Origin of the sequence: Eggerthella sp. BIOML-A4 (assembly GCF_009875575.1) — a bacterium.
In the GTDB taxonomy this organism is placed as follows: Bacteria; Actinomycetota; Coriobacteriia; order Coriobacteriales; family Eggerthellaceae; genus Eggerthella; species Eggerthella lenta.
The window spans coordinates 1-86,517 of record NZ_WWRX01000012.1 but is presented as its reverse complement, the minus strand read 5'-3'; the positions used below and the strand labels follow the sequence as shown (position 1 = coordinate 86,517).

Below are 86,517 nucleotides of genomic sequence, written 5' to 3'. Positions count from 1 at the left end.
GTGCGCAGCGAATGCGAATGCGGATCGAGCTCCACGGTCATGTCGAACCAGATCAAGGTTTGCCCGATATGCAAGCGAGACCTGTCCGAAGATCATCTTTGGCGCGAGTTCGACCCGTACGCCTGGCCCGGATTCAAGAAAGACGAATAACATAGCGCAGCCCCGCTCTAGTTTGGCGACCGGTGGCGGGGCTGCAACCTAACCTGATGGAAAGGCAAGGTGAAGTATACCATGGGCAAGGCCAGGGGCGGTGGATCTATCGTCCAGCTCGACAGCGGCAAGTCCAGGGCGCGCTGCAGAAGGTGGCGCATCGTCATCAGCATGGGCAGAGATCCCATCACGAAAAAGCGGCTTCCGCCGAGGACCAAGAGGGTTTGCGGAACCTATACCGAAGCCCAGGCGGCGTTGCGCGAGTTTCTGATCGAAGTCGAGAACGGGCCTGACGGCGGCGGCGAGAGGATGGCCGCGCTGGTCCAGGATTGGATCGAGTCGCGCGAGATGCTCGTGCAGTCCGGCGCCTTGGCCGCCGGAACGTGCCGAAAGGACAAGGTTCGGGCCAAGACGATCTCTGCATGGTTCGGCCAGGCGAAGGTCGCGGATGTGGGCCCTGACGATGTCATGGGGTTTTACGCCGCTATGAGGACGGGATCCTCGAGCCTGTCCGGCGAGCCCTTGTCCGGCACCACGGCGCGGGGCATCGCGGTCGCCCTTTCGGCCGTCATGGATATGGCCGTCAAGCGGAGGATCATCCTGGAGAACCCCTGCTCCGGCGTCGACAAGCCGAAGGTCGACACAGACGAGAAGCAGGCCCTGTCCGTGGAAACGCTCCGCTCGCTCATGGTCGAGCTCGCGGGCGGGGAGCCGGAAGCCCGGAAGATCGGCGTTTTGCTGGCCGTGACGTGCGGGCTGTCTCGCGAGGAGCTGCTGGGTCTGTCGTGGAGGGATGTGTCGGACGAGGTTCTATCGATCTCGAAGGTGCGCAACGTCGATGATCCGGGGCTCGCAAACACCAAGACCAAGCACCGGAAGCGCTCCATGCCCATCCATCCGAAGGTGCAGGAATGCTTGGCTGCTTGGAGGGCGGTGCAGCGTGCGAAGCTGAAGCGCCTGCGGATCGTCCAGGACGCATCGACGCCCGTCGTCACCAATTCCGTCGGAGGGCGCATGCATCCCGAGAATTTCGCGCGCTGGTGGCGATCCTGGCGCGATGAACACGGGCTCGACGGGGTGGGGCTCCACGAGCTGCGGCACACTTTCGCCACGTACGTCGTGTCGAAGGGGACGGACATGATCACCGCCGCCGACCTCATGGGGCACTCCGGCACGCAGATGCTGGAAAACGTGTACGCGCATACGGTTCCCGAGAACAAAGTGTCGGCGATGAAAGCGGTGGGCGATTTCATGTTTGGATTAGATGACTAAACGAATCTGGTATACCAAATGGTATACCAAAAAACAGTGCGGTGAAACATCAGCAGTTCGGTGGGTTGCCTCTGACGTGCGGAAACGGTTTTTGAGTGCGTGAGGTTTTACGAATGGCAAACCCCATGGAGGTTCAAGTCCTCTCGCCCGCACCATCTGAATTGAGAAACCCGCTTCGGCGGGTTTTTTGCTGCCCTGCTAGTCTTTCGGCGCGACAGGAAGGAAAGCCTCGCGAAGGAGGTCTGCGTGTTGACTTCGGGTGCAATGCGGTCATGGTAAAGAAAATCGGAAAGATCATCGTTCCCGGCGATGCCAACGTATGGCCGCACGAGCAGAGAACAGCGCAGTCGCTCGCTCGCGCAGGGTTTGACGTTGAGTTCGTCAAGAAGAGCGACGAGCCCTATGCGACCTCGGCAGACGCGCTGATTGACGGGAAGCTGTGGGAGATGAAGTCGCCGACCGCATCGAGCGTTAAAGCCGTCGAGCGCAACCTGAAGCGCGCACGATGGCAGTCGGGCAACATCGTGTTCGATTCCCGGCGCATGAAGGGCGTCCCCGATGCTGCGATAGAGCGCGAGCTTCGCAAGCACGCGTCGGAGCTCGGTGGCGTGGCGCACGTGCTTTTCGTGAACCGTCATGGCGCTGTCATTGACATAAAGTAGACCGCCAAATATAGTATGAATTGCTAAGCGCCCGAACGGTACGTAGTTACCTCCCTCGGGCGTTTTGCTATTCTCGATCGTTTTTAAAACGTCAAGTCCTCTCGCCCGCACCATCTGAATTGCAAACCCGCTTCGGCGGGTTTTTTGCTGCCCTGAACACGTTCGCTGCACGAAAAGCGGGCGCTCCTTTCGCGCGCATTCCCGGCATCGTTTGCTATACTCGCACCCATGGGCGAGATACTCGACAGATTCACGGGCAACATTTCTCCGGTGGCGCTGCTCGTGTCATCGTTCTTCTGGTCGTGGTTCGATGTCGTCCCGTTCAGCCCGGCGTTGTTCTCGGCGGCGGGGAAGCCCATCGACGCGCTTCCGTTCGTCGTGTCCTTCGGAGCCAGTGCACTGTTGCTGGCCGTGCTGGCGGCAAGCACCTCGGCGCGTTCGCGGGTGCTCGATCCCAAGGTGTTCGCCGGCTGTTCCTTCTTCTGTGGCAGCTTGGGCTCGCTGCTCATCTATGCAGGTACCCATGCGAACCCTGCGTTGCTGGTGGTCGGCGGCATACTGGTGGGTTCGTACCAGAGCGTCGGAGCCGTGCTGGCCGGCGGCATCGCCACGTGCCAGGGAACCACGAACGCGCTCGTGCATCTTGCGGCGGCGTTGCCGCTGAACATCGTCGCAATTCTGCTGGTCATGTTTTTGCGTCCGACGGCTTCGATGGTGTTCGCCGTTTTGCTGCCGCTGTTCTCAGCGCTGTGCTACGCCGTCTATCTGGTGCGCGGTCAGAATCGAGCGACGCTTCAAACCGTGACCGTCGTTCGAGAGAAATGCGTCGACGGCGTGCGTCGCGCGAGGCGGCTGTTCGGCTGCGATCGTTACTTTCTGCTCATGGTGCTGGCTATCAGCGCATCGTTCGGATTCGCGAACTACCAGGCCATGTTCACGCCGGGCATGCAAGGTGCGTACGTGGAGTACGTCACCGTGGCGCTGCGAGCGTTCACCAGCCTCGCGGTGTTGGCAGGTTACCTATTCTGCTCGTGGAGGCCTTATCATATTCTGCGGGTCGCGCTCGTGGCCATGTCGGTGGGGCTTGTCGGTAGCAGTGCGCTCGCGGTGATGGGGGCGCCGGGATCGATGGTGTTCGACTGCTTGTTCTTCACGGGATACGCGTGCTTCGACCTGCTCATCTGGACGATCATCGTCATGCTCAGCTACCAGTCGGGCACGTCGTTGCTGCGCATCATCTGTGTGGTGTATGCCGTGGATCAGCTGGGCATCCTTTTGGGTACCGTGTTGGGGTTGTTCGTGGACAAGGACGGTGCCACCATCGTGTCGTATATCGTGTTCGGCAGCGCGTTGCTTCTGTTGACAGTGGGGCTTTCCGGCGGCAAGGGCAGCGTGTGGGAGAACCTCAGCAAATTCGAGCTCGATTTCAATCGGCCCGACGAAGCGACGGCGCGCGTGGCGGGCGGTGACGGCGCGGCTTCCGGCCTGCCGTCGCAGCGCATCGCGGAGCTGTCGTCTGCGTTCTTCCTCACCTCGCGCGAGACCGACGTGCTGTCGCTGCTGGTCGCGGGACGCAACGGCCCCTACATCTCCGAGCATCTACATGTGTCGGAGAACACGGTGAAAAGCCACATCCGTCATATTTACACCAAGGTGAACGTCCACAATCGCCAAGAGCTGCTCGATCTGGTGTTTCCCCAGCAGATGTAGCGGGTGGATTCCCGATCCTCTCGTCCTCATCCGTCTCATCACAAACGGGTGATTTTCGCAAAACGCCTGCCGCGGATGAAGCAATCCCTGCTCGTATCGCGTTCAATCTTCCCTGAGCCGCCGACCGGCAAGGGGCCGGTTCGAAGCGGCGAATCGAATAGGAAGGGGAGAGGGATGGAGATGCGTACGACAAGAGGGAGCAGGTCGACGCGCGTGTCGATGCTGCTAGCAGTGGCTATGGTCGCCGTTCTGTCGCTGGGCGCGCTCGCGGGCTGCGGAGGAAACGGCTCGGGCGGAGCTGCGGCGAGCGGGGCGAGCTCGGCCGACGCCACGACGAAGACGCTCGTGAAGACGGCGACGAATGAGATGACCCTGGTAGATTGGGACGTGTCCGAAGCCGACAGCCCCATTACGGTTACGAGCGATGATGCCAAGTTCGCCGACTACGTGGACGATCTGCGTGAGATCACCGGGTACGACATCGAGAGCCTCACGATGCAGGTGAAGGTCACCGAGTTCGCCGGCGCCGAGATCGCCGCCACGCATGAAAACGTGAAGGACAACACCTACGCCATCGAAAGCCTTGAAGCAGTGGTCGACGGCAAGACGATCACCTACACCGACGGCGACTTCAAGAAGCGGTAAGGCGACAGACGCTGCGGACGAGCGCCCTTGCGAACGACCTCGACGGTTCGGCTCGGCGAAGCAGGCGCATCCGCAACCCCACGTTTTCATTCATCGACACGAAAGCGAGTTACTCTCATGACGAAACTGAGCAGAAGGAATTTCCTGCTGGGCGCCGGCGCGGCCGGCATGGCAATGGCGATGAGCGCGGCGGGCGTCGCGTATGCAGCCGATAAGAAGGACGAAGAGGACACCGACTGGGCAAGCCAGGTTACCGAGGAGATCTCGTGCGACATCCTGGTCGTCGGCGGCGGCTTCTCCGGCACGGCGGCCGCGGTGCAGGCGGGCGAGAACGGCGACAAGGTGCTGTTGATCGAGGGCCAGTCGGCTCTGGGCGGCAACGGCACCGGCGTTGAGTGCACGAACGCGTACGGCCTGCACCCCAACTCCGGCGAGGCCACGCTCGGCGAGATGGTGCGCTACGAGGCCGACGCGCAGTCTTACACGGTGAACCAGATGTTCATCCGCGACATGATCAGCCATGCCGCCGAGAACGTGCAGTGGCTCATCGACAACGGCGTGCAGTACGAGGCTATCGAGGATCTCGACCCTGCGTATCTAGAGATGTACAAGCAGGGCCGCTACCGCGCCGAGTTCAGCTTCGACTACGTGTACAAGGGCGGCGCGGCCGGCATCGGCTACTTCCCATTCATGAAGAAGAAGCTGGCCGAATACGGCGTAAACCTGCGTCTGAATACCCGCGCTCGCGAGCTGGTGCTGGACGAGAACGGCAATGTGGCCGGCGCGTACGCCACCGACACGTACGGCGACACCATCAAGATCAACGCGAAGGCCGTCATCGTCAGCACGGGTGGCTTCGGCGAGGACGCCGCGCGTATGGGCAAGCTGGGCATCGACCTCGAGGACATCCGCATCATCGGCACGCCGGGCCACTACGGCGACGGCGTGAACATGATGATCAACTCCGGCGGCATCGAGCACGGCGCGCCTGCGTTCGGCTGCACGAACATCATCGGGTCGGCCGGCCCCTGGGGCCCCATCTGGGACAAGCTGTGCTGGGGCGGCCCGTGCCTGTGGGTGGACATCAACGGCGAGCGCTTCTCGGACGAGGCGTGCTCCACGTACACGCACAACTTCGAGCTGCAGAACGTGCCCGTGCGCCTCGCCGGCGGCACCTGCTGGAGCATCATGGACAAGGACGTCTACGAGTACATGCTGGACGGCGACGAGGAATGCGCCCAGCTGTGGGAAGAGATGATCGCCAAGGCCGACGACGCGTACAAGGCCGACACGCTGGAAGAGCTGGCCGACATCATGAAGGTGGACAAGCAGCTGTTCCTGAGCCAGGTCAAGCAGTACAATGCGAACGTCGAGCAGGGCATCGATGCGGACTACGGCAAGGACCCCGAGTACCTCATGCCCATCGCCACGCCGCCGTTCTACTGCGGCCTCATCCGCGGCGCGCTGGAGGGTCTGTACTCCGGCGGCGTGAAGACCGACCGCCAGTTCCGCGTGAAGAAGCCCGGCCGTGACCAGGCGTTCGAGAACCTGTTCGCCGTGGGCGCCGACGGCGGCATGCTGTACAACAACATGTACGGCATCGACATCAACGGCTCCATGACCTGCCACGGCGTGAACAGCGCCCGCACCGCCGCGAACACCGCGCACGCGTTCATCACCGGCAAGTAGCGTCAAGCGCCGGGACGCGGTGCGTCGCGTCCCGGCGAATCCCGGCCGCCGATCTGCGAGCCGCGAGCAAAATACCGTTCCACGAGCCCGGGCATCCTCCCTCCCTCCTGCCCGGGCTCCTCTGTCGCTAGGTTGCGCGACGCTCGTCTGCTACACTTTCCCCATGACTTCCTACACCACCATAGCGGGGCGGGCGACCGCCGAGATCGAGGAAAAGAAGAGCCGCTTCATCGCGAGCTTGGCGCATGTCGAAACCGAGGACGAGGCGCTGGCGTTCCTCGAGGAGATCCGCGCGGCCAACCGCATGGCGCGCCACAACGTGTACGCCTACGTGCTGCGCGAGGGCGGCGCGGGCGCGCAAGGGCGCGTGCGCTATTCCGACGACGGCGAGCCTCAGAAGACGGCGGGGCTTCCCACGCTCGAGGTGATCCAGCACGCGGGGCTGACCGACGTGATCGCGGTGGTCACGCGCTATTTCGGTGGGGTGCTGCTGGGCACGGGCGGCCTCGTGCGCGCGTACACGCAGGCCACGCAGGCGGGCATCGAGGCGGCGGAGCTGGTGGTGGTGTCGCGGTGCGTGGACATCGAAGTGCGAGCGGCGTACGGCAAGTACGACCAGCTCGTGCGCATTGCGTCGGACTGCGGTGCGAAAGTGCTCGATACCGTGTACGACGATGCGGTCACCCTGCGCCTGCGCATGCTCGACGGCACGCAGGAGCCCTTGCTGCTCAAGATCACCGAGCTTGAACGCGGCCAGGAGCGCGTGCGCGTGAGCGAGCCTCTCGAGGCTGCGTTCTGAGTCTCGCGGCTGTTGGGGCGGAGCGAGGCGCAGTTGCTTGCGCTATGATGTGCTCGCTGCTCGCTGCTCGCTGCTCGCTGCTCGCTGCTCGCTGCTCGCTGCTCGCTGCTTGTCGCCCTCGCTGTCGCATAATTCTTCAGCGCTATGTGCAGCAAAATCGAGCTTTTGGCAGTCTTGCTTGATTCTCAAGCGACATGGGCAAAACGCGACCTGCGGTTTCTTTCGCTGACGGCTTGCCAGGGCTCTTCCGCGTGCTTTTGGAGCCGGCGAATGCGAGCGATCACTGCCAAAAACTCGATTTTGCTGCACATAGGGGTTAAGGTTTTTGCGCAAGGCATGCGTTGCGGCAGCTCGCGTGGGCATCTGCGGCCGCCTGCCCTATAATAGGCGCATGGCACGCGATCGACAGCTCATATTGAACCGGTATCGACCCATCGGCGAAGCGAAAGCCGGCGGCTTCGGCACCGTGCGGGTGGCGTGGGACACGCGCATCCAACGCAAGGTGGCCATCAAATGCATCGAGCTGGATGAGGTGGACGCCGCGCGCGCGGCGCTTCCAGGGGCGAACGCCGTCGCGCAGCGCGCGCCGCAGCACGAGCCGCTTCCCTGGGAAGACGATCCCGTTTTCAACGATGCCGACGAAGCCGAAGGGGATGCGACTTCGGTGTTTGACCTGGTAGGCGACGGGCCGCTGGTACATTCTCTCGCGCACGTTCCCGGCTTGGACGAGGCGCGCACCGCGGCAATGCTGTCGGATGCGAGCATCGTCGCGGTGTACGATTTCGAGGTGCAGGAGTCCACCGCCTACCTCATCATGGAGTACGTCGAAGGCGTCACGCTCACCGAGCTGCTGCATCGTCACGCCGACCGTCTCACATTGGATGTGGTGGCTGCCGTGTTCGCGTCGGTGTCTCACGCGTTGGAGGTGGCGCACGCCAACCAGGTGCTGCACCTCGACATCAAGCCCGACAACGTGCTGATCAACCATCAAGGCCAGGTGAAAGTCACCGATTTCGGCCTGGCCACGCTGGCCGACGCGTCCGGCTACGGCGCGGCCGGCGGAGGAACCATCGGGTACATGCCCCTGGAGCAGATGCGCCAGGAGAACCTCGACGTGCGCTGCGACGAATGGGCGTTGGCGTCGCTGACGTACGAGATGCTGGCGGGCGAGAACCCGTTTCTGGCACCCGATCTCGAGCGCGCTGAAGCTGTTATCGAAGATGCGGAGCTGGTGCTGCCGTCGCTGTGCTGGGACGAGCTGGACCCCGCCGTCGACGACGTGATCTTCTTCGCGCTCGACCCCGACCGGGAAGAGCGCTACGCGACGGTCGCCGATTTCGCGGAGGAGCTGGAGCCGTTCCTGGGCGATCCGAAGCGCGGCGTGCGCGAGCTCTCCGTCATCGTCGGTCACGCCGACGATGAGGAGGAAGAGGAAACCGAGACCGCGCCACCTGTTCCGTATGTGCCGCTCCGCGAGCGCATCACGCCGCTGCAGCGCACGGTGGCGGCGCATGCGGCGGGCGCGCTGGGCAGCGGGGCGGTCGCGTTCGTGGCGTTCGCGAATCTGCCGCAGACCAGCGGATTCGCCAACCCGCTGTTCTGGGGGCTGTTCGCGCTCGTGACGTTGGCGGGAGCGTTGAAGCCGCATCTCGGCGCGCTGTTGGCATACTTCGCGTTATCGGCGGCGCTCATCGCCGGAAACGCTCCCGCCGCAGGATGCGTTCTGCTGGCGGCGACGGCGGCCTGGTGGTACTTCACCGGGCGTTTGGGCGACGCCGATGCGAACGCGACGCTCGTGCCGCCGCTTGCCGGGGCGTTCGGCTGCAACCAGCTGACGCCGCTCGTGGCCGGGTTCTGCCTGCCGCCTGCGCGCGCGTTCGGAGCGCTGGCGTTCTCGCTGGTGGTCAGCGTGATGTTGGCCGCATGCGGGTCGCACAGCCTGCTTGGTTGGGACGCGCTGACGAACTGGCAGTTCTCTGCGGGGCTCGACGTGCAGGCCAGCATCGGCAGTCTGTTGATGCAGCCGGCGCTGTGGTGCATCGTGATCAGCTGGATTGCGGCTACGGGTGCGCTGTCGGCCTTCCGCCTGCGCCCGACGCGTGCGTTCGCCGTGCTGGGCACGCTCGTGGCGAGCGCTCTGCTGCTGGCGGGCATCGTCCTGGCCGCTTGGGTCGCGTCGGGGCAAGCAACCTGGATGCCGTCCTTCAACAACCTCGTGTTCACGCTCGTTCCCATCGTGGCGATGCTGCTCATGTGCGTCCTCGTCCCCGAGCCGGATTACTACGAGGAAGATTACGAGGGCGAAGCGTAAACTCGCGAAAGCGGTCCCCCCCCCCGCTTGATTGCTCGTCGTATTTTTCGAGCAAGAATCCGACACAAGAGATGCTGCCGAGCCGGCCCCCTCCGTAGTACTATTAACCTCAGCACAATCTTGTAGAAAGGGTGGCCTCATGCAGGAACTTAACGACGAGCGCGTGCTGTTCGCGTTCGCGCGCGATTTGGAGCCGGCGCTGACGGTGGCATCGGGCGAGACGGTGCGCATCCGCACGCAGGACTGCTTCGGCAACCAGGTGCAGACGCCCGAGGACGAGCTGGACGAGATCGACTGGGATCGCATCAACCCGGCAACCGGCCCCGTGTTCGTGGAGGGCGCGGTGCCCGGCGGCGCGCTGAAGGTGACCATCGAGAACATCGAGCTCGACCCGCAAACCGCGTCGTGCACGGGCAAGGACGAGGGCGTGTGCGGCGACCGCTTCGACGCGTGGAGCACGCACCTGTGCGCTATCGACGGCGACAAGCTAGTGTGGAACGACCAGCTGTCCATCCCGCTTAACCCCATGATCGGCGTCATCGGCGTGGCCCCGGCGGGCGATCCGGTGAACTGCGGAACGCCCGGCAGCCACGGCGGCAACATGGACAACACCGCCATCACCACGGGCGCGACGCTGTACTTCCCCGTGGCGGTGGAGGGCGCGCTGTTCGGCTGCGGCGACATGCACGCGGCGATGGGCGATGGCGAGATTAGCGTGTCGGGCGCCGAGGTGGCCGGCTACGCTACGGTCACGCTCACTGCGCTGCCCGACCTGCACCTGGTTGATCCGCTTATCGAGAACGGCACGCACCTCGGCATCATCGCGTCCGCCGAGTCTCTCGACGCAGCGGCCGATCGCGCCGTGCACGAGATGGTGGATCTGCTGCACGACCGCACCGGCGTCGACGAGGCCGAGCTGGTCATGCTGCTGTCGCTGGTGGCCGACGTGCAAGTGTGCCAGATGGTGGACCCCCAGAAGACCGTCCGCTTCATGGTTCCCAAGTACGTGCTGGAATCGCTGGGGTTCAAGCTGTAGAAGAAGAGAAGGTGGTCGGGCGGTCGCCTTCTCGCCCGACCCCATCGGAGGACATCTTGGAGGATGCGTCGTGCCCGAAACGTGCGGTTTCGCCGCAAAGGCCGGCCGTTTCGGCAACGCGTTGACAGGTTGCGTGCGTCTCCTACAGCAGCTCGCACACCTTGCCCAGCAGCGGCTCGAAGCTGACGCCGCGGTCTTTGAAGTCGGGCTGTTCGGCGCTCACCAGCATGGCGTCGTGCACGAAGTCGCCTGCGAACGCGACGGCCTCCTGCAGCGAGCGACCGGCCATCACGGCGGCCATCAGGCATGACGCGTACAAGTCGCCCGTGCCGTGCAACATGTAGGGCAGGTATTCGTTATGCGCTTCGAACGTCTCGCAGTCCTTGCCGCCCACGAAGTTGCGGATGCAGGACTCGCCCTCGCGCTGGATGCCCTTGAGCACCACGTGCTTCGCTCCCTTCGCCACGAGGGCATCTACCAGGCGGTGCGCTTCTTCGTCGGAGATGTCGGTGCCGCCCCAATCTTCGCCGATGGGCTCGCCCAGGATGATGGCGGCTTCGGTGAGGTTCGGTGTGAGGATGTCGGCGCCGCAAGCCAGCTCGGCCATGGCGGAGCACAGCTCGGGCGTATACGTGGGGTAGACCTTGCCGTGGTCGGCCATCACGGGATCTACCACGCGCAAAGCGTTCGGATACATAGCGTACAGATCGCGAATGCGATCCACCTGCTCGGGTGCGCCCAAGAAACCGGAGTACACGGCATCTATCTCCACGCCGATGCCCTTCCATGCGTTCAGGTAGTCGGCTAGGATCTCGGTGGTGTCGTGCATGTACCAGCCGGGGAAGGCGGTGTGCGACGAGAACAAGCCCGTCGGCACGGGGCATACGTCGCAGCCGGCGGCGGACAGCACGGGAATGGCAACTCCCAGCGAGCACTTGCCGTAGCCGCACAGATCATGCACGGCGGCGACGCGGGGGATGTACGCTCCTTCGCGCTGGTAGAGATGCGTTTCGGCTTCGTTCATGGAAGTACTTCCTTTCCGGGTTGTCAAGAGGCGATGAGGTTCAATTATATGGTTTGAGTGTGCGGGAGAATTGACGGCTTGAAAACAGGAGCGCGCAGCTGAAAAGCTGCGCGCGGCGAGACTCGAAAGCAGTGATCGCGCGTACGTGCAAGGAGCTTTTCAAAAGGCGATCCTCATCGTCTGGTCGCCGTTCGGCACGAACGCGAAGACGTTACTTGTCGTCTTCGTCGTCATCGAAAAAGGACCAATCGTCCTCGTCAGGCTCGTGATTGACGAACGTTTTGCGCGTGCGGCGCTCCATGATGACGCACGCGATCAAACTTACGACCAAACCGATTCCCACCAGGCATCCGATGCCGGCGTAGGTGTTGAAGAGAAAATCGTACAACGCACCGAAATCCATGGTTACCTCGTTACTCTAACTCGTGACATCACCATTGCCACAGAGTGTTTGCAGTTCAGCGTTAGAGTATACTATGTCGAGCCGATCCGGTACGGGTAGGCTTGGATATTCCTTTATTCTTTACGCGCGCTGAAGAAGGGCAAGCACCAACACGCCATGGGCAAAGACAAGCGCAAACGCAAACGACGCATAACGGCATCAATCGCAATCGTCGCCATTGTGGCGGCGATTGTTTCTGCTGTGCTCGGATTAACGTCTTTTATCGACAAGAAGCTCAATCAGAGCGCCGAGCAGCAGGTGGTCACGTTCACCGAGCAATCCGCCAGCAACGTAACCGACCGCATGTACATGTCGCAGAACGCCATCGGCGCGTTTACCGTGCAGACTACCGATCCTGCGTTGGTTGCGCCGGCTCTCAGCAGCTTCCAGGAGCACCACGGCTTTGCGAATGCGACGTTTGCCGGGATGGACGGTCGAGGCGTTCGCGCGGATGGCTCCGCATTTTCCGTCGACGAGCTGGCTCAGCCCGAAACGGCTTTGTCCGAGGGTCGCAGTTCGTACTCTGCCACGTTCGCCAACGAGGCGGGCGCCCGCGTGCGTCTCGCCCAAACGCCGCTTTATATCGATGGGCAGCAAGTCGGAGCCCTGTACGTGCAGGTGCCGTTAAGCTTGTTCTCTATGTCCCGTCAGCTGGATATGTTCGACGGCCGCGGCTACTTCATGTTGTTCGAGGGTTCCACCGGCGAGGTGCTGGTGCCTCCCACGGGCGAAACCAAGACGCCGGTGTTCATCGGCACGTCGCTGTACGACTTCCTTGACCGGGCGTCTCAGTACAGCGAGCCGGCCTCGAACACCGATGCCGCGGTCTCAACCGAAGCTGCCTTGCAGTTCATGCAGTCGCGCTCGCGGAGCGACCTTTCCACGCTGCGCGACGTTGTGGCGAACAAGCAGACGGGGCTGCTCACGGCCACGGTAGACGGCAAATCCAGTTATGTGTGCGTCGCGCCGGTCGACAACGGGTATTGGTACGTGTGCAACGTGGTGCCCGTCGAGAACGTGCGTGCCGAAGCTGCCGTGGTCACCACCACGTTCGAAGCGGTGTTCGCCATCATCTTCGCCTGCCTTGTGGTGGTGGCGCTGTTGGTGTTCGGCGCGTACCGCCGCCGCCTGCGCGAACAGAACGTCGCCATGCTCGGCCAGTTGTACGAGGCGCTGTCCGACAGCATCGATATGGCGGTGAACCTCTATTCGCCCACCGACGGCAAGGTCACTCCCATTGTGGCGAAGGCCGAACGCATCATCGGCTATCGCCTTGACGCCTTTCTGCAAAACGAGCGGTTGGCGGCCACCATAGGGCTTTCTCCCGAGGGCGTGGCTCTGTTCGATCGCATTAGGAAGGACGAGACGAAGGGCTTCGAGCAAGGGGAGTTCTCGTTCCGCAGCAAGCAGACCGGCAAAGAATGCTGGGCTTCTTACTCGGTCAAGCGGCTGACGTTCGAAGATAAGCCGCAGCTGCTCGTGGTCATGCGCGACGTGACGGCCGACAAGGAGATCCAATTGTCCATGAAGGATGCGATGGACGTTGCCGAGGCGGCGAATGCTGCAAAGTCCGAGTTCCTCTCGCGCATGAGCCACGAGATCCGCACGCCTATGAACGTGATTCTGGGAACGCTGCAGCTTGCGCGGAGCAATCCGGACGATCGCGAGAAAGTTGCCGAGACGCTGAAAAAGATAGGAGACGCATCTGACCATCTGCTCGGGCTGATCAACGACGTGCTGGACATCTCGAAAATCGAGAACGGCAAGATGACCCTGGCCAGCGAGCCTTTCCGTCTCAGCGCCGTGCTGTCGCACGTGGCATCCGCCGTTCGCGTGCAGTGCGAACAGCGCGCCCAGGAATTCGTCGTGACAACTCCGCCATGCGCCGATGCCGTGTTCGTGGGCGATGCGCGGCGCATCAAGCAACTGTTGCTGAACTTGTTGACGAATGCCGTGAAGTACACGCCCTGCGGCGGCTGCGTTCGGTTCGAGACCACGGTGGCGAAGGGTGCCGCCATGGGGTATCGCCAGGTGAAGTTCACGGTATCCGACAACGGCATAGGCATGTCAGAGGAGTTCAAGGAGCATATTTTCGAGCCGTTCAGCATGGAGGGACGCTCGCGCGAGCAGGGCACGGGCCTCGGCATGCCCATCGTGAAGAACATCGTCACCATGATGGCGGGCGATATCGCCGTCGAGTCGACGAAAGGGCAGGGCACTACGTTCACGGTGACGTTCAACCTGCGTATCGCATTAGAGGCGGAGCGCATCGTGTTCGAGGAGGGCGAGGGCGCCGAGGCGGACGATGCGCAGCCCCTCGAACTCGATGCTGCGAGCGCGGCGGCGCTGCGATCCCTCGGCGCGCGCGATCGGCTGGCGAGCCGTCCCGTTTCGGCTTACGAAGCCCCTATGCCGGGCGCGCCGCGTGCGCTCGACCGCACCGAGTTCGAGGGGCTGCGCGTTCTGCTGGCCGAAGACAACGACCTCAACGCCGAGATAGCCTGCGAACTGCTGGCGGAAGCGGGGCTGGTAGTGGAGCGAGCGGGGGACGGAGCCGAGGCGTGCGTCATGTTCGAGGCGTCGAAGATAGGCTACTTCGACGCGGTTCTCATGGATGTGCAGATGCCCAACATGAACGGCTACGAGGCCACGCGGTGCATCCGCGAGCTCGATCGCGAAGATGCGGATGCCGTGCCCATCATCGCGATGTCGGCCAACGCCTTCGCCGAAGACGTGAGCGCCTCGTTGGCCAGCGGCATGAACGCGCATCTGTCGAAGCCCATCGACATGCGCCGCGTGCTGGCCACCCTCATCAAGTACGTGCGAAAGCGCTATGAAGGATAAGGGCGTCGGCTGGCCGCCCGACGGAACATGCCGGGTGCGTGAAGGAACGACGAGGTGCGCCGCCCGTGAGGTATACTAAAGGCACTATTGTTTCCCATCGTGAAGGAGCGCGACTATGCTCGACATCAAGTTCGTCCGCGACAACCAAGAAGCCGTCGCCGAGGCGATGAAGAACCGCCATGCTTCGTGGGACGCGGCGCGCTTCTCCGAGCTCGACGAGACTCGCCGCGCCGCCATCGCGAAGGAGGAGGCGCTGCAGGCCGAGCGCAACGCCACGTCGAAGTCGATCGGCCAGATGATGGCCGCCGGCCAGAAGGACGAGGCCGAAGCCGCCAAGCAGCGCGTGCGCGCCATCAACGACGAGCTGGCCGTCATCGGCAAAGATCGCGAAGCGGCCGACGAGGCCCTGCGCGAGGTGCTGCTGCGCACGCCGAACATGCCGGCCGATTCCACGCCGGTGGGCGACGACGAGGACGACAACCCCGAAGTGCGCCGCTGGGGCGCGCCGCGCGACTTCGCCGCCGAGGGCTTCGAGATGAAGCCGCACTGGGATCTGGGCCCCGAGCTGGGCATCATCGACTTCGAGCGGGCGGTGAAGCTAGCCGCCAGCCGCTTCATCCTGCTGGGCGGCCTGGGCGCCCGTCTGGAGCGCGCCCTCATCAACTTCATGGCCGACACGCACGCGTCGCGCGGCTACAAGGAATGGTGGTGCCCGGCCATGGCCAACGCCGAGACGCTCACCGGCACCGGCCAGCTGCCGAAGTTCGAGGAAGACCTGTTCCACACCACCGAGGGCCTGTACCTCATCCCCACGGCCGAGGTGCAGCTGACGAACATCCACGCCGGCGAGGTTCTGGACGCCGGCCAGCTGCCGCTGAAGTACTGCGCGTTCACGCCGTGCTTCCGCGAGGAGGCGGGCAGCGCCGGCCGCGACACGCGCGGGCTCATCCGCGTGCACCAGTTCGACAAGGTGGAGATGGTGAAGTACGCCAAGCCCGAGGAGAGCTTCGACGACCTGGAGGCCATGGTGGCCGACGCCGAGAACATCCTGCAGCTGCTGGGCCTGCCGTACCGCGTGATCAGCCTGTGCACGGGCGACATCGGGTTCTCCGCCGCCAAGACGTACGACCTCGAGGTGTGGCTGCCGTCGTACAACGGCTACAAGGAGATCTCCTCGTGCTCGAACTGCACGGACTTCCAGGCGCGTCGTGCGAACATCAAGTACCGCGACCCCGAGAACTTCAAGGGCTCGCGCTACGTCCACACGCTGAACGGCTCCGGCCTGGCGGTGGGTCGCACCATGGCCGCCGTCATCGAGAACTACCAGCAGCCCGACGGCACCGTGCGCGTGCCCGACGTGCTGGTGCCCTACATGGGCGGCGTCGAGGTCATCGCGCCGGAATAACGGCAGGCGAAGCTATCGAAAAGAACCAGGGAACCTTCAAGCGTGGCAACGAAGCGTAAACGAACCAGCAAACCGAATACCGCTGCCGCACCCGCGACGGACGCCTCGAAGCCAGGGGCGTCCGGCCGCGTCGCGCCGCGGAAGCGCACCGACGTGCCGCCTGCGAAACCGAAGCCGCGAGCGGCCGGGACGCCTCACGTTGAGGAGAATGAGGGGCAGACGCCCCTCGAGCAGACGTCGCGCGCTGCAAAGGTCAGGGCGAAGGCGGCCGCCAGGTTGAAGGAGGACGCGGCGGCAATCGTCGATGACGCTGCGAAAGACGATGGGGCCGAAGCGTCGACCGAGGCCGAGCGCGGGAAGCGTCGGCGCGAGCGTGCGGAAGCGAAGCCGCGCAAAAAGCGCTGGCCGCTTGTTGTGGCCGGCTCGGTGCTGCTGGTCGTCCTGCTGATCGTGGGCGGGTTCTCGTGGGACCGTTGGCTGCGCTACGACGATGCAGCCGAGTTCCAGGGCGAATGGCAAACTCACGGCACCACGGCCGTCGTGGTCATCGACGGCGAAACTATCAAGCTGACCGAAGATGTGAGCTGGTCGTACAAGCTGGACACGGACGCGAAGACCATCTCGTACACGTTCGGGAACATGGAGGGCTCCGGCCGCTATCGTTTCTCGCTCGACCGCTCTCAGCTGGTGATTTCCGATGGAAGCGGGTACACATGGCTCTCTACGCTGGCGGACGACATCGCCTGGCAGTTCGACCAGCTCGTGCGCGCGATTCAGGGCCAGCCGCAGGAGGAACCTCCGTCGGGAGCTGGATACACGGTGCTCGACCGCCTGTCGCACGATGCGGAGGCTACGCCGCAGAGGGGCGAGCCGGTGGCGCCTGAGCCTGAGCCCGAGCCTGCGGCGGAACCCGAGCCGGAGGCTGCGCCCGAGCCCGACCCGGGCGATCGGCAGAAGCCGGAATCCGATTCCGCTTCTGGGCCGGAAGACGCCTCTGCAAGTGAAGCCGCAGACGAAGGCGGCAGCGCCTCCGACGCCGTCGACAAGAACGACGATGCTGCCGCATCCGGCACGCGCGGCGTGTTCGATGTGAGCGACCTGCCCGCGTGAGCGCGCAGGGCACAGCCCCGCTTGTCATCGAGCGGCTCACGGTGCGCGCCGACCGCGTGGTGTGCGACGTGGTTCTGGCGCCCGGCGTCCCGCGCCGCACGACGCCAGAGCTTGCGGCGCGCGTTCGCGCGGCCCATCCGCACGTGCCGCGCCATGCCTGCGTGAACGACGAGGGCGACACTTTCGCCGCCGTCATGGACCACACGTCGCTGCCGCATCTGTTGGAGCACCTGGTCATCGATTTTCAAACGCGGGCGGCCGTGCGCAGGGGCGACGGCGCGGAAGCCGGTTCGGCCGCCGCTTACGCCGATGCCGGCGCCGCTCTCGATGCCGTGTTCGTGGGCACCACCGAGTGGACGGACGAGGCGGCGGGCCGCGCGCGCATCGAGGTGAGCTTCCTCGACGATCTGGTCGCTTTGCGCGCTTTTCGCGATGCGATTGCCTTCCTCGGCGATGCGATGGTACGCTAGCCGCTCTTGTGTGGACGGCAGAAGGAGCATCATCATGAAGGTAGCAGTGTTGACGGGCGGCAGCTCGACCGAGCGCGAGTTATCCCTGGCCAGCGCCAAGAACGTGTGCGCAGCTCTTGAAGAGGCGGGCCATAGGACGGTGCTGTTGGATGCTTCGTCCGACCTCGTTTCCGCCCTGCGCGTCGAGCGTCCCGACGTGTGCTTCAACGCCCTGCACGGCAAGCTCGGCGAGGACGGAACCGTCCAGAGCCTGCTCGAATTCGTGGGCGTGCCCTTCGTCGGATCGCCGTCCAGCGTGTGCCGGCGCGCTTGGGACAAATCCTCCCTCGGCTCCGAGATGGCGGCCTACCGCGCCATCACCGGCGATGAGCCGACGGCTTCCTGGCCGCAGGGCGTCTGCATCGCGCGCGAGGCGTTCGAGAGCATGGGCGCTGCGACGGCGTTTGACCTGGTGGAAGACCGCGTGATCGGCGGGTATCCCGTGGCGGTGAAGCCTGCGCACGGCGTTTCGGCTTCGGGCGTGCGCCGCGTTGATTCCGTCGACCAGCTGGGCGAAGCCGTGTCCGATGCGCTGTCGTTCGACGACGCCGTCATCATCGAGCAGTGGATCGACGGCGTTGAGGTAACCGTGCCGGTGCTGGGCTCCGGCTGGGATGCCTACGCGCTGCCGCCGGTGGAGATCGTGGCGAAGGAGGGCTTCTGCGATACGGTCGCCTGTCGCACGCCGGGCGCGGTCGAGCTGTTCGCACCTGTGCGCCCCGCCTCGTTGTCGAACGACGAGGCCGATGCCCAGGCCATCCGTGCCGAAATCGAGCGCGCCGCCTTGGAAGTGTGCCGTGCCTATCAGGTGCGCGACCTCGCCCGCGTTGATCTTGTCTGGGACGGAGCCCAGGCGCGCGTCCTGGAGGTGGACGTGTCGCCCTCCCTGGCCGAATCTTCGCCGTTCTCCCTCGCCTGCGAAGCCTCCGGTTTGTCGCTGTCCGGCGTCCTCAACGAACTGGTCAGCCAATATGCGCGGTAACCGCTTGCGGCGAGAGCGCAGTATGCGATTCACGGGTCGTAGGCCGGCGGCCCGTCTTCGCGTCTGTTCGGTCGGCAACGAAACAGCAACTGAATCATAGAGCGCTCATGTTTTCGCGCATGGGGCTGCGCGGATGCCCCTATAATGAACGAACAGGCAAACATCCCGAAGGAGGCCGTCATGGGCAACAAATTTGGAGCTTTTTTGGCTGGTGGGTTGGCCGGTGCGGTTGTCGCGCTGCTGTACGCCCCCCGGTCTGGTCAGGAAACGCGCGCTATGGTCACCGATAAGATGAGCGCGGCATGGGGCGAGGCGCAGGAGCTGGGCTCTCAGGCCGGCGCCAACATGCAGCACGCGTATCAGGATGCCGCGTCCAAGGGTCAGGAAGTCGTGCAGGACGTGGCCGCCAAGGGTCAAGAGCTGTACGGCCAGGCCACGCAGCGCGTGCAGGAAGCCGCCGACAACATCAAGCCGGCGTTCTCGCAGAAGAACGACGAGCTTCGCGACAAGATCGAAGCGGCGCGCCAGCGCATCGCCTCGCAGGTGGCCAAGAACGCCGAGCAGGCGCACGACGCGGTGAGCGACACCATTCCTGTCGCGGCCGACACGGCGCACGAGGCCGTCGACAAGGCCGAGGACAAGGCGCAGAGCGCGGCCGATGCCGTGAAGGACAAGGCCGAGGACGCTGCCGACAAGATCTCCGGCGACGACAAGTAGCATACGCATCTATCATGAAGCGGCGAGTTGGTCGACGTGGGCGCAAGCCCCGCCCCTCTCGCCGCTTCCTGACTGTCCGACAGGGCAACGGCGCTGGGGGGTTGCGGTTCCATCCGCGGCAAATGCGCAGGTTGTCGAGTGGAGAAGAAGGCCATGGCAAGCAAACTCATCACTACGCATGAGCTCACGGGCGTCCGCGTCGTGGGCGGCAAGAACGGTACGAAGCGCATCGGCAAGGTGCGCCGTTTCGTGTTCCACCCGAAAGAGAAGCGCTGCGTCGGCTTCATCGTGAAGCGCCCCGATCTGCTGTGGATGTTCCGCCGCAAGGACAAGTTCGTATCCATCGAGGGTTACGACATCGTGGACGGCCGCATCGCCATCCGCAACGTGCCCGAGGCCACGGACCGCGCCGCATGCAAGGCGCTGGGCGTCAACTGGGACGATTGCGTGCTGTGGGTGGGGCTGCCGGTCATGACCGAAGACGGTACTTCGCTGGGCATGGTGGGCAACGTCACCTTCAACCGCATCACCGGTATGGTGGACACGTTCGACACCGATTCGGGCGCCACCGCCAACGCACTGTTGGGCAAGCGCACTATTCCGGCCGACCTCGTCAAGGGGTTCCGCCGCGGAATGGGTGCCGCGCTGGCGCAGGTGGGCTCCGAGGGGCGCGAAACCGACGAAGTGGTGCTGGGTGCGATGCTGGTTGACGACGCCGCGAAGGACCTGGTTGCCGAGGGCGGCGTGGCCGAGAAGGCCGGCGCGGTCACGGCCGTCGCCGTCGACAAGGTGCACACCACGGTGGACAGGGCGAAGCCGGTGGTCAGCGAGGCCGCCAAGAAAACCGGCGAAGTGGTGAACAAGGGCGCGTACGCCACGGGCAAGCAGATCGCCGCCACGAAGGGGATGTTCTCCGGGTTCAAGGAGGAGTACGACAAGGCGCGCGGTGTCAAGCCCGGTTCCGACGACCAGGCTCTGGCCGTGACGGACGAGGCGGAAGACGAGGGCGTTTCCGCGCCTGCGAAGCCCGCGTCGACCGCGCCCAAGAAGAAGACGACCGCCAAGAAGCCCGCGCCCAAGAAGAACATGTTCGCGGCCTTCAAAGAGGAGTACGACAAGGCTCGCCACGATGACTGACAAGCTGAAGGACAAGCTGCACGAAAAAGCCGAGCAAGAGGTAGAGGTGCGCGGCCATAAGATGGAGAAGGCCGACATTTTCAAGTTCGTCGGGCTCATCGCGTTCTTCGCCATCATGGTGCTGATCGTGGTGATGCTATGGCCGTACTTCCACGAGTTGTTCGAGCCGGGCGGCCTCGACCGCATCATCAACGACGTGCGCGGCGCGGGTCCCGTGGGGTTCCTCATACTGCTGGGACTTCAGTTTCTGCAGATCGTCGTGGCGTTCATTCCCGGCGAGGTGGTGCAGATCGCGGCGGGCCTGCTGTACGGCCCCTGGATCGGCGCGCTGGTCATTCTGGCAGGGTGCGTCATTTCCAGCGCGTTCATCTTCGCGCTGGTGCGCAAGCTGGGGGCGTCGTTCGTGCAGAGCATGGTGCCCGTGCAGTACCTCGAAAAGTTCCGCAAGTTCGAGAAAACCGGCAAGCTGAACATCATCGTGTTCATCCTGTTTTTGATCCCGGGTCTGCCGAAAGACGTGTTCACGTACCTCGTGCCGCTCACGGACATGCGAATGCGCACATTTTTGCTGCTCTCCAACGTGGGGCGCATTCCGGGCATCGTGGTGTCCACCTACGCCGCCGACGGGCTGGCTGACGGACGCCTTATGGAAAGCGCGATCATCTTCGCGGTGGCGGCCGTCATCGCCGTGTTGGGCATCGTTTTTCGCGAGCGCATCATGAAAATGCTCGAGAAGCATTCGCATAAAGACAGCTAACGCGATCAGGCTTTTCTTCGGCCCATGCGCAAATCTTAAGAAATACTGAACGTCGTTGACGGTATTGTGACGAAACCTCCTTGGATGCGACGGCGCGCACTACTATGGCGGTACAGGACATCGACGCAATTTGTAGAATGAGAGGTGGGTCCATCATGGCCACCAACGAACCTTTGAATAGCGCAGCGGACGAGGTTGCCGCTGCTGAAGCGGAGCTCAAAGCCGCTCAGGAGAAACTGGAAGCCGCGAAGGCGAAGCTTGCCGCGACGACGTCCGACGATGCATGCGACGTTGAAAAGGAGACGGTTGCAGCCGTGGTCGTCGACGAAGCGACGGGCGAAGTGGAAGCCGTCGTGGTCGAGGATGTGGCGGTCGTCTCGTGCGATGCCGGGTCCGAGGATAAGGAAGAGGCGCCGAGCGACGCATCGACGGATGCGTCGACGGAGGATGCTTCCGAGGCTTCTGCGGCGGCTCCTTCTGCGGCTCCTGCCGAGCCCGCCAAGGCTGCCGAACCCGAGCCCGAGTGGGTTCCGTACTCGACGGCTCAGGCGATTCCGCCTACGGCTGCACCGCAGGCTACCCCGGCTCAGCCCCAGCCCCAGGCTCCGGCTGCCGCCTCTGCTTCCACCGCTTCCTACACGCAGCCTGCGGGTGCGCCTCCTGCTCCCGGTCAGCCTGCGCCCGGCTATTACGCTCCTCCCGGATACGGCGCGCCGCAGACACCGCCGCACGCCGGCCCCGGAGCCGTGCCTCCGCAGCAGCCGTACTACGGCTATCAGCAACCGTACTACCAGCAGCCGTACAGCCAGCCTATGGTCACGACGAAGGATCACGTGGCCGCCGGTTTGCTGGCCATCTTCCTGGGCGCGTTCGGCATCCACAAGTTCTACCTGGGCTACAACACCGCCGGTTTCATCATGCTGGCTGTCACCATCATCGGCGGCGTGCTGACGTTCTCGCTGGCATCATGGGTGATCTGGGTCATCGCCATCATCGAGGGCATCCTGTACCTCACGAAGTCCCAGACTGAATTCGAGCAGATCTACGTGCTGAACAAGCGCGAGTGGTTCTAGTTTGGTTCCGGCGGCCTCCCGGCCGCCGGAACTTGCCGACGCTGTGTCGCGAAGCAAGTCCCCGTAGGGGGCGGGCGGCCGTGGTGCCCTCGCTGGCTCACTGCGCCAACCTGCGAGCGCGTGCTCGCGCTCCGCGCGAGGCGCAGGTCGCTTCGCTCCTGCGCGGCCAACCTGCGAGTCCGATATGCGCCCTTCGGGCGCATGGGCGGGTCGCTTCGCTCCCGCCCTGTTCGCGCTTCGCGCGACCGGATGTTTCACGTGAAACATCCGGGTTCTCGCTTCGCGCACTGTCCGTCGGGTGCCGCTTGTTCGCCGTTGCGCCTCCTCCGCCTACCGCCCGCCCGCGCTTCGCGCGAATCGGTGGCTCGTTCGCGGGGTTTTTCGGTGAAACGGCGCGTCCCGCCTCGCTTTTTCGCTAGAATGACCGTATCGATAAGGCTCTGAGCCTCATCCGTTGAGTTGGATCCTATAAGGAGGAAACCATGCCCAAAATCACTCGTGACCAGGTGAGGGTGCCGGCCGACGTCATGCCGGAATCCCGTGACGAGTACATCGAGAACTTCATGAAGGCGACGCGCGGAACGGGCCGTCTCATGCTGTTCGCGTGCGATCAGAAGATCGAGCACCTCAACAAGGACTTCTACGGCGAGGGCATCGACATCGCCGATGCCGAGCCGCAGCACCTCTTCGAGATCGGGCGCCAGGGCGTGTGCGGCGTGTTGGCCGGCCAGCGCGGGCTCATCGCGCAGTACGCCGCCGACTATCCCGAGATCAACTACCTCGTGAAGATGAACTCCAAGACCAACATCGTGGGCGGCAGCCAGGACGACCCCTATTCGCCGCAGCTCTACGACCTGGACGCCGTGCTGGCCATGCGCGAGGCCGGCGTGAACATCGTGGGCATCGGCTACACCATCTACCTGGGCAGCGAGTACGAGTCCACCATGATGGCCGAGGCCGGCGAGCTCATCGCCCAGGCCCATGCCAACGGCCTGCTGGTCGTGCTGTGGATCTACCCCCGCGGCAAGGCCGTCAAGGCCGAGAAGGATCCGGCGCTCATCGCGGGCGCGGCGGGCGTGGCCCTGTGCCTCGGCGCCGACTTCGTGAAGGTGAACCCGCCGAAGCCCGAGGACGGCTCTTCGCCGGCCGAGGCTCTCAAGGTCGCCACGATGGCGTCCGGCCGCACGGGCCTCGTGTGCGCCGGCGGCTCGACGGTGGACGCCGAGACGTTCCTCACGCAGCTGTACGACCAGATCCACACGGGCGGCGCCGTGGGCAACGCCACCGGCCGCAACATCCACCAGCGCTCGCTGGACGAGGCCGTCCGTCTGACGAAGGCCATCAGCGCCATCACGCTGGCCGACTACTCCGTGGAGGACGCCCTCGACGTCTTCAACGGCGACGAGGACTTCAAGCTGTAAGGCTGACGCGATCCGCGTCCGGCGCAATCGCGCACCTCGGCGGGGCCGTCCGAAAGGGCGGCCCCGCTTTGCATGAAGGCGCCTTGCGCTCAACCAGCCACGTCGATCCTGCTTCGCACGAAGCCGCCTTGTGCGCAATCGGCAACGCCGCCCCGTGTGGCGTCCCGCGCCGGTTGCCCCGCGTCGCAACATCGCGCATCTGCTCGTCTTGCGGACGGAGGAGCACATTATCGGCCCAAAGGCACGGAATTCCCGCGAAAACCGTGTCTTTGGGCCGATAATGCACCCGCCGAAGCCGCAACGCCCCCCGCGTCCATCGCCTCACGACCAATTTCGCTCCGGCCCCCAGCCGAAATGTTTCACGTGAAACATTTGTACGGAACTCGTGTTTCCCTTTCTAGCATGCTCCTTGCATGCGATGTCCTCTCCAATGCACTAAAATCCGCGACGTGCGACGTTCGAAGGATCAAAAAGCGCTTTTCAGACCATGCTGTCGAAGAAGCTTCCCTCGTTCCTCCAAGCACTACAATCTCGATCAGGCGTTTTCCAAAACAAACGAAACCGTTCGAAAAGTCGTTTCCAGCAAGACGTCGCATACCGTGCCTTTTTGTGCGAAAGCGCCCAGTTTTCATGCGCCAACCCGGATCGGGTCCTTTCCATGTCGCAGAGTGCATTCGAGGGGCTTCCTGTGTTTCACGTGAAACATCCGTACGTTTTTGTCATCAGACGATCTGCTCTTCAGACGTTGACCTGCGGTGACAACCGCCGGTTGGCAGCGGATGCCGCGAAAAAGCATCCCGAGGTTGGTTGAGGTAACCGCCGTTTCGGTGCATGATGCAAGTCGAAGGAACAGCCGGACGCACCCTGCGAGAGGAGATCGACCATGAGCTTCAGGGACAATCTTCAGCACCTGCGCGACACGCGCAACATGACCCAGTCCGAGCTTGCGATGCTCGTCGGCGTCAGCCGGCAGTCGGTGGCGAAGTGGGAGGCCGAGAAAAGCTATCCCGAAATGGATAAGCTGCTCAAGCTGTGCGATCTGTTCGAATGCACGCTGGACGATCTGGTGCGGGGCGACCTAACCGGCCGCGCGCCCGACCCGACGCGATCGCTGCCCGAGGACGCGCCGCCCGTCGACGCCTGCGGCTACGACGAGCACATGCGCCGCCGAGCGTGGACGGTGCCGGCGGGCCTCGCGATGTTCGTCGCGGGATTCGGCGTGGCCATCGCCTTCTCGAACATGAACGGAGCCAATCCCGGCGCGCGCCCGTACATCGCGTACTTCGCGTGCGCCACGGTGGGCTTCGCCTTGCTGATCCGCGCGTTCGCCGTGCATGGGTCGTTCCGGCGGCGGCACCCGTACATCGAGGACTTCTACACGGACGACCAAAGGGTCGCCGCACGGAAGGAAGGGAAGCGCAGCGCCGTCGGCGGGCTCGTCCTGCTGTGCGCATCCCTCTTCTTCGCCAGTCCCGGAGCTATTGCTTTGGCCGATACCCTGAACCTATGGGGGCTGATGGCGAACGTCTGGAACGTCTACGGGACGCTCCCCCTCTTGCTTTTCGCATTACTCGCGGCGAGCGTCGCCCTGCTCGTGCATGCCGCCATGGTCGTCTGTCTCATTAACGTAGCTCGCTACAATCGCGACTCCGAGCGTAAGGCCGAAGCCGCATCCCACCTCGTCGCGGCGATGCAAGCCCGCTTGGCGCAGTCGGCGGGCGCGGCTGAAACCGGGGCAGGCGCGGACGCGGACACCCCGTCCGTTTCGCATTCCAACGAAACGCACGAGCGCAAGCCCTCGCAGTCCGACGGGGAAGCATAGAGCAGTCCAATCGCGCATCTGCCCATCTTGCGGACGGCGGAACGCATTATCGGCCCAAAGACACGGAATTCCCGCGAAAACCGTGTCTTTGGGCCGATAATGCACCCGCCGAAGCGAACGCCATGCGCAGCCGCTCCCCGACCGGCCGACCATGTTGCAAGATCGCTCCCTCCCTCCTCTGGCGCGCGCCTTCCATAAATGATACTATTGCAATAACATATAAGACCGAGCAACAAACGCGGTAAGGAGCGGGGCATGGAAGCGGTTATGGGCGTGGCGAACGCGATGGGCGACATGGTGGTCAACGAGCGGCTGACCGTCGACGGCGTGGACGTGCTGGTGGGCTATGCCAACGAAGGCGACCAGCACGTCACCGAAACGGAGATCCGCGCCTACCTCGAGCGCGGCGCGCTGAAGCATCCGAACAGCGCCGTTACCGGCCTCGCGCTGCTGGTGGACGGCGAGGACGTGGACATCCGCTACGAGCTGGCGCCGGTGCCGTTCGATCGCATCCGTCGCATCACGGGGTATCTCGTGGGAACGATGGATCGCTGGAACGATGCGAAAACCTCCGAGGAATCCGACCGCGTCAAGCACGGCGTTTGTCGTGACGACCGCGCATTCGCGTGCGCGAACGGCTGTTAACGCTGCATTGTAAAATCTTCCGCGCGTTACCGGGCTGTGACCGCGAGGCCGCAGCCCGTTTCGTATACTGTATTCATGCCATCTGAGAAAATCACATCCGAATCAGAAAGTCGCTCATCGCGTGAAGGACGCGAGGTTACCGAGGTTCGCGAACGCCGTCAAGCGCCTGCGCAGCTTGACCGGGCGTCGCAGCGTGAAGGCTGCCGGCTGCCTGCCCGCCCCGACCGTACCCCGCACGACGAGGCGCCACCCGCCTGTCTGAGCGGCGATCCCACCTGCGCGCCCACCGAGCGCATCCTCGAGCCGGAAGTGCGTCGCCATCATCGGCGCAAGCGCAAGCTGCTCGAATTCACCCACTCGTCCACGCGCGCGACCATGCTCATGCTGGCCGCGGCCGTGGCGGCGCTCGTCATCGAGAACACGCCGGTGCTGCCGTATTTCGCTGAGTTCTGGCACACGTTCGACATCGGCATCTCGCTGGGCGATTTTGCACCGCGCCTCTCGCTGGAGCACTTCATCAACGACTTCCTCATGGCTATCTTCTTCCTGCTGGTAGGCCTTGAGATCAAGTTCGAGATGACGGCGGGCGAGCTGAAGAACCCGCGCAAGGCGCTGCTGCCCATCTTGGGCGCGGCGGGCGGCGCCATCGTGCCTGCGCTCGTGTACACGGCGGTGAACGTCGGCAGCGGGTTCGAGCAGGGCTGGGGCGTTCCCATGGCGAACGATATCGCGTTCTGCCTGGGCATTCTCGCGCTGTTGGGAAGCCGCATCCCGGCGGGACTGCGCTCGTTCCTCTCGACGCTCACCATCGCCGACGACATCATCGCCATCATGGTGATCGCCGTATTCTACACCGCGAACCTCGACGTGACGTGGCTGGCCGGGGGCTTGGGCCTGTTCGCCGTGCTCATCGTGTTCAACCGGCTGCACATCTACGACCTGCTGCCGTACATCGTCGTGGGCCTGGGGATGTGGGTGTGCTTCCTCATGTCGGGCGTGCACGCCACCATCGCCGGCGTGCTGCTGGCGCTTGCCATCCCCGCGCGCTCGCAGGTGAAGCTCGATCGTGCTCCCGGCTGGTTTGCCGCCCGCGCGCGCCGCGCCGACGATCGCTACGACCCCGGCGAGCCCGACATCGTGCAGAAGGAGTACCTGTCCGAGGTGGCCGAGATCGGCCGCGTGTCGCGCCTGTCCATCCCGCCCATCACGCGCCTCGACCATCGCCTGCACATTCCCGTGTACTTCTTCATCCTGCCGCTGTTCGCATTCTCGAACGCCAGCGTGGTGCTGACGGGCATGGACCTGCTGTCCATCGTCACGAACCCGGTGACCATCGGCGTGTTCTGCGGCCTGCTGTTCGGCAAGCCGCTGGGCATCTTTTTAGCCACGTGGCTCACGGTGAAGCTGAAGCTGTCCGACCTGCCGCAGGGCGTGAACTGGGGCCATATCGGAGGCGTGTCGGTTCTGGGCGGCGTGGGCTTCACCATGGCCATCTTCGTGACGAACCTCGCGTTCGTCGACCCGAACATGATCGCCATGGCGAAAGCGGCTATCCTGGCGGCATCGCTGATCGCCGGTATCGCGGGATTCTTCATCCTGCGCGCCGTGACCGACGAGGAAGATGAGGAGCCTGTCCGTTGAGACGCCCTACGCTTTGCCTCCCGCTTTCGGGGTCGTCGTGGCGGGGGCGGGCAGCTCGGCGGTGCAGTGCGGGCAGCGGGTGGCGCCCTCGTTCACTTCCTCGAGGCAGAAGGGGCATTTCGGGGCATCCTGCTCTTCGATATGCTTGCCCCGGCGCGTCAGCATGCGCGCCCGGCTGAGGGCCTTCACGATGAGGAACACCACCAGCGCGATGATGAGGAACTGGATGACCGCGTTGATGAAATTGCCGTAGGTGAACGCGGCTGCATCGGGCCCCGTGCCCAGGGGTATCTTCATGTCCGAGAAATCGATACCGCCCGTGACCAGCGAGATCAACGGCATGATGAGGTCGCTCACCACCGAGTTCACGATGGCCGTGAATGCCGTGCCGATGACCACCGCTACGGCCAGGTCCATGACGTTGCCCTGATTGATGAACTCCTTGAACTCCTCGAAGAACTTTTTCATAGTGTGCCTTTCTTGCGTGCTTGCGGGCGAGGATGCGTGCGTCCGCCGTCGGACAGGAATAGTGTAGAAGACGTCGTGCTAGAATGCGATGCGGGCGCGGAAATCGTTGACGATTCGGCGCGCCGGGAGCAAGGCGACGAAGGCGGGAGAGGCCACGATGACGAGAATCTTTTCATACACGCAACCGATCGAGGCCGACATCGTCGATGCGTATTGCGCGCTGCAGAAGGGTTTCACCGACCAGTTCGTCTACTATCGCAAAGACCGCCCCGTCCGCTTCATGGGCATGGGGCGCTGCATTGCGCTGCCTGCGCTCGACGGCATCGAATGCGAGCTCGAAGGCCCCGTCGGCCAGCAGCCCGTCTTCTTCTCGTTCAACCGTTTCGACGCCGAGAACCCGTCGCCGACCGACGAGCTGTTCGAGGCATTTCCCCGCTTGAAGTTCATGCTGCCCGAAGTGATCCTCGTCGAGGACGATCGCGGCGCGTATTTGCAGGTGAACTCGTTGAGCCCGGTCTATCCTGGCCGCATCGCGCGGTTCGCCCGCCAAGCCGCCGCTGCGCCGCGCCGCAACCGCCGCACCATCCCGTTCAAGCTGGAGCCCGACTCGCGTGACGCGTGGCGCGCGAACGTGGAAGCGGCGCTCGACGCCATCGGGCGGGGGCGCATCAGCAAGGTGGTGCTGTCGCGCCGCCAGCGCCGCGAGGCGCTGGAGCCGTTCTCGTCGAAGGACCTGTTGGTGAACCTCATCGACGGCTCGGCGCGCGGCACCGTGCTGCTGTACCGCTACGCCGACGTGTTCTTCTGCGGCTGCACGCCCGAGCTGCTGGTACGCAAGCGCGGCAACGAGGTGGAGAGCATGTGCCTGGCAGGCACGTGTCCCGCCGGCGCCACCGAGGAAGAGCGCGCGCGGTTGGCCGACGAGCTGATGGCCGACGCGAAGAACCGCGCCGAGCACGACCACGTGGTGCGGTTCATTCGAGAGGTGTTCAACCGCACATGCTACGACGTCGACGTGCCCGCCCAGCCGGGCATCCTGCCGCTCACCCACGTACAGCACCTGTGCACGCCCGCCCGCGCGCGCATGCTGGAAGGCGTCGACCTGGGAACGATGAAGGACGATCTGCATCCCACGCCCGCCGTGGCGGGCACGCCGGTGGGCGAGGCGCAGATGCTGATCAGGAGCATCGAAGCGTACAACCGCGGGTTCTTCGCGGGCGCCTGCGGCTACGTGGACGGCGCGGGCAACGGCGAGTTTTCCGTGGCGCTGCGCACCGGCGTGTTCGACGGCGAGGTGGGCTGGGTGTACGCCGGCTGCGGCATCGTCGAGGGCAGCGTGGCCGACGACGAGTACGACGAAATCGGCATGAAGCTGAAGACGGTCCTGTCGGCGTTCGACGGCGGGGAGGTTCCGTCGGCTTGTCAGCCGACGGAACGAGTCGACGCTGCGGCTTCCCGCAGCACCCGATCTGTGGCCGCTGACGAAGACTCGCGTACCAAAGTATCCCCTGCGGGGACTTCCTGCGAGGCGCGCCACGCCCCCGCCATCGACCCCAGCTTGGGCACTGCGGAAACCCTCGCTGACGTTACGAACGACCGGCGACATACGAGTGATGGGGGTGCGCGATGAGGGCCGATCCTACAGCCAGCGCCCTGTTCCTGGGCGCGTTCTTCGACGAGCTGGAACGATGGGGCGTGCACGACGTGGTGGTCAGCCCCGGGTCGCGCTCGACGCCGCTGGCCATGACGGCCTACGAGCTGTCGCGCCGCTTCCCCGATCGTCTTCGGTTGTTCGTGGACGTGGACGAGCGCGGCGCCGCGTTCTTCGCATTGGGGCTGGCGAAGGCGAGTGGGCAACCGGCGGCCGTCATCTGCACATCCGGCACCGCGGTGGCGAACTACTACCCGGCCGTGTTGGAGGCCGAGTCGTCACGCGTGCCGCTCATCGTGCTGACGGGCGACCGTCCGGCGCGACTGCAAGGCTTGGGCGCGCCGCAAACGTGCGACCAGTTGAACGCGTACGGCTCGCACGTGCGCGCGTTCCGCAACATGCCCGAGCCCGCTGCCGATGCGGCCGCCATCGCGTTCGCGCGCCAAGCTGCGCGCGAGGCGCGCATCGCCGCAGGCGGGGAGGCGGCCGGGCGCGCGACGGACGGCGAGGGCGCGCCGCGCATCGCAGGCGCGTGCCTGGGCGGGCCCGTGCACTTCAACTTCCCGTTCGACGAACCGCTCAAGCCCGACCTGCGGGTCGAAGGGCTGTTCGAAACCGGCCGAAGCGCGTTGAATGCGCCGTCCGATCTGCGCCTCATCCATCCGTCGACTTACCTCGATCCGATGGATTCCGCTCGCGTGCTCGAACTGCTGCGCGGTCGTCGGGTGCTGGTGGCGGCGGGCGAGGGGTCGTGCGCGACGACGGACGAGATGGGTGCGCTGTTGGCCTGGGCCGAGTCGTTCGAGTACCCGCTGCTGGCCGATCCGCTTTCGGGCTTGCGCACCGCCGCCGACCCGCTGGTCATCGACCGGTACGACACCGTGCTAGGCGCTCCAGCCGATGCGCTGGTTCCCGAGGCGGTCATCCGCTTCGGCCGTTATCCGGTGTCGAAGCGCGCCACCGCGTTTTTGGCGAACGCGGGCGCGATCAACATCGTGGTGGATCCGCTCGAGACGCGCGATTTCAACTGCGCCACCGACGTGCACCTGCGCTGTACGCCGCTCGATTTCTCGCAAACGATGCTGGCGGCAAAGCAGAGCCTCGGCGGCGAAGATGCCGCTGACGACCGGCAGAGTGCTTTCGCGGCGGCGTGGTTGGAGGCGAACGCCGCAGCCGGCGCGCGCGTCGATGCGGTGGATGCGGTGGAAGCCGGGTTCGAAGGCGCGTTCGTGCGCCGCGTGGCCGAGCGCGCCCCGGAGGGGTCGTGCCTGTTCGCGGCGAACTCCATGAGCGTGCGCGCCCTCGACACGTTCTATGCGAAGGGCGGCAGGCGGCTGACGGTGCTGTGCAACCGCGGGCTGAACGGCATCGACGGAACCGTGTCCACGGCGCTGGGCGCCGCGCAGCATTTCGAGCAAACGACCCTGCTCACGGGCGACTTGACGCTGCTGCACGACCTGAACGCGCTGGCGTTGCAGCGCGAGCTGCGCGTGCAGCGCGCGTCGGGCGGCCTGGATCGCAGCATCGTCATCGTGCTGCTGAACAACAACGGCGGCGGCATCTTCGACATGCTGCCCCAACGCTCGGAAGACGCGTACTTCGAGCGGCTGTTCCTCACGCCCCAGGACGTGGAGTTCGGCGCCGCCGCCCAGGCGTTCGGCGTACCGCACCGCCTGGTGGAAACCGTGGCCGAGTTCGACGCGGCCTACGACGAAGCGCTTGGCGTGCCGGGCATCTCGCTCGTCGAGGTGCGCGTGCCCCTCGAAGGCCTCCCCGAACGCTACGCCCCGTACTGGTCGTAAGCCGCGAGCGGCGAAGTCGGGAGGTGAGGCGGATGGCGTGGACGTCTGGCGAATGCGGTAAGCGCCCGTTCGACGACGGTGGTTCGAGCGGGGGTTTCGCGGTTCGGTTCTCAAAATGTGGCACGAATGTACGGTTAGGGCAGAAGGTTTCGACCGAGAAAAACCGCGACCTGGGATTATGTCGAGACACATCGGCTCTTCAGGTGATTTCCGAGGCGAAAGCGTGCCCAATCCGTAGATCCGTGCCACATTTTGAGGTTCCGGCCGAATTCCGCGGCACGCGCTCGCCGTTTCTCGGTTGCGTGGAGCATGGCGCTGCGGCACGCGCTCTTGGGATCCGATGATGAGCGCCGTCGAGACGCGCCGCTTCTCGTGCGGTGGAGCATCCTTCTCGTTTCAGGTGTGGAAAGCGCCGGCGGCTGAGGCTTCTGCGGCCGACCTTGCGCCCGACGAGGGCTGCGCGATTGCTGCCGCGTGCCGCGAGTCCGCTGTGCCCCTTATCTTGCTGCACGGGTTCGCGCAGAGCTCGGCGTCATGGAACGCGACGGCGAGCGAGCTGGCCGCAACCGGCCGGCCGGTGTACGCCCTCGACCTGGTGGGACACGGTGGAAGCGAGCGCCCGGCCAATCCGCGCGCTTACGCGCTGGACGCGCAGGGCGAGGCGCTGCTGGCCTTCGCGCGCTTGATCGCCGATGTCGAGGGCGTCCGTCCCGCGGTTCTCGGCTACTCCATGGGCGGCCGCGTGACGCTTGCAGCGTTGCGTCGCGACCCGCGCGCGTTCTCCGCGGTCATCCTGGAAGCCGCCGGGTTCGGCCCCGCCACGCAGGCCGAGCGCGAAGCGGTCGCCAAGCGCGATGCCGCCTGCGCGACCCGTCTGCGCGCCGACGGCCTGGAAGCCTTCATGGATTTCTGGGAGCAGCTGCCCCTGTTCGCCAGCCAGCGCGACCTGCCGCCGGACGTGCGCGAGCGCCTGCGCGCGGGGCGCATGGCGAACGACGCCGAGGCTCTTGCGCGCACGTTCGAGCAAGCCGGCCAGCACGTCATGCCCTCGCGTGCGGAAACGCTCGAAACGCTCGCCGTCCTGCGCGCCGGCGGCACGCCGTTGCTCTACCTGGCGGGCGAGCGCGACGAGAAGTACCGCGCCCTCGCAGCTCAAGCTGCCGAAGCGGGTGCGACGGTCTGCATCATTCCCGGCGCGGGCCATAACGCCCACCTGGAAGCCCCCGCCACCTTTGCCAAGGAAGTAGCGTCGTTTCTGAGGAAATGACGCGAGGAGCCGGATGGACGGCGCGTTGGGCTGCCGCCGATGCAAGCCGGAGCGCCGAGCGCCCGCTTCCGATTCGCGTGAGAAACGATGGCAAAGCGCGCGGAATCCGTATTGGAAAAGGAGGCAAGAAACGTGGAATGCGCGCGGGAACGGCGTTGGAAACGCGCAAGATCGAGCAGACTTTCCATGGTGTTGCACGCCATGGAAACGTAGAACGGGCCCGCTATACTTGTAGGTACGGATTCGGTCCGGCGGCTTGGTGCCTCTCCCTCTCAATATTCTAGATGATTGGAGGTGATGACCATGACCGTTTTGGGGATTGCTTCGTTGGTGATTTTGCTCTTGGAGTTCGCTACCCGCGTCATCGAGCTGTTTCTGGTGATAAGGAGCGCGCTCCTAACCCGTAGGGGAAAGGAGCGCCACAAGTAAACCCAAACCGCCGAAGCGATCCGAGAGCCGTGGGGAGTACACGCTCCCTGCGGCTCGCCCTTATTATACAAAACGATCCACTATTCGCAAGAAGAGTTTCGGGCCGATTCGCGAGTTGCGCTGGCTGCGAAACGGTTTCGCTCCTCGCCTCTTGTCGAGGTTGCGTTACAGTCTGTCTCTGGTCGTTCCCGAACGAGTATAATGACGCGGCAAGAAACGAACGAGGCGAAATGAGACATTGACGCCGTCCCTTTGTCTCATTTTCCAGGAGCAGGAGGCATCATGGCCGATCTCGAAGGCGGAACAACCCTTTCCCTCGACCGTCATCTAGGCGCGTCGGACACCGCCGAGGCTATCAAGTCCTACACGGAGATCGAGATCCCCGAGAGCCTGCGCGACAACCTCGTGCTGTTCCTCCGCATGGAGCGAAAGGTGCTCAAGGAGTACGATCCGGCCGTCTGCGCTCTCTTCGACCGTCTGTTCAACAGCATGATCAGGGCGAACGAGGGCAACCCGGGCACCGTCGCCGCAGACGAGCCCACCGATGCCCAGGGCATCCCCACGGCCGACACCGAGGGCGCGCGGGCGTTCCGCGAGGCCGTCGAGCTCATCGACGCGTTGCCGGTCGACCAAGCGCAAGTGGTGGTGCGCGCGTTCACGTCGTTCTTCCATCTGGCGAACCTGTCCGAGGAGAACTACCGTGTGGAAACGCTGCGCGAGTTGGAGCGCAACGTGTCGATGGAGTCGGCCGTGGACACATCGAACGAGCTGGTGGTGGCGTACGGCCACCTGCTGGACGAGGTGGGCCCCGAACGCACGGCCGAGCTGCTGGGTCGCTTGGAATTCCACCCCGTGTTCACCGCGCACCCCACTGAGGCGCGCCGCAAAGCGGTAGAGGGCAAGATCCGCCGTATCGCCGCGTTGCTGGATGAGCATCCCTACCTGGGCGGATCGGCTCTCCTGGAGAACGAGCGCCACATGCTGCAGGAGATCGACGCGCTCGTGCGCACCTCGCCCACCGAGCTCAAGAAGCCCACGCCCCTGGAAGAGGCCGACACCGTCATCGACATCTTCGACAACACGCTGTTCGATACAGTGCCGCAGGTGTACCGGCGTTTCGACGACTGGGTGCTGGGCGAGGACGCCGGCAGCGTGCCGCCCGTGTGCCCGGCGTTCTTCCGTCCGGGCAGCTGGATCGGGTCGGACCGCGACGGGAACCCGAACGTCACAGCGAAGGTGTCGCGCCGCGTGGCGGCGAAGTACTTCGCGCATATGGTGGCCAAGCTGGCCCAAGAATGCCGCAACATCGGGCGCAACCTCACGCTGGAGTCGCGGTACACCGCGCCCTCGGAAGAGCTTATGAACCTGTGGAGCCATCTCGTGGAGATGAGTGAGACGCTGACGGGACGGGTGGCCGACGACCTGGGCTTCGAGCCGCACCGCGCCGTCATGCTGGTGATGGCCGCACGCCTCGAGGGCACCGTGGCGCGCAACGCCGACATCATGTACCTGTCGCCCGAAGAGCTGCTGGCCGACCTGCGCACGGTGCAGGACTCGCTCGCGCGCGCCGGTGCCGCACGCGCCGCGTACGGGCCCGTGCAAACGCTGATATGGCAGGTTGCGACGTTCGGGTTCCATATGGTGGAAATGGAGTTCCGCCAGCACTCGCTCGTGCACGAACGCGCGCTAGCCGATATCCGCTCCCATGGCGTGCTGGGCAAGCTCGACCCCATGACGCGCGAGGTGCTGGACACGTTCCGCGCCATCGGCGCCATCCAGAAGCGCTACGGGCAGAAGATGGCCCGACGCTACATCGTGTCGTTCACCAAGAGCGCTCGGCACATGGCCGACGTCTACGAGCTGGCAGAGCTCGCATTCTCGCACGCGCAGGACGTGCCCGAGCTGGACGTGATTCCCTTGTTCGAGCAGCTGGAGGACTTGGAGAACTGCGTCACCGTGCTGGACGGGATGCTGCAGCTGCCGGCCGTGCAGCGCCGCCTGGCGCAGACGGGTCGACGCATGGAGGTCATGCTGGGCTACTCGGACTCTTCGAAGGACGCCGGCCCCGTCACCGCCACGCTCGCCCTGCATTCCGCGCAGGAGCGCATCGCCCGCTGGGCCGAGGAGCGCGGCATCGACGTCGTGCTCATGCACGGTCGCGGCGGCGCGGTGGGCCGCGGGGGCGGGCCGGCGAACCGCGCGGTGCTCGCGCAGCCGAAGGGGTCGGTGAACTGCCGATTCAAGGTGACCGAGCAGGGCGAGGTCATCTTCGCACGTTACGGCAACCGCTCGCTTGCGCTGCGCCATATCGAAAGCGTCGCGGCGGCCACGCTCATGAACTCGGCGCCGTCGGTCGAGCGCGTCAACACCGAGGCATCCGTACGCTTCTCCGATGTGGCCGCGCGTTTGAACGAAGCCGCCTACGAGCGCTATCTGGATCTGCTGCATACCGACGGCTTCGCGCCGTGGTTCTCCACCGTCACGCCTTTGGCCGAAGTGGGCCTGCTGCCCATCGGCAGCCGTCCTGCCAAGCGCGGCTTGGGAGCCCAATCGCTTGACGACCTGCGCACCATCCCGTGAGTGTTCTCGTGGTCGCAGGCGCGCATCAACCTGGCTGCGTGGTACGGCCTGGGCGCGGCGTGCGAACGGGTGGGTGACCTGGAGCTTCTGCAGCGCGCGTATCGCGAATGGCCTCTGTTCGCCACGTTCGTCGACAACGTGGAGATGTCCATCGCCAAAACCGACGCGCGTATTGCGAAGATGTACTTGGCGCTGGGCGACCGCGACGACCTGGCTCAGGCGGTGTTCGACGAGATGCAGCTGACGCGTTCGTGGGCGCTGGCCATCGTGGGAGACGAGTGGCCGCTGCAGCACCGCCGCGTGCTTGGTTGCGCCATCCGCGTGCGCAACCCTTACGTGGACGCGCTCTCGCTTGCCCAAGTGCGCGCGTTGCGCGTGATCCGAAACCGACAGGAAGAGCTTTCGGACGAGGTCAAGACCGAGTATCTGGGGCTCATCCTGGCCACCGTGACCGGGGTTTCCGCCGGCCTGCAGAACACGGGGTAGCGCTCGCTTCAACCATTGGCGAAGTGTACCTGATCTTTCCGGAGAAATTTTGCTTTGAGGTGCGAAAACGCGCGATACGCGCTACTATAGGGAACATCTAGTCGGAGATCCCCTTCTACACACGGCGCAGCCGCTTCTCACGGCGCGCGACGAAAGGACGGCCATGGGCGACATTGCGTGGCAGGCGGGCAAGGCGTACCGCGAGATCATCTACGAAACAGCAGGCGGTATCGCCAAGATCAGCATCAATCGGCCCGAGCGACGCAACGCGTTCACCCCGCTCACCGTCACCGAGCTGTACGACGCGTTCAGCGAGGCGCGCGACGACGCGTCCGTCGGCGTCATCATCCTGACCGGCGTCAACCACGGCGGCCGCCATGAGGACGAGGCGTTCTGCTCCGGCGGAGACCAGAAGATCCGCGGCAACGGCGGCTACGTGGGCGAGGACAACATCCCGCGCCTCAACGTGCTGGACTTGCAGCGCCTTATCCGCGTGGTGCCCAAGCCCGTCATTGCCATGGTGAACGGCTATGCCATCGGCGGCGGGCACGTGCTGCACATCTTGTGCGACCTCTCCATCGCCGCCGAGACTGCCAAGTTCGGCCAGACGGGCCCGAAGGTGGGCAGCTTCGACGCCGGGTACGGCGCGGGCTATCTGGCGAACATCGTGGGCCAGAAGAAGGCGCGCGAGATCTGGTATCTCTGCCGCCAGTACACGGCTGCCGAGGCGCTTGAGATGGGCCTGGTCAACAAAGTGGTTCCCTTCGAGGATCTGGAAGCGGAGTGCGTGAGCTGGGCGCAGGAGATGCTGGAGTTCAGCCCCACGGCGCTGCGCTTCATGAAGGCGTCGTTCAACGCGGCGACGGACGGGCTTGCGGGTATCCAGCAGCTCGCCGGCGACGCCACGCTTCTGTACTACACCACCGACGAGGCGAAGGAGGGTCGCGACGCGTTCAAGGAGAAGCGCGCTCCCGACTTCACCCAGTTCCCCAAGTTTCCGTAAGATCGCACGTCTGGCAGGCGGCAACCGAAAGGCAGGAATCCGGCAGCGATGATCGGTGCGTTCGAGAGCACGGTGCGACAGTTCCCGCAGCGCACGTGCTTCACGTACGTTGACGAAGCGGGCAACGAGACGGCGTACTCGTATCGCGAGACGCGCATGCTGTCCGCTGCGCTCGCGCGGCTCTTGCTGGACCGCGGCGTGCGTCCGGGCGATTGCGTCGCCGTGGATCTGCCGAACGATCCGGCGTACGTGCTGGTCATGCTGGCTGCCGCGTATGGCGGCTTCGCGTTGGTCGCGCTCAACAACCGCCTGACCGATGCCGAGAAGTACAGTCGGTTGCTGGACATCGACCGCAAGCCCGGTGTGTCGCTGGCTTCGTTGCGCGTCGATGCGACCAACGTGTCGCGCCTGTTGGAAGGCGCGAAGGCCATGTTGACGGGCGAGATGGCCGCACCGTCCGCCGTCCGTGCGACGGGGCGCGGCGTGCGCCCTAGCTTCGCCGCCCGCGTGAACGCGGCGTCCGCCGAGCCCCGCACTACGAAGGCGCTCGGCCGCGCCAGCTCGGGCCGCGCGTCGCTGCGCCGTCGCAGCGAAGTGGCGCAGCAGGATGCTGCCGAGAGTGTCATCCACTTCGCCGAACACGCCGCGCACGTGTTCGACTTCGACGCCCGCGCCGTGGTCATGTTCACGTCGGGCACCACGGGGCGTGCGAAGGCCGTATCGCTGACGTGGGGAAACATCTGTTTCGCATCCGAAGCGTCCAACCGGACGCTCAATCGTCGCGGCGAGGGCATGTGGCAGGCGGTGCTGCCGCTCTACCATATCGGCGGTTTCCAGGTCGTCGTGCGCAGCGTGCTGAACGGCAGCCCGTTCGTGCTGTACCGCCGCTTCGACGCCGTCCGTCTGCTGTCCGACGCGGCGAAGAAGGGCGCGACGCACGTGTCGGTGGTCGATAAGATGCTGCAGGACATGGTGGCCGCGGACAAGCCGGAAACGCTCGCGCGCTACTCCTGCATCCTGCTGGGCGGCGGCGCGCTCAACCCGCAGACGCTCGATCGCGCGTGCCGTGCGGGCGCGCGCGTGTACGCAAGCTACGGCATGACCGAGACGTCCAGCCAAATCGCCCACGCCCAGGTGACGGCTTCGTTCACCGGCGGCTTGCGCCTGCTGCCCGGCTACGAGGCGCATATCGTGGATCCCGGCGACGACGGGTTCGGCCGCCTGGCCGTGAAGGGCCCGGGCCTGTTCGGCGGCTACCTGAACGCGCGCGCCGCGTACACGGTGGACGGCTTCTTCCTGACGGGGGACACGGCGGCGCTGTACGGCGGCAAGCTGTTCGTGAAGGAGCGCACCGAGGACATGTTCGTGTCGGGCGGCGAGAACGTGTACCCGGCCGAGATCAAGGAGAAGCTGCTGCGCGTGGCCGGGGTATCCGACGCCCACGTGTTCGGCGCGCCCGACGCCCGCTGGGGAAGACGGCCTGTTGCGTTCGTCGAGCGCGAGAAAGCGCCCGCGCCGCGTCCGAGGGCGAGCCGCTACGCGCAGCGGACGCAAGCGCAGACGCAGGCGGATCAGCTCGCATCCCTGACGAACCGTCAGCTGGCGTCGTACGTTCGCACCAGCTTGGCGCCGCGCCTGTCGAAGCTGTACCTGCCGAAGCACGTGTGCGTGCTCGACGAGTTCCCGCGCACGGGCATCGGGAAAATCGACCGCGTCGCGCTCGAGCGGCGCTACGACCAGCGCATCGAGGTGGCGCGCGTCACGCTGCACCGCATCCGGCTGCCGTTCAAAACGCCGTTCAAAACAGCCAAGGCCACTCTGACGCATCGCGAGTCGATCATCGTCGAAGTGACGGATCATGCCGGTCGCACGGGGCTGGGCGAGTGCGTGGCGTTTCCGACGGATTGGTATCTGCCGGAAACGCTCGACCAGGACGCGCGCATCCTCCACGACGTTCTGGCTCCGATCGTGCTGCGCGAGGCGTTCCTGCATCCCAGCGAGGCGAGCGCCGCCTTCGCCGCCGTTCCCGAGGCGAAGGCGTTTCCGTTGGCATGCGGCGCGCTCGAGCCTGCGCTGTGGGACCTGTACGGCAAGATCGTCGGCAAGCCGCTATGGCAGCTGATCGGCGGGGCTGCGAACGCCGCGACCGCGGGCGCTTCGGCATCCGTGCCGGCCGGCGCGGCGATCGGGCTGGGCTCCGCGGTCGAGACGGCCGCGGCCGCGCGCCGCTGCGCCGAGGCAGGCTACAAGCGCGTGAAGCTGAAGGTGAAACCGGGAACCGCGCTCGCATGCGCGCAGGCCGTGCGCGCCGCGTTGCCCGACATGATGATCACGCTCGACGCCAACCAGAGCTTCTCGGAGCGTGAAGCCGAGGAGCTGCGCGGCTTGGACGGCCTGAACGTCGCCTGGATCGAGGAGCCGCTGGATCCGCGGCGCCTGCCCCCCGTGGGGCCGACCGACCTGTTCAGCCGCCTCGCGCGTCTGCAGCGCACGCTGCGCACCCCCATCTGCCTCGACGAGTCCATCGTGCGCCCCGAGGACCTGTCCCGTGCGTTGGCGCAGCCCGAGCTGCGGTGCTACGCCCTCAAGCTGGGAAAATGCGGCGGCGTGCAGCCTGCGCTCGATTTCGTGCAAATGGCGCGCAAGCGGGGCATCGAGGTGTGGATGGGCGGCATGTACGACACGGGCGTGTCCAGGCGCCTGCATGCCGCGTTCGAGACGCTGAGCGCGGTGGGTGCGCCCGGCGACATCGGAGCCACGGCTCGTTACTTCTCCTGCGACATCACCGATCCGCCCTACACGGCCGAGCGCGGCATGGTGACGCTCAACCGCGAAGGCCATGCCAGCGGCCTGGGTTGCGACCTCAACCGCTCGGCGTTGGAAAACGTCCTCGTGGAGCGCCTCGTCATTGCGTGACGTCCCGCCCCTTGCCATCTCCGTGCCATGCGCTCCGCTCGGGACGACAACCGCTCTGCATGCAAAATGTTGCATAACGGTGTGACGGAATGCAATGTTGTGGAGTATCATGCTACCAGTTGTCCATCAAGGAAACGGTGATTACATGAGCGAATCCGCATCGCACCACGCGTCCGCCACTTCGGGCATTCCCCAACCCCACGGAGGACTGGGCATCTTTCGCCTCGTCACCACGGTCATCACGCTCATCGTCGGCGGCGGCGTGTTCACGTTGGCGGGCGACCAGGCTGCAGGCGGCGCCAGCGGCGCGGCTATCCTCACTGCATGGAGCATCTCGGGAATCGGGGTGCTGTGCCTCGTCATGACGTTCTTCGCGCTCTCGCGCATCAAGCCGCAGTTGAAGGGCGGCATCTACAGCTATGCGAATGCGGGGTTCGGCGACTTTTTGGGCTTCAACAGCGCTTGGGGCTACTGGATCAGCGCGCTTCTGTGCACGGTCAGCTTCTCGGCGCTTCTGTTCGGCGCGCTTTCGTACTTCTTCCCCATCTTCGGCGGCGGCACGAACCTGCCGTCGGTCATCGGCGCCAGCCTGCTCATCTGGTTCTACGTGTTCCTCGTATCGCGCGGCATCAAAGAGGCTACCGGCGTGAACGCCGTTATCACCATCTCGAAGTTCGTGCCTATCTTCGTAGCCATCACGGCCATCATCTTTCTGCAGAAATTCGACCTCGGCATCTTTCTGGCGAACATGTCGCAGGGCGCCGATCCGGGCCTGCCGTTCTTCGACCAGGTGAGCAACACCATGATGATCACCATCTGGGTGTTCGTGGGCATCGAGGGCGCGGTCGCGATCTCCGGTCGCGCCAAGAAGGAACGCGACGTGGGCAAGGCCACCATCATCGCGTTCATCTGCGTGCTCAGCATCTACCTCATGGTCAGCGTGCTCAGCATGGGCGTCATGCCGCTGTCCGAGCTGGCCCAGCTGGAGAACCCGGCGCTTGCGGGCGTCATGGAGCACGCGGTGGGGCAGTGGGGCGCCATCCTCATCAACGGCGGCGTGGTGCTGTCGCTGGTGGGCGCCATGTTGGGCTACACCGTGCTGTCCAGCGAGTCGCCTTACGAGGCGGCTGAGCAGGGCGTGTTCATCAAGGCCTTCGCCAAGACGAACAAGAAGGGCGCCCCCATCGTCACGCTCGTGGTGACGAACGTCATCATCGAGGCGTTCCTCGTGGTCATGCTGTTCTCGGACAGCACGTACCAGTTCTTCTACGCGCTGTCGGCCGGCATGATCCTGCTGCCGTACCTGCTGTCGGCGGCGTACTTCGCGAAGCTCACGTTCACCGAGCCCGACGCGTTCAAGGGCAAGGTGGGCGGCAGCCTGGTGCTGTGGCGCATTTTCGGCGTGTTCGGCGTGGTGTACAGCTTCTTCCTGGCGTGGGCGTCGGGCGCGACGGGGCTCACCCTCATGTCGCTTCTGTACGCGCCGGGCATCCTCATGTACATCAAGGGCAAGAAGGAGCGCAACGAGCCGTACCTCAAGAGCACGGTGGACAAGGTGGTGGTGGCCATCATCCTCATCGCCGCCGTCACGTCGCTCGTGCTGCTGTTCACCGGCCAAGTGGTGCTGTAGGGACGCGAGCTGCATCGCTTGGAAACCCTTGCGAGCTGCCGTTCGATGCGTATAATATGAGGCGAGCCGCAGGGAGTTGGTGCTCCCCACGGCTCTCGGATCGCTTCGGCGGTTTGGGTTTACTTGGAGCGCTCCTTTCCCTTGTGGGACTGGAGCGCGTCTTCTATCACCAGGGCAAACTCGATGATACGAGACATCAGCTTCAACAGCAATTCGGCCAACGCAAGCAAATCCAAAGCGGTCATGGTCTTCACCTCCATCCTTCTAGAGTAATGAGAGGGAGAGGCACCAAGCCGCCGGATCGAATCCGTACCTACAAGTATAGCGGGCCCGTTCTACGTTTCCATGGCGTGCAACACCATGGAAAGTCTGCTCGATCTTGCGCGGTTCCAGCGCTGTTCCCACGCGGATTCCACATTCCTTGTCATCATTTCCCACGTGGTTTCCATGCGGGCAACCCGTCGATCTAGCGAATTCCCCGTTCCCCTGGCGGCATGCGTCCTTTACACTGTCCTGCAAAGGTTCGTTGCGTCTGCGAGATGACGCGACGCATGAAGACGGAACGACGACGGAGGCGGCACGTGGAGCTTTTGGAGGAACGCATCAGGCGCGACGGGGTGGTGAAGTCGGAGGGCGTCCTCAAGGTGGACAGCTTCCTCAACCACCAGTTGGACATCGATCTGTTCGACGCGATGGGCGAGGAGTTCGAGCGGCTGTTCGCCGACGCTCCCATCACGAAGATCCTCACGATCGAGGCGTCCGGCATCGGCATCGCCTGCGTGGTGGCGCGCCATTTCGGCGTGCCGGTGGTGTTCGCAAAGAAGGCTCAGAGCATCAACCTGGACGGCGAGATGTTCACGACACGCATCGAGTCGTTCACGCACGGTCGCGTGTACGACGTCATCGTGTCGAAGAAGTTCCTGAACGCCGACGACCATGTGCTGATCATCGACGACTTCCTGGCGAACGGATGCGCGCTGAACGGCCTCATCGAGCTCGTCGGCGAGGCGGGCGCCACGGTGGAGGGCATCGGCATCGCCATCGAGAAGGGCTTCCAGCCCGGCGGTGACGATCTGCGCGAGCGCGGCTACCGCCTGGAGTCGCTCGCCATCGTGGAGCGCATGGACCCCGAGACGGGGGAGATCGCGTTCCGATGAAAGCATTCGTACACGAGAACCTGTTCAAGCTCGACGGCGACATACCCGTCGTCCGTGCCATTCCTTACGGCATCCAGCACATCCTCGCGATGTTCGTGGCGAACCTCGCGCCCATCCTCATCGTGGGCGCGGCGGCCGGCCTCGCGGACGATCAGCTGGGCATGCTGGTGCAAAGCGCCATGCTCATCGCGGGCATCGGAACGCTCATCCAGCTGTTCCCGCTGTGGCGCGTAGGGTCGGGCCTGCCCATCGTCATGGGCATCAGCTTCACGTTCGTCACCGTGCTCGTGGGCATCGCGGCCACGTACGGGTACAACGTCGCCATCGGCGCCATCATCGTGGGCGGCATCATCGAAGGCGTGCTGGGCCTGTTCGCGAAGTATTGGCGGCGCATCATATCGCCCATCGTGGCGGCCGTCGTGGTCACGTCCATCGGCTTCTCGCTTTTGGGCGTGGGTGTCTCTTCGTTCGGCGGCGGCTCCGGCGCTGCCGACTTCGGATCGCCGCAGAACCTGCTGCTGGGCACCATCTCGCTGGTTTCGTGCCTGGTGTTCCAGGTGCTGGCGAAAGGCAAGACCAAGCAGCTTTCGGTGCTGTTCGGCCTGGTCATCGGGTATGCATGCGCCGTGGTTGCGGGGGCGGTCGACTTCAGCGGCTTCCAGAACATAGAGCTGTTCGCACTGCCGCAGCTCATGCCGTTCACGCCCGAGTTCAACCTGGGCGCCATCGTGTCGGTGACGCTGATCTTCCTCGTGTCGGCCACCGAGACTATCGGCGACACCTCCGCGCTGACCATGGTGGGCCTCAACCGCGAGGTGAAGGAGAAGGAGCTTTCGGGCTCCATCGCCTGCGACGGTTTCGTCAGCTCGCTGTCGGCGTGCTTCGGCTGCCTGCCTATCACGTCGTTCTCGCAGAACGTGGGCCTCGTGGCCATGACGAAGGTGGTGAACCGCAAGGCCATCGCCACGGGCGCGGTCATCATGATCCTGGCGGCGTTCCTGCCGGTGATCAGCGTGATCTTCGCGTCGCTGCCTGAGGCGGTGCTGGGCGGCTGCACCATCATGATGTTCGGCAACATCATCGTCAGCGGCTTCCAGATGATCGCGCGGGCGGGCTTCTCGCAGCGCAACATCCTCATCGCGGCGCTGTCGCTGGCCGTGGGCATAGGCTTCACGCAGGTGTCGGCCCTGTTCGCGAACTTCCCCGAGCTGATCCAAAGCGTGTTCGCGCAGAACTGCGTGGCCGTGGTGTTCCTGGTGGCCGTGGTGGCGAACCTCGTGCTGCCGAAGGACGCCGGCATCGAGGGCGCGACGGCGATGTCCGAACGTTCGACCGCCGAGGCGGCGCCGAGCGTCGACGAGGACGGCGACCTGGCGACGGCGTGACGCCCCGCGGTTGCCTGGGCGCGTGCGGCCGCGGATGTTCCTGAGTTTCCGATCGCATCATCGCCCCAAAAACACGCCTCAGTCGCTGGAGCGTGTTTTTGGGGCGATGATGCGTCTTTGCGAGGCTTCTGGATTCCTGGGTCGCTCCTCCATAGGCGGATGGCTTCAACCCCACTTGTGGAAACCTGCGGGTTTCCGGTAACGGGTGTATGACCAGATGGACGGATGCCGTACGATTACATGGCGAATAGTCATATAAAGGAGGACCATCCGCAATTATGCCCATAGCACTCAGTTTGCTGCTCGTTCTGTTTTTCCTGCTCATGAATGCGTTCTTCGTCGCCGCCGAGTTCTCGCTCGTGCGCGTACGCAAGTCGCAAGTCGAAATCCTCGTGGACGAGGGTCGCAAGGGCGCCAAGTACACCAAGCTCGTCGCCGACAACGTCAACGCCTACCTGTCAGCCTGCCAGCTGGGCATCACCCTTGCCTCGCTCGCCCTCGGCTGGTTGGGCGAGCCTGCGGTGTCAGCCCTGTTCGAACCGCTGTTCAAGGCACTCAACGTGCCCGAGGCGGCCACGCACGGCATCTCCATCGTCATCGGTTTCGTCATCATCACCGCGTTGCACATCGTGGTGGGCGAGCTCATCCCGAAGTCGCTGGCCATCTTCTCCACCGAGCGCTACGCCCTGTTCACGGCCACGCCGCTCGTGTGGTTCTACCGCATCACGTACCCCGTCATGTGGTTGTTCAACAGCATTACGAACGGCGTCATGAAGATGCTGGGCCACGACGTGGCCAACGAACACGAGGTGTACACCGACGAGGAGATCAAGCTGCTCATCGACGAGAGCACCGAAAGCGGACTCATCGACCCCGAGCAGAACGAATACGTGGACAACATCTTCGACCTGGGCGACAAAGACGCCGAGGCCATCATGACGCCGCGCACCGATGTGGTGTGCATCGACCTCGACGATCCGCTGGAGGAGAGCCTCCAGACCGTGTTGCAGTACAAGTACACGCGCTACCCGGTGTGCCGCGGCAGCAAGGACCGCATCGTCGGCTTCGTGCACGTGAAGGACCTCTACACGATGCCCAAGGACGCGACAGTCGACGACCTGCGCGTGCGCATGATCCAGGCCGTGCCCGAGGGCGTGCCCATCGCGAAGTTGTTGCAAACGCTGCAGGAGAAGCGCACGAAAATCGCCGTGGTCATCGACGAGCACGGCGGCACGGCCGGCATCGTTACGATGAGCGACATCATGGAGCAGATCGTCGGCCGCATCGATGACGAGTACGCGCATGGCGGCTCGGACGAGATCGTGCAGTTGGACGATGGCAGCTACCTCATCGACGGCTCGCTTCCCATCGACGAGGTGGGCGAGCTCATTGGTTTCGAGCCCCTCGAGTCCGAGGAATGCGAGACGGCGGGCGGTCTGCTGCTCACTGTGTTCGACCGTATCCCCGACGAGGGCGATTCCGTGACCATCGAGGACGGCGACGACAGGGCCACGTTCACCGTGGTCGATATGGACCGCCACCGCATCGACAAGATTCGGGTGGTGCTCGAGCACGCTCCGGAAAGCGACGAAAGCTAAACGACTTCAGGCCCCGTCAGCAATGGCGGGGCTTCTTGTTGCGTGCGCTATCCCACCTTCACGCCGGCGAAACGCTCGGCGTTGTGCCACAGCATGTTCTCCAGCTCGTCCTCCGAGAAGCCGGCGGTGACGAACTGGTCGTATTCCGCCGCAGGGCTCCACATGGGGTAGTCCGAGCCGAACATGATGCGGTCGGTGCCCCACATGCGCGCCAGCTCCACCGTGCGGCGCTGCCCCAGGAAGAACTGGGAGCTCGACGCGTCCACGAACAGGTTGTCGGCGTTATGCAGGATGTCGTAGCCCACTTCATAGCGCGACCAGCAACCGAAGTGCGCCGCGTCCACCACGAGGTCGGGGAACGTTTTCAGCACGTTCATCAGGCGGCGCGGATGCGAGTAGTCGTAACGGTAGTCGCCCGTGTGGATGACGATGGGCAGGCGCCCCTCTATCATCTCGTACACGTTCATGAGTCGCGGGTCGTCCATGTTCACGTGCTGCGTGTCGGGATGCAGTTTCATGCCCTTGAGGCCCAGGCCGATGGCGCGTTCGATTTCCTTCTCAGGCTCGGGATAGTCCTGGTGCATGGCCATGAACCCGATGAACTCGGGGTGCTGTCGGCACTGCTCGGCGATGAAGTTGTTGATGGATTCCACGCTGCCCGGCGTCGTGGCCACCGAATGCACGATGAAGTGCGTGATGGGCGCATGCTGCTGCGCGGACAGCAGGTGCTCCACCGTGCCTTCGCCGAACATGTCGATGAGGTAGAAGTCGCCCACGGCGTCGACCGCTCGCGAGGCGATCTTGTCGGGATATATGTGAGCATGGGCATCGATCACTGCCATGGAGGCGCTCCTTCGCGTCGTGCTGTTTCGGCGGCGCGGTGCGAAACGGCTTCGAGTTGAACGCTCGGCCAGCATCGCGCAGCTCCTGATTGTAGAGCATCGGCGTTCGCGGCGCATTAGGCAGAAGCATGTTTCTGGGTGCCGCTTTCGAGGCTTCGGTGCTGAGCCTTCCGATTGGCAAGAGGTTCGAAGCCCTTCAAAAAAGCGCTGCTTTCCATTCGTCACGAGGAAAAAGCTTGTTATGACTAGCACTCGAAGCAAAAGAGTGCTAACTTTTTCGACAGTGATTTTTATGAGCTTCCGCATGCTCGGGTCAGTGTTTTTTCAGCCGAGCGGCAGAGGCGCCTATCGTGCGCGCGGTGATGGCGAAGCGCCGCACACCGATGAGAAGGGAACCAGACTATGTCCAAAGACATTGCGTTCGACAACGAAACCCGTACGAAGATGGCTGCCGGCGTCAACAAGCTGGCCGATGCCGTGAGGGTGACGATCGGCCCGAAGGGGCGCTACGTCGCCATGCAGAAGGAGCACGAGAAGCCCAACGTTTCCAACGACGGCGCCACGGTGGCCGCCAATGTCGATCTTGAAGATCCCATCGAGAACATGGGCATGAAGATCGTGCGCGAGGCCGCCATCGCCGCGAACAACGACGCGGGCGACGGCACCACGACGGCGACCATCCTTTCCGACGCTATCGTGAGCGAGGGAGTACGCTGCGTCATCTCCGGTTCCGATCCGCTGGCGCTGCGCCGCGGCATCCAGCGCGCTGCCGACGTGGTGGCCGACGAGGTTCTCAAGAACGCCGTCGAGGTTACCACGCGTGAGCAGATCGCCGAGATCGCGACGGTTTCCGCAGGCGACCGCCAGATCGGCGAGAAGATCGCGGAGGCTATGGATGCCATCGGCCGTGACGGCGTCATCTCGGTCGAGAAGTCTCAGAACTTCGGCATCGAGGTGAAAATCCTTAAGGGCATGATGTTCGACAACGGTTTCATCTCCCCGTACATGGCCGACGACCCGGCGCGCCTGGAAGGCGAGCTCACCGAGCCCTACATCCTGTTGACCGACCAGCGTCTGGGCGACAACTTCGCAGACATCGTGCCCGTGCTGGAAGAGGTCATGCAGTCCGGTCATCCGTTGCTGATCGCCGCTGAAGACGTGCGCGGCGAGGCGCTGAACACGTTGCTGATGAACCGCCGTCGCGGCACGCTGACCAGCGTTGCGGTGAAGGCGCCGGCTCTGGGCGATCGACGCAAGGCCGAGCTCGAGGATCTGGCCATCCTCACCGGCGGCGAAGTTATCACGCCTGATCGCGGCCTGACGCTGGCCGATGCGCGCAAGAGCATGCTCGGCCGCGCCGCCAGCGTGCAGATCACCAAGGACCGTACCACCATCTTGGGCGGCAAGGGCAAGCCCGAGGCTATCGAGCAGCGTTGCGATCAGCTGCGCGCGCAGATCGAAACGGAGAAGATCGACTACGACCGCGACGTTCTGCGCGAGCGTCTGGCCAAGCTGTCCAGCGGCATCGCGGTCATGGAAGTGGGCGCCGCCACGGAGTCCGAGATGAACGAGATCCGCAGCCGTATCCAGGACGCTTTGCTGGCTACCCGCTCGGCCGCAGAGCAGGGCCTGGTGGCCGGTGGCGGCGTGGCGCTGCTGCAGGCCGCGTCCGCGCTGGACGGCCTCGTATGCGAGAACGCCGAGGAGCAGCTGGGTATCGACATTCTGCGCAAGGCGCTGGAGGTGCCGCTGCGCGCTCTGGCGGAGAATGCGGGCTATCGCGGCGACGTGGCCGTTGAGAAGGTCAAGGAGCTGCCGCTGGGCCAGGGTCTGGATTGTATGACCGGCGAGTACGGCGACATGATCGGCCGTGGCATCGCCGACCCGGCGAAGGTTACGGTCACGGCGCTTCAGGCCGCCGCCTCCGTGGCGTCGTTGATCCTGATCACGAACGCCTCCGTCAGCGAGACGGTGCCCGAGGAAGACTAACGTCCTCGCCGAAACCCGGTTCTGCCATGCGGGCCCGCGCAATCGCGGGGGCCCGCTGTCGTTTGTGCGTCGCGGTTCCTGTTCGCTCAACTGCATGGAAACGTGTAGACCTTGTGAATCACTGAGAAATGATTTGCATTCGTTAAGGCAGACGGGTAGTATTCTTTCTTGCCGCTTTTCCTGTTTGAAGGCACTTCGGGCAGGAGAGGTAGGCGCAACATAATGATGCGGGGTGGAGCAGTCTGGTAGCTCGCCGGGCTCATAACCCGGAGGCCGTAGGTTCAAATCCTGCCCCCGCGACCATGAACTTGCAGGTCGGAAGCTGAAAACGCTTTCGACCTTTTTTGCGTTCAGATCCATTTTCGACACAAATCTGGGCAAAATCCGGGCGAAACGACGAAATGCCTTGATCGGTGTTCATTGTCGCGGTAGTTGCAAAGCTTGCCACCATTGCAGCGCCATGCGATCCTTCGACGATTTCGCCGTCCGCGCCGCGGCATTGAGCGATACGCGCGACTGCGATCGAGGCATCGGCACGTTTTTCTTTGAGCGAAATGAACGCCCCCTCACGCCCATCTGTCCTGCTTCGTTCGGCTCCATGCACGAGCGTTCGTTCGCCGTAATCGGTCGTTCGTTCGCGGCGGCTTGCAGACGGCAGAAGCGGTTCTCATACTGATCCGCAGACACCGGTCGCGACGCGCGGTCGGACGAGAAAGGGGTAATCATCATGGCGGCAACCGAGCAGGAGATGATGGAACGCGCCGCGCGTATCCAGACGATTGAGGAGTTGCGCGAGGCATGCGCTGAGTTCGGCGTGGAGATGTCTCCCGAAGACGAGCAAGCTTTCATGGCTGCAAAGGCAGAGTTGCGGGAATTGTCGGAGGGGGAACTGGACGCCTCGGTCGGCGGATCGAGTTTTTTCGGCCCCGGATCGCCGTATATAAACCTGTTCGACACCTGCGACCAATGGGATGGCTGGGATTTCGATAATCGCATATGCGCCACGTGCCGCAACAAGCAGATGCTCTATCCGTTATTTACCTGCCGGTTCAAGCCGAAAAACGCCTCATCGTAAGCAGGGAGGGAGAGGGTCGCCGAGGCGGCGTCCGCATGTAAAGGAAGAAAAGAGCGACATGAAGCGACTTTTGAGAGAAGATCTAGTTCTGCGGGGCTGGGAGAAGCTGCCCTATGCCGTGGTCGAGCGGCCGCACAACGGCGTGCGCTTCGTCGACGCGCGCACGTTCGAGGCGCTTTCGCTGTGCGATGGGCAGATAGACCTGTCGCTACCCATCATCAGCGACGAGGTGCGCGCCATCGTGGAGAAGCTGGAGGAACAGGGTGCCGTGCGTCCGTGCGAGCCGGGAGAGCGCCTCACGCCCGATCAGGAGTACCGCCGCTATCAGAACCGCTTCGTCCGAACCGCGCACTGGTCGATCACCGGCAAGTGCAACTACCGGTGCCGCCACTGCTACATGTCCGCGCCCGACGCGAAGCTGGGCGAGATCGACCACGACACCATGATGGACCTGGCGCGGCAGATCGCCGACTGCGGCATCCTGGAGGTGTCGCTGACCGGCGGCGAGCCGCTGGTGCGCCGCGATTTCATGGAGCTGGTGGACGCGCTTTTGTCCTACCGCATACGGATCGCGCAGATCTACACGAACGGCAAGCTGGTGGACGAGAAGCTGCTCGACCAGCTGGAGGAGCGCGGGATTCGTCCCGAGTTCAACATGAGCTACGACGGCACGCAGGGCTGGCACGACTGGATGCGCGGCGTCCCCGGCGCAGGCGACGCGGTGCTGGCGGCGTTCGACCTCTGCCACGAGCGGGGTTTTCCCACCGGAGCCGAGATGTGCCTGCACCAGGGCAACAAGCACCTGCTGCGAGAGAGCGTCAGCACGCTGGCGGCGCACCATTGCGAGAGCCTGAAGGTCAATCCCGTGGCGGACACCGACACGTGGGAGCGCCTGGGCGAGGACAGGTCGCTCACCTTGGAGGAGACCTTCGAGGTCTACCTGGACTACATCCCCTGCTTCTACGAGGACGGCGCGCCTCTGGGCCTGCATCTGGGCGGCTTCTTCATGGCGCGTCCGGGCAGCGGGGATTGGACCATTCCCAACATAGGGAAGCATCCGGAGGAGCGCGACCCCGCCGCGTGCGCGTCGCAGGTGACGTGCGGCCACGCGCGCCAGACGCTCTACCTGTCCCCGGAGGCGCGGATGCTGCCGTGCATGGCGCTGTCGTCCATGCCGATGCAGGAAAGGTACCCGCTGGCCACCGAGATCGGCTTGAGGCAGGGTTTGTCCGACTCGGAGTACCTCTCGCTCATCGATACGCGCGTGAGCGCGCTGTGGGAGCACAACCCCGAGTGCGCCCAGTGCGAGCACCGCGGCGCATGCGCTGGCGGGTGCCGCGCGAGCGCGCTGTTCACCGCCCCCGACGACATACTGTCGCCCGATCGCGCCCAGTGCCTCATCCTGAAAGGCGGCTACGCGGCCCGTATTCGGGAGACCGTGGAGAGGGCTCAGACGAGGATCGCCGAGAGAAAGGAGAACGAATGAAGCAGGGCATGAAGGAATTCATGGAGAAGGTCAGCGAAGACGAAGGCCTGCGGGTCAAGCTGGAGGCCCTCGCTGGTCTGCCAGAAGACGAAGTCGCGGCGAGAATGGCCGCCATCGCGTGCGAGGCCGGTTTCGAGGTGACGGTCGAGGATCTCGACCCCGCCGAAACGGAGCTCGACGAGAGCGAGCTTGCTGCCGTGTCCGGCGGCTCCGTAATCGTGTCCCCACTCTTCAAGTGCAATTACCAACAAGATAACACGCTTTGCTGCGCCTCCTGCGCGTATAGCCGTTTTTCGTACCCAAATCTCTACTGCTTTTTAGATAAAAACGAAGGCGGGCCGAAGCCTGCCGAAGTCATGCCTTTGCAGTCCAACGGAAACCTTCAATAGAGAGGAGCGCGCATGAACGAGCAATTGAAAGGCTTTTTGAAGAAGGCGAGCGAGGACGGGCCGCTCAAAGAGGAACTCGGCGCCCTCGCCGGCCTGCCCGAAGAGGAGCGTGCCGAGCGCGCGGCAGCCATCGCCCGGGAAGCCGGCTTCGATGTGTTGGTCGAGGACTTCGCTCCTGTCGAAACGGAGCTTGACGACGACGAGCTCAACGTCGTGGCAGGAGGAAGTTACGCCTGTTGCTGTAGGCAAACCGGTACGGGCCTGATGGATGATCGCCCTGTGCTGTGCGATTGCCCAAGAGAGGGGACAGGAGCCTGGACCGACGGAAGCGGGTTCGTCAACGTTGATAGAGTCTGCCACTCGATGGGCGACGTTGGCTAGGCCTTCCCCGTGTGGTCTTGCTGGAAGATGGCGAAAGGAAGACGCGCGAACAAGCAGGTGAAAGCGTTCTTGGCGAAGGGCAGAGTCGAAGCGAGCGGTTTTCTCTGCCGGCTCAGCCCTTCGCATCTCCCCGCCGTATTCAGCCGCGCGTTGCATGTGAGCCCTGCCGCCACATCGCAGTGCTTGGGGGAGATGGAGGGTTATGAACGATTTTCAGACGTCTTTTCCAAGCTTAGATGCTGAATTCCCCGAACGGAAGATCCCCCTCTAGCCGTCCCAATCCCAAGGGGACGATGTTCTTACGCAATCGAAAGAGTGCGGGCCGGTGTCCAAGAAGAAGCGGCAATGAATGCAATAGTGCCTTTCGTCATACTCGTGTCCGGGGTTGGGAACCCATAATCCGCATCCGAAATGGTAGCGATTGGGGTTTATTATGCGGTCAAGAGGGATCCCTGGCCCTCCTCCGGTTGCATCCAATTCCTGATCGGCGAGCTTTTCAGCAGCTTCTTCTGCCGCTGTGCTGGTTTCTTTGCCAGTTGCCATGGCGGGCCTTCTTTCTCTTTTCGAACCGCCTGCTTGAAAGCAGCTTGCGACGCCTAGCATACGAAGCGACGGCGCCCGTCCGCAACTCCTTGCGAACGAAAGACCGCTCGCGCGCAACGAAAAACCTTGTTGCTAGCCGAATAGCTCTTTCTTCACCTGGGATAGACGTTTGGTGGGAATCTCGATGACAAGCCCGTTGTCCATCACCAGATCGCGTTTCTCCAGGCTCGCGACATGGCGCGGGCTGATAGCGAAGCTACGATGCACGTACATCATGTCCAATCCAAGTTGCTCCAGCACGTTTCCCATGCAGCCGTGCACCGTTACGTCCGTCTTCTCGCAATGAAGCACGGTGCGCTGCTTTCGCGCCTCCACGCACACGATCTCATCGGGGTTGATGCGCCATGAAGTGCCGTCTACGTCGCGCACGGTAACGGCCTCGTCTTGGCGTTGGCGCATCAGGACGGCTTTGAGGTACAGGTATGCCTGCTTGCTCACGCTCACGGAAAGCGGCTCGCTATCTGGTGCAGGAGGCAGCGGATGCGATACATGGCAATAGCAGATTTTCAGGGAGTCGTCGTTTTCGTCGCGCTTCCACACGAATGTGAAGCGCTGCTCCTGTGCGGCAAGTCGGCCGGATGCCGGGTCGCCGAAAACCAGGTAGCTCCCTGCCACGATGCACAGGGTCTCCTGGGCGGCAACGGGCAGGTACTGCTCGCACATAAGAACCACGCGGGGTCGTTCGATAGCGATCTGCTCCATCTGGCGGCGAAACGAATCGCTTGATAAGTCGGGCTGGTCGTCCTGTGCCCCCATCCATGCGAAATCATCGGAAAGGCGGGCGGCGCACCAGCTTGTCCCGCCGTTCCAGTACCGATGGACGAACTCGCGCGTCAGCGAAATCGTCTCGTCCATCAGGGGATGAGAAGCAGAACCGTCCGCGGGAGCCTCGCCCCGAACATGCCTGCTGCTCTCGCTAGTCACGGTATGTTCTCCTGGAGACATGCGCCGAACGGCGCGAGAACGAAGTATGCAACACGGCCTTCTTCACTGGCAACCTTTCAGAAATGCAGAAAAGGATGAAGGCGACGAGCGCCTTCCCCGCAGTATAGAAGAAAGCCGCAGACGGCTCGTCGATGCCAAACGAGGTCGAAACGAACGCCCCTTCAAACGAAACGAGCGTTCCCTTTGCCTACCGCTGCGCACTGCGCAACAGGCTTTTCGTGCGGTTGAATAGGTCGTTCGTTCGCGACGCCTTGCGTGCGAAGGCCGGCGATTTCTACACTTATCGGCAGGCATCGTCCAAGAAGGACGGACGGAACAGGAAGGGGGAGCTGCTATGGCGGCTACCGAGCAAGAGATGATGGAGCGCGCCGCGCGCATCCAGACGATTGAGGAGCTTCGCGAGGTCAGCGCCGAGCTCGGCCTTGAGTTGAGTCCCGAAAAAGAGGCAGCTTTCATGGCGGTGAGAACCGCGGAAGGCGAGCTCACCGAGCAACAGCTGGATGCGACCGTCGGCGGGGCCTATCATGTCGTGTCCCCGTCTGACGTGTGCGACTTCCAGGCATCGGAGACGAAGTGTTGCGCCACCTGCAAGTACGGTCAGTTCGATTGGCCGAATTACTATTGCGTGGTAACGCTGTAAAACCAGCAAACCGAAGAAACGGAGAGGATTGCGCATGAACGAGCAATTGAAAGACTTTCTGAAGAAGGCGAGCGAGGACGAGTCGATCAAAGACGAGCTGAAAGCGCTTGAAGGCCTGTCTGCGGAAGAGAATGCAGAACAGGCGGCTGCAATCGCGCAGAAAGCCGGCTTCGACTTGTCGGCCGAGGACTTCGCCCCTTCATCGGCGGAACTCGATGAAGACGAGCTGGGCGCCGTCGCCGGAGGCGAAGCCTGCTGCTGCCAGTACACCGGTTTGGGCTTGGTTGACGACCGCGGGGCGGTGTGCGAATGCCCGACCACGGGAACGGGAATTCGGAGGGATACCGGCGAGGTCTGCGAGATCACTTCCATCTGCCGCTTTATGGGGGAGGTCGGCTAGGCGCGGACGCGACTGCGGCTGCATTAGCTTGGGCGGGGGTTCTTGAAGAACCGCCGCCCGTCGCCGCTTGCGAAACCCGTAAGCGGCGATGGGCGGCACGGGCGCGTGATCTGGGCGTTGAGGAGATGGTCGGTATTGATCCGATGAAAATGCGCGGTTTTAAGCGCTTCTCTCGAACGAGCAACCGTCCTTGGTCGTTCGTTCGTTGAAAGTGGTCGTTCGTTCGTGGGGCGTTGTCAGTCGCGTGTTCGTACCCCATCGTTGTCGGTTGACGAAAAAGAGCGTCGCCCGCGCTTCATCCGTTCACGATGCGCAGCGATGCCCGAAAAAGGGGAACCGTTTCTTTTGACCGCGCGAGCAAGGAGCGACGATGGTCGAACCCGATGCGAAGAGCCCTCGTTCCGACCGTGACGAGGCTGCGATGGATGCCGCCCGCCATGCGGCGGGGGGCATGTCGTTTGACGACTTCAAGAGCCTTATAGAGCAGGAAGGCCTGTGGGTGAACGACGCAGCGGCGCAGAGCGCCTGGGGGGCGCTGGGCGAAGGCGAGCTGGCGCTTGACGAACTGGATGAAGTTGCGGCCGGCTGCGAAGGAGTCGAGCTTCCCATCGTTCTGCCCGGCTTCGACGGTTTGACCGAAACGGGAGGTTCACGATGAGCGCACGCGACGGAAAAGACAAGGCGGCTTCGCCCTTTCGCCAGGAAAGCCTGGATCGGGCAAAGTCGCCCGAGCAGCTCGACGACTACATCCGCGTGTCGAATCCCGGGGTGTGGATGGTGCTGGGCGCCGTGCTTCTGTTGTTGCTGGCCGGCTTCATATGGGCGTGCTGCGGGCGCTTGGTCGACACGATGCCTACTGCGTTGGTGGTGCAAGGCGGCCACGCGACCTGCTACGTCGCCGAGGACGAGGTAGGTCAGGTGGCCGTCGGCGACACGGTGAGCGCCGACAGCGCCAAAGGCGCCGTAGCGTCCGTGGGAACCACGCCCCTCTCTCCCGACGCACTGGCCGCGCAGCTGGACGAGTACGCAGCGCACAAGGTGAACGCAACGAGCTGGATGTTTCCCGTCGACGTGACCATAGACCTGCCCGACGGCGTGTACGATGCCCATGTGGCCACAAGCGAGTTCGCTCCCATCAGCCTGATTCTGGGGGGCGCATCGTGATGCTGCCGGGTAAGGGAGCGCGCCGCGCTCGCACTGCAGGCAAGCCTGGCCAGATGGCGGGCAAGGTTCCCGTTATCATGCAGATGGAAGCGCTCGAATGCGGGGCGGCCTGCCTGGCCATGATAGCGGCTTATTACGGTAAATGGGTGCCGCTCGAGCAGGTGCGCGCGGACTGCGGCGTATCACGCGACGGATCCAAGGCTTCCAACGTGGTGCGCGCGGCTCGCGCCTACGGATTCGAGGCCTCGGGTTTCCGTATGCAGCCCGAGGCGCTGCGCTCGCAGGGCGTGTTCCCTTGCATCGTCCACTGGAACTTCAGCCACTTCGTGGTGTGCCGCGGTTTCAAGGGAGGCAAGGTGCATCTGAACGATCCGGCACGCGGCGAGGTGACCGTGACGGAGGAGGAGTTCGATGCCGCCTTCACGGGCGTCATGCTGCGCTTCGTGCCGGGTCCCGACTTCCAGCCCAGCGGCAAGCCCCGGTCGGTATGGGAGTTCGTTGGCCCGCGCCTACAGGGCTCGCGCGCCGCGCTCGCGTTCGTGGCCATCACGGCGGCGGTGACGGCCGTCGTCGGCATCATCAATCCGGCGCTCTCCCAAGTGTTCATGGATCGGCTGCTGGGTGGGAAGAACCCGGAATGGCTGTACCCCTTCATTGCCTTGCTGATAGCCGTGGGAGCGGTGCGCATCGTGGTCGAGGTGCTGAACGCCATGTACCTGCTACGTCTCGAGGGCAAGATGGCGGTAGTGTCCAACTCGTCGTTCATGTGGAAGGTTCTGCACCTGCCCATGGAGTTCTTCTCGCAGCGCATGGCCGGCGACCTATCGGCTCGTGCGGCCACCAACACCACCATCGCCGCATCGCTGGTGAAGCAGTTGGCGCCGCTGCTGCTGAACTTCGTGCTGCTGGTGCTGTACGCCGTGGTGATGGTTGCCTACAGCCCGCTGTTGGCCGCCATCGGCATAGCGTCGGTGGTGATAAACCTGGGCATGGCGCGCTTGATCTCGGCGAAGCGCGTGAATGTGACGCGAGTGCAGATGCGCGATGCGGGCAAGCTGGCCGCCGCCACGGTTTCCGGCATCGAAATGGTGGAGACCATCAAGGCCGCCGGCGCGGAGGGCGGCTATTTCGAGCGTTGGGCCGGCTTCCAGGCAGGTTTCAACACGCAACAGGTCCGCTTCGCGCGCTTGGGGCAGCGACTGGGGCTGGTGCCCCAGCTGGTCATGCAGGTGACCAACACCGCCGTGCTCATGACGGGCGTGTACTTGGTGCTGCAAGGCCAGTTCACCGTGGGCATGATCCTGGCGTTCCAAGGCTACCTGTCGCAGTTCATGGCTCCCGCTTCCACGTTGACGTCCGTCATGCAGACGCTGCAGGAGATGCGCACCGACATGGAGCGCATCGAGGACGTCATGCGCTATCCGGATGATCCGGCGTTCTCCCAGGCTCCGCTCGACCGCGCCGCATCGTGCGAGAAGCTCAAGGGCGCCGTGCATATGGAGGGCGTGACCTTCGGATACTCGAGGTTGGAAGAACCCCTGATCAAGGATTTCGACCTTGATGTGGAATCCGGACGTAGCGTGGCCTTCGTAGGCCCTTCGGGGTGCGGCAAGTCCACGCTTGCCAAGCTGGTCAGCGGCTTGTTTCGCCCTTGGTCGGGTACGGTGAGCTTCGATGGCTCGCCCATGGACGAGGTGCCGCGCGAGGTGCTGACCGGGTCGGTGGCTGTGGTCGACCAGGACATCGTGTTGTTCAACGATACCATCGCCAACAACATCCGCCTGTGGGACACCTCCATCGAGGACTACGAGGTGATCCTTGCCGCGCGCGATGCCGGCATCCACGAGGTCATCATGCAGCGCGACGGCGGCTATAACGCCGTGTTGTCCGAAGGCGGGCGCGACCTGTCCGGCGGACAGAGGCAGCGCTTGGAAATCGCTCGCGTGCTGGCGCAGGATCCCACCGTGCTCATCATGGACGAGGCGACCAGCGCGCTCGATGCCAAGACCGAGCAGGAGGTCATGAGCGCGGTGCGCAAGCGCGGCATCACCTGCATCGTGGTGGCGCATCGCCTGTCCACCGTGCGAGACTGCGACGAGATCGTGGTATTGGACAAGGGCCGCGTGGTGGAGCGCGGCACTCACGAAGAGCTGTGCGAGCGCGGGGGCATGTACCTGCAGCTGGTGACCCAGGAATAGGAGGAGGTGCGCATGGGTTGGTTCGACAGTCAGATCAAGGAACGGCTGGAGCATGACGAGGACCTGGTCTCTCAGGCGGCCTGGGATCTTTCCGTGGCCATCACCGGGCGGGCGGCGGGCGGCGCGGAAGTGGATGCGGGCAAAGCCGCGGCCGATGCCGTGGGCGAGGTGCTGGCGTACTACCGCGTGAAGCCGGCCGATGCCCCGCGCGACCCGAAGAGCGTGCGCGACCTCATAGACGCCCAGCTGCGGGGAACAGGCGTGATGTGCCGGCGCGTCGTGTTGTCGAAAGGCTGGCAGCGCGACGCGGCGGGGGCTATGCTGGGGTTCGTCGACGGCGCGCCGGTAGCGCTGATCCCTCAGCCAGCGGGGGGCTTCGCGTACAGCGACGTCGCCACCGGCGAGAAGGTACGCGTCGATCGCGCGAATGCGGCGCGGCTCGCACAGGAAGCGTACTGCTTCTACCAGCCCCTGCCGCAGCGAGAGCTGGGCGTGAGGGACGTGCTGCTGCACATGGTGCGCAGCCTGGACCTTTCGGATTACGTGATGATCGTGGCGGCGACGTTGGCCGTGACGTTGCTGGGCATGCTTCTGCCTGCGGTGAACAGTCTGATTTTCGGACCGGTGGTGGATAGCGGCAACGTGGGCGTGGTGGTGCCCATCGCCGTGCTGCTGGCGTCGGTCACGTGCGCCCGGGTGCTCATCGGCGGCGCGAAAGAACTGGTCATGTCGCGCGTTGGCACGAAGCTGAGCCTGTCGGTGCAAGCCGCTGCCATGATGCGTACGCTTTCCCTGCCGGCGCCGTTCTACCGCGCGTACGCATCGGGCGATCTGTCCACACGCCTCTCGAGTATCGAGACGCTGGCGAGCATGCTGCAGAACATCGTCCTGACCACGGGTTTGACCTCGGTGTTCTCTCTGGCGTACGTGGCGCAGATAGCTGCGTACGCACCCGGTTTGGCCTTGCCCGCGCTGGGCGTGATCCTGGCCAGCGCGGCAGTGTCGGTGGCGTCCGTGCTGGTGCAGGTGAGCGTGACCAAGCGCAAGCTGGAGCACTCCGCGCGCCGCAAGGGATGGGAATACGCCTTGTTCACCGGCATCCAGAAGATCAGGCTGGCCGGTGCGGAGCGTCGCGCGTACGCCACCTGGGTCGATTCGTACAAAGACGAGGTCAAGCTGACGTACAACGGCCCGCGCCTCATGCGCTACTCGAACGTCGTGCAGACGGCGGTCTCGGTGGTGGGCACCATCGTCATCTACTTCACCGCCGTGCAGACCGGTGTGTCGACATCGGAGTACATGGCGTTCAATCTGGCATACGGCATGGCCACGGGCGCGTTCATGTCGCTGGCCGGCGTCGCCGGCAACTTCGCGTCCATCAAGCCGCACCTCGATATGGCCGCACCCATCATGAAATCGGTGCCGGAGTCCGCCGGGGGCAAGCAGGTGCTCGAGCATTGTTCCGGTCGCATCGAGATGGACAACGTCACTTTCCGCTACGCCGAAGGCGCGCCTGCCGTGCTGGATGATCTGTCGCTGAAGATCCGCCCCGGCCAGTCCGTGGGCGTGGTGGGCAAGACCGGCTGCGGGAAATCGACGCTCATGAGGCTTCTGCTGGGATTCGAAAAGCCGCAGAAAGGCGCCGTGCTGTACGACGGGCGCGACATCGAGACGCTGGACGTGGCCAGTTTGCGCCGCAACATCGGCACGGTGCTGCAAGACGGAAAGCTGTTCACCGGCGACATCTTCTCCAACATCGTGGTGGCTGCGCCGTGGCTCACGATGGAGGATGCGTGGGAGGCGGCCGAGCTGGCGGGGATCGCCGACGACATTCGCGCCATGCCCATGGGCATGAATACGATGGTGTCCGAGGGCGCGGGCGGAATCTCGGGCGGCCAGCGCCAGCGCATCCTCATCGCGCGCGCCGTTGCCCCCAAACCCAAGGTACTGTTCTTCGACGAGGCCACCAGCGCGCTGGACAACGTGACGCAACGACAGGTGAGCGAGGCGCTCGATCGGATGAAGTGCACGCGCATCATCGTGGCGCACCGGCTGTCCACCATTCGCGCATGCGACCGCATCATCGTGCTGGACGGCGGCCGCGTGGTGGAGGACGGCACCTACGAGGAGCTGTGCGCGTTGGGCGGCGTATTCGCCGAACTGGTGGAGCGCCAGACCATGTAGGGGTGGGGGTCTGTTCGCTTAAAGGGCTGACAGAAAGGCGGATCGAACATGAACGATTCCGATAAATTCCAGCAGCTTGGCTTGGACGATCTTGAAGAGGTGTCCGGCGGCGAGGCTCTGTCCGACAGGGCCGTGGCCGCTCTTCCGAAAGCGGTGCCCGGCGGCATCTGCCCTTACTGCGGGATGAAAATTGCCGTTAGTCTCTACGGCACCGCGTTTACGAACGACCATGAGCGCTTCGGCTTCAGCAACGCCACTGTGTGGCAGTGCAACAAGTCGGATCTGGATTACACGCTGTTTCGCGAGTAAGCGGACTTTCGCTTCAGACGCTGATCGTCGCGTCCCGTACGCGTCCGTCGCGCGATGGCCGCCGCAGTTGCGAGCGCGGCGGCAGCGAAAAGGGCTGTTGCTGCTGCGACGGTTCCCGGCGGGTCGCCAGTGCTTGCGAGCGGGGTCGCCATGCCTTTGTCCGCCGTCGGCGGGGACTAGGGATCTGCGCGGGCTCGTCGGCGTTCGTTTCGGGATATGCCGCGCTCGTGCCGTCCTTTCCGTTGTCGGGCTCTTTCGCGCGCCTATCGGACGCAGCGCTCCTATACTTCGACTTAAAAGATCCGTTTTCGAGAAAGGACGTACTATGGCGCATCCCCCTCGCACCGGTACGCAGAAAGCTCTGCGCATCACCTCTATCATCATGATCATCTTCGGAGTTTTGGTTGCGCTTTCGGGCGCGATCATCATAGCCTCCGGCGCGGCGGCCGACTCGCTCGGCCTGAACGACGCAGTGAACTTCCAGGGCACCGAGACGACGGCGGGCATCCTTACCATGGCCGTGGGCATTTTGGTCCTGATCATGGGCGCCCTGCAGCTGATCGTTGCCTTCCTTGGCCTGCGCGCTTCCAACGATGCGAGCAAGGTCGGCCCCTATCGCGCGCTCAGCTGGGGCATCTCCATCGTCATCCTGGCGATGATCGTGTACAACTGGTTCTTGGGCGGCACATTCCTGGACGACCCCTTTCTGCTTATCGGCGACGTCGTCTACCTGCTGGTGTGCACCACCCTCGCCGACGTGGTGAAGAAGGAGCATGACCGAGGCATCGTTGGTGAGGCCAAGGCCGAAGTCGAGCGCTCGGGCAGCCAGAAGGCGCTGCGCGTCATCTCCATCGTGCTGGTGGTGTTCGCCGTCATCTCCATCGTGCTGGGCCTCGCGTTCCTGGCGCTGATCGCCGCCGGCCTGGGCACCGACGCCGTGAACGCGATGGACCCGAACGACCCGGATCTGGTGGCCGGCATCGCCGTGGGCCTGGTGCTGGGCGTCGTGCTGGTCGGCAGCGGCGTCGTCGACCTGGTCGTGGGCGCCCTGGGCCTGCGCGGCGCTCGCGATCCGCGGAAGGTCAAGCCGTTCTTCGTGCGGTGCGTCATCGGCCTGGCCATCGAGGTCGCCGGCGACGTCTGGCTCGCGGCGCAGGGCATGCTCTCGTCCATCGGCGCGAGCGGCGCGGTGGAGCTGCTGGTCATCGGCGCCTGCACGTGGCTGGCCTACGACATCATGCGCCAGAGCCGCGGCATCGAGGCGTAAGCGCGAGCTTCCATTCTTCCGTGAAGGCCGTCGATCCCTCGACGGCCTTCACCATATCTCACCAGATTTCGTCGCCAGGATAGGTTTTGCATTCCACCTCGCAGAAACGCTCTCCTTCGCCAAGATATAGGTGAGTGTCTTTAAACTTGGGATCCTTCGTGCTCATACTGCAGAACGGGCAGAACGATTCGGAGGGATCCCTCCGAAAAAATACGCCGCCAGCCACCCCGTCCAGCTCTTCGGCGCTCAAAGAGTCGTGCTTCTTGGATTCGCTCATAACCTATCTCCTGTTTCAGATCGAATAACCGGTCGTTTTTTGCAAAGACATCCTTCTTTTACTTCCTTTGACCCCGATAGGCTCTGGTGCGCGCATCGAGAAGATCCGGTGGCATCCGCTGCCGTCTTCATAGCCTGTTCTTTTTCGCTTTTCGTCGTGCAGCCGTGGCAACGCCTATGCTTGCGAGCATGACACCGGCGGCCAGCGTGATAGCCGGCACGAAAGCGCCTAATGGGTCGCCGGTTCTCGCCAGAGACGTTGCATCCCCCTTGCCGACAACCGGTTCCGGCGCAGCTGCAGGGCCAGGTCCGGACGTAGGGCCGGGTCCAGGTTCAGGTAGGTCGCCGGGTTGGGGCAGCGTCTCCATCGGCGTGGCCCGTATCACCCGGCCACCGTTCTCGTAGACCGAGAAGCCCATGGTGTACAGCCATCCGTCGTACGCTGTCGAGCTCGGGAAGTACAGCGGCACCCGGGAGGCGCGCTTGTCGATGCCTTGGAAACTTTTGTCTCCGTTCGCCAAGTCCAACAGATAGGTGTCCTGATCGAGCTCGCGTCCGCCGTCGGCTTCTTCGACGCTGATACGGCCCGACAGCACCACTCCGGCTTTGACCGCTGCCAAGCCGAACGAATCGTCGTAGCCGGGCGCAAGCGCAGGCAGGGCGGCGGACAGGTCGTTGCCAACGTACGAGTCGCCGGATCTCACGATGCGCTCGAATACGGGGCTCGTCGTCGAAGAGCCCGTCACGTCGTGCACATCGCCCAAGGCGACGAACAGCTCGGCCCCTCGCGCTACGACAAAGGGAGTCGAGCGGCCTGTCGCGAGGGATCCCGCAGCCGTTACCGCCCCCGTCTGCGTATCGTACACGGCGATGTTGCCTTCGGTCAGCTCGACCCATTTGACACCGTCGTACGCGGCGCCGCCCACCAGCAGCATCGCTCCATCGCAGTTCACTATCGTCGCATGAAACGGCAGGCGGGAAGCGTCATGGGAAGTCCAGGCGTTCGTCGCCGGGTCGTAGCTGACAAGACGAGGAGCCAACGCCCCATCCGTCTCGCCCGCTTCGCCGTATACGTACAGCTTGCCGTCGAACACGGTCATCGATGCGCTGCTGAGAGCCTCGGGTAGGTCGGCGCACTGCGTCCAGCTGTCCTGATCGGGGTCGTAGCGCCATAGCGCATAAGTGCCCGCATGCGATATGCTGAAGTCGTTTGGCAGCAGGTATAGCGAACCGCCCAGCCCGGTCAGAAGACCGTACGACACGCCAACCGGCAGGCCCTCATCCGACGTGGGAAGCGCTATGGTCTTCTCGAACAGGGGCGTGGATTGGTCGTCCGGTCGCTCGGGAACCTGCAGCAGGAAGCCCTTCGATCCACTCTTGCCGTTGCCGGCCGTTACCTCTACCACCAGCACGCCGCTTTTGAGACCCTGTGGGCACTCCGTTACGATGGAGCCGTCCGACCAGGAGCGCACAGCAGCCTCCTTGCCGCCGATGTGCACGCTTCCCGCACCCTGAGCTGCGCCGAAGTAGCTGCCCTCCACCATGACGAGTGCGGCGTCGCCGTCGGATTCCATCCGAGCGCCCGACACCACCGGGACGAAGTCGCCCGACGCAACCCTCAAATCAAGGTGTCCGCCCGACGAGCACTTGCCGGAGAACGCGTCCACCGGACGCACGGAGGCCTTCACGAGCGCCGCCAGCTTCGCAGCGCGCTCGGCCGGGGTGGAGCCGTCGACATCCTGCGCGAGCACCATGGCCGCGCCGGTGACCATGGGAGTTGCCATGGACGTCCCGCTCAAAGATTGATAGGGAATCGCGGAGCCGGCCCTGCCCGTTCCAACCGTGTCGAGGTACAGGGCATCGGTCGGGGCGATCGGCGTGCCGGCGCGTGCGAACGTCAGCCGCACCTGCAGCTTGCCGCCTTCGAACGCCAAGGTGCCGCCGGCATTCTGGGCAAGCGTCTGGGCGTCGAAGGCGATGGTCGTCCAACCTCGGTCCTTCCCAAGGGCCGCGACAGCCGTCTGTCCCATCGGCGTCCAATCAAGCGCGCCGTCTTTCATTATCGCAACCTGGTAAAGCAGGTTGTCGTTGTTCTGGTTCGTGGCCGTCGCGTTCATTCCTACGTACCGGACGCCCTCTTGGTTCGACGGATCGACTTCCATCGACACCACGACGCTTCGAAAACTGATGCCCAGCGCCGTCTCTTCCGTGAGCATTTCGGAAAAGGGGATCTTCAGAGCTCCGCCCCTCGCATCGAAATGGGTCGCCCCCTGCACGACGGCATCTATATCCTCGGACGACGTCGGCGTCGCGCGCGCCGTAACCGACGGGGCGTCGCTTTCGAACGTCTCGTAGCTCAAAGGGGAGCCGTCGGCTTCGGGAGCGTAGGCCGCCCTGCCGAGGGGCACGGTGGACATGATGTTCATGCCCGGAGCCACCACGTCGGTCGTTTCCACGCCGTAGTTGCTGAACGAGGCGAGCTGCCCTGAAGAATCCGACGCATCGACAGCGACCGCATACGGGTTATGCGCGAGCACGGATGCGGTCATCGGTATCTTGTCAACGTCGGCGGCATCGTTGCCCGACCCGATGACGGTCACGGCGCCTTTCTCGCCCAGCTTCGTCGCCGCCAAGCTGAATGCTTTGCTCATCGTCCTTCCGGCCCACGAGTTGTTGATGGCGCGCAGTGGCAAGCCGGCATCAACGGCTTCGGCAAGATACTCGTATGCCCTGATGGTATCCGCACTCTCGATCGTGTTCTGCCTACCTGCGACCCTAACGGCCACCAGCTGCACGCCGGACGCGACGCCGCTCGTCCCCACGCCATCCCATTGCGACGCGATGATGCCCGCGCAGTGCGTTCCGTGGTAATGATCGTCCATCGGATCGGTGGGATCCATGCCGGGCACGACGTTGATCCCGTAGCGTCCGCCCCTGTCCGTGTACTGCGTCATGTCGCACATGATGCCGTTGAGGTCGGGATGGTTGTAGTCCACGCCAGTGTCAACCACGGCAACGACGTCGGCGGCGTTCGTTGTGCCGACCTGGTTCCAATTCGGCGGCGCGATGTCGAAACCGGCAAGGGGCGGCGCCTCTTCTTGCACCATGACTTCTCCGGTGTTGCGGCAGCCCCACTGGTAGCCGGACAGGTCGGCAGCGGCCGTGCCGCTTGCATCCGCGCTCGCCGGAGCCGACGGCGCCGCGTCCGACGAATCCAGCCCCAATGCCGCAGCGACTTGCGGCGTGCTCTCATCGAGCGCCGTCTGATCGGGGTCGTCCAGCCGCTGCACGTAGTTCGGCTCGGCGGACAGGATGCGCGGGTCGTCCTGCAGCTGGCGCAGGAGATCCTCGGTTGAGGTACCCTCCTGCCGCACCAGCACCATGCTCACCGCGTCGTCTTCAGGTAGGGATCTTGCGCTGCGCAGGAGAACCGGGCCGTTGGAAACAGATTGTTCCAACGGCACGTCGACGCCCGTAGCGGTGGCGTACGTTTCGGCCGACGCGTCCATGAGCGGTTCGGCCGAGGAGAGCGGGTCGACGCTGCGCGAACGGAGGCTGTTTCGAGATGCCGCGTTGTCAACGACGACGAGAGCCTCGCCCTCGACGTAGTCTCCGGCAGCCAGCAGATCGGCGATCTCGCTCGTCTGCGTCTGGGCAGCTGCTTCGTTTTCATCGGCCCAAGCCGCTCGGGGAGCCCAGGGGATCAGCATTGCCGCCAACATAGTCGCCAGCAGCAAGCGAAGCGCGCCCTTCCCCTGCTTTATCGTTTCGTCCATCGCCGCGTCCCTTCTCTCGTGACCGCATATACTTCTTGTTGCAATTGCTCTTTTGGCAACTACGGCAACAGGCTCGGAAACCTGTGCAGGGGCACCTGGGCCGCTCGCGCTTACGCCTCGATGCCGCGGCTCTGGCGCATGATGTCGTAGGCCAGCCACGTGCAGGCGCCGATGACCAGCAGCGCCTTCTGGCTGCCCGAGCGCTCGACTTCGGCCTTGGCCTCGCCCACGATGCCCAGGTCGTGCTCCCTCTTCACCGCGTCGGCGAGGGTGGAGCACACCAGCAGGTAGATCACGTTGCCGATGAGCAGAAGAGGGCTGTTCTGGATGTACCAGTTGCCGTTGAAAAACCATCCGTACAGGATGGTCGCCAGGATGACCAGGGAGATGCCCCAGATGAGGATTCTAAACGGCCCGATCTTGCTTGCGTCCTTGGAGCCGCGCAGGCCGAATGCGGCGACGACGAGCTGAACCAAGCCCATGGCGAGGACGATGATTCCCAGAGCGACGGAGGTGGTGTCTGCCGTGGTCTCGGTATCGCCCAAAGTCATCGGCTGGTCCATTCCCATCGTGGCGGCCGACACTCCGAGCGCGATGAGGGAGGCGCCCGATAGGATTACCAGCACGCCGAGCACGATCATGATGATGGACACGACGTGCAGGGCTTTTTGGGTTCCGGTACGCGCTGGATTGCTCATAGCGTGTCCTTTATCGTAGAGGATTGATGAGGCGAAGTATGGGTGCGGCTTCTACCAGACGTCTGAAAGTGCCTGATGACGAGCGGTGCCAGGTTGCAAAGGGCAGTTGTTACTGAAGGGGTACGGGTTTCGGGGGGATGCCTGGCCCAAAACGAGACCATTCGCCCGACCCGGCCGATACGGCATCTAAGCCTTCATCTTCAAGCTCTTCCGGGGCCTTCCGCGCGTCGTCGATTGCCGCGTCGCGGTCGTGCTCCTTTGGAAGGGTCTTCGCGTGATCGTCTTTGTTGGAGTCATCCATAGCCTATCCGCCTTTCTCGTGTCCAGGGGGCGCTCGGCTTCGTGCCGGACGTTTCGAATTCCTTCAGTATAGAAACGGCCTTCGCGAAGGCAAGCAGCGCGGAACGAAAGACCGATCCCGGCGAACGAACGATCATGCACGATGCCAAGGTCAGCCGCTCGCTGTGCGGCGAGAGCCGCTCGCTCTGTTTGCCTTCGCTCGCTGAACTCGTCCTTCGTTCGCTGGAAATGGTCGTTCGTTCGGCGCGCCTTGCCAGCGATCGCCTGACCGGCCTATGATCGAACGAATATGCGATGAAGACGCGATGCGGGGGTGCTGCGTGAAAAACGACGAAAGGCGGGTGGAGCGGTCGTCCGGCCGAAACGATGGGCATGCGGGAAGGCTCATTCGCAAGCTGGCGCTCGTGTTCCTGGCGTTCGCCGTAGTGGCCGTGGTGCTCAACTGCGCACTCGCGTACGTCAGCACGCGCGATACCTTCCTGCAGTCCGAAGCCTACCGCTTGGGGCAGGTGGGCGGTTACGCCGCGAACGCCACTCCGCAGGCGCTTCCTTCGGATGCATTGCAAGCGTGGAAAGACAACGCTGACGAGTTGGACCCCGCGACGACGTACGATCAGAGCCTCGCGGAAACGCAGGGGCTGATAAGCGCTTACAATGCCGAAGTCGACAGGCTCAAGGGGTCGGAGGAGGAGGCGACCGAGGAGGATCAGGATCGTCTCGACGGCATGCTGGCGGAGTACGAGCGAAAAAGCATACCCCTCTCGCTCTATTCCCTGGACGCGATGCTCGACCGGCTGCGCGCTTCGTTCAGCGTGTCGAGGCTTGCGGTAGTTGTTCCGGACGAGCAGAACGAGACCGTCCTCTACGTTGCGGAGGGGATTTCCGGCGATCAGAAGCGCGGGGTGGATGCTCACTTCTTCGGCGACGAGGAGCAGCGCCTCAAAGCTGACTACCCCGCCTTGTGGGAAGCGGTCGAAACCGGCGAGCCCAGCACGGATCCCGCCCTTGCGCCGGACGGCGAAACGTACGCTATGTACGTGCCTTTTGCCGTGGACGGCCAGACCTGGGTTTACGAGGTGTCGATGGGCACCGACGAGCTGGAAGCTGCAGTGCGATCGCAGGTTGCCAGCACGGTGGTGGTGTCGTTCGCCGTGTTCGCGGTTTGCCTGACGGCTATGCTTCTGCTGCTCCGCCGCACCTTGGTGAAACCTCTCGTAGCGCTCAGCTCCCAGGTGCGGGACTACGCTGCCAGCAAGTCCGCGGCCGTGGCCGACGTCATCCGCTCGCAGTGCTACCCGAAAGACGAAGTGGGCGATCTGGCTGCCAGCACGGCCGACATGATCGACGAGCTGCAGGCTCACATGGACGACGTCGCGCGCATGGGCGCCGAGCGCGAGCGGGCGCGATCCGAGCTCGCTGTGGCCAGCCGCATTCAGCTTTCGGCTCTGCCCACCGTGCGCCCGCCGTTCTCAGGATGCGATGACTTCGGGCTATCGGCATCCATGCACCCGGCAAAGGAAGTGGGCGGCGACTTCTACGACTTCTTCCTGATAGATCAGGATCACTGCGGCGTGGTAATAGCCGACGTATCCGGCAAGGGCGTACCGGCGGCGCTGTTCATGATGCGCGTCAAGGCTCTGCTGAACCAGCTCCTGCGCGAGGACCTCTCGCCCGACCAGGTGCTTGCTCGAGCGAACGACGGCCTGTGCGAGGACAACGAAGCCGGCATGTTCGTTACGGTGTGGCTTGGGGTGTTGGATTTGAGATCCGGCAAATTGGTTTACGCCAACGGCGGGCACAACCCGCCGCTGTACCGACACGCTGACGGTTCGGTCGAGTGGATGCGCGACCGGTCGGGTCTGCTGTTGGGCAGCTTCGAGGGTGTGCCCTATCGCGTGTTCGAGCGCACCATGATCCGGGGCGACTCCCTGATCCTGTACACCGACGGAGTGACCGAGGCCATGGATGCGTCGGATCATTGTTACGGCGACGAACGCTTGTTCCAGCTGGTGGAGCGGGAGTGCGACGGATACCCGGCATCCGTGTCGGGCGTTATCGAGGAGGACGTGCGCGCCTTTGCGGAAGGGGCCGATCAGGCCGACGACATCACGCTGCTGGTGCTGCGCTACGATGGACAGGAAAACGGCCCCGCGGCGTCGGCGGCCGGGAATCGAGGGTAACCATGGATGTGAACATCGCAGTAGACTATTTCGGAGGCGAGGCGGTTCTCAAGTTGGGAGGGCATCTGAACACCAATACGGCTGCCGATTTGGAGGAGGCTCTTGAGCCGGTGTTCGAGCGCACGAACAAGGTGGTGCTCGACTTCGCCGACCTGGAGTACCTGTCGTCGGCGGGTCTTCGCGTGTTGGTGGCCACGCAAAAGCGGGTCACAGCCGCGGAAGGAGCTCTGCGTATCGTGAACGCCAGCGACGACATTCGCGAGGTGTTCGACATCACGGGTCTTATCGACGTCTTCGACGTGGAGTAGGAAGGTGGAGGCGGCGGAGACGTGCACCATGCGCATCGAGGCGGCGTTGGGCAACGAGCCTGCCGTGCAGCGGTTCCTGACGGAGGCTTTGGAAACGACGGAGTGCCCGCCCAAGGCGCGCAAGGAGCTGCGCTTGGCGGTGGAGGAGCTGTTCGTGAACGTGGCTCGCTATGCGTACGACCCCGGGTCGGGCGATGTGGAGGTGTCGGTGTCTCTCGCGTCCGACGGGTGCGGGGCGAGGGTGGTGCTGCGCGACGGCGGCGTGCCGTTCGACCCGTTCGGGCACGCCGACCCCGAGGCTCCCCGCTCGGTGGAGGAGACTCCCATCGGGGGTTTGGGCATCATGATGGTCAAGCGTCTGATGGACGCGCATTCGTACCGCTACGTCGACGGGTGCAACGAAGTGACGATCGCGAAGCGCTGGTAGGGCGCGTCGCAGAAGGGAAGGGGTCTGAAGCATGGGATTCATGGGTACGGGTAAGAGCGCCGAGGATAAAGCGCTGGAGAAGCTGGCAACGTATCTGGAGAACATGGATCTGCGCCCGAAAGACGGGATGGTCCACGCGGGCGCGTTTGAAATGGCGGGCGGCTACAGCCGCAAGAACACGTCGCGCATCTTGAACGGCGTGCTGGAGTTCATGCAGAAGCAGGGCTACGAGATCCTGGACGTGCAGTTGTCGCCCAGCGGCATGGGAGACAGCCTGCTGTGCTGTCTGGTGCTGATCACGTACAAGTAGCGCTGCCTTGTGCTGCCGGTGTTTGCAGCTGCGAGGCTCTCGCAAACGCCGGCGTTCGCTTGGTAAAAGACCCGGGGGGGGGTCTTTTCTGTCAGTGCGTGGTGTCGATTTTTCTCGAACAATAGCATTCGACAGCGCATGATCGTTGGCGCGAGGCGAACGATGGGGAACCGCCGCTGGGTGCGGCGGTGTTTGCTGCGTTTCGCGGGAAGCTCGTTCGCCCCGTCTTCGGCCTTGCTCGCATCTGGGCGATTGCGGGCGCGCTCTTTAGAACAGCTCTTCGTCATCAATGATTAAAAAGATTATATACTACGGTAGGGATCGTTGTTTTTTTTTGCTGCGGAGGGTTGCGTGGGCGACCCTTCGTTCCAGGGCATCGAGAGGATGACGCGCGGCGCCCTATACTCGGAGGTAAGGAACGGTGATGACGATGTTTGAGACGGCCGACATGAGCGAGATGGAGATTCGCGACGCATTCGGGTTCACGAAGACGAAGCCGATCGTATTCAAGGAGCGCGGGGAAGACGGGCAGACCATCAAGACGCTGTCGGTCTCGTCAATGAAGCTTATCCGACTCGATACGGATGGAAAGATGGGCTCGCTCGCCATCACGCTCGAAGACGGCCGCGAACTGAGGATATGCTCGGCGTACCTCAAAGAGATGCAGGCTGCACGCTTCACGTTCGAGACGAAGGTGGACGACGAGGAGTAGCAAGGGTCGCGGCGGTTCCGCTTGTTTTCGTTCTTCTATTCGAGCCGCTGCTTGGTCGGGGGTTCGCTTGTCGCCCTTCCGGGAGGCGGGGCGGCGCGAGTTGGTTGGTAGGGGGCGCGTTGTCGCATGAAAGCCTCGCTCTTGGCGGCAAAACCGCGGCTTTCGGGCGACAAACGATGCGGCGTGCGAGCGGGGGTCGGCACGCCGCATCGCGCAGATGCTAGGCGCTCTGCTCCTTGGCGGCGTTTTGGCCGGCGATGCGGCCGTTCACCAGGCAGTCGGCCGTGGCGCAGGAGCCCAGACGACACGCGCCGTGGATGCCGCCCACTGCTTCGCCCGCTGCATACAGGCCGGGGATGACCTGCAGGTCCATGTCGACGACGCGGCACTCGAGGTCGGTTTTCACGCCTCCCATGCAGTGGTGCACCTTCGGCCACAGGCGCACGCCGTAGAACGGCGGCTCGTCGATGGTTTGGGCGTCGTCGGGGATGGGCTTCTTGAAGTCCTCGTCCAGCTTGTTCTCCACGAACGTGTTGTAGCGGGCGATCTCCTCCTTCACGGCGTCGACGGGCATGCCGTAGTGCTCGGCCGCTTCTTCAATGGACGAGAACTCGGTGGTGATGCCGGCCTTCAGCGCGCCTTCCAATCCGCTACCGCCGTCGTACAGCGCCTTCTTGCACGTGATTTGCACGCACGGCTGACCGGTTTCGAGGATGGCATCGGCGTAGCGCTTGCGGTCGGTCAGTTCGTTGACGATGCGCTTGCCGGTGGCCACGTCCAGCGTGGGAGCATAGCTGGCTTGGCCGTCGGTGTAGAAGGCGGCGACGCCGTAGCCCTGCTCGTCCGGGCTCATGAAAGGCAGCAGCTGGATCCAGTCGGTGTGCACCGCCATCGCGCCGGCGGCCACCGAAGCGCGCAGGCTTTCGGCGGTGGCGCCTTCCTGGTTCGTGCAATCCACGGAGTCGTCGAGACGCGGATCCTGTGCCTGGCGGAACGCCAGGTCGCGGCCGAACCCGCCGGTGGTCAGCACGACGGCCTTGTTCGCCTTGATGGCGACGGGCGTGCCGCTTTCCACGTCGTTGCCGCTGGGCTTGTCGTGCACGATAGCGCCGATCACGCGGCCGTTCGCGTCCTTCACCAGCTCGGTGAGCATGCGCTTCGTCTCGACTTCGACGCCCAATTCCTTCAGCTTCTCGGCGAAGGGGCCCGTGACGTTCGCGCCGCCGCCGTCGCCCTGCGCGATGGAGCGCATGACGGTGTGGCCTCCGTACGGGTAGAGGAAGTACTCGTCGTTGTCGTTTTTCGCCCAGGTGGCGCCCATCTCGATGGTCCACTCCCACGTCTCGTTGGACTTCTCGGCGATCACGCGGCACTTTTCCTTGTCGTTGAGGTACAGGCCCGCCACCATCATGTCGTCCACGTACTGCTCGACGGAATCCTGCACGCCCTCGCGCTTCTGCACGCTGGAGTTGCACACGGCGAAGTCGCCGGCCGCAAGCGCCGAGTTGCCGCCGACGCGCGCCGTCTTCTCGATCACCTTGACGTCCGCGCCGGCGTTCTTCGCCTCAAGCGCCGCGGCCAGACCCGTGTACCCGCTGCCCACGACCAGGACGTCGCACTCCTCATCCCATTTCGTGTCGGCGCCGCTTGTGGCCGCCGATGCAGTCTGCTTATCCTGCGGCGCGCATCCCGCCAAGCCCAACGTTGCCAGCACGCCGGCCGCCGCCGCTCCCGTGATGAACGAGCGACGCGATACTCCTGTTTCGTTGATCCCCATTACTGCCTCCTCCAATGATGGTTTCACGTGCTCGATGCGCCGTCGGGGCGCATCTCGTGAAACCACCTTACGGACGCAAACGGGCGCGCGCACCCCACCCGAAGCGGGAAACTGCGAAACCCCCCTTGAGGTGGGGTGCTCGACCTGGGGTTATGGGAGAGGAATCGTTAAAGCGAACTTCAGGATGAGCTTGCTTTAACGGCGAGGTCCGTCGGGCTCCCCATGCACGAGGTCGATGATCTCCTGCTTGCTGTGCACGTCGAGCTTCGCATAGATGGTCTTCTGGTAGCTCTTCACCGTGTTCTTGGACAGGAACAGCGTCTCGCAGATGAACGCGAGGTCGCGCCCTTGGGCAAGCAGGTACAGGATGTCCTTCTCGCGGTTCGTCAGCCCGTGGTCGTCGGCCAGCGCGTCGCAGCGCAGCTTGCGCACGCTCTCCTGCTCCTGCGCGAAACGCCCGAGCAGCTCGTCCGCCGCGCGCGCCTGCGATTCGGCGCGCTTGCGCTCGTGCGAGTTCACCATCCAGATGACCATGAGGATGAGGTACAGCAGGAAGAACGCCACCGCCGTGGTGCGCACGAAGTCGGCCGTGCTGCCCACGCCCAGCAGCTGCGCCACGTTCTGCCCCACGAACAGGCCGAAGCGCGGCAGCGCGTACGCCAGCGAGATGCCCACGAGCAACTTCGTGCGGCTGTGCGCGTAGGTGGTGACCACGAGGTAGAACAGCGCCAGCATGACGAGCTTCCATCCGGCGGCTGCCAGGATGTTCAGCGACACGGCGTAGTCGTTCGACAAAAACGGCAGGAACAGGATGCCGGTGGCTAGGATGCCGAACACCACGTTGAACAGCATGGACGGGTTCGGCTTCGAGCGGGTTCCGAAGTACGCGAGGAACACGGCGGCCGCCGCGATGCCTCCGAACTGCGAGATGAGGATCGACGCGGCGGGCGAGGCGCTGGTGCCCGTCGCCGCGGTGTCGAGGATGCCGTACACGATGGACAGCGCGAACGTGCACACGCCCGATACGAGGAACACGTTGAGGAAATCGTGCTTCGAGAGCGCGCCGCGGGCATGCGACGGGGGATCGCGGCGTTCGCTTCCATCGGCTTCCGCACGGTGCGCGAAGCCCAGGCACAGCGCCGAGGCGCCGAGCAGCACCGCGTACGTTGCCAGCGAAGCGGCGTCGGGCGCGAACCCCAGCAACATGTTCGCCGCCATGCCGCCCAGCGACATGATGCCGAACGCGATGGCGATGCGGCGCGACGAGTAGCGTGCGAACGTCTCGAAGTAGAAGGGCATGACCAGTCCCATGCCGATGCCGGCCGCTATCGCCGAAGCGGTGACGACGGCAGGGTCGAGCGAAGTCGTCGCGGCGAAGAACGTGCCGCCCAACGCCAGCGCGAACCCGGCGTAGCCCGCCGCAAGGTATGCCGTGCGGCCGAAGGGCAGTTTCGAACGCACGAGCAGCGAGAACAGCAGCGAAGCGGCAAGGATGGAGGGGTTCAGCACGTTGTCGAACGCCGTGGGCGCAAAGCCCGGCCGTCCGACCAGCCAGCTGGAATAGAAGAACGACACGCACACGGCGTACAGGCACGTGAAGCCTATGACGGCGACAAGGTAGCGTCGGTCGGAACCGAGCTGCCCTGCGCCATGCTGCTTGTCGGTGTTCCCCATATCTCCTCCGTCGTGACCCCCGAGGCTGCGTCGCATCATTATAATGCGCCCGCGACGGGTTTCGCGCGGCATCGTCGTAAGCGCGTGCAGAGCGTATCGGGACAGCAGCATCGTTCGAAACGCTGCGAAATAGCGGTCAAAGCCTCATCCCTACGATTCTTACGCTACAATCGTAACGCTTTTCTTACGGGCAATTTCGTACAAGAATCATCGGGAGAGGTATGGTATGAGCAACGGCAAGGGGGCCGGCGCGGCGAACGTGGCCGGAGCGGGCGTCGCCAAGCGCGAGCGGTTCGGCTCGCGTTTGGGCTTCATCTTGATTTCCGCGGGGTGTGCCATCGGTTTGGGCAACGTGTGGCGCTTCCCGTACATCACGGGCGAGTACGGCGGCGCGGCGTTCGTGCTCATGTACCTCGTGTTCCTCGTCATTTTGGGCCTCCCCGTCATGGTGATGGAGTTCGCCGTGGGCCGTGCCAGCCAGAAGAGCTCGGCGGCGGCGTTCGACGCGCTGCAGCCGTCGCGGAAGTGGCATTGGTTCTCGTGGTGGGGCTACATCGGCTGCATGGTGCTCATGATGTTCTACACCACGGTGGGCGGCTGGATGCTGTCGTTCGTGGTGAAGATGGGCACGGGCGCGTTCAACGGCCTGGACAGCGCGGGCGTCGGCGCCGTGTTCAACGACATGCTGGCGAACCCCACCGAGTTGGTGGGCTGGATGCTCGTGGTCATCGTGCTGGGCTTCCTTGTGTGCAGCCTGGGGTTGCAGAAGGGCGTCGAGCGCATCACGAAGGTGATGATGATCTGCCTGTTGGGCATCATGGCCGTGCTCGTGGTGCGCGCGGTCACGCTGCCGGGCGGCTTGGAGGGTCTCAAGTTCTACCTCATCCCCGACTTCGGCAAGCTGTTCGCGGGCGCGACGACGGCTGAGCAATGGGCCACGTTCGGCGACGCGGTGTACGCGGCCATGGGCCAAGCGTTCTTCACCCTGTCGCTGGGCATTTCGGCCATGGAAATCTTCGGCAGCTACATCGGCAAGGAACGCTCGCTCACCGGCGAGGCGCTGCGCATCTGCGGTTTGGACACCGCGGTGGCGCTTGTGGCGGGCCTCATCATCTTCCCGGCGTGCTTCGCGTTCGCGGTGGAGCCGGGCAGCGGACCGGGGCTCGTGTTCGTCACGCTGCCCAGCGTGTTCAACCAGATGCCGCTGGGGCAGCTGTGGGGCGCGCTGTTCTTCGTGTTCATGAGCTTCGCCGCGCTGTCCACCATCATCGCGGTGTTCGAGAACCTCATCAGCTGGTCGATGGACAAATGGAATTGGACGCGCAAGACGGCGGTCGCCCGCACGGCCATCATCGTGACGGTGCTCAGCCTGCCGTGCGCCCTTGGGTTCAACGTGCTGGCGGGCGTGCAGGTTCCGGCCATCGGCGACATCCAGTCCATCGAGGACTTCATCGTGTCGAACAACCTGCTGCCGCTGGGCAGCTTGTTCTACGTGCTGTTCTGCGTGACGAAGGGCGGTTGGGGCTGGGACAACTTCCTGGCTGAGGCCGACACGGGCAAGGGCGTGAAATTCCCGGCTTGGTCGAAATTGTGGCTGAAGTTCGGCATTCCGGCGCTTATCATCATCATATTCGTCATGGGCTACGTGCCGAAGTTCGCCACGTGGCTGGGGCTGTCGTAGAAGGAGGACTTCATGCAGGTTATCACCGATCAGGTTCTGGCGTTTTCCAAGGACAACGCGCCGTGCGCGACCGCGCAACCGGGCGAGGTGCTGCTGTTCAAGACGCAGGATTGCTTCGCCGGGCGCATCCCCAACGAGGATGTCACCATGAAGGATCTCAACTTCTCGTACGGGTTCACGAACCCGGCGGCCGGCCCCGTGTACATCGAGGGCGCCGAGCCGGGCGACGTGCTGGTGGTGGATATCTACGACGTGCAAGTGGCCGACCATGGCGTAATCGCCACCGACGACCACTGCGGACCGCTGTACCAAACGACGGATTACCGCAGCAAGATCATCCCCATCGAGGACGGCATGGCCGACTTCAACGGCGTGAAGTTCCCCATCGACCCGATGATCGGCGTCATCGGCACCGCGCCCGACGGCGAGGACGTCATCGACGGCTTCGTGGGCGCGCACGGCGGCAACCTGGACAACAAGCTGATCACGAAGGGCACGCGTATGTACTTCCCCGTGCGCGTGCCGGGCGCGCTGCTGCAAATGGGCGACGTGCACGCCACCATGGGCGATGCCGAGCTGTGCGGCACGGGCATCGAGATCGCGGCCGAGATCACGGTGAAGGTGTCGCTGGTGAAGGACTTCGAGCTGAACTGGCCCGTGCTGGAGACGTTCGGCCCGCACGGCAAGTGGTACGTGAACGCCAGCGCGCAGGAGTTCGACGAGGCTCTGATGAACGTCTCGAAGGAGATGCAGCGCCTGCTCATGCGCATCACGGGTTGGGATGCCGTCGATACGTATATGTACATGTCGGTGCAAAGCGACGTGGAGTTGAGCCAGGCCTGCAAGCCCTGCGAGGTGCAGCTGAGCCTGCGCATGGGAACCCCGAAGCTGCCTCAGTTCCCGCCGCTCGTGCCGCAGCCGTAGCGCCTAGATTGTCATCCTGAGCGAGCGAAGCGAGTCGAAGGATCCCGTGCGGTGCCAGCTGGAAGCTTTCCTGCTAACGCCGCTGCGGATCCTTCGACTCTGCGCCTGGCGGCGCTCCGCTCAGACGCTCCTATGTTGTCAAGCGGCTACCTCACGACATCCCCAGGGCCTCCATATCCTGCGCGAGGGCGCGGTAGGCCTCTCGGGCGATGTAGCGCTTGAGGCAGCGGATGGCGTCCTTCTTCGTCTTGCCCTCCGACATCCTGCGCGCCACGTAGGAGCGGGTCCGCCCGTCGTGGGCCATGCGGGTGATCGCCATGGTGTAGAGCGCCGAGTTGGCCCGCCTGTCGCCCGCGCGGCTCAGGCGGTGCCGATCGGCCCTGCCGCTCGAGACGGGCACGGGGCTCGCCCCGCAGAGCATGGAGAACGACGCCTCCGAGCGCAGGCGCGAGACGTTGGCGCCTGCGGCGAGCAGCAGCCTCGCGGCGACGTGCGGGCCCGCCCCGAGGAGCGACCTCGTCGACGGGGCGAGCGCCTTCGTGAGCGCGTCGATCTCGGCCTCCAGGCCCTTCGCCTCCTCGTCGAGCATGCGCGCCCGCCGGGCGAGCGAGCGCAAGGCGACCTTGGCCAGGGTCTCGGGCGAGGAGCCCGCGCCCGGGCGCATGGAGGCGCAGGCGCGGACCAGCTCCGAGGAGCCCTTGCCGCGCAGCGGGGCTCTCGCCTCCTCGGGCAGCGCGACGACCTGGGCCTGCAGGGCGTTCAGCGCCGCCGTCCTCGCCTTCACCGCGCCGGCGTAGGCCGCCTCGAGCGCGCCGAGGGCGCCCATCTCGGCGCAGCGCGACTTCGCCGGCGCGCAGCGGGTTCCCGCGAGGGCGGCGCGCGCCGCCTGCTCGGCGTCGATCCCGTCGCTCTTCCCGCGCCGGCGCCGCTCGGAGCGGTCGGGCGCCGAGACCTCGAGCACGCGGACGCCCGCGGCGTCGAGCGCGCGGGCGAGCCCGGCGCCGTAGCCGCCCGTGCCCTCGACGCCCGCCGCCTCGACGCGCCCGAAGGCGCGCATCCACGCGACCATCGAGGCGTAGCCGCGCGCGTCGGCCGGGAACGACGCCGTCCCGAGCAGCGCGCCGGAGGCGTCGAGCGCGGCCGCCACGTGGGCGTCCTTGTGCGTGTCGACGCCGACGGTGACAACCCTGTTCCCTTCTGCCATACTGGACTCCTCCCGAAAGGGTGCGCGGGGCGTCCTCGGGCGAGACGGTCCTATGGCGTGTCGGACGGGCTCCGACGGGCTCCTATCAAGTCATCCCCGAAGGCCCTGCGCGGTTTTCACTGCGAAGCCCCGCCGGCGCCGGCGACGAGCCTGAGCTAAGGCACCGAGGGCCTGGACGACAACGGGTCGGCCGGCGGGGCGGGGCTTCTCTCCCGATGATACGCTTCGCCATCGGGAGACGCATCTATCGTCCCATAGGATGACAGGGCCTGCTAGTCAGTATGAACATGACTTAAAACATCATGGACAAAAAGCATGACTTTTCGGTAGTTTTCCAAGGGAAAACCAGCAGAGTGGAAAAGGAGCCTGGAAGAAACCCCAGGTAAACGGAACGCCTCTTGTCGCGCGCCAAAGCAAAACTACGGAAAAGTGCCTGTTTATGTCCATGACTCTTTAAGTAATATATAGAAGCGCACGAAACCAGGGCGTACGGAAGAGAAACTCGGCCGGCTTTTCGGACGCAGGAAGCATCGGCTTTTGAGCGCCCTTCGCCGCGGCGTTCCTGCGAAACATCCCGGCTTTCGAGCTTCTTCCTGCCGGAATACTCTCCGATTGACGATACGCCAAGCCGCTGGTGTCGGCGCTGCTGTTCGCGGTGCACATCGTGTACGTGTCGAAGTTCTCGGGGACGAACGACGTGCTGGTGCTCACGGTGATGCAGTTCTTCATCGGCGGCGCGTGCGGCGTGGCGTGCGGCGCCTGCTTCGAGACGCTCCCTCCCGCGTGGGCCCTCACGCCCGAGTTCTTCTGGAACATGGCCTACCTGGTCATCTTCGCGTCGTGCGTGGCGCTGGTCATCCAGAACGTGGCGCTGGCGCATGTGCCGCCCGCGCAGGCGTCGCTGTTCCTCCGTCTGGAATCGGTGTTCGGCGTGCTGTTCAGCGTGCTTCTGTACGGCGAGCAGGTGGGGCTCAAGCTGATCGTGGGATTCGTGCTGATCTTCGGCGCCATCCTGGTCAGCGAGATGTTCCCCCTGAAACGCAAGGACGTTGCAACCAATCAACTGGAAGCGGTGCCGGTCGAGCTGCCATGATACAATTGCTCCCAATGTGTGCAGTAAGGGAGGAACCTCATGGCAGAAAAAGACAACATCGTGCTCATCGGCATGCCCGGCGCCGGCAAATCTACCCTCGGCATCGTGCTGGCGAAGATCTTGAACTACGACTTCATCGACGCCGACCTCGTCATCCAGAACAGCTGCGACAAGACGCTGCAGAAGCTCATCGACGCGTGCGGTCCCGAGGGCTTCATCCAGGTGGAGAACGAGATTCTGCGCGAGCTGAACGCGTCGAAGTCCATCATCGCCACGGGCGGCTCGGCCGTGTACTCCGACGAGGCCATGAAGCATCTCGCCGAGATCGGGACCATCGTGTATCTGAAGATCACGTACGACCAGCTGGTCAGCCGTCTGAGCGACCTGCAGGAGCGCGGCGTGGTGCTGAAGGGAGGCATCGGCATGAGCCTGCGCGAGCTGTACGACGAGCGTCTGCCGCTGTACGAGCAGTACGCCGAAGTCACCGTCGACGTGAACGACCTGTCCATCACCGCCGCCGCCCGCAAAGTGGCCGACGCCCTGAAGCAAGCGTAATCGAAAATGAAACAAAGGGAGTGAGACAAAGGAACGGAGATGCTGTCTCGTGTCGATCTCGTGTGAGACACCAACCCCGTCCCCAGTGTCTCACCCGGCGTCTCGTCCAAGCAAGAAAACGCCCCGCAGCTCGTTACAAGCTGCGGGGCGTTGTCGTTGCTGGCCGAAGCGCGATGCGGCTCTACAGGCCTTCTGTTTCGAAGCGCTTCTCAAGCGCCTCTTGATGGATGCTGTACTGCAGCGCCATCTCTTTTGCTACGCGTCCGCTCTTCACGAGATCGAACAAGCTCTGATCCATCGTGCGCATGCCCTCGGCACCGCCCGAGGCGATGGCGCTGTCCAGCTGATGCGTCTTCTCCTCGCGAATAAGGTTGCGGATTGCCGTGTTCGTGATCATGATCTCGAAGGCCGGCGCCGTGCCGCCGTCGACGGTGGGCACAAGCTGCTGCGACACGATTGCCTGCAGCACCATGGACAGCTGAATGCGGATCTGTCGCTGCTGCGAGGCGGGGAAGGCGTCGATGATGCGATCCACCGTGCCTGCGGCGCCCGTAGTGTGCAGCGTAGAGAACAGCAGCTGCGCCATCTCGGCCGCAGTCACCGCAGTGCCGATGGTGTCCTGATCGCGCATCTCGCCCAGCAGGATGACGTCAGGGCTCTCGCGCATGGCCGAGCGCAGAGCCTCGCTGTACGTTGCCACGTCGGTGGGCACTTCGCGCTGCGTGACGATGCAGGTGCCGTGCTTGTGCACGTACTCGATGGGGTCTTCCATCGTGATGATGTGGCCGGAACGTTCATGGTTCAAGCGGTCGATGATGCATGCCAGCGTCGTGGACTTGCCGGCGCCCGCCGGGCCGGTGACCAGCACGAGCCCCTTCTGGAACTTGGCCAGGCGCAGCACCTCGTCGGGGATGTGGAATTCCGCCGGATCGGGCAGGCCGAAGGGGATGACGCGGATGACCGCTCCGTACGAACCGCGCTGACGGAAGACGTTCGCGCGGAAGCGCCCGATGCCGGGCAGGGCGAACGAGAAGTCGTCGTCGTGATTGCCGTTCTGCATGAAGGTGTCCATGTTGCGGCCAGATGCCTCGTAGATGGCTCCGACGAAGGCCTCGGTGTCGGCCGGCTTGAACGGTGCCGAATCCAGTCGAACCTGGCGGCCGCTCACGCTGTACGCCAAAGGAAGTCCTGCGATAATGAAGACGTCGGATGCCTTCGCGTCCACCATCTCTTGCAAGAGCTGCTCCAGTTTCATCGTGCTTCTCCTATCGTGTTTGCGCGGCGCCCGACCAGAGCGTGGCACCCGGGCCGTCGTTCGTCCACTGCGTTGTCGCTTTCCATTGGCTGATCTCGTATGTTGCGTTCGCGGTGATGGTTAATTCCACGTCAAGCGTGCGCCCGCTGGGGGAGGCGAACGTCATGAGCACTCTCGACCCGTCGCGCTGCGCGTCGGCCGGCAGCGCCTCGTCCACGGCGGCAAGCGCTTCGTCCAGACCGCCTCCGGAGGCTCGCACGCTTTCCAGAGCCGCGTCGATGACGGCCACCGCGCTTTGAGCGGCTTGCTCGTTCTGGTAAGTATCGTTGGTGAACAGGGCCTGTTTCTCGGCGGCGGAATACGTCGCTTGCGCGGTGGTAGCCGAAAGCACGGCCATCACGGCCAGGCACAAGATGATGACCAACGTGAACAGGCTGATGGGGCCGATACGAACGCTGCCGTTGGTGCTGTTCATCGCTGCACCCCCTCGTTCGACACGTAGCGAGCCGTGTCTATCTGGTAGGTTGCTTCTCCGCCGCAAGATACGTAGATGTGGGCGGTGTAAAGCGTGCCACCCGGTTGGCTCTGGGCTTCCACGATGCGCGTCAAGTCGTACACGCTCTTGTCGAGGACGTCGATCGGCCCCTCGGGTTGTACCAGCTGGCCGTCGACGAGGACGTACTCTCCTCCCGTGTTGCCGCTGGTCGGATCGGCCGCGAACGCTTCGGCGTCGTTCGATGCGAGGATGATGGCGTTCGACAGGCGGTCGGCTTCGATGCTTCGTTCGTGCGCTCCGGCGATCACCTGCATGATCACGGCAAGCGACGCAATGAGAAACACCAGGAGCACAAGCGCCTCCACGATGAAAGCCGCGCCGTGCCAGGGTCGACGGTCGTGATCGTTGCCGCGGCGCAGGCGGGAAAGGTCGATGCCCATCAGGCACCTCCTCTTACGCTGCGCAGGGCAACCGAGGTGGAGCCTTGGTCGGTGTGCACGGTCAGCAGGCCGTCGGTGTAGGTGAAGTCGAAGGTGGAAGACCTCACGATCTCCCGAGCCTTCTCGGGCGTGAACGCCGTTCCGGCGCGCGTGTACTCTTCCACGATTGCCCCCTGGTAGGCGTACAAACGCGTCTCGTAGTCGCCGTTGCCCAGGTGTTCGGTCAGCACGAGCGCCAGCCCTTCGGGACCGTCGGCCACGCCTACGGCGTCGGTCCCGTCGGTGGCTCGGATGGAGTTCGCGATCAACGACAGCCCCAGTCGGGTATTGTCAGAGGAAGAGCGCACATCGTTCGCTGCGCGGTAGGCGCTCGTGCCCACCAGAAGCGCCAGCAGCAGGAACAGCGCGATGACGGCGAACAGCAGCGTGATGAACGCCCGTCCGCGCGCCTTTCCATCGCGGGCTTCGGAGCTGCGGTTGGACCCTGTCGCCTGGATCAGCGTTTGCACCATATCGCCCCTCATTTCGCCAACACCACGACGTTCGGCATGACGTTGTCGGCGAACACCTCGTACGTGATCGCGTAGTCGGAGCGATTCACGACCAACCCGTAGTTCTCCTCGAGATAGGCGAGCGACGAGGGGTATGCGCCCTCGATGGCGCAGCACTGCTTCGCGCTGTTCAAGATGGCGTTGCGCACCGACAGCTCGCCTTGCTCGCGCAGCGATGCTCCGATAGCGTTCGAGGAAAGCCAGACGAGTACGACGACCAGCACGATGGCGAGCAATCCGGCCATGCGCTTGCGGGTGCGCCTCCTGATTTCCTGTTTGGTCAGCTCGTGGTACATGGGACTAGCCGATCGATCCCATGATGCCGATGAGCGGGAGCATGACCGCGATGAGCGTAGCCCCCACGCCCACGGTGAGGAACGCGGCCAGCGTGGGCTCGACGCTGTCGATGAGGCCGTCGAGGCGTACGATAGAGTCGTCGAAGAACGTGTCCGACAGGCTTGCCAGCACGGTTTCCAAGCTGCCAGAGCGCGTGCCCACGACCAGCATGCGGGCGTAGATGGGCTCGAAGACGTTGTTGTCGAAGATGGCTTGCGCGAGGCTCTTGGCCTGGGCGGGATCCGTCATCTGCATCCGCACTGCTTCCAGCTGGGATTTCAGGTTTCCATGATCCACCATGGCCACGGCCTTCTCCATAGCGGTATCGGTGTCCACGCCGGCAGCTACGAACGTGGCGAGCGCCGCGGTGAACCGACTAACGGCCATCTGGCGCATAGGCCCGCGCGTGAGGGGCGCCTTTTCGAACAGGCGCAGCAAGCGCTGGCGCCCTGCCGCCGAGCGGCCGGCCAGCACGCCCAGCACTACGAGCACGGTGCACAGCAGCGTAACGCCCAGAGCGATCCAGCCTATGATGATGGAAGCGTTCACGTATCCGAAGGAGCCGGCCGTCAAGTTGCCGGTGAGGCCATGGTACACATCCACGAACACGGGCAGAATGACGATGACGGTGAACAGCAAGATCGCCGACATGACGCACAGCAGCGCAGCCGGGTAGGCGATCGCGTTCTTTATCTTGGCGTACAGGCGATCTTCCTCGTCGTAGTATCTCGCCAAGCTCCACAGCACGTTCTCTAAGCGGCCCGCGTGCTCGCCTGCGCCCGCCATGTCGACGACGTGGGAGGGGAAGCATCCTGAATCGTCCATAGCGAGCGCCAGGGGCTTGCCGACGATGAGTTCTTTGTATACGTCGTCGCACGCGCGTTTGAACGCGGCGTCTTCCATGTTCTCGCCCAGCAGAAAGACGGCTTCGTCCATCTGGATGCCGGCGGAGTGCATGACGGCGACGCTTTCGCAGAAGGCGGAAACAGCGCTGCTCTCAAGCATCTTCGTGGCCATGTCCTACGCGCTCCTTTTGTCTCGTGCTGCTACGTGTATCGTCATAATCAGTACGTGTAGAGGTCGGTGTACGCGATTCCGTCTCCCACGTAGCTCGACCCGCTTCCGGCCGCGAACGTCGTATCGATACGCGTCCACGTGTTCTGCTTGATATCGATATGGGCATCGACCCATGTGCCGTCAATATACACCATGTTCCAAGCGTGGTATATATTATCGGGCGATACGTACCCGGTGATTATCTTGCAGGGGATCCCTTGGCTGCGCAGCATGGCGGCCGCCAAGGATGCGTAGTCGAAGCAGATTCCCGAGCCGTCGGCGATGCACGAATCGGGATTGGGAAGGTAGCCCGTCGCATCGGCAAGCCGAGCGGCTTTGTCCTCGTCGTATGCGATATTTTCAACGATCCAGTCGTAGATCCCGCGCACCACGTCGCCCTCGTTCTGGGCGTCGGCGGACAGGTTGTTCGCCAATTGCGTGCTCTTGCTGGACGCGTCGTAGTCGCAGTAGACGCTCGGTCGGATGAACGGTTGGAATTCGTCAGCCAGCGTCACAGGCTGGTCGGCGAGCGAGTACAGCTCCGAATACCGTTGTCCGGTAGTGTTTTCCCAGACGGTGAACGTGTACGCGCCGCTGCCTTGAACGAGAGGGCATGAGATGGGCGTGCCGTCGCTGGGCAGATCGAAATAATACTGCGTTTCCGAACCCTCAAACGAAACTTGGAGCTTCAAGCGGGTTGATGCAGTTGCCGAGACGGCCACGTAGCCTTTCGCCAGGTTTGAAGCGTCGATGCTCACGCCGTTTTCGCCGCCGGCCGCCGCTTGGTCGAACGGGGAGAGCGCAAGCTCCGGCCGCTCGTAGGCCGGGCCGCTCGTCTGGCTCTGGCCGCCTGAGGGGTTCGAGGTTTTGCCGACCGCGTCGTTTTCGCTACATCCTCCCAGCGCGACGAGCGTCGTCGCCAGAACCGCCGCGCACGCGCTGCGGACGATCGCACGCAGCGTGCGGGCGCGCCGATGTTGCGGCGTGCAAGCTCCGTCGCGTCGTTTCCGTCCAGCGGCTGTGATGCCGAGCAGGTGCATGCGCCCTCTCTACGATTCATTGTCTCGGAGGGCATTATACCCCTCCTTGCGCACATACCGGATACTGTTGATTTTGGCACGAAAAAGCGATTCCCGCTACGTTAGATGCAGATGCTCGTTTCTTAAACGGCGAGATAAAATGCGGATTTGGTTAACGCGTTGCCCAATTGGTGTTTTAATGAGGCCACTACTAGAGCATTTGGGGTCGCAACGTGATAGAATATAGATTGGGTTATAGACTATGCCCTTGTTCTGTATTGCAGAACGTGGTATGTCAGGTCTGTCACCTACCATAAGATAGACGAGTTTTCAGCATATTCGACAACGTATGAGCTCATCGACAAGCGCAGTGCGTCTACGTGCTTGGATCGGAACTGCGAAGCGGTTCGCGACGAACAGCCGATCCTTCCGTAGCTGGCGAAAGTCTGGGTGATAGGTATGTTGGAGAAAATGCTAGATCTTAAAAACACGTTCGAAGGCAAGTTCCTTGCCGTCCTCATGTCTGTGGTGTTGGTCATGTCGATGACGAACATCCTGGCGTTCGCAGGCAACGAAGGTCAGAAGGACGGTTCGAAAACCGAGTCCGCTCCCACCGATCAGGTGGTCGGCGAGTCCGACAAGGAAGCGGTCGACGAGGCCGTGCAGCATGGCGAGAGCGCTGCGGCCAAGGATGCCGATGCGTCCAAGACGACGCCTTCCCAGCCTCTTGTTTCGACGACGGTCGACGAAGCCGTGGTAACGTTCGAAACTCAGAACGCGTTCGTGTCCGTGAAGAATCAGCTGCTCTCCGGCACGATGCTGACCACCGAACTGCACAAAGAGCTGAGGTTTACAGCAAGCGCCGACACCGGCTTCGAGCTGGGAGCCATCACCGCGAAGAACGCCGCGAACGCCGACGTGCCCGTCACCACCCAGGACGGCGTGTCTAGCATCGCGGCCGAGTACGTCGACAGCACCTTGGTCGTGTCCGTTGTCGCCGCTGCGGTTGTCTCCGATGAGCCCGAAGTTGAAACCACGCCTATCACCAGCGATACCAAGATCGAGCCGGGCGAGGCGGACGAAAAGGGCGAACCCGAGGAGCCGAAATCGGAAGAGCCCGAGACCGATGAGCCTGAAGCCCCCGTTGCCGACGAAGACGTCGTCGAGGTCGAAGCCGACGTGAGCAACCCGGCGTTCGAGGGCTATGCCCAAGCCGGCAACGTGCTGGTGAAAGTGACCGCCGCCGAAGGCGTGCTGCCCGAAGGTGCGACCGTGCAGGCGACGCGGATCGAGCGTCAGGACGTTGTGGACGCCGTGGCCGAGAGAGTGGAGAGCCAGGGCAAGGTGCTCGAGGATGCGATCGCCATTGATGTGACGCTGCTCGACAAAGACGGCATCGCGATCCCGCCCACTGGCGCCCTG

General features: G+C 63.9%; 75 protein-coding genes, 1 tRNA gene and 2 pseudogenes. 56 read left to right on the top strand and 22 right to left on the bottom strand.

Annotated elements, in window-relative coordinates; genetic code table 11:
* Positions 1-231 precede the first annotated feature (231 nt).
* From GT613_RS12585 to GT613_RS12550, 8 genes are all read left to right on the top strand, one after another.
* Complete coding sequence (locus GT613_RS12585) at positions 232-1,422, top strand: tyrosine-type recombinase/integrase (RefSeq protein WP_161172648.1); 1,191 nt, start codon at positions 232-234, stop codon at positions 1,420-1,422.
* Positions 1,423-1,535: 113 nt separating this feature from the next.
* Positions 1,536-2,084: a hypothetical protein gene (locus GT613_RS12580; RefSeq protein WP_161172647.1), complete on the top strand. Its 549-nt coding sequence runs from the start codon at positions 1,536-1,538 to the stop codon at positions 2,082-2,084.
* Positions 2,085-2,312: 228 nt separating this feature from the next.
* Entirely contained in the window at positions 2,313-3,794 is a 1,482-nt protein-coding gene (locus tag GT613_RS12575) for a helix-turn-helix transcriptional regulator (RefSeq protein ID WP_086414200.1), read from the top strand.
* A gap of 174 nt (positions 3,795-3,968) precedes the next feature.
* Positions 3,969-4,439, top strand: a complete 471-nt coding sequence (locus GT613_RS12570; RefSeq protein ID WP_139912324.1) for a hypothetical protein — start codon at positions 3,969-3,971, stop codon at positions 4,437-4,439.
* Between the two features lie 117 nt (positions 4,440-4,556).
* Positions 4,557-6,128: an FAD-dependent oxidoreductase gene (locus tag GT613_RS12565; protein ID WP_086414202.1), complete on the top strand. Its 1,572-nt coding sequence runs from the start codon at positions 4,557-4,559 to the stop codon at positions 6,126-6,128.
* A 163-nt stretch (positions 6,129-6,291) separates the two neighbouring features.
* Positions 6,292-6,927 carry a YigZ family protein gene (locus GT613_RS12560; protein ID WP_086414203.1) on the top strand — a complete coding sequence of 212 codons (636 nt, stop codon included), beginning with the start codon at positions 6,292-6,294 and terminating at the stop codon, positions 6,925-6,927.
* A gap of 391 nt (positions 6,928-7,318) precedes the next feature.
* Positions 7,319-9,238 carry a serine/threonine-protein kinase gene (locus GT613_RS12555; RefSeq protein ID WP_081434225.1) on the top strand — a complete coding sequence of 640 codons (1,920 nt, stop codon included), beginning with the start codon at positions 7,319-7,321 and terminating at the stop codon, positions 9,236-9,238.
* A gap of 139 nt (positions 9,239-9,377) precedes the next feature.
* Positions 9,378-10,274 carry an acetamidase/formamidase family protein gene (locus GT613_RS12550; RefSeq protein ID WP_009305352.1) on the top strand — a complete coding sequence of 299 codons (897 nt, stop codon included), beginning with the start codon at positions 9,378-9,380 and terminating at the stop codon, positions 10,272-10,274.
* 142 nt (positions 10,275-10,416) lie between these two features.
* On the opposite strand, the gene GT613_RS12545 is transcribed toward GT613_RS12550, so the two are convergent.
* Positions 10,417-11,298, bottom strand: a complete 882-nt coding sequence (locus tag GT613_RS12545) for a PfkB family carbohydrate kinase (RefSeq protein WP_009305351.1) — start codon at positions 11,296-11,298, stop codon at positions 10,417-10,419.
* Between the two features lie 211 nt (positions 11,299-11,509).
* Positions 11,510-11,701: a DUF6724 family protein gene (locus GT613_RS12540; RefSeq protein WP_009305350.1), complete on the bottom strand. Its 192-nt coding sequence runs from the start codon at positions 11,699-11,701 to the stop codon at positions 11,510-11,512.
* A gap of 240 nt (positions 11,702-11,941) precedes the next feature.
* On the opposite strand from GT613_RS12540, the gene GT613_RS12535 reads away from it, so the two are divergent.
* The 13 genes from GT613_RS12535 to nhaA all read left to right on the top strand — a co-directional run bounded on the left by GT613_RS12535 (position 11,942) and on the right by nhaA (position 27,803).
* Positions 11,942-14,584 (top strand): ATP-binding protein, encoded by a 2,643-nt coding sequence (locus GT613_RS12535; RefSeq protein ID WP_226844320.1) that lies wholly within the window; start codon positions 11,942-11,944, stop codon positions 14,582-14,584.
* Between the two features lie 115 nt (positions 14,585-14,699).
* The gene (gene serS / locus GT613_RS12530) at positions 14,700-15,989 is read left to right on the top strand and encodes a serine--tRNA ligase (RefSeq protein WP_009305347.1); all 1,290 of its coding nucleotides are present in this window, start codon (positions 14,700-14,702) and stop codon (positions 15,987-15,989) included.
* A 276-nt stretch (positions 15,990-16,265) separates the two neighbouring features.
* A complete protein-coding gene (locus GT613_RS12525; RefSeq protein ID WP_009305345.1) occupies positions 16,266-17,099 on the top strand; it encodes a hypothetical protein in 834 nt (277 codons plus the stop codon).
* The gene (locus GT613_RS12520) at positions 17,096-17,569 is read left to right on the top strand and encodes a hypothetical protein (RefSeq protein ID WP_009305344.1); all 474 of its coding nucleotides are present in this window, start codon (positions 17,096-17,098) and stop codon (positions 17,567-17,569) included. The genes GT613_RS12525 and GT613_RS12520 overlap by 4 nt, the downstream gene beginning before the upstream one ends.
* 34 nt (positions 17,570-17,603) lie before the next feature.
* Positions 17,604-18,590 (top strand): D-alanine--D-alanine ligase, encoded by a 987-nt coding sequence (locus GT613_RS12515; RefSeq protein ID WP_009608495.1) that lies wholly within the window; start codon positions 17,604-17,606, stop codon positions 18,588-18,590.
* A gap of 180 nt (positions 18,591-18,770) precedes the next feature.
* Positions 18,771-19,307, top strand: a complete 537-nt coding sequence (locus GT613_RS12510; RefSeq protein WP_015761495.1) for a YtxH domain-containing protein — start codon at positions 18,771-18,773, stop codon at positions 19,305-19,307.
* 153 nt (positions 19,308-19,460) lie between these two features.
* Positions 19,461-20,444: a PRC-barrel domain-containing protein gene (locus GT613_RS12505; protein ID WP_009305341.1), complete on the top strand. Its 984-nt coding sequence runs from the start codon at positions 19,461-19,463 to the stop codon at positions 20,442-20,444.
* On the top strand, positions 20,437-21,201 hold the full coding sequence (locus tag GT613_RS12500) for a TVP38/TMEM64 family protein (protein WP_161172646.1): 765 nt from the start codon (positions 20,437-20,439) through the stop codon (positions 21,199-21,201). The genes GT613_RS12505 and GT613_RS12500 overlap by 8 nt, the downstream gene beginning before the upstream one ends.
* 155 nt (positions 21,202-21,356) lie before the next feature.
* Complete coding sequence (locus GT613_RS12495; protein ID WP_117752486.1) at positions 21,357-22,274, top strand: TM2 domain-containing protein; 918 nt, start codon at positions 21,357-21,359, stop codon at positions 22,272-22,274.
* A 482-nt stretch (positions 22,275-22,756) separates the two neighbouring features.
* Positions 22,757-23,695 carry an aldolase gene (locus GT613_RS12490; RefSeq protein ID WP_009305338.1) on the top strand — a complete coding sequence of 313 codons (939 nt, stop codon included), beginning with the start codon at positions 22,757-22,759 and terminating at the stop codon, positions 23,693-23,695.
* A gap of 883 nt (positions 23,696-24,578) precedes the next feature.
* Entirely contained in the window at positions 24,579-25,517 is a 939-nt protein-coding gene (locus GT613_RS12485; protein WP_015761493.1) for a helix-turn-helix transcriptional regulator, read from the top strand.
* 255 nt (positions 25,518-25,772) lie between these two features.
* Positions 25,773-26,162 (top strand): anaerobic ribonucleoside-triphosphate reductase, encoded by a 390-nt coding sequence (nrdD, locus tag GT613_RS12480; RefSeq protein WP_009305337.1) that lies wholly within the window; start codon positions 25,773-25,775, stop codon positions 26,160-26,162.
* 75 nt (positions 26,163-26,237) lie between these two features.
* Entirely contained in the window at positions 26,238-27,803 is a 1,566-nt protein-coding gene (gene nhaA, locus GT613_RS12475; RefSeq protein WP_035584609.1) for a Na+/H+ antiporter NhaA, read from the top strand.
* Between the two features lie 6 nt (positions 27,804-27,809).
* On the opposite strand, the gene mscL is transcribed toward nhaA, so the two are convergent.
* Positions 27,810-28,271, bottom strand: a complete 462-nt coding sequence (gene mscL / locus GT613_RS12470; protein ID WP_015761491.1) for a large conductance mechanosensitive channel protein MscL — start codon at positions 28,269-28,271, stop codon at positions 27,810-27,812.
* Between the two features lie 157 nt (positions 28,272-28,428).
* On the opposite strand from mscL, the gene GT613_RS12465 reads away from it, so the two are divergent.
* The 7 genes and pseudogenes from GT613_RS12465 (at position 28,429) to GT613_RS12435 (ending at position 42,035) form a co-directional block, all read left to right on the top strand.
* Positions 28,429-29,901, top strand: a complete 1,473-nt coding sequence (locus tag GT613_RS12465; protein ID WP_161172645.1) for an isochorismate synthase MenF — start codon at positions 28,429-28,431, stop codon at positions 29,899-29,901.
* The gene (gene menD, locus GT613_RS12460; RefSeq protein ID WP_009608428.1) at positions 29,898-31,724 is read left to right on the top strand and encodes a 2-succinyl-5-enolpyruvyl-6-hydroxy-3-cyclohexene-1-carboxylic-acid synthase; all 1,827 of its coding nucleotides are present in this window, start codon (positions 29,898-29,900) and stop codon (positions 31,722-31,724) included. The genes GT613_RS12465 and menD overlap by 4 nt, the downstream gene beginning before the upstream one ends.
* Before the next feature lie 343 nt (positions 31,725-32,067).
* Positions 32,068-32,991: an alpha/beta fold hydrolase gene (locus GT613_RS12455; protein ID WP_015761489.1), complete on the top strand. Its 924-nt coding sequence runs from the start codon at positions 32,068-32,070 to the stop codon at positions 32,989-32,991.
* 711 nt (positions 32,992-33,702) lie between these two features.
* Positions 33,703-36,486, top strand: a pseudogene (locus GT613_RS12450) (phosphoenolpyruvate carboxylase).
* 163 nt (positions 36,487-36,649) lie between these two features.
* Positions 36,650-37,489 (top strand): 1,4-dihydroxy-2-naphthoyl-CoA synthase, encoded by an 840-nt coding sequence (gene menB / locus GT613_RS12445; RefSeq protein WP_009305329.1) that lies wholly within the window; start codon positions 36,650-36,652, stop codon positions 37,487-37,489.
* 48 nt (positions 37,490-37,537) lie between these two features.
* Entirely contained in the window at positions 37,538-40,405 is a 2,868-nt protein-coding gene (gene menC, locus GT613_RS12440; RefSeq protein WP_009608504.1) for an o-succinylbenzoate synthase, read from the top strand.
* A 145-nt stretch (positions 40,406-40,550) separates the two neighbouring features.
* On the top strand, positions 40,551-42,035 hold the full coding sequence (locus GT613_RS12435) for a basic amino acid/polyamine antiporter (RefSeq protein WP_009305326.1): 1,485 nt from the start codon (positions 40,551-40,553) through the stop codon (positions 42,033-42,035).
* Between the two features lie 119 nt (positions 42,036-42,154).
* Here the strand turns inward: GT613_RS12435 and GT613_RS15670 are convergent, their stop codons facing one another.
* Positions 42,155-42,289, bottom strand: coding sequence for a hypothetical protein (locus tag GT613_RS15670; protein ID WP_009608410.1), 135 nt, complete (start codon positions 42,287-42,289; stop codon positions 42,155-42,157).
* A gap of 327 nt (positions 42,290-42,616) precedes the next feature.
* On the opposite strand from GT613_RS15670, the gene GT613_RS12430 reads away from it, so the two are divergent.
* The 3 genes from GT613_RS12430 to GT613_RS12420 all read left to right on the top strand — a co-directional run bounded on the left by GT613_RS12430 (position 42,617) and on the right by GT613_RS12420 (position 46,175).
* Complete coding sequence (locus GT613_RS12430) at positions 42,617-43,192, top strand: xanthine phosphoribosyltransferase (protein WP_009608477.1); 576 nt, start codon at positions 42,617-42,619, stop codon at positions 43,190-43,192.
* Complete coding sequence (locus tag GT613_RS12425) at positions 43,189-44,577, top strand: uracil-xanthine permease family protein (RefSeq protein ID WP_161170784.1); 1,389 nt, start codon at positions 43,189-43,191, stop codon at positions 44,575-44,577. Before GT613_RS12430 ends, GT613_RS12425 begins: the two co-directional genes overlap by 4 nt.
* A 278-nt stretch (positions 44,578-44,855) precedes the next feature.
* Entirely contained in the window at positions 44,856-46,175 is a 1,320-nt protein-coding gene (locus tag GT613_RS12420; protein WP_009305323.1) for a hemolysin family protein, read from the top strand.
* Between the two features lie 47 nt (positions 46,176-46,222).
* Here GT613_RS12420 and GT613_RS12415 read toward each other — a convergent pair whose 3' ends face one another.
* On the bottom strand, positions 46,223-47,017 hold the full coding sequence (locus GT613_RS12415; RefSeq protein ID WP_009608408.1) for an amidohydrolase family protein: 795 nt from the start codon (positions 47,015-47,017) through the stop codon (positions 46,223-46,225).
* Positions 47,018-47,419: 402 nt separating this feature from the next.
* Between GT613_RS12415 and groL the strand changes: the two genes are divergently transcribed.
* Positions 47,420-49,006 carry a chaperonin GroEL gene (groL, locus tag GT613_RS12410; protein ID WP_021410042.1) on the top strand — a complete coding sequence of 529 codons (1,587 nt, stop codon included), beginning with the start codon at positions 47,420-47,422 and terminating at the stop codon, positions 49,004-49,006.
* A gap of 226 nt (positions 49,007-49,232) precedes the next feature.
* A tRNA-Met gene (locus tag GT613_RS12405) sits at positions 49,233-49,309 on the top strand.
* 114 nt (positions 49,310-49,423) lie between these two features.
* Here the strand turns inward: GT613_RS12405 and GT613_RS12400 are convergent.
* Positions 49,424-49,606 (bottom strand): hypothetical protein, encoded by a 183-nt coding sequence (locus GT613_RS12400; protein ID WP_144300974.1) that lies wholly within the window; start codon positions 49,604-49,606, stop codon positions 49,424-49,426.
* 127 nt (positions 49,607-49,733) lie between these two features.
* Between GT613_RS12400 and GT613_RS12395 the strand changes: the two genes are divergently transcribed.
* The 4 genes from GT613_RS12395 to GT613_RS12380 are packed head-to-tail and all read left to right on the top strand — an operon-like array spanning position 49,734 to position 52,337.
* Positions 49,734-50,081 (top strand): hypothetical protein, encoded by a 348-nt coding sequence (locus GT613_RS12395; RefSeq protein ID WP_161172644.1) that lies wholly within the window; start codon positions 49,734-49,736, stop codon positions 50,079-50,081.
* Between the two features lie 58 nt (positions 50,082-50,139).
* Positions 50,140-51,567, top strand: a complete 1,428-nt coding sequence (locus GT613_RS12390) for a radical SAM/SPASM domain-containing protein (RefSeq protein ID WP_035584627.1) — start codon at positions 50,140-50,142, stop codon at positions 51,565-51,567.
* Positions 51,564-51,956, top strand: a complete 393-nt coding sequence (locus tag GT613_RS12385) for a Nif11-like leader peptide family natural product precursor (RefSeq protein WP_035584629.1) — start codon at positions 51,564-51,566, stop codon at positions 51,954-51,956. The genes GT613_RS12390 and GT613_RS12385 overlap by 4 nt, the downstream gene beginning before the upstream one ends.
* A gap of 12 nt (positions 51,957-51,968) precedes the next feature.
* Entirely contained in the window at positions 51,969-52,337 is a 369-nt protein-coding gene (locus tag GT613_RS12380; protein WP_035584632.1) for a Nif11-like leader peptide family RiPP precursor, read from the top strand.
* A gap of 267 nt (positions 52,338-52,604) precedes the next feature.
* On the opposite strand, the gene GT613_RS12375 is transcribed toward GT613_RS12380, so the two are convergent.
* Both GT613_RS12375 and GT613_RS12370 read right to left on the bottom strand, forming a co-directional pair.
* Complete coding sequence (locus GT613_RS12375) at positions 52,605-52,880, bottom strand: hypothetical protein (protein ID WP_009608474.1); 276 nt, start codon at positions 52,878-52,880, stop codon at positions 52,605-52,607.
* 132 nt (positions 52,881-53,012) lie between these two features.
* Positions 53,013-53,864, bottom strand: a complete 852-nt coding sequence (locus GT613_RS12370; protein WP_114526542.1) for a LytTR family DNA-binding domain-containing protein — start codon at positions 53,862-53,864, stop codon at positions 53,013-53,015.
* 355 nt (positions 53,865-54,219) lie between these two features.
* Between GT613_RS12370 and GT613_RS12365 the strand changes: the two genes are divergently transcribed.
* The 8 genes from GT613_RS12365 to GT613_RS12330 all read left to right on the top strand — a co-directional run bounded on the left by GT613_RS12365 (position 54,220) and on the right by GT613_RS12330 (position 62,047).
* Positions 54,220-54,525 carry a hypothetical protein gene (locus tag GT613_RS12365; RefSeq protein WP_009305310.1) on the top strand — a complete coding sequence of 102 codons (306 nt, stop codon included), beginning with the start codon at positions 54,220-54,222 and terminating at the stop codon, positions 54,523-54,525.
* Between the two features lie 34 nt (positions 54,526-54,559).
* Positions 54,560-54,925, top strand: coding sequence for a Nif11-like leader peptide family RiPP precursor (locus tag GT613_RS12360; RefSeq protein ID WP_114518474.1), 366 nt, complete (start codon positions 54,560-54,562; stop codon positions 54,923-54,925).
* Positions 54,926-55,295: 370 nt separating this feature from the next.
* Positions 55,296-55,583, top strand: coding sequence for a hypothetical protein (locus GT613_RS12355; protein WP_009305307.1), 288 nt, complete (start codon positions 55,296-55,298; stop codon positions 55,581-55,583).
* On the top strand, positions 55,580-56,089 hold the full coding sequence (locus tag GT613_RS12350) for a hypothetical protein (RefSeq protein ID WP_009608476.1): 510 nt from the start codon (positions 55,580-55,582) through the stop codon (positions 56,087-56,089). Before GT613_RS12355 ends, GT613_RS12350 begins: the two co-directional genes overlap by 4 nt.
* Positions 56,089-58,287, top strand: coding sequence for an NHLP family bacteriocin export ABC transporter peptidase/permease/ATPase subunit (locus GT613_RS12345; RefSeq protein ID WP_015761473.1), 2,199 nt, complete (start codon positions 56,089-56,091; stop codon positions 58,285-58,287). Before GT613_RS12350 ends, GT613_RS12345 begins: the two co-directional genes overlap by 1 nt.
* Before the next feature lie 12 nt (positions 58,288-58,299).
* Positions 58,300-60,471 (top strand): NHLP bacteriocin export ABC transporter permease/ATPase subunit, encoded by a 2,172-nt coding sequence (locus tag GT613_RS12340; RefSeq protein ID WP_015761472.1) that lies wholly within the window; start codon positions 58,300-58,302, stop codon positions 60,469-60,471.
* Positions 60,472-60,519: 48 nt separating this feature from the next.
* Positions 60,520-60,780: a hypothetical protein gene (locus GT613_RS12335; protein ID WP_009305303.1), complete on the top strand. Its 261-nt coding sequence runs from the start codon at positions 60,520-60,522 to the stop codon at positions 60,778-60,780.
* Positions 60,781-61,105: 325 nt separating this feature from the next.
* Positions 61,106-62,047, top strand: a complete 942-nt coding sequence (locus tag GT613_RS12330) for a hypothetical protein (RefSeq protein WP_161172643.1) — start codon at positions 61,106-61,108, stop codon at positions 62,045-62,047.
* A 58-nt stretch (positions 62,048-62,105) separates the two neighbouring features.
* Here the strand turns inward: GT613_RS12330 and GT613_RS12325 are convergent, their stop codons facing one another.
* The 4 genes from GT613_RS12325 to GT613_RS12310 all read right to left on the bottom strand — a co-directional run bounded on the left by GT613_RS12325 (position 62,106) and on the right by GT613_RS12310 (position 67,098).
* Entirely contained in the window at positions 62,106-62,324 is a 219-nt protein-coding gene (locus tag GT613_RS12325; protein ID WP_015761470.1) for a hypothetical protein, read from the bottom strand.
* A gap of 127 nt (positions 62,325-62,451) precedes the next feature.
* Positions 62,452-66,099: a S8 family serine peptidase gene (locus GT613_RS12320; protein ID WP_086414255.1), complete on the bottom strand. Its 3,648-nt coding sequence runs from the start codon at positions 66,097-66,099 to the stop codon at positions 62,452-62,454.
* Positions 66,100-66,209: 110 nt separating this feature from the next.
* A complete protein-coding gene (locus GT613_RS12315) occupies positions 66,210-66,797 on the bottom strand; it encodes a hypothetical protein (RefSeq protein WP_009608429.1) in 588 nt (195 codons plus the stop codon).
* A gap of 109 nt (positions 66,798-66,906) precedes the next feature.
* Positions 66,907-67,098, bottom strand: coding sequence for a hypothetical protein (locus GT613_RS12310; RefSeq protein WP_009608472.1), 192 nt, complete (start codon positions 67,096-67,098; stop codon positions 66,907-66,909).
* 41 nt (positions 67,099-67,139) lie between these two features.
* Between GT613_RS12310 and GT613_RS12305 the strand changes: the two genes are divergently transcribed.
* The 6 genes from GT613_RS12305 (at position 67,140) to GT613_RS12280 (ending at position 71,034) form a co-directional block, all read left to right on the top strand.
* Positions 67,140-67,376: a hypothetical protein gene (locus GT613_RS12305; protein ID WP_057385068.1), complete on the top strand. Its 237-nt coding sequence runs from the start codon at positions 67,140-67,142 to the stop codon at positions 67,374-67,376.
* Positions 67,377-67,417: 41 nt separating this feature from the next.
* Positions 67,418-69,277 carry a PP2C family protein-serine/threonine phosphatase gene (locus GT613_RS12300; RefSeq protein WP_370516127.1) on the top strand — a complete coding sequence of 620 codons (1,860 nt, stop codon included), beginning with the start codon at positions 67,418-67,420 and terminating at the stop codon, positions 69,275-69,277.
* A gap of 2 nt (positions 69,278-69,279) precedes the next feature.
* Entirely contained in the window at positions 69,280-69,585 is a 306-nt protein-coding gene (locus GT613_RS12295; protein ID WP_015761467.1) for an STAS domain-containing protein, read from the top strand.
* 4 nt (positions 69,586-69,589) lie between these two features.
* A complete protein-coding gene (locus GT613_RS12290; protein WP_009305295.1) occupies positions 69,590-70,012 on the top strand; it encodes an ATP-binding protein in 423 nt (140 codons plus the stop codon).
* Positions 70,013-70,043: 31 nt separating this feature from the next.
* Positions 70,044-70,322: a hypothetical protein gene (locus GT613_RS12285; protein ID WP_009305294.1), complete on the top strand. Its 279-nt coding sequence runs from the start codon at positions 70,044-70,046 to the stop codon at positions 70,320-70,322.
* Between the two features lie 424 nt (positions 70,323-70,746).
* A complete protein-coding gene (locus GT613_RS12280; RefSeq protein ID WP_009305293.1) occupies positions 70,747-71,034 on the top strand; it encodes a hypothetical protein in 288 nt (95 codons plus the stop codon).
* A gap of 220 nt (positions 71,035-71,254) precedes the next feature.
* Here GT613_RS12280 and GT613_RS12275 read toward each other — a convergent pair whose 3' ends face one another.
* A complete protein-coding gene (locus GT613_RS12275; protein ID WP_114557473.1) occupies positions 71,255-72,811 on the bottom strand; it encodes a flavocytochrome c in 1,557 nt (518 codons plus the stop codon).
* Between the two features lie 195 nt (positions 72,812-73,006).
* On the bottom strand, positions 73,007-74,485 hold the full coding sequence (locus GT613_RS12270) for a LuxR C-terminal-related transcriptional regulator (protein ID WP_161172641.1): 1,479 nt from the start codon (positions 74,483-74,485) through the stop codon (positions 73,007-73,009).
* A gap of 226 nt (positions 74,486-74,711) precedes the next feature.
* On the opposite strand from GT613_RS12270, the gene GT613_RS12265 reads away from it, so the two are divergent.
* Positions 74,712-76,166, top strand: a complete 1,455-nt coding sequence (locus GT613_RS12265; RefSeq protein ID WP_114549969.1) for a sodium-dependent transporter — start codon at positions 74,712-74,714, stop codon at positions 76,164-76,166.
* A 12-nt stretch (positions 76,167-76,178) separates the two neighbouring features.
* A complete protein-coding gene (locus GT613_RS12260) occupies positions 76,179-77,090 on the top strand; it encodes an acetamidase/formamidase family protein (protein WP_009305289.1) in 912 nt (303 codons plus the stop codon).
* 151 nt (positions 77,091-77,241) lie between these two features.
* Here GT613_RS12260 and GT613_RS12255 read toward each other — a convergent pair whose 3' ends face one another.
* Positions 77,242-78,294 carry an IS110 family transposase gene (locus GT613_RS12255; protein WP_086414387.1) on the bottom strand — a complete coding sequence of 351 codons (1,053 nt, stop codon included), beginning with the start codon at positions 78,292-78,294 and terminating at the stop codon, positions 77,242-77,244.
* Positions 78,295-78,928: 634 nt separating this feature from the next.
* Here GT613_RS12255 and GT613_RS12250 point away from each other — a divergent pair.
* Both GT613_RS12250 and GT613_RS12245 read left to right on the top strand, forming a co-directional pair.
* Complete coding sequence (locus tag GT613_RS12250) at positions 78,929-79,387, top strand: DMT family transporter (RefSeq protein ID WP_114516645.1); 459 nt, start codon at positions 78,929-78,931, stop codon at positions 79,385-79,387.
* A 39-nt stretch (positions 79,388-79,426) separates the two neighbouring features.
* A complete protein-coding gene (locus GT613_RS12245) occupies positions 79,427-79,942 on the top strand; it encodes a shikimate kinase (protein ID WP_009305677.1) in 516 nt (171 codons plus the stop codon).
* Positions 79,943-80,123: 181 nt separating this feature from the next.
* On the opposite strand, the gene GT613_RS12240 is transcribed toward GT613_RS12245, so the two are convergent.
* From GT613_RS12240 to GT613_RS12210, 7 genes are read right to left on the bottom strand one after another with little or no spacing between them, the layout of a single operon-like run.
* Positions 80,124-81,197, bottom strand: a complete 1,074-nt coding sequence (locus GT613_RS12240; RefSeq protein ID WP_009305678.1) for a type IV pilus twitching motility protein PilT — start codon at positions 81,195-81,197, stop codon at positions 80,124-80,126.
* Positions 81,198-81,207: 10 nt separating this feature from the next.
* Positions 81,208-81,672, bottom strand: coding sequence for a FixH family protein (locus GT613_RS12235; RefSeq protein WP_114516646.1), 465 nt, complete (start codon positions 81,670-81,672; stop codon positions 81,208-81,210).
* A complete protein-coding gene (locus GT613_RS12230) occupies positions 81,669-82,133 on the bottom strand; it encodes a hypothetical protein (protein WP_009305680.1) in 465 nt (154 codons plus the stop codon). Before GT613_RS12230 ends, GT613_RS12235 begins: the two co-directional genes overlap by 4 nt.
* Positions 82,133-82,645 carry a DUF4860 domain-containing protein gene (locus GT613_RS12225; RefSeq protein WP_009305681.1) on the bottom strand — a complete coding sequence of 171 codons (513 nt, stop codon included), beginning with the start codon at positions 82,643-82,645 and terminating at the stop codon, positions 82,133-82,135. The genes GT613_RS12230 and GT613_RS12225 overlap by 1 nt, the downstream gene beginning before the upstream one ends.
* Before the next feature lie 8 nt (positions 82,646-82,653).
* Positions 82,654-82,980: a hypothetical protein gene (locus GT613_RS12220; RefSeq protein ID WP_021410349.1), complete on the bottom strand. Its 327-nt coding sequence runs from the start codon at positions 82,978-82,980 to the stop codon at positions 82,654-82,656.
* A 4-nt stretch (positions 82,981-82,984) separates the two neighbouring features.
* Entirely contained in the window at positions 82,985-84,037 is a 1,053-nt protein-coding gene (locus GT613_RS12215; protein ID WP_114516647.1) for a type II secretion system F family protein, read from the bottom strand.
* 47 nt (positions 84,038-84,084) lie between these two features.
* A complete protein-coding gene (locus GT613_RS12210; protein ID WP_086414115.1) occupies positions 84,085-85,116 on the bottom strand; it encodes a transglutaminase domain-containing protein in 1,032 nt (343 codons plus the stop codon).
* Between the two features lie 450 nt (positions 85,117-85,566).
* Between GT613_RS12210 and GT613_RS12205 the strand changes: the two are divergent.
* A pseudogene (locus tag GT613_RS12205) lies at positions 85,567-86,517 on the top strand (cell wall-binding protein); the annotation flags it as partial.

What these genes read in the sequence shown, in the direction of transcription:
- GT613_RS12585 (WP_161172648.1), top strand. Translation starts at nt 232, where the DNA reads ATGGGCAAGGCCAGGGGCGGTGGATCTATCGTCCAGCTCGACAGCGGC.
- GT613_RS12580 (WP_161172647.1), top strand. Translation starts at nt 1,536, where the DNA reads ATGGCAAACCCCATGGAGGTTCAAGTCCTCTCGCCCGCACCATCTGAA.
- GT613_RS12575 (WP_086414200.1), top strand. Translation starts at nt 2,313, where the DNA reads ATGGGCGAGATACTCGACAGATTCACGGGCAACATTTCTCCGGTGGCG.
- GT613_RS12570 (WP_139912324.1), top strand. Translation starts at nt 3,969, where the DNA reads ATGGAGATGCGTACGACAAGAGGGAGCAGGTCGACGCGCGTGTCGATG.
- GT613_RS12565 (WP_086414202.1), top strand. Translation starts at nt 4,557, where the DNA reads ATGACGAAACTGAGCAGAAGGAATTTCCTGCTGGGCGCCGGCGCGGCC.
- GT613_RS12560 (WP_086414203.1), top strand. Translation starts at nt 6,292, where the DNA reads ATGACTTCCTACACCACCATAGCGGGGCGGGCGACCGCCGAGATCGAG.
- GT613_RS12555 (WP_081434225.1), top strand. Translation starts at nt 7,319, where the DNA reads ATGGCACGCGATCGACAGCTCATATTGAACCGGTATCGACCCATCGGC.
- GT613_RS12550 (WP_009305352.1), top strand. Translation starts at nt 9,378, where the DNA reads ATGCAGGAACTTAACGACGAGCGCGTGCTGTTCGCGTTCGCGCGCGAT.
- GT613_RS12545 (WP_009305351.1), bottom strand. Translation starts at nt 11,298, where the DNA reads ATGAACGAAGCCGAAACGCATCTCTACCAGCGCGAAGGAGCGTACATC.
- GT613_RS12540 (WP_009305350.1), bottom strand. Translation starts at nt 11,701, where the DNA reads ATGGATTTCGGTGCGTTGTACGATTTTCTCTTCAACACCTACGCCGGC.
- serS (WP_009305347.1), top strand. Translation starts at nt 14,700, where the DNA reads ATGCTCGACATCAAGTTCGTCCGCGACAACCAAGAAGCCGTCGCCGAG.
- GT613_RS12515 (WP_009608495.1), top strand. Translation starts at nt 17,604, where the DNA reads ATGAAGGTAGCAGTGTTGACGGGCGGCAGCTCGACCGAGCGCGAGTTA.
- GT613_RS12510 (WP_015761495.1), top strand. Translation starts at nt 18,771, where the DNA reads ATGGGCAACAAATTTGGAGCTTTTTTGGCTGGTGGGTTGGCCGGTGCG.
- GT613_RS12505 (WP_009305341.1), top strand. Translation starts at nt 19,461, where the DNA reads ATGGCAAGCAAACTCATCACTACGCATGAGCTCACGGGCGTCCGCGTC.
- GT613_RS12500 (WP_161172646.1), top strand. Translation starts at nt 20,437, where the DNA reads ATGACTGACAAGCTGAAGGACAAGCTGCACGAAAAAGCCGAGCAAGAG.
- GT613_RS12495 (WP_117752486.1), top strand. Translation starts at nt 21,357, where the DNA reads ATGGCCACCAACGAACCTTTGAATAGCGCAGCGGACGAGGTTGCCGCT.
- GT613_RS12490 (WP_009305338.1), top strand. Translation starts at nt 22,757, where the DNA reads ATGCCCAAAATCACTCGTGACCAGGTGAGGGTGCCGGCCGACGTCATG.
- GT613_RS12485 (WP_015761493.1), top strand. Translation starts at nt 24,579, where the DNA reads ATGAGCTTCAGGGACAATCTTCAGCACCTGCGCGACACGCGCAACATG.
- nrdD (WP_009305337.1), top strand. Translation starts at nt 25,773, where the DNA reads ATGGAAGCGGTTATGGGCGTGGCGAACGCGATGGGCGACATGGTGGTC.
- nhaA (WP_035584609.1), top strand. Translation starts at nt 26,238, where the DNA reads ATGCCATCTGAGAAAATCACATCCGAATCAGAAAGTCGCTCATCGCGT.
- mscL (WP_015761491.1), bottom strand. Translation starts at nt 28,271, where the DNA reads ATGAAAAAGTTCTTCGAGGAGTTCAAGGAGTTCATCAATCAGGGCAAC.
- GT613_RS12465 (WP_161172645.1), top strand. Translation starts at nt 28,429, where the DNA reads ATGACGAGAATCTTTTCATACACGCAACCGATCGAGGCCGACATCGTC.
- menD (WP_009608428.1), top strand. Translation starts at nt 29,898, where the DNA reads ATGAGGGCCGATCCTACAGCCAGCGCCCTGTTCCTGGGCGCGTTCTTC.
- GT613_RS12455 (WP_015761489.1), top strand. Translation starts at nt 32,068, where the DNA reads ATGAGCGCCGTCGAGACGCGCCGCTTCTCGTGCGGTGGAGCATCCTTC.
- menB (WP_009305329.1), top strand. Translation starts at nt 36,650, where the DNA reads ATGGGCGACATTGCGTGGCAGGCGGGCAAGGCGTACCGCGAGATCATC.
- menC (WP_009608504.1), top strand. Translation starts at nt 37,538, where the DNA reads ATGATCGGTGCGTTCGAGAGCACGGTGCGACAGTTCCCGCAGCGCACG.
- GT613_RS12435 (WP_009305326.1), top strand. Translation starts at nt 40,551, where the DNA reads ATGAGCGAATCCGCATCGCACCACGCGTCCGCCACTTCGGGCATTCCC.
- GT613_RS12425 (WP_161170784.1), top strand. Translation starts at nt 43,189, where the DNA reads ATGAAAGCATTCGTACACGAGAACCTGTTCAAGCTCGACGGCGACATA.
- GT613_RS12420 (WP_009305323.1), top strand. Translation starts at nt 44,856, where the DNA reads ATGCCCATAGCACTCAGTTTGCTGCTCGTTCTGTTTTTCCTGCTCATG.
- GT613_RS12415 (WP_009608408.1), bottom strand. Translation starts at nt 47,017, where the DNA reads ATGGCAGTGATCGATGCCCATGCTCACATATATCCCGACAAGATCGCC.
- groL (WP_021410042.1), top strand. Translation starts at nt 47,420, where the DNA reads ATGTCCAAAGACATTGCGTTCGACAACGAAACCCGTACGAAGATGGCT.
- GT613_RS12400 (WP_144300974.1), bottom strand. Translation starts at nt 49,606, where the DNA reads ATGGAGCCGAACGAAGCAGGACAGATGGGCGTGAGGGGGCGTTCATTT.
- GT613_RS12395 (WP_161172644.1), top strand. Translation starts at nt 49,734, where the DNA reads ATGGCGGCAACCGAGCAGGAGATGATGGAACGCGCCGCGCGTATCCAG.
- GT613_RS12390 (WP_035584627.1), top strand. Translation starts at nt 50,140, where the DNA reads ATGAAGCGACTTTTGAGAGAAGATCTAGTTCTGCGGGGCTGGGAGAAG.
- GT613_RS12385 (WP_035584629.1), top strand. Translation starts at nt 51,564, where the DNA reads ATGAAGCAGGGCATGAAGGAATTCATGGAGAAGGTCAGCGAAGACGAA.
- GT613_RS12380 (WP_035584632.1), top strand. Translation starts at nt 51,969, where the DNA reads ATGAACGAGCAATTGAAAGGCTTTTTGAAGAAGGCGAGCGAGGACGGG.
- GT613_RS12375 (WP_009608474.1), bottom strand. Translation starts at nt 52,880, where the DNA reads ATGGCAACTGGCAAAGAAACCAGCACAGCGGCAGAAGAAGCTGCTGAA.
- GT613_RS12365 (WP_009305310.1), top strand. Translation starts at nt 54,220, where the DNA reads ATGGCGGCTACCGAGCAAGAGATGATGGAGCGCGCCGCGCGCATCCAG.
- GT613_RS12360 (WP_114518474.1), top strand. Translation starts at nt 54,560, where the DNA reads ATGAACGAGCAATTGAAAGACTTTCTGAAGAAGGCGAGCGAGGACGAG.
- GT613_RS12355 (WP_009305307.1), top strand. Translation starts at nt 55,296, where the DNA reads ATGGTCGAACCCGATGCGAAGAGCCCTCGTTCCGACCGTGACGAGGCT.
- GT613_RS12350 (WP_009608476.1), top strand. Translation starts at nt 55,580, where the DNA reads ATGAGCGCACGCGACGGAAAAGACAAGGCGGCTTCGCCCTTTCGCCAG.
- GT613_RS12345 (WP_015761473.1), top strand. Translation starts at nt 56,089, where the DNA reads ATGCTGCCGGGTAAGGGAGCGCGCCGCGCTCGCACTGCAGGCAAGCCT.
- GT613_RS12340 (WP_015761472.1), top strand. Translation starts at nt 58,300, where the DNA reads ATGGGTTGGTTCGACAGTCAGATCAAGGAACGGCTGGAGCATGACGAG.
- GT613_RS12335 (WP_009305303.1), top strand. Translation starts at nt 60,520, where the DNA reads ATGAACGATTCCGATAAATTCCAGCAGCTTGGCTTGGACGATCTTGAA.
- GT613_RS12330 (WP_161172643.1), top strand. Translation starts at nt 61,106, where the DNA reads ATGGCGCATCCCCCTCGCACCGGTACGCAGAAAGCTCTGCGCATCACC.
- GT613_RS12325 (WP_015761470.1), bottom strand. Translation starts at nt 62,324, where the DNA reads ATGAGCGAATCCAAGAAGCACGACTCTTTGAGCGCCGAAGAGCTGGAC.
- GT613_RS12320 (WP_086414255.1), bottom strand. Translation starts at nt 66,099, where the DNA reads ATGGACGAAACGATAAAGCAGGGGAAGGGCGCGCTTCGCTTGCTGCTG.
- GT613_RS12315 (WP_009608429.1), bottom strand. Translation starts at nt 66,797, where the DNA reads ATGAGCAATCCAGCGCGTACCGGAACCCAAAAAGCCCTGCACGTCGTG.
- GT613_RS12310 (WP_009608472.1), bottom strand. Translation starts at nt 67,098, where the DNA reads ATGGATGACTCCAACAAAGACGATCACGCGAAGACCCTTCCAAAGGAG.
- GT613_RS12295 (WP_015761467.1), top strand. Translation starts at nt 69,280, where the DNA reads ATGGATGTGAACATCGCAGTAGACTATTTCGGAGGCGAGGCGGTTCTC.
- GT613_RS12285 (WP_009305294.1), top strand. Translation starts at nt 70,044, where the DNA reads ATGGGATTCATGGGTACGGGTAAGAGCGCCGAGGATAAAGCGCTGGAG.
- GT613_RS12280 (WP_009305293.1), top strand. Translation starts at nt 70,747, where the DNA reads ATGACGATGTTTGAGACGGCCGACATGAGCGAGATGGAGATTCGCGAC.
- GT613_RS12275 (WP_114557473.1), bottom strand. Translation starts at nt 72,811, where the DNA reads ATGGGGATCAACGAAACAGGAGTATCGCGTCGCTCGTTCATCACGGGA.
- GT613_RS12270 (WP_161172641.1), bottom strand. Translation starts at nt 74,485, where the DNA reads ATGGGGAACACCGACAAGCAGCATGGCGCAGGGCAGCTCGGTTCCGAC.
- GT613_RS12265 (WP_114549969.1), top strand. Translation starts at nt 74,712, where the DNA reads ATGAGCAACGGCAAGGGGGCCGGCGCGGCGAACGTGGCCGGAGCGGGC.
- GT613_RS12260 (WP_009305289.1), top strand. Translation starts at nt 76,179, where the DNA reads ATGCAGGTTATCACCGATCAGGTTCTGGCGTTTTCCAAGGACAACGCG.
- GT613_RS12255 (WP_086414387.1), bottom strand. Translation starts at nt 78,294, where the DNA reads ATGGCAGAAGGGAACAGGGTTGTCACCGTCGGCGTCGACACGCACAAG.
- GT613_RS12245 (WP_009305677.1), top strand. Translation starts at nt 79,427, where the DNA reads ATGGCAGAAAAAGACAACATCGTGCTCATCGGCATGCCCGGCGCCGGC.
- GT613_RS12240 (WP_009305678.1), bottom strand. Translation starts at nt 81,197, where the DNA reads ATGAAACTGGAGCAGCTCTTGCAAGAGATGGTGGACGCGAAGGCATCC.
- GT613_RS12235 (WP_114516646.1), bottom strand. Translation starts at nt 81,672, where the DNA reads ATGAACAGCACCAACGGCAGCGTTCGTATCGGCCCCATCAGCCTGTTC.
- GT613_RS12230 (WP_009305680.1), bottom strand. Translation starts at nt 82,133, where the DNA reads ATGGGCATCGACCTTTCCCGCCTGCGCCGCGGCAACGATCACGACCGT.
- GT613_RS12225 (WP_009305681.1), bottom strand. Translation starts at nt 82,645, where the DNA reads ATGGTGCAAACGCTGATCCAGGCGACAGGGTCCAACCGCAGCTCCGAA.
- GT613_RS12220 (WP_021410349.1), bottom strand. Translation starts at nt 82,980, where the DNA reads ATGTACCACGAGCTGACCAAACAGGAAATCAGGAGGCGCACCCGCAAG.
- GT613_RS12215 (WP_114516647.1), bottom strand. Translation starts at nt 84,037, where the DNA reads ATGGCCACGAAGATGCTTGAGAGCAGCGCTGTTTCCGCCTTCTGCGAA.
- GT613_RS12210 (WP_086414115.1), bottom strand. Translation starts at nt 85,116, where the DNA reads ATGCACCTGCTCGGCATCACAGCCGCTGGACGGAAACGACGCGACGGA.